Below are 114,537 nucleotides of genomic sequence, written 5' to 3'. Positions count from 1 at the left end.
ACGAGCTGGCCCCCGGCCCCTCGATCAGCGGGCCCCAGCGACGCGAATATTCAGAGCGAGACCGAATTTCGTTGAGCCGCGCGCAGGACGTTCTACGTGCCATTTCGGACCTACTCAGCGCGTTCGCCGGATTCGATAATTTTGCTATGACTTCACGCCGTGAAGAGTCTGCGGCGATCCTGCGTGAACTTAGTCGTGGGCTAGAGCCCTCGCGTGAAGAAATATCCTGGACACGAATGGAACGTTTTGGATTTCACCACTATGAGTACATTCGCGTTGCGCGGCTGACTTTCGCCAAGAACGAGAACTCAGGACTAGCGTCGCAGGAACTCACCGGACCCGCGTCACGCCTGTTCAACGACAGGTCCACACTCCAATGGCAATCCGGTTCAACCTCCTCGCACACTGAACTCACCGTGTTGATCGCAGGAGAAGACCCCCTGGAGATCGCACACGACGGATACCGATTGACCGGCGGCGTCTCAGAACCCTTCACATCTCTCACTCAAGTACGGACGATGCTCAGAACAGCGGACGTCGCACTGGAGATGGCTCGGCACCGAACAAGTTCGAGCTCTATAGTCCACGTCGATTGGATGCGGCCGCATGAATGGGCCACCGCCAGGCTCAGTGCCAACGGCGACCAGGTGATCGCCAAGCGATTCATTCGCAGGCTGGAGCTGGACAACGAAACCCTCACGACAATGCAAACGCACTTTTCCCATGAGATGGACGTGGCCGCGACTGCCCAGAAACTCAACGTTCACGAGAACACTGTGAGGTACCGCCTGAAGAAGCTCGAGGTAGCGCTCGGATCATCGATACACGATGCGAGAACCGTGGCCGACATCGTGCTGGCTCTCAAACTGAGCCTGTAGCGACAGCGCCGTTTAATCGCAGGCCGGTGGGCTTATCTGCTTCCTTCCCGCCCCACTACCTCCATCGCCACCAGGCACAACGCCCGGTCGGCACCATCATTGAGGTTGAGTCCGAGCAGCTGCTCGATCCGATCACGGTGCATGCGGATCGTGTTCCGGTGCGCGCCCATCCGCACTGCAGCTGCCGCCACCGAGGACGTCTCCACGATCGCCCGCAAGGAGGCCACGAGTGCCGCAGAGTCAGGCGAACTCAGGACCGGGCCGAGCACCTCCTGCGCCACCACCTCGCGCATGACGATCGGCAGAGCCTCGACCACGTCACCGAGCACCATGCTCTCCAACACCTGAACGCCACCGGCACTCGCCGCGGCACCCGCCGCTCCGCCTCGGGCACCGCCGCCGGCACCACCGACCACCGTCAGCCGCGCACAGGCCACTACCACCTCCGCCCAGGACGTCGCCGGCGCGCTCATCGACAGGCGGTCGCCCACGTCACCACGCACCACATCCGCCACCGTCGCCTCGATCCGCGGTTTCCCCTCCTCCGGCACCCGCTCGTCCACGAGCACCCGAGGCGCCACGAGCATTCGCAACCGCGTCGCTGATTCCATCGGAACGACCACATGCTCGGCTCCCAATGCGGAGACCAGCCTGCGTGCCACGAGGTGCATTCGTACCCGGCTGCGTGCCCGCAGGTCCATGACGACAACCCCGTCGGCGCTTCGGATCCCGAACGCAGCCGCAGCTTTCGCGACCTCGTCGACAGCACCACGATCCAGGCGCTCGAGCGCGGCGGCGAGACGGTCCGCTGCGTCCGACCGCCACATCCGGGACGTGAGACTCCGCGTGAGCACCATGCCGATCACCGCAGCCGCAGGAGACAGAAGCGTCCGGGCCTCCTCCGGATTCGTGATGACCACTCGACCCTTCTCAGCAGCCTCGTTCCAGCGGATCGATCCAGCAGACCCCGGCCGGCCCGCCGACGCTCCCCCGGCGCGGTCACCGGCGCCCTCACCAGCGATGGAGCCGGCCACATCCACCGCAACCTCGACCGCCAGGCTCCATGTCTCCTCCCGGCCCACTGCGAGCGGCAGCCCGAGCGGCACCTGCCGCCGTTCGACCTGCAGTCCACCCGAGAATCCGTCCGCAGATCCGCGCGAGACCGATCCCGTGCGCGTCTCCACCGCGGCATCGGAGCCCGTGCCGGTCGACCTCAGAAAAACTCCGCCGGCGTCGTCGCAGATCGCCACGACGAGCCCCGAACGGCGTGTGATGTAGTCGATGATCTCGAGCAGGTCGTCCCCCGCACTCGCCATTCGCGTGCATTCCTCGGCGATCGTCCACGCGAGTCGTGTGATCTCGAATCGTTCGTGCTCGAGTACGGTCGACACCGTCTGCTGCAGCCGCAGGAACGGCACATCTCGCGGCACTTCGAGCACCGGCAGATCGTGCGTCCGAGCCGATTCCAGAAGCCCTGCCGGCACGTCACTGTGCGGAGTGCCCGTACCGAACGCGATCGCGCTCACACGCGCCTTCACGAGCCGCTCGACATATCCGTCCCAGATCCGCGCGTCTGTGAAGTTGAGCGCCAGACCGGTCGTGAGCACGAGTGCGTGTGGCTCGAGGTACGGACCGGGATCGATCGACTCCGTCACGACAGCCTGTGCGACCTCGGCCCCGAGCGATAACCCCGAGCTCGGCGTCGCGAGCGTCAATCGCAGCAACCGATCCGTGATGAGATCCCTGACCTGCATATGCCCTACCTCCGACGATTCCCGGGCGCTTTTCCCGTGACGTTGCGAGGCCGCCCCGCCTCGTACGGCACACGCCCCGCACCGACCGACCCCACCAACTGATGTGCACTCTGCACAATAATCGACGTCACATTTCACCGGCTTGACCCTGCACCGCACCCATCGCCGTCCCTAGGATCGAGTGCCAAGGAGGTGCGTGATGCCCATCACCATCAATTCGGACCTGGGCGAGGGCCTGGGACTGCACAGCTTCGGGAACGACCCCGAACTCATGACTCTCATCGACCTGGCGAATGTCGCCTGCGGTTTCCACGCTTCGGACCCGCAGATCATGGACGCCACCGTGGCACTCGCCGCGGAGAACGACGTGAAGGTCGGCGCCCACCCCGGCCTGCCCGATCTCGTCGGGTTCGGCCGCCGTGCCATGACTCTGAGCCCGGACGAGGTCGAGAACCTCGTCACCTACCAGGTCGGCGCACTCGTCGGATACCTGAAGAAGTACGACCTGCCGCTCAACCACATCAAGCCCCACGGCGCGCTCTTCGGCATGATCGCTCGCGACGCCGAACTCATGGCGGCCGTCGCCCGCGTCGCTATCCGCTACGAGGTACCTGTCCTCGGCCTCGCGAACACGCTGCAGAAGACCGTGTGCGATGACATGGGCGTGCCCTTCATCGGCGAGATCTACGTCGACCTCGGCTTCAGTCCTGAGGGTGCGCTCGTCATCGAACGCGCTCCCAAACCCGCGGACCCGGCCGCAGCCGCGGACCGGGTCCGGACCGCCATGACGACCGGTGCCTTCCCGGCGAACGACGGCACCACCCCGGTGTCGCTCGAGTTCGGTTCGGTGTGCGTTCACTCGGACCCGCACAACGCAGCCGATGTCGTCCGTGCCGTCCGCGCCGCCATCGACGACGTCGAGAAGCACTGAGCGTCGAGAACAACTCACCACGGCGTCGTTCACGACGACCACCACTCCACACACCTCAGCAGAAAGAGGCACGCACATGGCCGACATCGTCTCCCCGCTCCCCGGCATCTTCTACCGCAAGCCCGCACCGGACAAGGACGCCTTCGTCTCCGAGGGCGACACCGTCGAGGAGGGCCAGACCATCGGCATCGTCGAGATCATGAAGCAGTTCACCGAGGTGAAGGCCACCGCGGCCGGCACGCTCACGGAGTTCCGCATCGACAACGAGGGCACCGTGAACCCGGGCGATGTCATCGCCGTCGTCGAGTGACCCCGATTCAGGACACGACCATGCAGAAACTTCTCATCGCCAACCGTGGCGAGATCGCCGTGCGGATCATGCGTACGGCGAAGCGCCTCGGGCTCACCACCGTTCTCACGGTGAGCGAACCCGACAAAGACTCGCTCGCTGCCCGTACCGCGGACGAGGTCGTCGTCATCGGCCCCGCTCCCGCCGGTTCCAGCTACCTCAACAAGGACGCCGTGCTGCGCGCGGCCCTCGACTCCGGGGCGGACGCCGTCCATCCCGGGTTCGGGTTCCTCTCCGAGAACGCGGACTTCGCCCGTATGGTCGCCGAGGCGGGCCTCACCTGGGTGGGGCCGTCACCGGAGACCATCGAGCTCATGGGCAACAAGGCTCGCGCCCGTGAATCTGCGCGGGCCGCCGGGGTCCCGACTTTGCCGGGCACCGACGGCCCGCTCCCGAAGGACACCGACCCCGCAGCGGTCGCCGAATCCATCGGGTTCCCTCTCGTCGTCAAGGCTTCCGCCGGTGGTGGTGGACGAGGGATCCGCCTCGTCGAACGCCCCGAGGACCTCGCCTCGACGATCGACATCGCCCGCGCCGAGGCAGGAGCTGCCTTCGGTGACGACACCGTGTACCTCGAACGGTTCGTCCGCCGTGCCCGCCACGTCGAGGTCCAGGTCCTCGGCGACGGCACCTCGTTCATCCACCTCGGCGACCGCGACTGCTCGATGCAGCGACGTCAGCAGAAGGTGCTCGAGGAAGCACCCGCGCCGAACCTCCCGGACTCGGTGAGGGAGACCATCCGTATGAGTTCGGTCGAACTCGCCCGCCGCAGCGGCTACACCGGCGCCGGCACCGTGGAGTTCCTCTACGACGCAGAGCGCGAGGAAGCGGCATTCATCGAGATGAACACCCGCATCCAGGTCGAGCACCCGGTGACGGAGATGATCACCGGGATCGACATCGTCGAACAACAGCTGAGGGTCGCCGCCGGGGAGGGCCTCGGAGTCACGCAGGACGACGTCGCCTTCGACGGTGCCGCGTTCGAGGTCCGGATCAACGCGGAGGACCCCGCCAACGGTTTCATGCCGTCCCCCGGTGCGATCACCGCGCTCACCTGGCCGACCGGAGAATCCGTCCGCGTCGATTCCGGTTTCGAGGAGGGATCCGTCGTCGCTCCGTTCTACGACTCGATGATCGCGAAGATCATCGTCCACGGGACGGATCGCCCGACCGCGCTCGAGAACCTCCGCACCGCGCTCGCGGACTTCCACCTCGACGGTGTGAAGACCACCGCACCCCTCGCGGCGGCCCTGGCCGCACGCCCGGAACTGGCCGAGGTGACCCACCACTCGACCTTCGTGGAAACCACTCCCCACCTCCTGGAGGATCTATGACCACCCCAGCAGGCGCCTCGGCGACGGTATTGCCGAAGGCCCGGTACACGTTCGGAGGCGACGAGTTCCTCTTCGTCGAGGTCTCCGAGGCGATGAGTCTTGCGGCGAACTTCCGCGCCACGCTCATCGCGAAGGGCATCGCCGACCGGGGCATCGACGGCATCGTCGAACTGTGCCCGGCCAACGCGAGCCTTCTCATCCGTTTCGATCCCGACGTCATCCACCCGTTCGAACTCCGTGACACGGTGAGCGCGATCGAGGACGAGGTGATGGCGGGCGGCTCGTCGATCCTGGAGACCCGCGTCGTCGAGATCCCGGTCTGGTACGAGGACCCGTTCACCGCCGAGGTGGTGCAGCGGTTCCGCGAGGGGTACCACCAGGATCCGAGCGGCACCGACCTCGACTACGCGGCGAAGGTCAACGGGCTCGCGGACGCTGCAGCGTTCATCAAGGCACACCAGGAATCGCCGTGGCTCGTCACGATGGTCGGATTCGTCGCGGGGCTGCCGTTCATGTTCCAACTCGTCGACCAGGAGCGCCAGCTCGAGGTGCCGAAGTACCGCGCGCCCCGGACCGATACCCCGAAGCTCACCGTCGGGCACGGTGGCGCGTTCGCGTGCATCTACTCGGTGCGCGGCGCCGGCGGCTACCAGATGTTCGGCGTCGCTGCGGCACCGATCTTCGAACCGGCGCAGCAGGGTGCCGACTTCCGCGAGTCGATGTTCTTCTTCCGTCCCGGTGACGTCGTCAAGTTCCGCCCCGTCGACAAGGCGGAGTACGAGGCGATCCAGGAGCAGGTCGAGGCCGGCACCTTCACCTTCAAACAGGCCCCGGTGCAGTTCGACATGGACCGTGCGCTCGCCGAGGGTCCCGCCTACAACGCCGAGCTGCTCTCCGTTCTCGAGGAGGACCCCGCAGGAGCATCGAAGTTCTCACCCCCGGCCTGTCGACGACCGTCCAGGACCGTGGTCGTACCGGGTACTACCACCTCGGGGTTCCGCAGGGTGGCGCGCTCGACGGTTTCTCCGCGCAGGCGGCGAACGCCCTTGTCGGCAACACTCCCGACGACGCCGTCCTCGAGATGACCTTCATGGGGTCCAACCTGCGGTTCACCGAGGACGCGGTCATCGCCGTCGCCGGCGCACCCGTCGAGGTGAAGGTGAACGGCGAGGCGGTACCGACCTGGGAACGCGTCGCGGTTCCGGCTGGTGCGACGGTCGAGTTCGGGATCATCCAGGGCGGTTCGCGGTACTACCTCGCGGTGCGCGGTGGCATCGATGTGCCCGTTGTCCTCGGCTCCCGTTCGACGTACCCGCTCGGTGGATTCGGTGGTTTCGAGGGCCGCAAGCTCGAGGCAGGGGACGTGCTGCCGATCGGATCGGCCGCCGGCTACCGGGATCTGGATTCCGCGGTCACGTCGGTCCCTTCCGAGCAGCGCCCCGAATTCTCCAAGGAGCAGTCGGTCCGCGTGCTGCCCGGACTCTACGACTTCCGTCTCACCGACCGTGGTCGTTCCAACCTCTTCACCGGAGAATGGAAACTCAGCCCGGTCGCTGACCGCGCCGGCCTCCGCTACGAAGGACCCGGAGTCGAATGGGTCGAACGCGAACAGCCGTTCGGAGCAGGCTCGGACCCCTCGAACATCGTCGATGCCGGATACGCCGTCGGCTCCATCCAGATCCCCGGCGGCACGCAGCCGATCATCCTCCACCGGGATGCCGTCTCCGGCGGCGGCTATGCCATGGTGGGCACCGTGATCAGCGCGGATATGGACGTTGTCGCCCGTGCGACCCCCGGCACCGTCACCCACTTTGTCGAAGTGACGATGGAGGAAGCACTCGCGGCACGTGCCGAGTACAACGCGGCGGTCGCGAAACTGTGGGATTGATCGTGTGACGGAGTGATCCGGGTCGGCCGCGGCGGGCCCGGGTAGCCGAGTACGCCCGAGTGGCGGTGGGATCGAACCGATCCCACCGCCACTGAGTTTTCGTGGTGACTGTCGGAATCTCTCGCTCCGACCGCGCGTTCATCCGTATGTCCGTGCCCCCGTCTACTCTGTAAAATGTCTACCGAGAGAAGGAGGCGGCATGTCCACCGCAACCGTCATCACGTTCACGCGCGAAGAGGCCGAGGCCAAACGGAACGCAATTCTCGAGCAGGTTCGCGATCCCGACGAATTCCGACGCCGCGGCGAGAACTACGAGCTCGATCCGTCGGACCGCTTGCTCTACGACGACCTCCGCGAACTGGATTATTTACTCGGTGAATGAGCAGGACGACGCGCTCGGTTTCCTGGCGCAAGACTTTGCCGACGATCTCACCGACACCGTTCGAGCTGTCGTTGACGACGCCGCTCCCTTTGTCGCGACGAAGGTGAGCGGCGTCGCTCGCGTCTCGGTCCGGCAGTCCCCTTCAGAAGGGATTCCGCTCAAAGTCAATGGTGATCCGCTTCTAACCCTCCTCGTCAGTTACGAGTGCTGTTTGGACGGCGCCGAACAGTACCTCGCGGTCGAGAAGTCAGAAGTACGTGTCTTCGCCGGTGCCAAGACTTCACGAGAACCGCTCTTCCGATACGAGTACGACCGAAAAGCAACCAGGGTTCCTGCTGCGCACATTCAGATCCATGCACACCGTGATGCTTTCACCGCGACAATGATCCGAGCCGGGATGTCAACGCCCCGAGGAACCCGGCGGGCAAGAAGCAACGAAGTGCCGAGCGTGAGTGAGCTCCATTTTCCCGTCGGCGGGCACCGATTTCGGCCCGGACTCGAGGACGTTCTCGAAATGCTCATTGACGAGTTCGGCATCGACGGAGCATCCGAAGCCCGGAAAGCCCTCCGCGCAAAACGCGTCGAGTGGCGACGAAAACAGACTCGGTCCGCTGTCCGGGACGACCCCGAATCCGCCGTCGAGGTTCTCCGGTCGCTCGGCTACTCGGTGTCCTTCACCGGTGACGGACCGTTGCCCGAGCCGAATTTGCATCGTTTGAGCCAACCCTGAGGCGCATCCCCCACACCACAACAGCCCCCACACCCACGATCACCCCGGCGATCGCCACGATGTGCAGCACCACGGACAGCACTCCGTCCGCCGCCGGGTCGAGGAACGGGTACGGATACCAGGGCTGCTCCCCCGTCGTCGGTTCGGCGGCGATCGGGGCGCGCAGCATCGTGTAGATCGCCCACACGACGGGGAACCCGGCCACCCACCACAGCACGCGGAACGACACCCGGCGCACGCCCGGGCCGAACACCCCGTCGAGCACGACGAGCACCGGCCCGACCACGTGCAGTACCTCGTTCGCCCACCAGATCGAATCCGGATTCGGCGTGCCGTCGCCGCGCAACAACGCGTTGTAGACGATCCCCGTCGTCGCCATGCACGTCACGACGACCACCCGGAACGTGCCGAACCACACCGGCAGGTCACGCCCCCGCAGGAGCGCCACCCCGCCCATCACGAGCATCACCACCGCGGCGAGGTTCGACTCGTTCGTGAAGTACGAGACGAAGTTGAACCCGTACCCGACGACACTGCCGCCGTCCTCGGCGACCCCGATCGCACTCGCCGCACCCTGCCGGAACACCGCCACGCACAACACCACCGCCGAGGCGATCCGCACCCACGCCCACACCTTGGCGCTTATTCTGCTGCTCGGCATCTCCGAGACAACACCGGCCTCTTGGGACCTCATCGGTTCCTCCTCACCCTCCGAGAGTGCCGACGACGATGCTTCCACGCCTCACGCCCGCCCCCCTCACACCCTCCACGCATTCCACGTCTCCAACACCTTCCGCTGCAGCGCCTGCCGTTGCTGCACCTCGGCCTCCGACAATTCCGGCTCGGATTCCGACGCACTCGACGACTCACCACCCCGCGCGAACGCCACGTTCTCCGCGGACGCGAGGACCGCCTCGACGTCCACCCGCTCGCCCTGTCGCGCAGTGAACGCGACGACCCCGCCGAGTTCGAAATCCAACTCCCCGGCGAGATGCCCCGCCTGGAACGCGGCCATCACGTCGTCGGTCTTCTCGTCGAGCACGTCCGTCGGCACCCCCGTCACCGTGTATGTCGGCAGCCCGACGCCATCGGCGACGCCGAGGCGCGCACCACCGTCAGATCCGTCGCCCCCACCGTCCACAACACCTCGAGCGACGCCTCGAACTCCAACCACTCGTCCATCGTGAGCTCCGAGATCGCCTCCGGATGCTCCCGGTGCGCAATCGCCACCGCATCGAGATCGCGCCGCGGCCACATCGTCTGCGTTTCGTAGATCCGGTCGATGATCGTCGGATCGTCCGTCACCACCGACAGGAATCGCGACCGCACACCCACCGTCGTGACGCCCGGTTCCGCGAGTTCACGGGCGAGTGAATACTCCTTCTCGGCCCCATACCCGTCTCCGTCCGCGAGACTGTCGATACTCCGGTCCTTCGACGGATAACTGACCTCCTCGTACCGCAGTCCCCTGAGGCCGAGAGCATCCACGGACACCGTTTCCAGGTCGTCCGCCGTCGGCACCCACACCTCGAGCTGACCCGCACGTCCGAGGTACGAGGCCCCACCGAACTCCGCCTCCGGATGGATCGACCGCAGCGCCGCGATGCCGTCGGCGAGGTCGCCGAAATCGTTGTCACCGGTGCCGGCGCCCACCGCAACCCACTGCACACCGAGTTCCCGCGCGTGCTCCTGCACGTCGTCCACCCATGCGATCGGTGTCCCGTCCGCGAACTCCTCCGCATTCACGACGAATGTATCCAACCCCGGATGGTCGAGAACTCCCGCATCGACGACCTCGAGCACGTCCGCACCCGCGCCCATCCGGATCACCTGCCGCCCGGCGATCCCGTCCGCCACGACTCCCGCCACCCCGTCGATGTACGTGGTCCGCGGCAACGTCTCGAGCCCGGCATCATCGAGGTCCAGCCGTACAACGGCGACGTGTCCAGCACCCCGTCCTCCTCGCCCGGCACCGTCGTCCCGCCGGCGCATCCGCCCCGCTCCCGCGCCACCGCGTTCTCGTACACCCACTCGAACACAGGCACGTCCGCACAATCCGCGGTCACGAGCGCCTCCGAACCCTCGTACTCCGACTTCATCGCGCTCCGCACCGCGTCCATGTCCCGGCCGCTCGTCCCTTCCGTGAACGTCGTCCGGACGACGGTGAGGCTTCTCCCGAGGAGCACAGCCTCACCTTCGACCGCGCATCGATCTCCGTCGCCGAACTCGAGGCCGGCGAAGCGATCACCGCGACCGCATCCGGGTTCCCGCCCGGTACCCCCGACAGCGGTTTCCGGGTGCGGATCTCCCAGATCGACGGCGACATGAACCCGATCGGTGAGGACGTCTTCCTCGACGTCCCCTTCGATGAGCACGGCAGCTTCACACTCCCGATCGACGCGGAACTCCTCGACGGCGCCGGGGACGGTCTCCCCGGTACGTGGCGCGTCGCGATCGTCACCGGCGGGGACACTGCAGAGGACGGCACCGTCGGCGAGGTCGCCTGGTACGGGGACTTCACGATCACCGCAGGTGAGGACACCGGCGACGGGTCCGACGACGGCACCGTCGACGCCTCCCTCGCGCTTTCCCCGGGTTCACTCTCCCTCGGAGAGATCGCGGCGAACTCGGAGGCCGACGGCACGACTGGTTTCCTCGCCGCCATCAGCGGCCTCGCACCGAGCACCACCTACGATTTCCTCGTCCTCCACTCCGAGGACCCCATGGCCGGCGGCACGCAGTGGACCTTCGACACCGACGAGAACGGGGCGGCGTCCTTCGCGATCCCCGAGCTCTCCCGCCCGGACGACGCCTCGATCCTCGGCGAGTGGACCGCGGCGGTGAACGGCAGCGCCCCCGACGACCGCGACTGGATCGTCGACACCACCTTCACCGTCACCGCGGAGGCCGCCGCAGGCGGTTCCGCGGACGACTCCGAGACCGGAGGAGACACGACAGGAGACGGGGACGGTGCCTCGGGAACCCTGCCGTACACCGGTGCCACACTCAACGCGCTCGGGATCGCCGGTTCGCTCCTCGCGGTCGGCGCCGCCGTCCTGCTCATCACCCGCCGAGGCAGGAACTGAGCCCTGCGCTTCTGCGCGGTGGTCTCCTCCCCCTGACTTCTTCTCCGTGACTCCTTCCCCGTGACCGGTCGACCGAAAGCACGCCTACCGACAGCAGACCGAATCGAGATCTCCGGCCTCGCCGCGGGCGTCGTCCTGCTGGCGGTCGGCGGCGCGACGATCCTCGTGACCCGCCGTCGGGTGACGTGAGATCTGATCCGCATCCGATCGTTCCCTCAACCGGAAGACATCTTCCGGTTGAGGGAACGATCGCGTTCGTGAAGCACCCGTTGACGTTTCCTATAACCGGAAGATATATTCCCGTTTTGTGAAGACTCGCGCGCCGCAGCTCACTCCGTTCGTACGCTCCGACGTCGTCGGAGCGCTTCTCGCCGAGCTCTACGGTCACCCCCAGCGGGAGTTCACCCTCGCCGAACTCGCGCGACGCACCGGGGCGAGCAACCCCGTCGTCCATCGTGAGATCGGACGCCTCGTCGAGAACGATGTCCTTCGCGACCGCCACGAAGGCCGCAACCGGTTGGTTCGAGCCAACACCGACCATCCGCTCTTCCACCCGATGAGCGAGGTGATCGCCTCGACGTACGGCCCGATCCCCGTCCTTCGCGAACTCTTCGAGGGCATCGAAGGCGTGGACGACCTGCAGATCTACGGTTCCTGGGCCGCGCGACGCGCCGGCGAGGCAGGCGCATATCCGAACGACGTGGACGTGCTCGTCGTAGGCGCCGTCTCCCGGCGGGCCCTGTCCGACATCGCCGCAGCCGCCGGCGAACGACTCGACATGCCGGTCAACATCACGCGCTTGGACATGGACGAATGGACGACCGAGAATCCGTCACCGTTCGTTCGCACGATCCGCGCACGGCCCAGAGTGAGCGTCCTGACAGGCGAAGTCCATGACTGACACGATCGCCGAAATGCTCGCCAATCGTCGGCTGGAACGTGTCGCACGAAACGCGGATCAGGCCGAAACGATGATCACGACTGCAGAAAAACATCTCAGGACTGCACGCATGATCGCCGAGATCGAGGACCATGCCATGGCGTTCACCGCAGCGTACGACGGTGCACGAAAATCGCTCGCCGCCGTCCTTGCACTCGAGGGCCTGCGAATTCGTCCAGTCGGCGGCGCACACAGAAACACAGGAGTCGCGGCGTCCGCGTTCGTGGAGGACGGCTCTCTTCGAGACTTCGACTGGATGCGACAAATCAGGAACGCAACGGAATACCCGGACGACACCCGACCGGAAGCAACTCGCCAGGACGTCGAAGAGGCGATTTCGGCAGCCGAGGCGATCATCGCCGCATGCGCGCGCTACGTTCTCGCTCGTCGCTGACACGTGCGACACGCCTCGCGCTGATGACTTTGATCCATTGCCCGCCCTTCACGGCCGGTGCTCGCGGGCGGTGAGCAGCCACAGGCCCAGCCCGGCCATGCAGAGTCCGATGGCGACCTCGACCGGCCACCTGAACGCCGCGAACACCACGCACGGCACCCACGCCGTGAACACGAGAACACACACGCGCCACTGCACCCACGTCACCGACCGCGTCCCGGCGCCTGATCCACCTCCGAGGTGCTTCCGGCTCCCGAGGTTCGCTCCGCTTCCGAGGCCGGGCCCACCCCCGACCCCCGCCTTCCGCACCAGCAGCCCGGTGAGCCACCCCGCGATGACCACCGGCAGGAACAGCCACAACTGCACGATCCTTGCGAACCGTCCACGTGTGAACTCGTACGGGATGTCGAACAGGGGCATCTCCGAGCGCCGCGGTTCCGGCAGCGGTCTTCCCGCCGTGCCCGCTCCCGCATCGCGAGCGCGAACGGCCGGTCGTCGTGCTTCGCATCGTCGACCGCGGCGGCCCGGACGGCCTCGACATCCGCCGAGGCGGGATCGGGGATCGACGCCGCGTCGAGTGCCGAACGCAGGACATCCACCGTGACCGCCGAATCCTCGACCGCCTCGCCTACGTACACCTCGGCGCGCGACCGCAGGCGGTGCGGCGCCGAGTAGTACAGCTCGAGTGGCACGACCGCGACCGTTGCACCGTCCCCTCGCGGTTCCTCACCCTCCGCCCGCGGTTCCTCACCACCGCCCGAAACCGGCGTCGGCATGCCAGGCCTCGACCTGTCGCGTGCGCCCGCGCGAGGTCCCGCCGGTCGCCCCACGTCCTCGAGCGCGTCCGCGACGGCCTTCAACGCGTCGTCGTCATCGTCGAACACGACGACGTCGTTCCCCTCCCGCAGCAACGTGGCCAGGGCGCGATGGTCGGCCCGACGGCCGGGCGCCTCGGCGGTGGAGGAAGCGGATTCGACGGAGGTGGCGGATCCCGTGGAGGCGCTCGGATCGAGGACGTGCGCGACCTCGGGCAGCGCGGCGCGCACGACGTGAGGGTCGACCGGTCCGTTCCGGTGCCGGACGAGGAACAGGACGGGGCGGCTCGCCCCGGCGGCGAAGGGCCTGTGGCCCCGGAGCGGCACGGACTAGAAGGTGAGGCGGACGAGGACGTGCGCCCAGCGGTGGAGGAATGCGTCGAGCGGGTTCACACCTCGGGCCTCATTCATGCCCAGCAGCCTATCGAGGACGCGCTACCGGGCCGGAACGCTCGGTGCTGCAGTTCGGCAGCAACGCCTCAACACGCCGAACGGACGTCCAGTATGCTTGAAGATGCGCTGTACGACAGACCCGCTCAACGACGAGAGGTTCCCATGTCCCTGCCCACCCAGGCACAGTCCTCTGCACAGTCCACCCAGGTCCCGACGCCACTCGAGCCGTCCCCAGCAACACCGAACCCGGAATCGCGGTCCGCCCGCTGGGCCGCCGCCGCGGCCGACCTCGCCTCCCTCCGTGACCTCTGGCCGGCCGAGGTGCCCCGCGAGTTCGTCGACCCGCACCGGATTTCGGCCTGAACGACTACCTGAGGAAATGGGCGGCCGAGCGCCCCGACACCACCGCGATCCACTTCTACGGCCGCGACATCCCGTACTCCGAGCTCGAGGACAGCGTCGCTGCGTTCGCCGGCTGGCTCCGCGCGCAGGGCGTTTCTGCTGGTGACCGGGTCGGCGTGTACCTCACGAACTGCCCGCAGTTCACGATCGCGTTCCTCGGGATCCTCCGGATCGGCGCCGTCCACGTCCCCATCAACCCGATGTTCAAAGCGGGCGAACTCGCCTACGAACTCCGCGATGCCGGGGTGTGTGCACTCCTCGCCCACCCGGATTTCGCCCCGCTCGTCGAACAGGTCCGCCCCGAGGTCGAACCGGACCTCGGCCGTCTCCTCGTCGTCGCGTTCACCGCACCCGGCGACATGCTCACCGCACCTGCCGTGCCCGAGGCGCCCTTCGCCTCGGCCGCTCCCGTCGCCGGGTCCGACGGCGCGGTCCTCTCCGACGGCACAGTGCCCTCCGACTGGGCGGCGATCATGGCGCACGCCCCCGCCGACCCCGTCCAGGTAGACCGTGACGCTCTCGCCGCTCTCAACTACACGGGCGGCACGACCGGCATGCCGAAGGGCTGCGAACACACGCAGGGGCACATGATCTACACCGCCCTCAGTGCTCTCATGGGGCAGGGCCGCACTCCCGGCGAGGGCGGGGACGTCGCGCTCGGGTTCCTCCCGATGTTCTGGATCGCGGGCGAGGACATGTGCCTGCTCAACCCGCTCGTCGACGGGTCGACCGTCGTCATGATGACCCGCTGGCACCCCGCGGCCGCCCTCGAACTCCTGCAGACGCAGCGGGTGACGGGCATGGTCGCCCCGGCGGACAACTACGTCGAGCTCATGGAGCTGCCGGAGTTCGCCTCGGCGGAACTGGGCGCCTTCCGCAACTGCACCGCGGTGTCCTTCGTCCGGAAACTCGACCCCGACCTGCGGAAACAGTGGCGCGACCTCACCGGTGCGACACTCCGGGAGGCGTCCTACGGCATGACGGAGACCCACACCGCGGACACCTTCACGCTCGGGCTCGGCGCCGACGACCAGGACCTCCGCGCCGAACCCACGTACTGCGGATACCCCGTGCCCGGCACCGACATGATCGTCGTCGACGCGGACCTCGAACCGGTCCCTGTCGGTTCCACCGGCCAGATCCTCGTGCACTCCCCCTCGGTCCTCACGGCGTACTTCCACAAGCCCGAGGCGACCGCCGCCTCCCTCGTCGACGGCTGGCTCCTCACCGGCGACACCGGACGGTTCGATGCACACGGTGCGCTCACGTACCTCGCGCGGACGAAGGAGATGATCAAGGTCAACGGGATGAGCGTGTTCCCCGCCGAGGTCGAGTCGTTCCTGCGGAACCATCCTGCGATCGAACGGGTGGCCGTCGCGCCGCGTGAGGACGCGGGGACCGGGCAGAAACCCGTCGCGTTCGTCGAACTCGTCCCCGGAACCCCCACCTCCCCCGACACCGCCGAGGAGATCCGCGCCTGGGCGAAGGAACAGATGGCGACCTACAAGGTTCCCGAGGTCGTCCTCGTCGACGCCATGCCCATGACCGCCACCGGCAAGATCCGCAAGGTCGCACTCATCGAGGAGTACACCGCGAAATGACCGCCCAGACACTGCCCACCGGCGCCACCGCTGCCCCCACCGCCCCGGTCCCGGACCACGAGGTACCGGCGACACTCCTCGTCGCCAACCGCGGGGAGATCGCCGTGCGGATCATCCGCACCGCTCGCGACCTCGGGCTGCGCACCGTCGCCGTCCATCCCGCCGACGACGCCGGCAGCCTCCATGTCGCCCTCGCGGACGAGGCGGTACAACTCGAGGGCCTCGGTGCCCGGGCGTACCTCGACATCGAGCAGATCGTCGCGGTCGGGGCACGGATCGCGGCGGGGTCCGCGGCCGACGCCCAGCAGGGCGCCGATGGTGCCGGGCCGGGTCGGGACGGGCAGGGGAACCGCCGAGGCGCCTCGGCGGTTCCCGTCCACCCCGGCTACGGATTCCTCGCCGAATCGCCCGCCTTCGCCCGTGCGTGCGCCGAGGCCGGGCTCGTGTTCCTCGGACCCTCGCCCGAGGCGCTCGAGCTCGCCGGCGCGAAGACCGCGACGAAGGAGCGGGCCGTCGCCCTCGGCATTCCCGTGCCCGAGTCCACCGGGGTGCTCGAGTCGGCCGACCCCGCGCTCGATCTCCTCGCGCGGCATCCCTCCGGCATCGCGCTCAAGGCGGTCGCCGGGGGTGGCGGGCGCGGCATCGCCGTCGTCACCGATCCTGCGCTCGTCGCGCCGACCCTCGACCGCTGCCGGGCCGAGGCGCTCAGCGGATTCGGCGACGACCGCGTCTTCGCCGAGTCGTGGATGACGCACGCCCGCCACATCGAGGTGCAGTGCCTGGGTGTGGACGGAGGTCCGCGCGACCGCGCAGGTGCTCGCGCGGAGGGAGATCGCGAGGGTGTGGCGGCTGCGACCGGAGGCGTGGTGCACGTGCTCGGTGATCGTGACTGTTCGCTCCAGCGGCGGCGGCAGAAGTTCCTCGAGATCGCACCCGCGCCGGGCCTGTCCGACACGGTGCGCGCGGGCATCCACCGGGATGCTGCGCGGCTTCTCGCGTCGATGGACTACCGCTCGCTCGCGACCGTCGAGTTCCTCGTCGAAGGCGAGAACTGGGCGCTCCTCGAGGTGAATCCGCGGATCCAGGTCGAGCACACCGTCACCGAGGCGATCACGGGGCTCGACCTCGTCGCGCTGCAGATCGGGCTCGCGCTCGGGTGGGACCTCGCGGAGCTCGGGTTGCTGCCGACGGCGAGCGCGGACGGTGCTGACGCCGACCGTGCGGGCGCGGTGCCCGGTGTCTCCGTGGCGGAGTCGGGTGTCGCGTTCCAGGCGCGGATCGGGGCGGAGTCACTCGGACCCGACGGCACTCCGCATCCCGCGGTAGGCGCCCTCGCGCGGGTGGACCTGCCGAGCGGCGCGGGTGTGCGCGTCGACACGTGGGTGCGCTCCGGGACCACCGTCGGAACGCTCTACGACACGCTCCTCGCGAAGGTGATCGTGCATGCGCCGAACGCTCGGACCGCAGCTCGCAGGTTGAAGTCGGCCCTCGAGGAGTTCGCTGCGGACGGCGTCGATACGAATACCGCGGTGCTGCTGGCCGTGCTCGATCTCGTGGAACCGGGCACCGTCGACACCGGCTGGTTCGACGCACACCTCGACGAGGTGCGGGCGCGGATGGAGGAGCTCTCGGCTGCCGGCGAGGTCCAGGTCGGTGGGCCCGGGGCAGGCGCCGGCGCCGGCGGGACTGCTCAGGCAACCGGCGCGCACAGTCCCGGCGGAGGTGCCGGGACGGCGGATAGTGCGGCCCGGCCGGGTGGTCGGGGCGCCTCGGCGGTGGAGCTGGAGCCCGGCGAGGAAGCCGTGCCGGCGCCGCTGAGCGGGACGATCGTGTCGCTCGAGGCCGGGCCCGGAGAGCTGGGGCTCATCGAGGCGATGAAGATGCACCATCCGATTCCGGCGCCGGCGCACGAGAGCGCACGGCCGCTCGTGACGGTCGGGCAGACGGTGACGGCGGGCGAGCCCGTGTTCGCGCTGCGGCCGGTCGACGCGGAGGCCGGTGGCGCCTCGGCGGGGGTGGCGGTGCCTCATCCGGGGGTCGACGAGGTGATCGAACGCCATGAGCGTGTGCGCGACGAGGCCCGGCCCGAGGCGGTCGCGAAGGTACACGCGCGAGGCCGGCGGACGGCGCGGGAGAACCTCGACGACCTCCTCGTGCCCGGCTCGTTCGTCGAGTACGGGCCGCTCGTCATCGCGGCGCAGCGGGCCCGCCGGTCGCTCGAGGACCTCATCGAGAAGACGAGTGGTGACGGGCTCATCGGCGGGATCGGGCTCGTCGACACACCCGCCGGGCCGCTCGAAGCCGTCGTCATGAGCTACGACTACATGGTGCTCGCGGGGACCCAGGGATCGCGGAACCACGCGAAGACGGACCGCCTCATCCAGCTGGCCGGGTCGAAGGGGCTGCCGCTCGTGCTGTTCGCGGAGGGCGGTGGCGGGCGGCCCGGTGACACGGACAGGGCCCCGGGTGCGCACCTCAACGTGCACACGTTCGCGGCATTGGCCGGACTCAAGGGCAAGGTGCCGCTCGTGACGATCGTGTCCGGGCGGTGCTTCGCCGGGAACGCGGCTCTCGCCGGGGTGTGCGATGTCATCATCGCGACCGAGGACGCGAACATCGGCATGGGTGGTCCGGCGATGATCGAGGGCGGCGGCCTGGGCGTGTGGCGGCCGGAGGACATCGGGCCGGTCGGCGTGCACCGGGTCAACGGCGTCATCGACGTGCTCGTCGCGGACGATGCGGCGGCCGTCGATGCGGCGCAGGAGTACCTCGGGTTCTTCGCGGGGGTGGTCGGTGGAGGGACCGGTGGTGACCTGTCTGCGGAGGGGCGCGGCGCCTCGGGCGCGGGCGGTGACGGGGTTGGTGAGGGACCGGTGCGTGCGCCGGATCCGGAGGCGGCCCGCGCCGTGGTGCCGGGCGACCGGTTGCGGGCGTTCGACATGCGCGAGGCGATCCGGTCCGTCGTCGACGTCGGCTCGTTCCTCGAGCTGCGGCCGGACTACGCGCCGGGTGCGATCACCGGTTTCGCCCGGGTCGAGGGGCACCCGGTGGCGGTGATCGCGAACGACAACCATCACCTCGGCGGGGCGATCGACGTCGATGCGGCGCGTTCCTTCGTCGAGCTGCTCGAGGTCGCCGAGGCGCACCGGATCCCCGTCGTCGCGTTCGTCGACACCCCCGGGTTCATGGTGGGGCCGGAAGCCGAGCACGAACCCGGTGTGAAGGCGTTCGGCCGGTTGTTCACGACCGGAGCCGGGCTCACGGTACCGTTCGGCGCGGTGATCGTGCGGAAGGGATACGGGCTCGGGGCGATGGCGATGACCGCGGGGTCGTTCGCTGCCACCCGGTTCACGGTCGCGTGGCCGAGCGGCGAGGTGGGGCCGATGGGGCTGGAGGGTGCGGTGCGCCTCGGGTTCAAGAAGGAACTCGCGGCGATCGAGGACCCTCGGGCCCGCGAGGCACACTACGGCGAACTCGTCGCCGAGTCGTACGAGCAGGGCCGCGCGATGACCGCCGCGATGCTGTTCGACATCGACGACGTCATCGACCCGGCGCTGACCCGGCGGTGGGTGGGGACGTTGATGTAGGGCGGGCCCTTTCGGCCCTCAGAGCTCCGGGTGTGAACGGTGGAAATCGGTCGCGGCCTGGAATGCAGCGCCCGCGCCGAACAACAGCTGCTCCTGGAACGGACCGGCGGCGAACTGGATCGCCAGGGGCGTTCCGCGCCTCGAGGTTCCCGACGGCAGCGTGATCGTCGGGAAACCGCAGTTGTCGAGCGGTGCGGTCGGGACGATGACGCCGGCGAGCACCTCGGGGTCCTCACCGAGCTTGTCGATCTGCGCGAGCGTGGGCGAGGCGATCCCGACGCCGGGGATCAGAAGGAGATCGATGTCCGCGAACAGCCGGTGCATATTGCCGGTGAACGCGCGCCGACGTTCCATGAGCGTCTGGTACTTGATGACGGTCATGGCGCGTCCCTGTTCGATGAGGCCTGCGAGCGCCGGCCCGTACTCGTCCTTGCGCGACGGGTACGTCTCCGCGTGGACCTGGGCTGTCTCCACGGCGCACAGTCCCTGCCAGTCCTCTGCCGCCTCGAGGAACCCGGGGGTCTCCACTTCGACAACCCGCCACCCGAGTTCGCGCACAGTGGTCAGGGTCCGCGCGAGCATGTCGCGGGTCTCCTCGTCGAAATGCGCGTTGAGCGACGGGTCGAATCCGACGACCGGTGCACAGGGCAGCCGCAGGTTGTCCTCGTACGCCGGCACCGGGACGACCGCGCTCGTCGGGTCGTTCTCGTCGCGGCCGGCGATGACGGACAGGACAACGGCCGCGTCCTTCGCGCTGCGGCACATCGGACCCACATGATCGAGGCTCTGCGCGAGGTCGAAGATCCCGTACCGGCTCACACGTCCCCAGGTCGGCTTGAGCCCGGTGATGCCGTTCTGGCTGGACGGCAGACGGATCGACCCGCCGGTGTCAGAGCCGAGAGTCGCATAGGCGAGGCCCGCGGCCGTGGCCACGCCGGAGCCGCTCGACGAGCTTCCTGCCCAAGTCTCCGCATCCCAGGGGTTCACCGGGGACGGCAGGTCCGGATGGTGACTGGTGAACGCGCCCTCGGTCATGCGGAGCTTGCCGAGGAGCACTGCTCCGGCGTCCAGCAGTCGCGTGACCACTGTCGCGTCGTGGTCGGCCATGAAGCCCTCGAAGATCGTCGTTCCGGCGCCCGTCGGTGCATCGACGGTGCAGGCGAGATCCTTGACCGCGACGGGGACGCCGTGGAGGGGTCCGCGGTAACGGCCGCGGGAGATCTCCTCGTCGGCACGGGCAGCCGCCGCCAGCGCCTCGGTCCGCATGACGGTGGCATAGGGCTGAAGGCGGTCCTGGAGCGCATCGATCCGTTCGAGGATCTTCGTTGTCACCTCCGTCGACGTGATCTGTCGGGTACGGATCAGCTCGGCGATCTCCGTGAGTTCGAGATAGGCGAGGTCTTCATGCATCGGCGCGGGCCTTTCGCTTTCGATAATGAGTTCCGCGTCGAAGGCTATGTGTGACGTGTTGCACCGGAGTGAATGCGACAGTCGTCGAAGCCTCACCCACCCATGAACCGCAAGGCGTCCGTCGGCGCGATCTGCCGGTAGGACTCGGTCGGGAGGCCGTTCGTGCCCACGAACGATTCGCGGCCCCGAAGGATCCTCGACCGGTCGGCGGCGGACACCTCACCCGATCGCTCTCGCACCACGCGGACCCACCGCTCCGCTTCGTGCAGCGGAGTCGGCCCGGCGAGGCGGGGGCGAACGTCCTCGGGCGTCACTTCGTCGAGCCACGCGAGACGACCCTCCACGTCGAGCGCAGCCCGCGTGTTCGCCTCGACGACGGGGTCGAGTCCGCAGATGAAGAACGAAGGATCCTGAACACGCCCGCTCGCGGAATACAGACTCGCCCACTGCGTGCGTTCGAGGAACGCGTGCCGGTCGGCCCACCAGTTCGGTTCGATCACTGCACCGGGGTCGCACTCGGGCAGGGCGAGATGCGTGATTCCGTAATCATTCAATCGCTCGAGCAACGTCGGGGAGTCGGCCTCGAGAAAAACTTCTTTCCGCGCGGGGTAGAAATCGAAAGGGGAGTGATTTCCGAACGTCCCTCCGACGTGAAAGACATAGATCTCGGGATACTGCGGATCGCGTTCGCGCCGCTCGGGACGTGCGTCGTAGAACATGTTGATGAAGTTCTGGACGAGCAGTGACGCACCGATATCGCCGAATGGCTCCGTGATGACGATCCCGAACCTGTCGCGGAGCCCCCACGCCGGAATCACGTATTCCCGAGGGACCTCACGACCGTCCGCGTGGAACTGGTAGAGGTCCCTCGAGAGCTGTTCTGCGGTATGCATCGGTTCGGTTACTCGGCCGGTCCCGCGAGTGCCGGATCCATACCCTCGGATTCGAGGATCTCCGCCATGGTGCCGTTGTCGATGAGAGTCTGGATGTTCTCGTTCATTGCGGTGAGCAGCGATTCGTTGTCCTTCGTGATGACGAAGACCACTTCGCTGAGACCCATCGAGGACGCGACCTTTTCGGTCGGTTCGAAGTTCACCGACTGGAGACCATCTGCCCCGTCCGTCGTCACTTGGTAAGCCGCCTCGGCGGAGGTCGCGACACCGGCTTTGATCCGTCCCGCGCTCAGGTCTCCGACCATCGACGTGTAGTCCTGGTACTGCGTGACGTTCCCGTTCCCCAGTGCAGTGATCAAGTCGTCGTTCCAGAGGTATCCCTGGATGGTTCCGATCTTCTTGCCCTCGAGTTCCTCGATCGTTCCGAACCCGTCCTTCGACATGATCGCCATGCCGTCCTGGTACATCGGATCGGTGAGCGTGTAGGTGTCGGCGCGTTCCTGCGTCCAGTAGACGCCTCCCATCATGAGGTCCGCGCGGTTGGTCTCGATGTTCGCGAAACCTGCACCCGGCGCCGACGTCTCGACCTGGAAGTCCAGGCATTCGAGCGCAGCGATCTCCTTCGCGATACGCCCCTCGGTACCGCCACGGTTCTCGTCATCGGCGCGCGTGTACGGCGGAGTGATCGCAGTGGACCCCTTGAGGACGCCTTCGGAGAGCGTCACGACCTCGGGATGTGCGGGTACACAGTCCTCGGCCACTTCGGACGCCCCGGCAGAGGAACACCCGGCGAGGAGCGCACCCCCGAGAACGGCGGCAGCCGACAGGGCGGTGGTGCGTATGCGAATTGCGGTCATGAGAATTACCTCGAAATCTCTGCAAGTGGTGTGGAAGGTGCGGAGGCCGTCGCCGGCTTCGGTCGCCGGAAGAGGCGCTGGCGCGGTTGGTCGGATTTGTTGAGCCACAATGAGGCAGGAATGGAAACCGCTGCATAGAACAGGGCAGCGAGCGTGAAGCAGGAAAGGTATTGATAGTTGATCGAGGCCACGGTGTACGCGGCCTTCGTCAGCTCCGGAACACCGATCGCATAGGCGAGTGAGGTCGCCTGGAACAGGCCGATCGCATTTCCGACGATCGGAGGAATGACGATCTTCACCGCTTGCGGAAGAACGATGAGGAAGAACGTCTGTACACGTGTCAGACCGACCGCTGCCGCCGCCTCATGATGGCCGCGCGGGATCGACTCGAACGTCGCCCGGAACACCTCTGCCGCATAGCAACCGGTACTGAAACCGAGCACGAGTACCGATGTCTGGAAGTTGTCGAAAAGGATTCCCAGAGGCGGCAGCCCGAAGTACACGAGATAGAGAAACACGAGCGCAGGAATCCCGCGACCCACTTCCACGATGCAGATCCCGAGCCACCGAAGGGGAGCAAGCTTGCTCATCGTGACGAGCGCGAGCCCCATGGCCAGAGGAATTCCCCACAGCAGGGCCAGAACGGTCATCTTGATACTCACCCAGAAACCGGCCAAATAGTCCGGGAAGTACTCGATCCATGCGAGGAAGAACTGTGCGTCGAGCATCAGCCCATCACCCGCTTTCTCAGAGCGTCACCGCTTCGTCTCGCCACAATGGCGATCGGAATGGAGAGCACGAGGTAGATCGCAGCCGCGGCTGCGAAAACGGTGATCGGACCGCCGTTCACCTTCGCCCATTCCTGCGCATAGAACGTCACGTCCTTCGTCCCGATGATCGATCCGATGGCAGCGTCCTTGAGAAGTCCGATGGCGAACGTGGCGGCAGCCGGAATCACCAGCGGGATCGCCTGAGGAACGATGATCCTGGCGAAGCCCACCATCTGCGGCAGCGCGAGTGCATGAGCGGCTTCCCATTGCCCTCGTGGAATCGCCATCAAGGACGACCTGTAGATCTCGCTCAGATACACCGCCGACAGGAACGAGAAGACCACGACCGATGTTGTCAGTGGGTCTGGGCGCCAGGGACCGATCACCACGCTGAGATACATCAGCAACAACCACACGATGATCGGGACGCCGCGAAACACCTCGACGATCGCCGTCGCGAGCACCTTCAGCGGGGCAATACCGGATACCCGCGCCCATGTGAGTGGGAGTGCGAGAAAAGCTCCGAGAACGAAGGAGAAGACAGTGACGAATATCGTCGTGCCGATTCCGCTCGCCAACGCCAGCAACATATCCATGGGTCACCGGTCCAGGACCACTCGAAGGAACTGTCGGGTCCGCTCGTGTCGAGGGTCCGTCATGATCTGTTCCGGTGGACCCTGTTCGACAACCCTGCCGTCGGCCATGAAGACGACCTCCTCGGCCACATCCCGCGCGAAGTGCATTTCGTGCGTGACCACGAGCATCGTCATACCCGTTGCGGCGAGCTCGCGCATGGTCCCGAGCACTTCCCAACCGAGTTCGGGATCGAGTGCCGATGTCGGTTCGTCGAACAACATGAGTTTCGGGTCGAGCGACAACGACCGTGCGATCGCAATGCGTTGCTGCTGTCCCCCGGAGAATGTGGTGGGACGTCGGCCGTGCATGGCTTTGGGCAGCCCCACACGCTCGAGTTCGATCTCCGCACGAGCACGAGCCTCCGACTTGGAGCGTTTGAGCGAATAGACCTGAGCAAGTGCAACATTGTCGAGCGCGGAAAGATGCGGGAAGAGATTGAACGACTGGAAGACCATCCCAACGTCCCTACGGAGTGCGAGAAGATCGCGCCGCTTCGGCGCTTGCCCTCCCTCGATGACGTGCCCGGCGACAGTGATGCGTCCGTTGGACGGCTTCTCGAGGTAGTTCACCGTGCGCAGGAGAGACGACTTGCCGGCGCCCGACGGACCGATGAGAGCCATGACCTCGCCCTGTGCCACCGAGAGCGAGACCTCGTGAACAACTTCCTTGTCTCCATAAGCAATCGAAACCGAGTCCATCTCGACAAGAGCCGGCGTTTCCGCGCTCGGATCGGGGTTCAGCTCGGTGCGCATCTCGTCGGGACCGACTGCTTCCGGCGACGGCCGGACCGGTGGCCGTGTCTCCTGTTTCATCATGCTCGTCTCCTCATCTCGGAATTCCCAAAATCCTGCCTTTCTTCACCTCTCCTGTGTCACGCGCTTTCCACGAAGTTCGTCGAAAGGGTTGCTACAAACTGTCGGAATTCCGGGGCCGGCGTCCGCTCGAAGTAAAAACCTCGTATCGGATCGTTTGCAGAACGACCTTTCCGCCAACGCGGGCCTAAAGTTCACCCATGCTCCCCGCCACCCATACGCCTCGGCCCCTCGGCCATCTCGTCGGTCCCGTACAGGGGCTCGTCGACGAACTTGCCGATCGCCTCCAACGCTCGGTCGCCATCGACACCGCAGAGATGGATCTCCTCGTGGCCAGCCGCCATTTCGGCGATGAGGACGAACTCCGGATCCAGGCCCTCAAGAGCCGGACCGTTCCACCGGAGTTCAAATCGATCCCTCAGACCACCGGGATCAACAAGGTCAAGGGATACAAGCGGGTGCCCGCGATGGGCGAGGTCAAGCCACGCATCGGGATGCCCATACGCGCGGACGGAGAATTGGCGGCAATTCTCTGGCTCATCGACGACGACACCGTCTCGCAAGCCGAACTCGACGACTGCCTCCACACCATTCATCAGGTGGAAACGATCTTCGAACGGAGGCTGGTGTCGAACCTCTCCGCGGAACTGCAGCTGGAGGAGAGCCTCGCCGGCCTGCTTTCCGATACCTACTCCGACAGACGTGCGGCCGAGGAAGACCTCAGCGACCTCGGCCACTTCGCGGCGTGCGTCGGTTTCACCGCACTCGTCATGCGCTTCGATCGGGAATCGCGAGGAACGATCGAGGACCACGAGTACCGGCTCCTACTCAGAGCCACGAAACGTGCACTCACCCCGATTCCTGCCCAGGACAGGATCTTCGGAAGAGTCAACGATTTCTTCGTCATCGTCCTCGGATTCCGGGGTGCCGTTCTCACCGAGATCCTGCAGGAACTCGCCGATCGCCTCGTCAAGGAGGCGGACGTGCTCACTCCCGGTGCCGAGGCCCGACTTCACGTCGGCGCGGGAGGGAGGGTCACCGCACTCACACACGTCTCCGATTCCGTGGAGCAGGGGATCCTGTCGCTTCGCGCCGCATCGGCCACCGGAGTCACGACTCGGCTCTGGGACGATCCCGGCGTCGATCTACTCCTCGCCGACCTGCTTCCTGCTTCGCTACCACCTTCACGCGTACCACCGGTTCTCCGCACGATCGATGATTCGGTGTCGCCCGAAGTTCTCCAGACAGTGCTTGCGTATCTCGATCACGGAGGAAACATCGCAAAGACCAGCGAAGACCTCTTCCTCCACCGCACGACTGCGTACTACCGCCTCGCGAAATTCGAGAAGGCGACGAACCTCGATCTCGGAGACGGCCGCGCCCGTCTGATGGTCCATCTCTGGCTGCTGTCGCTCCCGTTCCTTCGCCGTACGGAACCGTGAACACAATCAGGCTTCGAGGCCCATACGGGGAAGCGTCGGCCGGTCCGCAGCGAAAGCCGGAATCGCACGCGCATCCGGGTCGGTCACGAAATCGGCCAGAACCCGTCCGATGGCGGGCGTGAACTTGGCACCCTGACCGGAGAATCCGGCGCCGAGCACAATAGATCCTCGCCGATCGAGAATGAACGCCTCGTCGGGTGACATCGTGTAGGTACAGCTGATCGTTTCGAAGCTCTCCGGGTCGACACCCGGGAGGAACTCCCTCGCGTATCGCTGGAGCCCCCGCATCATCGCCGGCTCGGCTTCGAACGACCGGTTGTCCGGATCCACCTGAACTCCCACCGCGTGCCAGCCCGCTTTGATGCCTTCTCCCGGGGTCAGCATCCCGTACACCGGAGAGTAGAACCATGCGAATTCGGGATCGGTGAGCACCGGGCGATGGTTGAAGCTCGGCCATTCGGCAGTCCGGTCGACGATCTCGAAGTGCGCAGGCTGCTCCTGGGTCACGTAGAGACGGGGGTATGCGAACTTCGCGCCGACGAGCTTGTTCGTCCACGCCCCCACTGTCACCACCACGGTGTCGCACGTGTATGTCGTTCCCTCCGTGACGACTTCGACCGTCCCGTCACTGCGTTCGGCAACCGAAAGAACCTGTGTTCCGTGTTTGATCGTCGCACCGAGCTCTGCAGCAACGTCCTGGAAGGCCAGGATCCCGGCAAACGGATTCACTCTGCCTCCGTCCGGCGTGTACAGCACCCGCGTGTCCCAGGCGAAACCGGTCCATCGTTCGGCGGCTTCCTCGAGCGACACCCACTCGGCACGGAATCCGTTCGCCCGGAGAATGTCCACGTGGTCCTCGGGCACACCGCGTCCATGATTCGCCATTCCCACGAGATCGAGCAGTGATGCACCCGACTCGGCCTCGAGTTCGCGCCAGAGTTTCCCCGCTTCTTTTACGAGGTCGAGGTAGTGCCGTTCCGTATAACCCACGTTGAAATTGCGCGTGCTTCCGTGCGAAGCACCTTTCTTGTGCGTTTGGTCGAAACGTTCGAGGAGCATGACTTCCCGCCCGCGCTTCGCCAGTTGCCACGCCGTGGCCGATCCCATGAGTCCACCGCCGACGACAATCGTCTCGAAATGCTCAGTCATCATGTTCCTTCCGTCATGTCGCGCCGCGAGCGTTCGCGAGAATTCGAATGGTCGCTGCGGGGTACGTCGTTCTTCCTACAGCTGTCCTATCCCGGATGTTCTGCGATTCCGCCGACGACATCGCGAATTAACCACCCGAACGAAAAGTTCGACGAATTGACCCACGTGGAGCCCCGGATTTCCGACTCTTCGCCGAACTTCTCGCCTCGGCCCGCCCGTAGCGTGTGCGCAACAACGACCGCAGGTGTCGACGCCGGAGGAGCCAGGAAACGATGAGTCCGATCATCACGATCATCGGAGGCGGGCCCCGTGGCCTCAGCATCCTCGAGCGGATCTGCGCAGGACTCGAGAGCATCGAGTCGACCGACCGGCCGATCATCCACGTCGTCGAACCCCACGAACTCGGTGCCGGACGAATCTGGAACACGGATCAGCCGGACACCGTTCAACTGAACGTACGCGCCGATGAGCTGACACTGTTCGCCGACGAGTCGTACGAAGTCCGCAATCCACCCGTCCCCGGGCCGAGCCTGTACGACTGGGCCTGTGGCATGCGCGAACACGCCACCGAAGCCGAACCACTCGAGTCCTGGATCGCGTCGGTCGTCGATTCGATCACGCCCACCACTTTCGCTCCGCGCAAACTCGCGGGAATGTACCTCCGTTGGTTCGCGGATCAGCTGATCCAGCGCATCGAACGTGTCGCCGACCTGCACATCCACCGCTGCCGAGCCACGTCCGTCGAACCCGCTGCCGACACCGGAGAACTCGTGAATCTCTCCGACGGATCGACGCTGCACTCCGACCTCGTCGTCGTATGCGTCGGGCACGTCGACGACGCTGCTCGTCGGCCGGCCGAGATCGGCTCGTTCGGCGCGTATTTCCCTCCCGGCTATGCCGTCGATGTCGATTATTCGGACATCCGACCCGATGACCACGTCCTCGTCCGCGGTATGGGTCTGGCAGCCATCGATTCCCTTGTCCTTCTCACTCTCGAGCGTGGCGGCCGTTTCCTCCGCGACGTGACCGGTCGCGTTCGGTACAGAGTGTCCGGCCGTGAGCCGAAGGTCTTCCTCACCTCTCGACGCGGTTTCCCCAACCTCTGCAAGGTCGACGGCGATTTCCGGGGAGACGATTTCGAACCAGGATTCTTCACCCCGGAACGCGTTGCAGAATTGCTCGACCGAAGGCCGCTCGAACTCGCAACCGACTATTGGCCCCTTCTGACTCTCGAGGCCGAACTCTCCTACTACTGCGAACTCTTCACCGGGTTTCCGAGCAGGGTCCGATGCGATTGGGGAGCATTCAGACGTGAATTCATCGAAGCCGGGACGCGCGCAGAGCGCGACGTTCTCATCGCGTCCGCAGTCCCGGATTCCGCCCATCATCTGAACATCACCGCATATCTCGACCCTCTGTCACATGTGGGCGCAGGCGATCTTCGCGCGATCGATTCGGTGATTGCACAGACGATCGAGGCAATCCTCGGGCAACGCAGAAACGACCCCTCGCTGACATCCGCGATTTCACGCGGATTCGGGCTCGCCGGGCTCGGCGATCTCACCCACGACGCCGACACGTGGTCGGACGGATCACGTATCGCCGAGTTCGGTCGCTATTCGTCGGATATCAAGTTCGTGCTCGGAGGGCCCCCCGCGTCCCGCTTCGACGAGCTCCTCGCCCTTCGGGAGGCCGGGATCGTTCGATTCATCGGGGCACGCCCCCAGCTCCGTCCGACGTCATCGGGTCTCACGGTCACGACCGTGCATCTCACGGAACCGATTCACGTCGATGCCGTCATCGATGCATGGCTCCCGACAGCCCGAGCGGACAGAAGCGAGAGTTCGCTCCTGCGGCAGCTCGGAGAACGTTTCGGCACGGAGGTCAGGAACGGAACGACGACAGGAATGATCCGGGTTTCCCATTGGACCAACCGAGTATGCACGGGCGACGGCGGAGATTCGGGAAACAACGTCTTCGTCGTCGGACTGCCTTCGTCGTCGCTTCTCACGAACATGATCCCGGTCAAAGGAGCGAATTCCGCGATCCTTCGCGAAAGCGACGCGGTCGCGCACGCAGTTCTCTCCGCTGCGTACAGCTCAGTGGGACACCTCACCCACCGATGAACCGCAACGCCTCCGGCGGCGCGATCTGCCGATACGCCTCCGTCGGCAGCCCGCGCTCCCCGACGAACGCAGCGCGCTGTTTCCGGATCCGCTCGAGTTCGGCCTCGGGCACCTCGTCGGCCCGCTCGCACACAACGCGGACCCAGCGTTCCGCTTCGTGCGTGGGCGTCGGTCCAGCCAGTCTGCGGCGGACCTCCTCGATCGACCAGGTCTTCAGGCGCGACACCCACGACTGGACGTCGAGCGCAGTGAGCATGTTCGCCTCGGTGATGGGGTCCAGGCCGCACAGGAAGAAGGTCGGGTCCTGCACTCGTCCCGTCGACGAGTACAACGCGGCCCATTCCGTGCGCTCGGGGAACGCGTGCCGGTCGGCCCACCAGTAGGGCTCGAGCACCTCACCCGGAATGCACTCGGGGAGCGCGAGGTGAGTGATCCCGAAGTCGTTGAGGCGTTCGAGCAACGTCGGCGCATCGGGTTCGACGAAGACCTCCTTCCGAGCCGGGTAGAAGTCGAACGGCGCATGGTTCCCGAACCTCCCGCCGACATGGAAGATCTCGGGGTACTGCGGATCGGCCTCTTTTCGCTCGGGCCTGGCCTCGTAGAACATCGTGATGAAGTTCTGCACGAGGAGCGACGCGCCGATGTCGCCGAAGGGCTCTGTGATGACGATGCCGAATCTGTCCCGCAGTCCCCAGTGCGGGATTACCGCCTCGCGCTCGACGGATCGCCCGTAGATGTGGAACTGATAGAGCTCACGCCGAAGCATTTCCGCGGTATGCATCAACCGGCCTTTCGCCGTGTCAACCGAATGTATTGAGGTCATTCCTACCGCGATATCGGCCCGTTTCGTAGACCGGAAACGACGAATTCACAGGTCCGGGTCCCGCGAACCGACGGACGGCGATCCGTTCACACGAGTGCAATGGAATCCGGCCGAAACCGGACTATCGTGTGTGACACATCACGCTCGTCGAAGCAGCGGACACATCCCCGTCCCACGCGGCCCACCCGGAATCACCCCGCCGAGGCGAGCGCGACACCCCAGCACCACCCAACTCCCCCACCCATCCCCACACCCAGGAAGTCAGGTCTTCACGGACATGCGACAGCGCGTGGCAGTCATCGGCGTCGGCACCATCGGATCCCAGGTCCTCTGGCAGCTCTCGAAGCGGGACTGCGAGGTCACCGGTTACGAGCTCTTCTCCCCCGGCCACTCGAAGGGCGCAGCCGGCGGCGAGACCCGCCTCTTCCGCACCCTCGAACTCGAGGACCTGCGGTACGACCCCGTCGTCGACCGTGCGGACGAACTGTGGAAGGACCTCGAGGCCACGTCCGGCCGCGAACTCCGACAGATCACCGGGTCCCTCGTCATGGGCGATGAGGACTGCCCGGGCATGCGCACCGCGCTCGAGGGCGTCGCACAGAACGGCCGCGAATACCGCGTCTACTCCCGCGAGGACGCACTCAAGGCCTTCCCGCAGTTCGCACTCGACGACAACGACATCACCGTCTGGGACCGCGACGGCGGCATCATCAAGCCCGAGCTCACCGTCAACACGGCCGCTGCCCTCGCCGAGGCGAACGGTGCCACGATCCTCCGCGCCACCCGCGTCGAGTGCGTGGACCAGCGGGAGGACGGCACCGTCCTCGTCACCACGGACGGCGAGACCCGGGAGTTCGACCGCGTCGTCGTCGCCTCGGGCGCATGGACCGCGAAGGTCCTCCCCGACATGATCGACGTGTTCCACATGCGCCGCCTGGTGAGCGTGTGGTTCTTCGGCAAGCAACCCGGCTGCCTCGACGACTTCCTGCCGTACCTCCGCACCGAACCCGCGTACTCGTACGGGCTGCCCGTACCGGACCGGTCGGCGGTGAAGATCGGCCTCGGCTTCCCCAACCACCTGCCGATCGACTGCCCGGACGGCGCACCGCTCGACGTCGCCGAGGACGACCTCCGTCCCTTCATCGACCACGCCGCCCGCTACCTGCCGGTCCTCGACTCGTACCCGATGCGCATCAGCACCTTCTTCGAGGGCTACACCGACGATCGCCACGAATACGCGCAGCCGCACCCGCGCATGGACAACGTCTTCGTCATGGCGGGCTTCTCCGGCCACGGCTTCAAGATGTCCCCGGCGATGGGCGAGGTCGGTGCCGATTGGGCGACCGGCACCACCCCGCACGTCGACACGACGTTCCTCCACCGCGAGCACACCCCACTCGTGGAGGTCCCGGAACCGTCCATGGCCTGACGGCCGCACCACCGCCGAGGCGCCCCGGCCTCCCCACACGACCCGCACCGATCGGCCCCGCCGGACCCGACCACAGCCCGAGGCGGGCCACCGCACCTGCGATGGCCCGCCTCGGGCTGTTCGACGGCATAGCCGACCGGTCGGCGGCGTCGATCAGATCGGCGTGCCGAGCGGCACTGCGGGGAGTTCGTCGACGGTGGCGAGCGCCTGGTCGACCACCTTCTCCCACTTCTTCTTCACGAGCGGACTCGTGAGATCCTCGCCTGTGTCCGCGAGCAGTCCGAGGATCTCGAACCGCACCTGCTCGTGGAGCACCGTGCTCGTGAGGCTCGCGGTGAACCGCTGGAGGATCGCCCACGCGATCGTCGTCGCGGTCCGCGACCCGCCGGAGGCTCCTGCCTCACCCGAGGCGCCGGTCCCGCCCGGCACCGCCCCACCGTCGAGCACGCCGAGCGCCCACCCGATCGTCTTCCCGAGCAGCGCTTCGAGCACCTCGGTCGACTGTTCGGCCACCCGGTTGAGGCGCTGCGGCGCGAGGAGCATGCCCACGATGACATCGGTTCCGGCGCGGACGATCGCGGCCGTGTCCGCCGACCCGGCGGTGCGATGCGCGAACCCTCCGTCCCGCATGGCGACACCACCGGCCGGCGGCGCGAGCAGCGGCACCACGTGCGCCGGCACCTCGAGGAACGCGGGGCTGAACGCGACGGCCACCGATTCGAGGGCGGCGAGCTGATCCGCGAGCGGCACGACGCCCACGGCGCCCTCATAACCCTCGAACGCGGTTTCCGCATACGTGCGCACGGTGCCGCCGATCGCCTTCGCGGCGGACACCGCATGGAACCGATGCACGAGGTACAGCAGGCGGAAACGCCGTTCGAGCTCGTTCGAGTCCGACCCCTCCTTCACCACCTGTGTCCCGAAGCGGGCGAGCGCTGCCTTCCGCACCGCGACGAGGTTCTCGAAGGAGTCGAGTGCCTCGCCCCACCCCTTCCACGTCGAGGCGCGGGCGTCCGCGTACTCCTCGAGCCGGGAGTCGGCATCCGTGACGTACTCGAGCCCGTCACCGCTGCCACCTGCACCGATACCCACCGGACCTGCGAGATCGGGGTGGTACAGCGCCTTGACGGAGTGCAGGTCCCACGGACCCATCCCCACCGAGTACGGCGCGGTCGCGAGGTCGGGCACGCACGGCAGCCCCTCGGCATCGAGCCCGAACGACGGTCCGGGATAGTCCATGACGGACTGCTGCGTGTGGTGGTGCGACGCGAAGTTGTGGGCGAATCCGAGGGAGTGCCCGACCTCGTGCGCCGACAGGGAGGCGAGTCGTGCGCACACGACCTTCGTCACCTCGTCCTCACGGTCGGTTCCGTACACCCCGAGGACCGCTTCGGTGATCGCCCGGATCTCCTCGATCCGCTGCGACCCCATGACGACGCAGCCCTTGAGAATCTCCCCGGTGCGCGGGTCCTGGTGGCTCTTGCCGAACGACCACCCACGGTCACTGCGGTGCGCCCACGTGATGGTGCCGTACCGCGGGTCGAACAGGTCCTGGCCCTCGGGCAGGATCTCGACGCGGTAGACGTCGGGGAAGCCCGCCTCGGCGAAGGCCTCCTGCCACCAGTTGAAACCCTCGAGCATCGCGGACCGGAAGGGCTCCGGGATCCCGGGATCGAGGCGGTAGACGATCGGCGCGTTGTCCGCGCCAGGCTTGAGGCGGTACTTCGGCGCGAGGACGGTACGGGAGTCCTGCTCGGCCTGTCGGTCGAACCGGTTGACGACGACCATGCCCATCGACCCGATCCGGCCGTGGAACGCCATCGGCTCGAAATCGTCGTCCGGCAGCGGGCGGAGGGTGACCCGCTGGGTGATCGACACGGTGTCCGCCGGCGCGGGGAAACCACGGGACACCGGGCCGGGAGCCGGTCCGGTCGCGTTGAGCATCCCGCCGGGTCGCGGCTTCGGGGTCTCCTCGACGACGCCGAAGGTGAGCACGGTGTCGATCGCGAGGATGTCGTCGAACCAGGTGATCTTCTGTACCCGGCTGAGGTCCCGCTTGAGCTCGTACGTCACCTGGTGGAAGTTCGAGAGGGTCTGCGCGACGCGGAGGTAGTCGACGAAGCCGAGCCCGGTGGGATCGAACGCCCCCGCATCATCACTCGCGTCGCCGACGAGCACGGACTCCGCGAAGGAATTCTTCGCGGCGAAGGCGAGCGCGTCCTCCCCGTCGGTGTATCCGTACCCGGTGTTCTCCGCGGTGATCGCGAAGCCGCCACCGGGGACCTCGTCCACCCGCGCGAGCAGGCCCGGCGTCGAGTCGCCACGGTCGATGCCGATCGCCGCCGTCCCGACGCCCTGGACGACATTCATGTGGACGAGGAACTTCGGATTGTCGGCGAGCGACCAGGTGGGGATCGTGGACGCGGCCGCCGGGGTCGGCGCATTCGACGGGTTCACGTTCGACGGAGGTACGGAGGGGACTGAGGACACGGGTTCCTGCTTTCCGGCCCGGGGCCTGTTCGGCCCGGCGGCCATGGCAATACGGTGGGGATGGTCCGAGGTTATCGCCGGTTCGATCCACGCCACCGACCCGTGACGTCCTGGAAACGAATCGCGGGCATTCTTGACCTCACATCCCCACCGCAGTACCGCCAGATACGCAGAACCCACAGATCCAACAGAACCCACAGCACCCGCCACCGGCTCCCCACCCGGTGATCCCCGAAGGAGAAGCATGACCGACCTCCTGGTCAGCGACACCACCACCGACACCGAAACCGGCACGACCGCGACCGGCACCGCCGCCGAGGCGCTCGCGGCACCCGGCACCACCGCACCCGCGGTTCCCTTCCGCAGCATCCACAGCCACCTCACGCAGCGCGCGCTCCGCCTGCAGCCCACGTCCACCGCCGTGCGTGCCGCCTACAACGAGGCACCCTTCACCCCCATCCCCGCCGTCACCGAGGCCATCGCCTCCGCCGCCGCGGGCCTCAACCTCTACCCCGAGGGCATCGGCACACTCGAGGCGAAGCTCGCCGCCCATCACGGTGTCGAGGACCTCGGCGAGGGCTGCGTCGTCGTGAGCCCCGGATCCGGTTTCATGCTCCACAACCTCGCGATCGCCACGTGCGACCCGGGCGACGAGGTGATGTTCGGCTGGCGCTCCTTCGACGCGTACTTCAACGCCGCCGCGACCGCCGGTGCGAAGGCCGTCGCCGTGCCCGTCCTCGACAGCGGTGCCCTCCAGCTCGAGGCGATGGCCGAGGCGATCACCGACCGCACCCGGCTGATCGTCCTCTGCACCCCGAACAACCCCTCGGGCGCCCCTCTCATGCACGCCGACGTCCTCGACTTCCTCGCGAAGGTCCCGAGCAACGTCCTCGTCGTCCTCGACGACGCCTACGGCGAGTACGCGACCGCCGAGGGAGTCGTCGACGGCTTCGCCCTCGCCGCACAGTTCCCCAACGTCGCCGTGCTCAAGACCTTCTCGAAGTTCTTCGGCCTCGCGGGCCTGCGCCTCGGCTACCTCATCGCCCGCCCGGAGATCACCACCGGCATCCGCCGCATCAGCCTCCTCTCGGGCGTCTCCACTCTCGCGGTCCAGGCCGGGCTCGCATGCCTCGAACCGGCTTCCGTCGCCGAGTACGAGGAACGCCGTCGGGTCACCCTCGCCGAACGCACCCGCATCGAGTCGACCCTCGTCGATCAGGGGTTCACGATCTACCCCTCGCAGGCGAACTTCATCCTCATCGACCTCGGCGAGAAGTCCGACGACTTCGCTGCGTTCTCCGCCGCGAACGGCGTCATCATCCGCTCCTACGGCGAGGACGGCGCCCGCTACTCGATCATGCTCCCGGAGGTCAACGACCTCTTCCTCGAGATCACCGAGAAGTGGCAGGTGGAGCAGGCATGACCGACTCCACGACCGTCACCACCGCTCCCCAGTCCTCCCCCACCGAGGCGCCCCGCGGCACCCGGCCGGACGGCGCCTCGGCCGTGGCTTCCTCCCCGGTGGCCACCCCTCCGGCTGCGACCGGGGACCAGCCGCTCACCGCGCTCGTGCCCGAGCCCGAGCACCTCGAGCTCCTCGGCGACCTCCCCGCGGGCACCCGTGCGGCGCTGTGGTCGGACTACGAGGACCTCGACGGGTCGATCGCCCCGGAGTCCGTCGGCTTTGTCGTCATCAGCGGCCGAGGCGGCCAGCAGCGCCGCGACCACCTGAAGACCTTCCCGAACCTGCGCGGAGTGCGCACCGTGAGCATCGGGTACGACTGGGTCATCGACTCCGTCCCCGCGGGCGTCCCGGTCTTCAACTCCTCCCAGGTGATGACGGACACGACGGCGGAGACCGGCGCGCTCGCGATCATGGCGTCCCTGCGCTCCCTGCCCGAGCACCTCGAGGCCCAGCGGCAGCACCGGTGGATCGAATTCTCCGAGCGCGGCCCCCACGAGCACGGGCTCACCGGGATCGTGGGCACCACGGTGCTCGTCATCGGTCAGGGCGGCATCGGCCGGGGCATCGCGGACCGGCTCGAAGCCTTCAAAGCACGCGTCGTCCGATTCGCGCGCACTGCCCGCACGGGCCCCGGTGGGGAGAAGGTCCACGCGATGGACGAACTCGACGACTGGCTGCCGCAGGCGGACGCCGTATCCCTCGCCCTGCCGCTCAACCCGGGTACCGACGGACTCGTCGACGCGGACTTCCTTTCGCGGATGAAGCCGTGCGCGGTCCTCGGGAACATCGGCCGCGGCAAGGTCGTCGACACCGCTGCTCTCGTCGAGGCACTCACTGCAGGCACCATCCGTGCCGCCCTCGACGTCGTCGATCCCGAACCCCTGCCGGCCGACCACCCGCTGTGGGACTGCCCCGGACTGCTTCTCACCCCGCACGCGGGCGCGGACTCGCGGTACATGCGCGAGCACGCGGTGGCCGATCAGGCCGCGATGGTGAGGGCGTTCCTCAGTGGGGACGACCTCGGCGATCCGGTGATCGTGAAGTGATCCGTGGTCGGTCCCGGAGAGTCCGGCGGTCCCGGGGTGCGGGCGGTCCCGGGGGTGCGGGCGGTCCCGGGGGTTCGAACAGAGTACGGACGCAATGACGTAAGCGAACACCCGCATTCGCGGGTCGAAGGAGGCGAGGCGAGTGACCGCTCTCGACGTGGGTTTTGACGTTCCTGCCGCTGTGGGGATGACCGTGCCGGAGATCCAGACCCCGGCGCTCGTCGTCGATCTCGACGCGTTCGAGCGCAATGTCGAACGCATGCGGGCCTTCACGGAGGCCACCGGGATGCGCTTGCGGGCGCATGCGAAGACGCACAAGTCCGCGGACATCGGCCTCCTCCAGATGGCCCGCGGCGGGGCGTGCGGGGTGTGCTGCCAGAAGGTCTCCGAGGCCGAGGCGCTCGTCCGTTCCGGCATCACCGACGTCCTCGTGTCGAACGAGGTCGTCGGGGCGGCGCGCATCGCCCGCCTCGCGGCTCTCGCCGGGAAGGCGCGTGTGCTCGTGTGCGTCGACGACGCGCAGAACGCGCGGGATCTCTCCGCCGCGTGCGAGGCCGTCGGCACCACGCTCGAGGTCCTCGTCGAGATCGACTGCGGATCCGGCCGCTGCGGCGTGCACCCGGGACCCGCCGCGGTCTCCCTCGCTCGGGTCGTGTCGGAACTGCCGGGACTCACGTTCGCCGGCCTGCAGGCGTACCACGGTGCCGCCCAGCACATCCCGGCCCCGGCCGCCCGCCGTGCCGCGACCGAGGAGGCGGTCCGCCTCACGAAGCTCACGGTCGACCAGTTGCGGGAGGCCGGGTTCGAGTGCGACATCGTCGGAGGCGGCGGGACGGGTTCCCATGCGGTCGAGGCGGGCTCGGGCGTGTACAACGAACTCCAGTGCGGCTCGTACGTCTTCATGGACCGCGACTACGGGCGGATCCCCGCGAGCGCGAAGTCCGACGCCGCGGTCGGCGGTTTCGAGCACGCCCTCTTCGTCCTCTCGACGGTGATGAGCGCACCGACCGCGGGGCGCCGGGTGTGCGATGCCGGACTCAAGGCGAGCTCCGTCGACAGTGGGCTACCGGGGGTCTGGGCCGGGCCCGAGGCGGCCGGGAGCGCCGCGGGTCCCTCGGCCGAGCACGCCTCGGTGGAGTACGAGGCCGCCTCGGACGAACACGGGACGCTCTCGGATCCCGAGGGGTGCCTCGCGCTGGGCGACCACGTGTGGCTCATCCCGGGCCACTGCGACCCGACCGTGAACCTCTACGACTGGTACGTCGGGGTGCGCGGGCTCGGGACGACGGCCGAGTCGGAATCGGGCACGGGTGCGGGCGCAGGTACTGGTACTGGTGCTGCAGGCAAGGGCGGCGACGGTGGGAGTGGCAGCGGTGAAATGGGTGCCGAGGCACGCGTCGAGTGCCTCTGGCCCGTGACCGCCCGCGGAAAGCTGTACTGAGCGGGTACTCCCTCCCGAAAATACCCGGACCGCCGAAATGTTCCAGCGGTCCAGGTACAGAACAGCGGTCCTCGATCCCCCTCGGCAAGACGGCCCCGAAAAGTACCCGGACCCACGAAACGTCCCCGACCTCTACGAACGAAAGAGGTGCCACCGGTCGACCGACACCCTTCGCGAACACCATGACCGGCGTCATCCCGGATTCGCTAGTCTCCGGACATGGTGACGCAGGACATGGTGACGCACGACCCCCGAATCACGGTCCGCCCGGCGACCCCGGAGGACGCGCGGGCGATGGCGGAGGTGCATGTCACGTCCTGGCAGGAGACCTACCGCGGCCTCATATCGGACGAGACTCTCGGTGACCCCGCGTTCGTCGAGCGCCGCGAACGGATGTGGACGACGGTTCTCCGCGACGAGCGCTACCGCGAGCACCGGGTCGCAGTCGCCGTGGAGAACGCCGTAAGCGGTGACGGCCACGGCAACGCGGCCATGCACGCGCGAGGCGCCTCGCGGATCGTCGGCATCGCCATGAGCGGCCCTCCACCGGAGTCGGACGACTCCACGGATCTCCCGTGCACTCGTCACCTGTACGTGCTCTACACCCTCGCCGCCGTCCACGGCCGAGGCGCCGGCACGGCTCTTGCAGAGTCCGTCCTCCACCCGGCGGAGACCGTGTCCCTGTGGGTCGCCGACCCGAATCCCCGCGCACAGGCCTTCTACCGGAAACTCGGCTTCACCCCGGACGGTGTCGAGCTCATCGACGAGACGGACGGTTTCCGCGAGATCCGGATGATCCGCCGCCACGTTTCTCGCTGAGCGACGCATCACCGGACGCGCGGACACGGGAAAGTTCCGTGATGGCGGTTCGCGCGAGCCGCCATCATAGAACTTTCCCGTGTCGCCGGAGCTTGCGTCGCCGGGTCTGATGTCACCCGAACAGGTGTCACCGAGTGGCTCAGGAGTCCGTGATCGAGTCCGCCGACTGGTCCGCAGAGTCCTCGTCGGTGCTGTCGTCACCGGCGAAATCGGGAGGAGTGCCGCCATCGGGCATGTCCGTCGGCATTTCACCGTCCGGCATTCCGCTCGGCATCTCGCCGTCGGCCGGCATCCCGCCGCCCGCACCGCCGCCGGGACCACCGCCGGAGGCCTCGCCCTGGGTCACGCTTCCGGCGTAGTCCTCGTTCGGGTCGCGGTAGATCGTGTGGACGTGGCCCCACCCCGAGGTCGTGACGCCGTCGACGTCGGCACCCGCGGAGCCCTGCTGGGAGGCGAACTCGATGTAGACGTCCGGGCCGGAGATCTGGAAGTAGATGCCGTCACCGGTGCTCATGTCGTACTCGGTCGCGCCGGACCAGTTGATGTACGTGTCGTCGAGGGTCGCCTCGACCTCCGCGAGTTCCGCCGCGGTGGTCTCCTCGTCGGCCATGCCCGACCAATTCGCGATGACGGCGAGCAGCAGCTGCTTCTGTTCGTCCGTGAGATCCGACCCCTTGAGTCCCGTCCCCGTCGGGTAGTCGCATGTGCCGCCGGGTGCACAGACCATGGCTGACACGTCCTCACCCTGGTACATCGCCTCGAGCTGCTCGTCGGTCAGGCTGTCGTAGAAGGCGAAGGCGTCCGTGTAGATCGCGTCGAACGGCTGGACCTCATCGCCGTCGGAGTCCGTGTAGGCCGCCGGCTGCACGCCGAGGTGTGTCGGTGCGAAGGTGATCTCGTCGTTCGTTCCGTCGAGGTCGGCGTTGATACCGAGGTGGTGCCCGCCGAACTGGAGGGCCCACTCACCGTCGGCATCGGGCTCACCGAAGAACGCGATGTAGTACTGCCCGAGGGACTCCTCCGTGCTCGAACTGTTCTCGAGGAGGTACTCGTCGCCTCCGATGATGCCGACGACCTGCGCGTAGGCTTCATCGTTGAGCAGACTCTCGAGGACCGCGAGCGCAGCCGTCCGCTGCTCGTCGGTGAGGTCGTACAGGTTGAGGCCGGCGCGTTCGACGAAGGTCACGGGGAAATTCGACCAGGACGTCGACTTCGTCTCGTCGTCGTAGTCGTACAGGAGAGTCTCCTGCTGTTCGGCCGAGAGAGTGTCCCAGAAGGCCTGGGCAGCAGCTGCGGTGTCGGAGATCGTCTCCTCCGTCGTCGTGGCATCCTCGGTCGAAGCGACGTCGAGGGTCGAGATCGCGGTCCCCGAGGTGGAACTCTGGTTCGACACGGAGGTCGAGGCCGAGGCCGAATCGGTGTCGGCGGAGGTCGCAGCCGCGGAGCACCCCGTGAGGGCCAGGCCGACGGCGAGTGTCACGGCGGTAAGGGCGGTCGGGATGGTCCGGAATCGGCGGCGGGTACGGGTCGTGGTGTTCTTCGTATGCGTCGTCATGCCGAGAAAACTACGGACGCAGTCCATGAAGTCCGTAGGGCGTTCCTATGGAACTGCTGTGGAACCCGGATACTCCCGGAACACCGCCGGCACACCGACCGGCATCCGGCCACTCACCCCAGGTTGCGGATCGCCTCGGCGGGGGTGGCCTCGGGGGCGACCGGAGTGCGGTCGTGCATGAGTTCCGCGATGTGCGCGAGGTGATCGCGGGCACCGGCGGACACGAACGCGCTCACGCCGAGGTCCTCGAGCGTGCTCACCGCGCCTTCCATCTCCGCGGCGCGGCGGCGGGCGTGGAGCATCTCGCTCTTCACGAGGTCGTCGACGAGCGTCCTCCCCAGCATGTCGTCGAAGGTCGCCACCACGGAGTCCGCGACGACGTCGAGGATCCCGGCTTTCTCGGCGGCCCGGAAGCTCTCGACGAGGGACGCCTCGAGCGCCTTCATCACGACGCTGCGCAGCACCTTCGCGGTCGAGGCGGTGCCCGCCTCCGCCTGCAGGTCCCGGACGTTCGTGAACCCGAGGTCCGCGGCGGTGAACGCCGCGATCGCCTCCGGGTCGCCGGAGATGCACAGCGGCACGCCCATCCGGAAGACCGGCACGGTGTCCATGATGCTCGCGTCGACGAACCGGGCCCCTGCGGTGTCGAGGGCGGCCTTCACGGTGCGGATCGCCTCGGGGGTCGTCGCGTTGAGGTCGATGACGAGAGGTGCCGCTCCGGAGTTCGCCGCGCCGTCCATAGTCGAGGCTCCGTCCGTGGCCGAGGCGCCGCTGACCGATCCGGCAACGCCCGCCTCGTCGACGACACCGGTCCCGAGCGCCTCCGCGATCGCGAGGCCGGTGGACTCCGCCTGGTCGGCGACGACGGAGCTGAACACGATGTCGGCACCGGCGACCGCCTCGGCGACGGTGTCCGCGAGCGTGATGCCCGTCTGCGCATTGAGCTCCCGGAAGTCCGCGGCGTACGGCGGGCGGTTCCGGCGTCCCGCGTTGAAGCCGCGGAACCGGACAATGCGGCCGGTCGCGCCGGCGTGGGCCGCGATGCCCGCGGCGAAGATCCGCGCGACCTCACCCGCACCGACGAAAGCGACGGTGAGGGTGGGTGCGGCCGAACCCGACTCCTCGGAGCCGTTCCCCACTGCTACGGTATCGGACGACGCTGCGGTACCTGTCGACGAAGGAACGGTGACGGGAGCCGGGGCTTCGGCGGTCGCTTCAGTGGTCACGGAACGGCTTTCGTTCGGGATCGACGGTCACCGACGATCCTACGAACCGCGTGTGAATGGCGGATCACACGGCGGTCGGGCCCCGCGTACAGCGGGACCGATACTGCCACGAGGTCCGTCGGCGCTCCCCGCAACCGGATCCCCGTGCGCAACACAATGGGACGTCATCGAGCTCCCGAGCATCACAATGTGTCGCGCTGGTCGATCTCCTTGCCGCCGCAAGCACCGAGGCGACCCGCAGGCCGAACCCGCACGCCGCCTCGGCCCGGGGTCAGCTCCTCGGCCCGGCCTCAGCTCACGCCGGCCAACGCCCGACCCGACTCACCCCTGCGAGAGGTGCGCCTCGAGTGCTTCCGCCATCGGGGTGTCACCCTCGGAGATGTCGAACTCCTTGCCGATCGTGCGCGGGTCCGCGAGCACGAGCGTGATGAACCCGGCGACATCGGCGCGGCGGGTCTTCGCACCGCGGGAAGTCCCGGACTCGACGGTGAGGGTGCCCGTCGCCGGGTCGTCGAGGAGCGCACCGGGCTTCACGATCGTCCACGGGAGGTCGCTCGTCATGAGCGCGTCGTCGGCGATCCGCTTCGCATCCCAGTAGGCGCTGAAGATCGCGTCCGTGCCCTCGGCGACGGGGTTCTGCGCACCGATGAAGGAGATCTGCACGAACCGGGTGTGCGGCCCGAGCTCGAGTGCCGCCTGCTGCGCGAGGAGCGACCCGCCGAGGTCCATCGTGTACTTGCGGAACGCGTTCGAACCGCCACCGGCGCCGGCCGCGTAGACGACAGCCTCGGCGTCGCCGTAGGCCTCGACGAGGTCCTCGACACCGGCTTTCTCGACATCGAGGACGACGGGAGTGCCGCCGCGCTCCTCGATGTCCGTCGCGTGGTCGGGATTGCGCACGATGTTCCGCACGACGGCGCCGGAGTCCGCGAGCAGTTCGGTGAGGAGGAGGGCGATCTTGCCGTGACCGCCGACGATCGCGACGGTGGCGGGGGCTTCGGACAGCGAGGGTGCGGATGAAGTCGTCATGCCCCCAGCCTGGCACTCGCTGCCGCGCACGCAACCCCTGTCCGCTCAGGGCGAAGGGCGAGCGCTGCCGATTTCCCTTCGCCCTCGCGGCTTCCCTTCACTCTGCGCCACATATGTCTGGAAACCACCATCCCGACGGGAACTCGCGCCCCTCGAGCTGCGCGTCCCTGCCGGCGCCCGGCCGCCTCACGACCCGACCACGACATCCCCGCCCTTGACGACGGCCGCGACGTCCCGCAGCGCGGAGATCTCCCGGGTCGGGTCGCCCTCGACGAGCAGCAGGTCCGCGAGCTTGCCGACCTCGAGCGTCCCGAGCTCGTCCGCGACCCCGAAGTTCTCCGCCGACACCCGGGTCGCACTCACGAGCGCCTGCGCAGGATCCATCCCGAACCGCACCATGAGTTCGAGTTCGCCGGGCGTCTCCGTGTGCGGGTTGAACGGCGTGCCCGCGTCCGTCCCGCACGCGATCCGCACTCCCGCCTCCACCGCCGCCGCGAACGACGACACCGAGGCCTCCGACTCCATGAGCACCTTCCGGCACATCCACTCCGGCACCGCGTCCCCGTGCTCGACGAGCGACTGCACGGCGATGAGCGTCGGCACGATGATCGTTCCGGCCTCGAGCGCCATGTCGATCGCCTCCTCGTCCATGAAACACGCGTGCTCGATCGAGTCGATGCCTGCCGTAATCGCGTTCTTCACACCTTGTCCGCCGATCGCGTGCGCGGTGATTCGCTTCCCCGCGTTGTGCGCCTCATCGGCCCCCGCACGCAGTTCCTCGACACTCAGCGCGGTCTGCAGCGGCGTCACGCCCTTCGTGAGCACCCCACCGGTCGCCATGATCTTGATGAAGTCCGCACCGGCCGCGAGCTCCGCGCGCACCGCCTGCGCGACTCCCCACGGCCCGTCGGCCTGCCGACCCATGAAGTGCCCGTGCCCACCGGTCATCGTGATGACCCGCCCGGCCGCCTGCAGTCGCGGACCGCGCAGGGGCGTGGGCCCGCCGGTCGCCGAGGTGCCCGTTCCCTTCGTGCTCTCCGCACCGGCCGCACCGGCCTCGCCTGCCGACCTCGCCCTCACCGCGCCGATCGGCACGACCGGCGTCCCGTCCTCGAGCAGCCGCGCGAGGTCGATCGCGATCCCCTCGAGCGACCCGCAGTCCCGCGCACTCGTCACACCCGAGGCGAGCTCGATCCGCAGGTTCTCGTACGCCTGGATCGTCGCCTCGACGACGGACGGCGTGAACGTCTGCCCGGATCGCGCGGCCTCCGCCCCGTCACCGACGAGGTGGACGTGATTGTTGAACAGTCCCGGCAGGAGCGTCCGCCCCCGCCCGTCGAGCACGGTCATCTCCCCCGTCGAGGCGCCCGCTGGCGGATCCACGGCAGGCACCGGAGTGCCGACGGAGTCCGCACCCGAGGCGCCGGCAGGGTCGCCGGGGGCCTCCCGATCTCCGGTGCTCGCCGGGTCTCCGGCGCCCGGCCCGTGATCAGCGCCCGGTACCTCGGTGCCGGGTGGTAGCGGCGCCTCGGCGGCGGGGCCGATCCAGGAGATGCGCCCGTCCTCGACGAGGAGGGACATGTGGGGCCGGCCCGTGGGACGGGCGATGACGGAGTCGAAGAGGGTGACGTCGTGGACGAGGAGCACGGGGATTCCTTTCGAGGGGAGGAATGAGAGGAACAGGGAGGGGACGCAAGGGGACCGGGGACAGGGGCGGGCGCCGACGGAGGGGCACGGGGCGGAAGTCAACGGATTCGCCCAGGACGATCGAAACGCTTGCCGTTACGCCGAACGGAAACTGATTCGGTTGTCGTGGGCGAATCCGTTGGAATCCCGGTGAGGGGGCCAGCGCCCCACCCACACCTCACCAGTGGTTGAGGCGCTCCCACACCGCGTGGACGGGAGTGTTCTCGGCGGCGGCCGCGAGCGCCGAGCCGGGCTCCTCACCTGCGACGACGCAGTACCGCGGGTGGGCCCCGGCGGTCGCGCACGCGTGATTCGGCAGGATACGGAGACGGGTCCCGACGGGGATCTCGGGGGTCTCACCGGGAACGCCACCCGACGTAGCGGCACCGTCCGAAAAACCGATGCCTGCCGAGGACCCCGCACCGTCCGAGGAACCGGCACCGTCCCTCCCGCCGACCTCGGGTCGCAGCGTGAGGATGCCGTGTTCCTGGCTCGCGCCGCTCATGATGAGGTCGGGAACGACCTCGCCGGTCATCGTGAGGACGACACCGTAGCCCTGGTCGACCTCCTGGGCGGCGGTCCCACGGTCACGCGACATGGCCATCCAGCCACCGTCGGTGAGGATCCAGCCCTTCTCGCGATTGTGACCGGTGACGGTGACGACGACGCTGAGTGCGAGGTCCTCGAGCGCGCAGACCCCGATCCCGGCCATGACGAGATCGAAGAAGACGTAGCAGCCGGCGCGTACCTCGGTGACCCCGGTGAGGTCCTCGGCGGCGTGGGCGGTCGGGGTCGACCCGACGCTCACCACCGGGCAGTCGTGACCTGCGGCGCGCAGACGTTCAGCGGCGGTGACGACCGCGTCGCGTTCGGCATGGGCGGCGTCCCGCTGGGCTTCGTACGTCGTGCAGAAGTACGACTCGCCGGCATGCGTGAGGACTCCGCGCAGCAGGCTCGTTCCGGGTTCGACGACGAGCGCATCCGCGATCGCGAGGAGTGCGGGATCCTCCGGCACGATGCCGGCACGGTGTCCATCGGCGTCGATCTCGACGAGCGCCGGGACGTGGACGCCGGTCGTGCGGGCGAAGGCGGCGAGCGCCTCGGCCTGGGCCGTGTTGTCGAGAAGGACCGTGAGGTCGACACCGCGGTCCCGGAGAGCGGCGACGCGCGGGAGTTTGTGCGGATCGATGCCCACTGCGTAGACGATGTCCGTGTATCCGGCATCGGCGAAGTACTCGGCCTCCGCGAGGGTCGAGGCGGTGATGGGGCCCGGCCCGTCGGGGAACACGTGGCGGAGGACGTCGACGGACTTCGCGGTCTTCGCGTGGAGGCGCAGCGGGACGCCGAGGCGGTCGAGGCGCTCTTTCAACCGCGCGACATTCCGGTCGACGGTCGCGATGTCGAGGAGTGCGTAGGGGGTGTCGACCTCGGCGAGGGTGACGGGGGCCGACGCGGCCGGGTGGACGGGCGACGGAGCGGGGACGGTCACGGGGATCTCCTGGAGACGTTGGAGGGTCAGGGGCACGGACGGGGACTGGGTATTGACCACGGTATGTGACGCGCGTAATGTACAACTACATGGTTGTACGTGAGAGTTCCCTCGTCATTTCCACCGACCTCAGCACCTCCCTCACCGACGAGGAGGTCGACCGGATCTTCCGTGCTCTCGCGGACGCCACCCGCCGCGACATCGTCAAGCGCACCCTCATCGGGGAGGAGAGCGTCTCGGCGCTGGCCGCCGAGTACGACATGTCGTTCGCCGCGGTGCAGAAGCACGTGGCCGTCCTGGAAGGAGCCGGGCTCGTGACGAAACACCGCCGTGGTCGCGAACGCCTCGTCCGGGGGAACCCCGCCTCGATCGACCGGGTCCGGGGTCTCCTCGACGAGTACGAACGCATCTGGACCGCCCGCATCGACCGGCTCGACGCCCTGTTCGACGCGGAAGAGCCGCACACCTGAAGCTCGCCGGGCGAAGCGCCGCGTCGACCGACATCACCCCACCGACCGCACCCACTCCACACCCGACACCCACCCCACCCGACACAGCAGCACCCTCATCCACCGCTCCACCGCGCCGGAAGGACCCGCCATGCCTGTGACATCCGTCGAGAAAGACACCGAAGCCCTCACGATGACGATCGTCGCGGACTTCCCCGTACCCGTCTCCCGCTTGTGGGACGCGTACGTGGACCCGCGCCAGATCGAGAAGTTCTGGGGCCCGGAGACCTACCCCGCCACGTTCCTGCGGCACGACGTGTTCCCGGGAGGACGTTCGATCTACTTCATGACGGGCCCCGAGGGGGATCGCTCCGGCGGCTACTGGGAGTTCCTCTCGGTGGATCCCGGGAAGTCCTTCGAGGTCCGCGACGGGTTCGCGAGCCCCGAGGGCGAACCGAACCCGGAGATGCCGAGCATGCGCATGATCTTCGTGTTCTCGGAGACCCCGGAGGGTTCACGCCTCACCACGACGACGTACTTCAACTCCGCGGAGGAACTCGAACAGCTCCTCGAGATGGGCATGGAGGAGGGCACGCGGTCCGCGATGTCGCAGATCGACGCGGTCCTCGCCGATCTCGCCTCGTTCGCCGCCGGCCGGGACACCGAATCGCAGATCCTCGGCGACACGCAGGTGCGCGTGAGCCGCATCGTCCGCGGTTCGGTCGAGGACGTGTGGCGGGCCCATCACGAACCCGAGCTCATGCGCCGCTGGATGCTCGGACCCGACGGCTGGACCATGCCGGTGTGCGAACCGGCGACGGAGGTCGGCGAGGTCTACCGCACCGAATGGGAGGACGCGAACGGCGAGAACCGCTTCGGGTTCACCGGTGAGGTCCTCGAATCCGCACCGCCGCTGCGCGAGGTGACGACCGAGGCGATGATCGGCATGGAGGGCGAGCCGAGCACCAACGATCTCACCCTCACCCCGGTCACCGGAGGCACACTCGCCTCCGTGGTCATCACCTATCCGAGCGCCGAGGTCCGCGACACCGTGCTCGGCACCGGCATGGTCGACGGCATGGAGAGCAGTTACTCCCGCCTCGAACGCGAGGTGCTGCAGAGCGTCTGACCAGGCCGAATGCGCACCCGAGGCGCGCCCGGCTTCCGAGCCGGCCGCGCCTCGGGCGTTCCCCGGGCCCCTGCCCGAGGCACCGACCCCCTCGAGCCGACGCCGCGCCTAGCCCCGGTCCGGTCCGGTCCGGTCCGGTCCACAGATGGGTCCAGGAGGATCAGACGAGCTCGTAGCCGAGCTGCGCTGCGATGCGGTCCAGTACGGGGAACAGCTGTGGCGCCGTAAGCGGGATCGAGGTGCGGGGCGCCGTGGGAAACGTATCCGAAGCGCGCGCGAAGAGCACGATGTTGGTCCCGGTCATCGTCGACGGCACGAGCAGCCCGTCGATGACTCCCCCGAGGTCGGTCGCGATTCCATGGGCCCACCTCCGGGTCATCGAGGTCACTCCGTGGACGAGCGCGGACGCCCCACCGTGACGGATCAACCAGGTGGCCGACGAACGGAGATCGAGCAGTTCGAGCGGGCGCGCGGGGCTCCACTCCATCACCACCGGCGCTCCCGTGACGCGATCGATCGTGCGCGTCGCCTGGCCGACCTCGGCGCAGGCGGTCGCGAGGCTGTCACCGCAGTACAGCACGCCCCAGGGAGCGTGGTCCTGCGGCGGGCCGGGCGGATGCGGATCCCAGCGCTGCCCCGCGACGGGACCGTAGTGCCGGAGCGCGCCCCACGGCAGCGGATGTCGGCCGATGGTGGAAGCGACCCTCACGAGAGGCGCCGACCACGGCACAACGTCCCTCGAGTTCACTGTGAGCGGACGCGGAGGATCCTGCGCGAACTTCTGCGAGCCGCCGCTCACCGTCGGGACATTCCCTCGAGGAGCGCGACGACCGCCTGCGGCTCCCCTCCGGAGATCAACCAGTCACGCGGAGACAGCGTGTGGCTCCCGATCGTGGATTCACCGCCGACCACGTCGACGCTCGGCCCGCCGATTTCGCCCCACACCGCCTCGGACGAGAGATCCGGGTGAGCCGATCTCATGAAACCCTCGATTGACAGCGGATGGAGGTCCGCGGGGATCGCCGGCACGACGTCCGCAAGATGCGGGAGGGGCTCGTACACCTCGTCCGGCGCAAACGGCTCTCCGGGAACATAGTCCTCGTAGGTCGTTCTTTCGTAGAACTGCCACTCGGGGAGCCGAAGGGCGCCCGCGACGCGGACGGCGTAGTACCGATGCTGTTTGATCCCGCGGGTGATGTTCGGGGTGTCGCGCTCGAGGAGTTGCGCGGCCTGCTTCGTCGTGAGCGCGGACTCGAGAAGCCGGCGCGACACAGTGAGGTCGTGCAGTGCGATCCGGGCGCCGAGGGCCGCGGATTCCGATTCGCGCCGCATACGCTCGTGCTCACCCTCGGGCAGCCCCGCCACACGCAGGAGCCGCTCGAAGGCACCGTCCGGCAACGGGGAGGCGGCCGGCAGCGGCGCCCGCCCCGGCATCCATTCGGGATGCGCGAGTACGTCGTCGGTGAACTTCTCGAGGGAGAGGTCGGTTGCGAGAATCGACAACAAACGCTCCACCGTACTCTCGGACATACCCTAATTCTACCGCACGACACCGCACTCCGGATGCACTCGAATGCATTACTCCCCCGGACCGGCCCGTGCGTGTCGGCACGGACGGCTCCGGGCGCGCACTCCAGCCCGTCGGTCGTCAGTCGCCGGTCGTCGAGGCCGGCCCTGACCGTCGGCGTTCAGCCCTGCGCGTCCGCTGCGGCGAGGAGCGCTTTCGCCATCGAGAGGTCCTGGAGGGCGAAGCCCGAGGAGTCGAACACCGTGATCTCCTCCGCTGAGGTGCGGCCGGTGGCCTCACCTGCGAGGACGTCACCGAGGGCGACGAGCCCCTCCACCGCCGAGGCGCCCTCCGGGGCGTTGGAGAACTCACCGATGGCCCGCGACTGGTCGACGAGGTCGACGAACATCCGCACCTCGGCGCGATCGTACGTCGCCGGGTCGTAGAGCTCGGTGGGGAGCTCCTGCTTGCCACTGCCGTCGGCACCCATCGCGGAGATGTGGGTACCGGGCTGCACCCAGGCGGCGTCGAAGAGCGCACCCTTCGCATTCGTCGCGGTGACGAGGACGTCCGCAGCGGCAACCGCCTCGCGCGAAGCCTCCGTGTCCGTGAGGGCGGCCGAGGACACCTCGACCCCGAAATCCTGTGCGATGCCGGCGGCGAAATCGGCCGCCTTCTGCGCGTCCCGTGCGAGGACGTTCACGCGCTCGATGACAGGGCCGTCGACCTCGGAATCACCGATCCCAGCACCCTCGACCCCGGAGCGTCCGAGGGCGAGGACCGCCTGCACCTCGTAGCGCGCCTGGTGGCCGGCGCCGATGACGGTGAGCACCCGGGAGTCACGGCGAGCGAAGGTCTGCACGGCGAGGGCGTCGGCGGCCGCGGTGCGGTACCCGTTCGCGGTCGCCCCCTCGATGACGGCGTCCACGCGGCCGGTGACCGGGTGGAGGAGGATCGTCGTCGTGCTGTGACGGGCGAGCCCGAGGGAGTCCGCGGTCGGCCAGTACGCACCGACCTTGACGCCGACCCCGGCGTCGGAGCTGCCGGACTTGAGGGTGAACCGCGAGCCCTCGACGGTACCGGGGCCCTGCACGACGGGGTTCACGATGCCGGAACGGGCGGCGAGGAAGGCTTCACGGGCAGCGGCGAGCGCCATCCCCTCATTCACGAGGGAGGCGGTGAGGGATTCTTCGAGGATGCGCATGCGCCCAGTTTTCCACGGGTCGCCGTTCCTACCCGAGGTGCGCGGCGACCATCGTCTGCAGCCCGGTCCCGAGCACTCCGTGCACGTCCGCGAGTTCGTTGTTCACGATCCCGCCGTGGCCCGGGGTCGCGATCGACTGAGCGTTCATCCGGATCCACTCGCCCTCGGGGTCGCGGTCGAGCGCGACGTGCAGGTCGCAGTTGATGAACCGGTACCGGCTCGTGTCGACCGGAAGGCTGAGTCCGCCGGCGGAATCCGCGAGCACGAGCAACCGTTCCCAGGGAGCGATCTCCTCCCCAGAGACGAGCGGGATCCACACCCGTCCCCAGACGAAGGCCGGGCCGAGTTCCGTCGGCGCCCCCTCCATGTAGCGCCACTCGACCGCCTCGGTGTACCCGCCGAGGTGCGCCTCGGCGATCGCGGAGAGTCCCCGCCCACCGGCCGGGAGGTCGTCCGGGAGAACCGCAGGAGCGCCCGCATCCCGCCGCCCGATCGACCGCGGGTAGTCCTCGGGGGCGCGGAGGATCCGCCACGCCCGCGCCTGGAGCACGGGGCGATCGGGGTGGTCCGCGGAGAACGCCGTCGCCTGGAGCAGGTCCATCGACCGCCCTCCCCGGATGAGTTCGGTGCGCACCTCGAGCCCGGCCACGGGCACCGGGCCGAGGATGTCGACGTGGATGTCCGCGAGCCGGAATCCTTCACGGGGATGGTGCTGCATCATCTGCCGGGCGAGGAGCGCCGAGGGAGGTCCGGCGTGCTGGAACCGGGGGTCCCACACCCCGGCCGTGGCCGGCCCGGAGACGAACGAGGCGCGGCTGGGCTCCGTGATCGCCGTCGACGGGTACGAGTCCTCGCGGGTGTAGAACGATTCCACTGTGGTGAGCTCCTTCGCTGCACGGATCCTTCGGTCACACGGGTGACCGACTCCCTCCAGTTCTACCCGAGAACCGTCCCCCGACAACGGAATCGACAGGAACGACCCTTTCCGTTGCCGTTCGCCCGAACGGCAACCGATTCGGTCGCACTGGTCGATTCCGTGGGAGAACCCGCCGCGCGCACCCCGCCTGCCGGCACAGCCTCACTCAGTGGTGGTGGAGATGTTCGCCCGCGGCGTCCGCGGCACGTTCGAACTGGAAGGTCGAGTGCTCGATCGCGAGGTCGAAGTGCTCGGCGAGGCATCCGCGCAGGTCCCGGAGAATGAGCGGCGCGTGCCCGTCGTGGAAGCACTCGTCGTCGAGGACGACGTGCGCGGTGAGAACCGGCAGGTTCGAGTCGATCCGGGACACGTGGAGGTCGTGGACATCGGTGACGTGCGGCCGGTCGAGGATGTGCGCCCGCACCTTCGCGAGGTCGAGCCCGCGCGGCGTCGATTCGAGAAGGATCGAGAGGGACTCCCGGAGGATCGCCCACGCACGCGGCAGGATGATGAGGGCGATGAGCAGACCGGCGACGGCGTCCGCGCGCTCCCACCCGGTGAAGCGGATGACGAGGGCGGCGACGATGACGGCGACGGATCCGAGCGCATCGGCCATGACCTCGAGGAACGCGGCCCGCATGTTGAGCCCCGCACCGCGCCCACCGCGCAGCACGAGGAGCCCGACGACGTTCGCCGCGAGGCCGAGCACACCGAAGAACAGCAGGCTGCCGCCGGGCACCTCGGGCGGGTCGGCGAGCCGGCGCAACCCCTCGACGATCGAGTACACGCCCACCACTGCGAGGAGCGTGGCCTGCGCACCGGCGGCGAGCACCTCGGCCCGGCGGAAGCCCCAGGTGCGGCGGTCGCTCGCCGGCCGGAGGACGAGGGTCGCGGCGGCGAGCGCCATCCCGAGCCCGACGAGGTCGACGAGCATGTGCCCGGCGTCCGTGAGCAGGGCGAGGGACCCGGTGACGACCGCACCGATGACCTCCGCGACGAAGACGACGGCGGCCACCGCGAAGGCGATCGCCAACCGCCCCCGAGGCGCCCCGGCGCCATGGGAATGATCGTGCGCCACAGGCAGTCCCTCCCTCCGGACCCCACGTTCCGGATCACCCACCGAAGCACGCGCGCGGGTTCTTCGGACGGTGTGCACTCCCCGCTCCTACGTCCGCGGGTCGTACAAGGCCATTCACATCAAGCCACTCACATAAGCATTCCCTAATACGTTACGCCCTGATCCGCCCTCCGATCCAACCGGGAGCGCACGAAAGAGCGGGGCGTGCACCACAGTGGTGCACGCCCCGCCCGATCCGCCCTGCCGCAGGGGAGGGGGAATCACTCCTGTGCCGGGTCCTCCGGATCCTCGTCGGCACCGGTGTCCTCGCTCGGCTTCTCCGTCGCCTCCCCGGGCACCGTGTCACCGTCGGTGTGCCTACCGCGGGTGCCGCGGGCCCGGAGCGCCTCGTCGATGAGTGCGTTCACGTCGATGCCGGTCGAGCGCTTGACCTCGTCACCGAACGCGCCGAGGCCCGCCGCGAAGTCGTGGGCCGAACCGGTCGACCCCGAGTCCTCGGACAGCGGGGCGTCGGAGCCCTCGGTGAACCGTCGGGCGATGTCCGAGAGCGTGTCGGCGATGTCGGACGCGGAACCGTCGGACGTCCGGTCGTCGGACGACTTCCAGGCGCCCTCGGCGGAGTCCGGTCCCTGCCCCGTCGCCTTCTTCACCATGCCGGCGAGGTCGACACCGGTGGTGCCGCGCAGCACCTCGAGCACGGACGAGAGGTTCGAGGACATGCTCTGCGCGAGCTTGCTCTCGCCGTCGGTGGAGACGATCGAGAGGTCCTTGATGTTGCTGTAGGGCTCGACGAGCTTGCCGGCGAGTGCCGGCAGGGTGGAGAGCACCTGGTCGAGGACCGCGGCGTCGGTGAAGTGGCGGTACGCCTCGGCCTTCTGCTCGAGGGCGAACGCCTCCGCCTCACCACGGGCCTTGGCCGCAGCGGCCTCGGCCTCACCGCGGGCGCGGATCGCATCGGCTTCCGCCTCACCCTCGAGGCGCGTGGCCTCGGCGAGCTTCGAGCGGAGTTCGTACTCGGCGGCGGCATCCGCGAGGCCCTTGGCCTTGCGAGCGGCGGCCTCGGCCTCACCGGCGAGGCGCACGGCCTCGGCGTCCTTGGCCCGGCGGGCGAGTTCGGCGGCGGCCTGGGCCTCGCCCTCGATCCGGAGGGCCTCGGCGGCCCGATTGCGGCGGTGGAGTTCCGCGTCGGCCTCGGCCTGACCGCGGCGGTCGATCTCGTACGCCTCGGCGTCGGCGGCGGCCTGGCGGCGGTACTTCTCCGCGTCCGCGGGGCGTTCGACCTCGGCGACGAGCTGCTCGGCGCGCAGTTCCGCCTGTTCTTTCGCGGCGACGCGTTCGACCTCGAGGAGGCGACGACGTTCGGCCGCGGCGGACAGCGGACCGGCGTTGTCGGCGACGGCCTGTCGGACGTCCGACTCCTCCTTGAGTTCCGCGCGACGGATCGCGAGGGTCTGCTGCTGCTCGGCGATCGCCTGATCGGTGAGCGCCTGCTGCTTCTGCGTCTCCTCGTTCTGCAGTGCCGAGGCGACGGCGGCCTCGCGCTGGGCGTTCGCCTCGGCGATCGCGGCGTTCTTCGCGACCTGGGCGGCCTGCGGACGACCCCAGTCGCGGAGGTAGGACCCGTCGTCCTCGACCGCGGAGATCTGGAAGGTGTCGATGACGAGGCCCTGGTTGTTCATCGAGTGCGCGGACTCCTCCTGCACCTGGGCGGCGAAGGAGGCACGGTCCTGGATGATCTGCTCGACGGTGAGGGTACCGACGACCGCGCGGAGGGTACCGGAGAGGATCTCCTGGCTGTAGTGGTCGATCTGCTCCTGCTGGTCGAGGAATCGCTGCGCGGCCTTGCGCACGTCCTCGACGGTGCCGCCGACCTTCACCTGCGCGACGCCGCGCAGTCGGAGGGCGATGCCGTTCTTCGAGTAACCGTCGATCTCGACGGAGATCTGGCGGGACGAGAGGGAGAGGACGAACGCCTTCTGGACGATCGGGTAGACGACGGCCCGACCGCCGATGACGACCCGACCGCCTTCGGCCGCGTCACCGCTCGACGCGCCCTTGCCGGTGATGATGAGTGCTTCCGAGGGTGCGGCGATGCGGTAGGAGCGGAGGACGACGAAGATGCCGATGAGCACCACCACCGCCACCACGACCACGCCGGCCACCATGAGCGGGAATCCGAGATCCATGGATGCCTTCCGAGTCAGGAATGGGAGGAATGCCTCGATCCTAGGTTCGGATCACGGCCCCACCTCCGGAACCCGGGTCATCGTGACGGGACTGGTACATCGCCCGAGGCGCCGCGCGGCACTCCCGGAGCCGCACCTCGGCGGGGTGGTCGGGTGGCCGGGCCGGCGCCTCGGAGGGGTGGCCTTCCGGGCGCCTCGGTGGGGCGGTCGCGCCGGCGCCTCGGTGGGGCGGTCGCGCCGGCGCCTCGGTGGGTGGCCTTGCCGGTGCCTCGGCGGATCCAGCGGTTTGCTCCGCGGGGCACGATTCGAACTGCTGCCGGCGGCTTGGTCCGCTTGCCGGTGAGGGCAGGGCCGGCGGCGACGGCTGGGCCGGCGGCGACACAGTGGGCGCCTTGGGCGGTGCGCGGGTCAGCCGATGCGGTAGAACTCGCCGTCGAGTTCGATCTCGACGTGCACCCGTCCGCCGAGGGCCTGCGCGTACTGGCGCAGGACGTCGAGCGGGAGCTCCTCCGACGGTCGGCGCTCGATCTTCGAGATGTTCGACTGGGAGACACCCATGATCGCCGAGATACACGCCTGGGTCGCCCCGAGAGTGCGCCGCAGCGATCGGAGTTCGGTGAACCGTGGGAGTACGGACTCCCGAGGAACGGATTCGTGGTGAACGAGCGTGTACTCGCGCGGCGGAGGCAGGACGGCAACGGTGCCGTGGCCGCGGGCAGCGAGAGCGGAGGCCTCGGTGACGACGGGGCCTCCGTCGAACACAGGGTGGCGGGAAGCGGCTTGGGACACCGTTCTGCGGAGCACGGAGATCCTCCTTCGGTCTCGGACGGGGTCCGTGGGTGGGGACGGGGTGAGCGGACGGAATGCCTCTTCGATGGTGCAGTCGATTCCGCGTCCGGAACTCCATCTCACGATTCGACCGCGGGGCTCTCGGATTTCGATCTCACGAACAGTGCGAACGAAGGATCACCCGCCGAGGCAACTCATCAACACACCGGCGGCTTCGCGACCTGGGTGGGGTTGAGAGCCGCCTTGCAACACGGGCACCCGAAGTGTGCACCTGCAGTGGAACCGGGATCGTTCGCGTAACCGCGCAGGCTCACGAGGTTCGCCCCGCACAGGGGGCACAGCAGTGGACTCGTCTCACCCGTCGGCCGATTCGCGCGCGCGGATCGATGCGGGCGCCCGGACGGATTCGTTGCCCTGGACGGGTTCGTGGTCCCGGACGGAGCCGTGGTCCCGGACGGATTCGTGGTCCCGGACGGAGCCGGCGACCCGGCCGGTTCCCGTTGCCGGGCTCCCGTCCTCCTGCTCGTCCGCGGTTCCCCGACCATGACGAACGTCTCCGTACCTGCCGTCGCACCTTCCTTGTCGAGCCGGATCTGCCTCATCGCGTCTCCCGATTCCCCCTCGTCCACCGTCCGCCGTGGTACGCGACCCGGGCAGCAACGCCCGCGCGACGGCCATCGTGCCGCCGCGGTGCCCGCACGACCGTCGGGTACTCGTGCCGTGGGACGAGGGCGGATCAGGAACCGGAATAACGGGGGTGGGAACATTCCAGCTGCGACTTTTCCGGCGGTCGCGGTCATGATGACAACGGATTCGCCCAGGGAAATCGAATCGATTGCCTTCTCGTGAGAAGGCGAAGGAAACGATTGGCCTGGGCGAAACCGTTGGAGTGACGGTTCAGTGCGTGTGGCGCTCGAGGATCTCGCCGGCACTGCAGAGCAGATCATCGAGTTCGCCGATGAGCACCGCGCACTCGGCCTGCTCCTCGGCCATGAAGTCGGGCTTCACCCGGCAGGAGGCCTCCCGGAGTTCGAGCACGAGCTCACGCGCGGACGCGAGGAACTCGGAAACGGCGAGCAGATCGGCAGCAGACCTCGCCGACGAACCGGGCGCGACCCGCGAACCGGCCCCCGTCCGCTGCCCGGCCCCCGCCCGTTGCCCGGCCGCCGGCCGTGGACCCCGCGATTCCGGCACCCCGGCATCCGCCGCACGAGAACCGGAATGCCGTTCGCTCGGGACGCGGGACTTCGATGTGGTATCCGGGGCTCGGGTCGGTTCCACGGACACGGCACTCCTCCTTCGGACGGTCCTCCTGCGGAACCACTGTCCCCGCACCCCGCCGCGCCGATCGTGCGGTCTTACCGTCCGGTACTCCACGTCCTCGCATCCCGGACGGCACCGGGGCGGGCCCCACGCGCTCCTCGGCTCGCTCCGGCCCGGGCGACGGATTCACCCACGGCAACCGAATGAGTTTCCGTTCGCGTGCACGGAAACTCATTCGGTTGCTCCTGTCGATTCCGTTGCTCACGACGAACTGCCGAACCCACTGCCGCAACCCACTGCACGCGACCGACCGACTGCCGCACGCACTCGTCACCCCACCGCGCGCACCGGCTGGCGGAGGATCGTGCGCAGTTTCGCGGGCGCGGTCCGGCGGGTGTCGCTCAGGTAGATCTCGTGGTGTGTGCCGGCGAGCTCGAGTCCCTGCTCGGCGATGAACGCGTGCATCCGTGCGATGACCGGCCCCTCGCCGTCGAAGGAACCCACGTGCAGCGTCTGCACGCATCGCCCCTCCTCGAGGGAGGCGAACCGGACCTCGCCGAGGCGCCCCACCGCCTCGGCCGTCCGTCCCCCGGCACCGGTCCCGCCCCCGGCACCGGTCCCGGCCGCGGCGCTGATCCCGTCCCCGGTCGCTGTCCCGTCCCCAGCACCGGTCCCGGCCGCGGCTTCCGAGGCGGACCGCCGGCCCGTTCCGGCCGCTTTCTCCGCTTTCTCCGCTTTCTCCGCTTTCGCGAGCGCACCCGCCCGCGCGACCTCGACGTCGGCAGCGCCCAGCCAATCCGGCACGAGCAGCATGAGCGTCCAGTCCCACTGCGCCTTGTCCCGCCCCGAGGTGAACGCCGCCATGTCCTCCGCCCACCACAGTCCTTCGAGCGGGGGTACGACGTAGTCCCGGCCGAGCTCCCGTTTCGAGCGGAACTTGAGTCCGTACGCGATCGGATAGAGGGCACGGAGAGCCGCCTCGAACTCCGGGGACGTGTTGGGGTCGCCGTGCCCGTCGAACATGAGGTAGTTCCGTGCCGGCAGTTCGACCTCGCGCAGCTCTCCCCGGCGCGCGGCGTAGGAATCGAGTGTCTTCCTCAGGTCGACCTTCTCGTTCATGCCCTCAGTGTGCGCGCACTCCGCCCGGCCGGCCACTGCTGCGCCGCCTGTCGCCGGGCCGCGCCCTCACGCCACAGCGGCCGGAGGAAACCAGCCACAGCGGCCGAAGGAATCACCCACGGCAACCGAATGTGTTTCCGTTCGCGCGCAGGGGAACTCTTTCGGTTGCATCTGTCGATTCCGTTGACGCACGCCCGGGGGACCACGCCGCACGCCCGGGGCACCACGCCCCCGCGCAGTCCCACCTCACGCGTCGCGCACCTTGAGCGTCACCGCCGCGAGTGCCCAAACCGCAGCCGCGTACCCGGCGAACACCGCGATCCCCTCACGGGCCCGCAGCCCGGCGGGTTCGCCCTCGGCAGGCGGTTTCACGCCCTGGAGGATCACCTGTTCACCGGCGACGGACGGCAGGTACGTGTAGATGTCGTGCACCCACGCCGCATCGGAGGACAGCGTGACGATCTGGAACACGGTCGGCAGCACCATGAGCACTCCGACGACGACGCAGATCGCGCCCGCCGTGTGCGTGATCAGCCCGCCGATCCCCACACTCAAAACGCACACGCACGCGAGGTACAGCCCGACACCCACGAGCGCCCGCTGCTGCACCGTCTGACTCAGGTCCACCGCCGAGGCGCCGGTGAGCATGTCCTCGGTCGCGAAGTACGCACCGATGAGTCCCGCATAGGACACCGTCACGGTCACGACGAGGACGACGAGGGTCTTCGCCACCATCACCGAGAACCGCCGGGGCGCGGCCGCGAACGTCGTCCGCATCATCCGCGTCGACAGTTCGCCCGTCATCACGAGCACCGACATCACCGCGACCGTGAGCTGCGCGAACATGTATCCGAGGCTCACGACGGTGACGCCCGGCAAACGCGAGTCCGCGGTGAGCGTCATGCCGGTCTTCGGGTCGATCGCGCGCCCGCTCGGCCCCTCCATCGAGCCGATCGCCTGCGCCATGAGCACGGCCATCCCGATCATGAGGGCGAGCGTGAGGAGGGTCGTCACCCACGTCGACCGCACGGTCCACAGTTTGATCCACTCGGCCCGCAGCACACGCACGAACCGGATCGGTCGGACCTTCCACGGTCTCGTGAGGCCCACGCTCGTGGTCCGGCTCCGCGGCAACGGCTCCGGCCTCGCACGCCTCCGCCTGGCTCCTCCCGGCTTCGCCCGTCCGGACCCCGAGGCGCCGCGCCCCGCATCCGACCGTGCCGCCTCCCGGCGCAGGTCCCTCCGCCTGACGGGCGCAGGTGCCGGTGCAGTGGCCGGCCCGGACTCCACCGTCTGCGCGTCCGAGTTCGCCGGGCCGGCGGTGTCCCGGACCGCGGGCTCCGTGAGCGTCTGCGTGCTCGTCATGCCGCGCCTCCTGCCGTGCGGTACTCGACGGCGCTCGCGGTGAGCTCCATGTACGCCTCCTCGAGCGTGCGTTCGATGGTGCGCAGTTCCGTGAGAACCGTTCCGGTGCGTGCGGCCGCCCGCCCCACCTCCTCCGCCGAGGCGCCACGCACCTCGACCTCACCCGGCACCTGCCGGACCTCGGCGCCCGCGGCACGGAGCGCCTCGGCGAGGGCGGCGGACGGGGTGGCCCCACTCCGCTGCGGCGGCCGACCGGTCTCCGGGCCGCCCTCCCGGGCGGCCTCGGGACCTACGTCCGGGCCGGCGTCCCGCCCGGGTTCGCCGTCCCTGCGCTCACCCGCGCCCTCGCCCGCGACATCCCCGCACACCGCGCGGACACGGGTGTCCCCGCCGGCGACGAGTTCGTCGAGCGAACAATCCGCGAGGATCCGCCCCCTGCCGATGACGATGACGTGGTCGGCGGTGAGGGCGACCTCGCTCATGAGGTGACTCGAGAGGAACACGGTGCGTCCCTCCTCGGCGAGGCCACGGGCGAGGTCCCGGACCCAGAGGACGCCCTCGGGGTCGAGCCCGTTGACGGGCTCGTCGAGGATGAGGGTCTGCGGATCGCCGAGGAGCGCGGCCGCGACCCCGAGGCGCTGATTCATGCCGAGGGAGAAACCGCCCACGCGCCTGCCCGCGACCGCAGACAGCCCGGTGACCTCGAGGACCTCGTTCACCCGGCGGCGCGGAATGCCCTGCGTCGCGGCGAGGGCTGTGAGGTGGGCCCGGGCGGTCCGGCCGGGGTGCGCCGCGCCGGAGTCGAGGAGCGCCCCGGCCTCCTGGAGGGGCCGTGTGTGGGACGTGAAGCGCTTCCCGTTCACGGTGACCCGGCCCGAGGAAGGGCGGTCGAGGCCCATGATCATGCGCATCGTGCTCGACTTGCCGGCACCGTTGGGACCGAGGAACCCGGTGACCCGCCCGGGCCGCACCGTGAAGTCCACGTGATCGACCACGGTTTTGAGCCCGTGGCGTTTCGTCAGTCCTCGTGCCTCGATCACGTCGCTTCCCCCGGTCCGACTCACACGTTCCGCATTGCTCGTACTCGCTCGCGCGACCGGCGACGAGGGCCCCGGGGGCACACGTCACCTTGGTCACGAAACGGTAACAAGAGTGACATCGACCCGTGTGACCGGGAGGTAATTCCTGGAGGAAATTCCGGCTGGCGACGACGCGTCCGCACGCACCTCGGCGTCTCCTGTGAGCTCGCACGCCGCACGGATACGCGGAACAGTGCGAAAAACGGAACGCCCGATCCGCACCACCTCAGGGTTCACTGAGACAACGCGGACCGGGCATGTCGAAAAGGTGCGAACGGCCGCAGGGACGACCTCCGCGGCGCCTCCGCCGTGCGGGATCAGGCGATCGTCGTCCCGAACAGCAGGCCGAGGACGTAGGTGATCCCCGCAGCACCGAATCCGATCGCGAGCTGGCGCATCGCCCGGGGGACGGGCGAGCGGCCCGAGAGGATGCCGGTGATGCCGCCGGTGAGGAGCAGTGCCGCACCGACGAGCACGACCGCCACGAGCACCGCCGCCCAGCCCTCGAGGCCGACGAGGTACGGCAGGATCGGGATCACCGCGCCCGAGGCGAAGAAGCAGAAGGAACTCGACGCTGCCCCGAGTGCCGTTCCGAGTTCCGCGTGGTCACCCTCGTGCCCCGGTTCGCCCGAGGACTCGCCGGCACCGCGGGACGCGGTGGGGCCGAAGAGCGACCGCGCGCGTTCGCGCTTCTTCCGATCGGAGGAGTGGATCTCCCGCAGGGCGGCCACGGCCGTGGACTCCGCCTCGTCCTTCGGCATGCCACGGGCCCGGAAGACGAGCGCGAGTTCGTTCGCGTCGATGTCGAGATCGGCGAGCACCCTGCGTGCTTCGGGATCCGGGCGGGAGGAGTCGACGAGCTCACGCTGGGACCGCACCGAGATGAACTCACCGGCCGCCATCGACATCGCACCCGCGAGCAGTCCGGAGATCCCGGTGAGGAGGATCGCGCCGCTCGCCATCCCGGCGGCGCCCACACCGAGGACGAGAGCGAGGTTGGACACGAGTCCGTCGTTCGCCCCGAAGACCGCGGCCCGGAAGTTCCCGGACAGGCGCGCCCGGGAACGCTGGGAGAGCGCCCGGACGACCTCGGCATGGATCTTCTCGTCCGCCGCCATGGCCGCCGAGGCATGGACGTCGGCGTCGTAGGGCGAGCGCGTCTCGCTCTGCTGGGCGAGCGCGAGCACGAAGACGGTGCCGAACATCCGCCCGAGGAACGCGAGAACGAGAGTGCTCGCCTCGGGCAGACGCTTCTTCCCGGCCGCCGGCCCGAGGAGAGCGCGCCAGTACTCCTGGTGGCGCGCCTCGGCGTCCGCGAGGGCGAGGAGGATCTCCTTCTCGTCCCCCTTCTTCCGCTGCGCGAGCGCACGGTAGACCTTCTCCTCGAGCACCTCGTTCGCGAGGTACCGCTGCCACCGCAGGACGAGCTTTGCGGACGGGGCATGCGGGGCCGGCTCCCGCACGAGCGGGGCGGAGGGCGCGGAATCGGGTCGTGACGTCACCCCTCAAGCCTAGGAAAGCGACCCGGGGACTTCAATACTTGCGCAATTGATTGAACGTGAGGTCGCACACGGTCGCTCGCGCCCGCCCGGACCATCCGGGGCGGATCCGCGGGTAGGCGCGTCGACGCCGGAGAAGCCGCCCCTCACCCGACCTCGAGGCGCAACCCCAGCACGTCGCCGGGCGCCATCGGTTCGGTGATGCGTGCCGGCTCCACACACACGAAGCGCTCGAACGCCGTCGCGGTGGTGTCCGCGAGTCCGGCGGCCGGGTTCCACATGACGACGTCCGAGGCGTCCGTCACCATGTGCCACGACCGCTCCGTCCCGGCACCGGGAGTACCGGGGGCGGGAGCGCCGGCACTGCCGCCGCCCGCGGACCCATCCGCGCCCCCGGCCGCGCCGTCGACGACCTGGAGGTCCCGCTCGAAGGGGATCCCGAGGTACCCGACCGTGTCGATCCCGTCCGCCGGGAACACCCGCGGGCCGATCGCCTGGTCGAAGAGCGGGTCGAGATCCCCGTTGGGGATGCCGTACACGGTCGTGTGCCGGTAGTCGCCCACGAGGAAGTAGGTGTGGAGGGCGGCCGTGACCTCGTCGGCCGCGCCGGTGCCCGGCGCGGGATCCGCATCGTGGCGGAGTTCGAGGAACAGTCCGTCGTCGACACTCACGCTCAGGGTCGCGGCCGCGCCGTTCACCTCGAGTCGGCACCGCACCGCGGCATTCGCCTCGTTCGCCTCCGTCGCGTCGAGTTCCCAGATGTTCCGACGCGCCCATCCGTGCTTGGGGTCCGCGCGCAGGTTGAACCACGGCCAGCACACGGGGATCCCGCCGCGGATCGGGTCACTGCCGTCGAGCGCCGCTTCCGCGGACAGGAAGAGGGCGTCCTCGCGATCCGTGGGCCGCCAGGTGAGGACGTGGGCGCCGTAGCGGGAGAGGAACACGGTGCCGCCGGGCGCCTCGAGGAGGAGGACGTCGAGCGCACCGATCGACCCGGCGCTCACCCGGGTGCCGGTCGCCGCATTCTCCGCGAGCACCTCGGGCTCCGGGGTGTGCTCCGCGAACAGCGCGTGGAGGTCGTCCGTCGAGAGGAAGGGGGCATGAGCGGCGCCCGTGGCGCCGTCGTCCGTGATCGCCGTCATGCTGCCAGTATGCCCCGGAGTACACGACTCAGGACCCACTCCGGAATCGTCTCCGGGCTCCCGGCACCTCCACGTGCTCTTCCCGCTCCCGTGTCCGCGCACTCGGTTAGGGTGGTGCGCAATGTGATTGCCATCACAGCATGTTCCTCCTCCACGAGTCCTGGTTCCCCCGCGAACCGGGCCACCCCTCGATCGGACGAAAGGTTCCCATGTCTGCGCACCGCATCCCCGCGGCCCGGGCACGCACCGCCGCGCTCACCGCCACCACCGCACTCGCCCTCGCCGGTGCCTCCGCCCTCGTCGCCTCCCCGGCGAGTGCGGCCCCGGCGGATTCCACTCTCGGTGTCACCGGCGACGCCGCGATGGCCCACCTCTCCGAACTCGCCGCCATCTCCGAGGCGCACGCCGACTCCGGCTACCGCGCACTCGGGACACCCGGTTACGAAGCCGCTTCCACCTATGTCGAGGACACCCTCGAGGCCACCGGTGCCTTCGACGTCACTCGCCAGGAGTTCTCCGTCGACACGCAGGAGTTCGGGACTCTTTCGCTCACTGTCGACGGCACCGCATTCACGACGCTCGAGGGGATCTCGAACGGCGAGGGCACGTCGGAGCCGCTCACGGGCGTCCCCGTCACCGTCCCCGCGGACGAGGCGTACGGGGACGGCGCCGGGCCCGAGCTCGGCTGCACCCCGGAGGACTTCACCGCCGCCCAGGCGGGCACCATCGTCCTGCTCGAGCGCGGGGTCTGTGCGTTCGGCGACAAGATCACGAACGCGACCGCCGCCGGTGCCGCCGCCGTCCTCATCGCGAACAACGAGGAGGGCCCGCTCAATGCGACCGCGGGCGACCGGATCGAGGGGAACGCTCCCTCCGCCGGGCTGCAGATGGCCGAGGGCGACGCCCTCCTCGAGCAGATCCTCGCCGCCGGCGACGCCGGGCTCACCGCCGATCTCACGGTGGAGTCGACGTACCGCACGGTGGAGACGTGGAACGTCCTCGCGGAGACGAAGGAGGGTGATCCGGAGGACGTGCAGATGCTCGGCGCGCACCTCGACGGTGTCCCCGAGGGCCCCGGGGTCAACGACAACGCCTCGGGCGTCGCCGGTCTCCTCGCGGTCGCCGAGGGCATCGCCGGAGCCGGTGAGCCCGTCGACAACCGTGTGCGCCTGGGCTTCTGGGGCGCGGAGGAGGTCGGCCTCGTCGGGTCGACCGAGTACGTCGCGGGCCTGAGCGAGGACGAACTCGGCCGGATCTCCGCGTACCTCAACTTCGACATGATCGGTTCGGAGAACTACGTGGTCGGCACCCTCGACTCCGACGGATCCGACGTCCCGATCCCCGAGGGCGTGAACGTGCCGGAGGGTTCTGCGGCGCTCGAAGCGGTCTTCACCGACTACTTCGACGGCATCGGACAGCCGCACGTCGGCACCGAGTTCTCGGGTCGTTCGGACTACCAGGCGTTCATCGACAACGGGATCCCGGTGTCCGGCCTGTTCTCCGGTGCGGACGACATCAAGACGGAGGAACAGGTCGCGCTCTTCGGCGGCGTCGCCGGCGTCCAGCAGGACCGGTACTACCACACGATCGACGACACCCTCGCGCACGTGAACGAGGAGGCGATCGACATCTTCGTCCCGGCCATGGCCCACGCCGCGTCGACTCTCGCCTTCGATCCGGATCCGGTTCTCGCCGTCTCCTCGGACCGCCTCTCGGTCGCCGAGCTCAAGCTCTCCGGGATCGATGCGACCCTCACCGGCGCACAGCCGGGCTCCGAGGTCACGTGGGAGCTCATTGCCGCCAAGACCGGCGAGGCGGCCGCGTCCGGCAGCGGTTCGGTGGCGGACGACGGAGCCGCGACGATCAGGGTCGGGTCGCTCGACGCCCGCGCCGCGAAGGGGCTCCCGGGTGACTACACGCTCGAGGTCACGGTCGGCCACGACGTCCTCACCGCGGACGTGAGGATCTCCGGCTCCGGGAAGTGAGTTCCTGAACGCTGCCTGCATGTCTGCAGGGCTTCCTGAGAAAGGCGCTGGGGGTCGTCCGGGATACTTCTCCGGGTGACCCCCAAGCGACTTTTCTCGATCTTCGCCATCGGTGAGGCCATCACGTGGGCCCTCCTCATTCTCGGAATGATCCTCAAGTACGGCACCCGGACGACCGACGTCCTCGTGTCGATCGGCGGCGGCCTCCACGGATTCATGTTCCTCGCGTTCTTCGTCGTCACCCTGCTCGTCGGCATCTCGCAGGCGTGGCGACCCTGGGTGACGCTGCTCGGGCTCGCGAGTGCCGTCCTGCCCTTCACGACCATTCCCTTCGACGTGTGGGCGTCCCGCACCGGGAAGCTCGACGGGCCGTGGCAGCTGGCCCCGGGCGGGCGTGCCCCGCGCGGCGGCGTCGAGAAGGCGGTGCAGTGGGCATTCGGCCACGTCTGGCTCACCGCCGGCGTGCTCGCGGCATTCGTCGTCGTGGTGTTCACCACGCTCGTCGTCGTCGGCCCTCCCGGTTCCTGAACGAGTAAAGGTCTGCAGGGCACACCTTTGGGGATTTCCGGCGTATTCTGTCCGCATGCAGAACTCGCTGGTCCTCATCGATCCCACCGCCGGCACCTTCGCGGTCGCCGACCCCACCGCAGCGCACCTGCGCGTGGACGACCTCGCTCCGCACCGCGGCGACGGGATCTTCGAGACCGTGCTCATCACGCTCCACCCGGACGGCACGCACGCGGTCCACGCGCAGGGCCCGCACTTCGCCCGGTTCCGGAACTCCGCGGAGATCCTCGAGCTGCCCGTGCCCGACGAGACCCTCTTCCACGCCGCCCTCGACGCCGTCGTCGAGGACTTCCGCGCGAAGAACCCCGAGGCCACCGCCCTGTCGGTGCGGTACTCGCTCTCGCGGGGCCTCGACACCCCGAGCGCCTGGGCACTCACCATCCCGCTCGATCCGAAGTACGCCGAGCAGCAGGTGAACGGCATCCGCGTCGTCACCCTCGACAAGGGGTACGACGCGTACCTCGGCGAATCCGCGCCGTGGCTCCTCATCGGGGCGAAGACCCTGTCCTACGCGACGAACCAGGCCGCCGGTCGCTACGCCGCCGCGCAGGGTGCGGACGACGCCCTCTTCGTCTCCCACGACGGCATCCTCCTCGAGGGACCGACCTCGAACCTCGTGATCCGCCGCGGTGAGGAACTCGTGACCCCGGACCCGAAGGCGGGAATCCTCCACGGCACCACTCAGCGCACCGTGTTCGCCCACGCCGCCGAGGCGGGCCTCCTCACCTCGTACGGCGACCTCCGCCTCGAGGACCTCAAGAACGCCGACGGCGCATGGCTCGTGTCCTCCGTCCGCGCGGCCGTGCCGATCACCGCGGTGGACGGCACGGACATCGCCGTCGACTCCGAGCTCACCGCCCGGATGAACGACTGGATCCTCACGAATCCCTGAGGGAACGCCGATTCCGCCGGTCCGACACCCGTGACGTCGGATCCGCGTACGCGGCGTCCTCACCCACAGACCGTTCGCCCGGTCCACTCGATGCAGGGGTGGACCGGGCGAACCCTTTCCGACCCGCCGGGACACGCCTAGGCTCGCACCATGAGAGCGCTGCTCATGACCTTCGGCACCCGCGGTGACATCCAGCCCTATGCCGCCCTCGCGGTGGAACTCGCCCGCGCCGGTCACGAGGTCGTCCTCGCGATCCCCGAGCAGCTCACCGACCTCGTCCCCGCGGATCTGCGCACCCCGGAGAACCCGTCCGCTCCCGCGGGTCCCCGCGCTCCCGGGCCCGGAGCCATCACGGTCGCTCCTGCGGGCACGCACATGCTCGGCCTCCTCCGGGACGTCATGCCCGATCTGTCCGGCGCGCGCGACGGCCTTCGCACGATGTCGCTCATGCGTGCGGCGATGAAGGACCACCTCGAGGAGACGTGGCGGGCCGCGCAGTGCGAACCGGACGTCATCGTGTACCACTCGAAGTGCCAGGGCGCCCCGCACATCGCCGAACGTCTCGGCATCCCCGCGGTCCTCTCGATCCCGCTGCCCTTCTACACCCCGACGACCGCGTACCCTGCTCCGTTCTTCGGCGGTGCCTCCTTCGGCCGGGTGGGGAACCGCGCCTCGTACCGTGCGAACCGCCTGGGCAATGCGCTGTACGCGGACATGCTGAGCGACTTCCGGCAGCGGATCGGACTCGACGGACGGGTCGGTCGTCTGCAGGATCCCCTCGTGAACCCCGACGGCTCCCCCGTCGACGTCCTCTACCCGTACAGCCGCCACGTCCTCCCGGTCCCGCCCGACTACCCCTCGACCGCGCATGTCACCGGGTACTGGTTCCTCGACTCCCCCGCGGACGCCGTCCTCTCCCGCGACATCACCGACTTCCTCGAGGCCGACGAACCTCCCGTGTACATCGGCTTCGGTTCGATGGGATTCGGGAAGGGCGCCGAGGACCGCCGCGCCGCCGTCCTCGAGGCCCTCGAGCGTACGGGCCTGCGGGGCATCGTCGCCACCGGCTGGGGTGGGATCACCCCCGGCGCTGCAGCGGACCCCCGCGTGCTCGTGATCGAGGGCGCACCCCACGACGCCCTGTTCCCGCACTGCGTCGCGGTCGTCCATCACGGCGGTGCCGGCTCGGTCGCCGCCGGCCTGCGCGCCGGCCGGCCCACCCAGGTGGTGCCGTTCCTCGGCGACCAGCCCTTCTGGGGTGCCCGCCTCCACGAGCTGGGAGTCGGCCCGGAGCCGGTACCTCCGAGGCGCCTCGGCCGGTCGCTCGCCGCGCACCTCGGGCAACTGGTCGGCACCCCGGCGTACGCCCGCCGGGCGGGCGAGGTCGCCGCGGGGATCCGGGACGAGGACGGCACGGCCGCGGCACGCGGGATCCTCGAGCGGATCGTCGACCGGTGGGGGTGACCGGGACCCCGCCACGGGTACGCACGCGGACGTCGACGCACTAGAGTCGGAACCAGGAGTACGCACCGCCTACCTCGAAGGAGAAGCACATGGGTCCGCTCGCATGGAAGGTCCTCGGCGTCGGCGGCGGCGCGATCGCCGCATTCGCTGCACGCAAGGCCATCGGCATCGTGTGGGAGAAGAGCACCCACAAGCCCGTCCCCCTCAACACCCACGACGACGAGGTCGGCCTCGGCGAGGCGCTCGCCTGGACCGTGGTCTCCGGTGTCGGCATCGCCGTCGCCCAGCTCGTCGTCCAGCGGTTCGCGGTCCGGACGGTCCGCAACAAGTTCGGTGAGAAGGCGCTGCCGAAGAGTCTCCGCGCCACCCCGTCGATCTCGAATCTGAAGAAGTAACGCGCCGGAGCGCATCGCGTCGGCCGGGGCCTCGTGCCCCGGCCGTTCTTTTGCCCACCGGAAACTGCCCTAAATACCGTCCGAGGACCGGAAAACCCACGTCGGACGGCGTGTTCGGACCGGACTTTTAACAAACGTTCAGGCCCGGTCTACCATGAACCGAAAGCGTGCGGGGCGCCCGTGCGCCGTTCGTTGTCGGACGCCCCGCTGCCCCGGGGCCCTATGGGAGGCCTTCGTTATGAATGCCCTGCAGATCGTCGCGATCGTCATCGGTGTCGCCGCGACCATCGTCGGCTGGAGCATGTTCATCATGCAGATCACGAGGTTCGTCGGGTTCTTCAGACTCGGCGCACCGACGGTCAAGGGTGAACGCACCTCCGAAGCCGGCGCGCGCACCATGACCCTCATCCGTGAGTTCCTCGGACACACCCGCATGGCCCGCCTGCCGATCGTCGCGATCGCGCACTGGTTCACCATGATCTCCTTCGGTGTCCTCGTGCTCACGCTCGCCCAAGCGACCATGCAGCTGTTCGATCCGCACGCAGTGTTGCCGATCATCGGCACGTTCTTCCCGTACGAGTGGATCACCGAGTTCTTCGCGGTCACCGGCCTCATCGGCATCATCGTGCTCATGGTGATCCGCCAGCGGAACAAGCCCGCCCAGAAGGGCCGCTACTCCCGCTTCTACGGTTCGACCTTCTGGCAGGCGTACTACGTCGAGTTCACGATCCTCGGCGTCGCCGCCTGCATCACCCTGCTCCGCGGCTTCGAGTACGCGCTCCTCAAGCAGCACGGCGAGCCGATGCTCGGCCTCCACTTCCCGCTCACCTTCTGGTTGGGCGAACTGTTCTCGGGTATCCCCGAGGGCGGTCTCGAGGGCCTCATCATCGCCGTCGCGCTCCTCAAGATCCTCATCTCCTACGCATGGATGGTGACGGTCGCCCTCAACGCGACGATGGGTGTCGCGTGGCACCGCTTCCTCGCGTTCTTCAACATCTGGTTCAAGCGTCACCCCGAGGGTCGCACCTCGCTCGGTGCCCTGCAGCCGATGACGAACAAGGGCGAGGTCATCGACTTCACGGCGATGGAGGACATGGACGAGGACCTGTCCATGGGCGTCGGCAAGATCGAGGACTTCACCTGGAAGGGCCTCCTCGACTTCTCGACCTGCACCGAGTGCGGCCGCTGCCAGTCGCAGTGCCCGGCCTGGAACACCGAGAAGCCGCTGAGCCCCAAGCTCATGATGATGAACCTCCGCAACCACGCGCATGCGAAGGCACCGTGGCTGCAGGCCGCCCAGGCCGCGAAGGCCGAGGCGACCCCGCCGGCGCCGCTGCCGGAGGACGCCGACAAGAAGGCGAAGAAGGCGTGGCAGAAGGAGATGGACGAGTACGAGTCCATCACCGACCCGCACTCGAACATCGACCTCCTCGGCACCCTCTCCGAGGCCGCCCAGGCCGAGGCCGTCCGCCCGCTCGTCGGCGCGCAGGACGTCGAGGAACTCGCCGAGCTCGGTGTCATCGACCCCGATGCCCTGTGGTCCTGCACCACCTGCGGTGCCTGCGTCGAGCAGTGCCCGGTCGACATCGAGCACGTCGACCACTTCGTCGACATGCGCCGTTACCAGGTCCTCATCGAGTCGGCGTTCCCGACCGAGCTCGGTGGCCTGTTCAAGAACCTCGAGAACAAGCAGAACCCCTGGGGCATGTCGCAGAAGAAGCGCATGCAGTGGGCGAAGGACCTCGATTTCGAGATCAAGCAGGTCGGTGCCGACATCGAGGACCTCGGCGAGACCGAGTACCTCTTCTGGGTCGGTTGCGCCGGCGCCTTCGAGGACCGTGCGATGAAGACCTCGGCCGCCGTGGCCGAACTCCTCCACACCGCGGGTGTCGACTTCGCCGTCCTCGGCGACGGCGAGTCCTGCACCGGTGACCCGGCCCGCCGCGCCGGCAACGAGTTCCTCTTCCAGATGCTGGCCCAGGCCAACATCGAGGTCCTCAACGAGATGAAGGCGCGCAAGATCGTCGTCACCTGTGCGCACTGCTTCAACACGATCGCGAACGAGTACCCGCAGATGGGCGGCAACTTCGAGGTCGTCCACCACACGCAGTTGCTCAACAAGCTCGTCCGCGAGAAGCGCCTCACCCCGGTCGCCCCGGCCGCCGGTGAGAAGGTGCAGACCCCGGTCACGTACCACGACCCCTGCTACCTCGGTCGTCACAACGGCATCTACACGCCGCCGCGCGAGCTCATCAACTCGCTGCCGAACGTCGAGTACCGGGAGATGGAGCGCTCCCAGGAACGCTCCTTCTGCTGTGGTGCCGGTGGTGCCCGCATGTGGATGGAGGAGACCATCGGGTCCCGCATCAACGTCAACCGCACGAAGGAGGCCGTGGCGACCGGCGCCGAGCAGATCGCGGTCGGCTGCCCCTTCTGCCGCGTGATGCTCTCGGACGGCCTCACCGCCGAACAGTCCGAGGGCAACGCCTCCGAGGGCATCGAGGTCCTCGACGTCGCACAGATGCTCCTCGCGGGTGTCCGTCGCGGTCAGGGCGGTTCGGGTCCGGCGGCGAGCGAGCCGGAGCCCGCCGGCGTCTGAGGCAGACGCTCACCCAGCACAACGGCCGAGGCGCCCCTCACCTTCGAAGGTGAGGGGCGCCTCGGCCGTTGTCGTGGGGGGGCGGAGTCGAGATCGCAATAGGCTGCGCCGCAGCCGTTGAAGTCGCGATTGAATGCCGGAATTCGCGAAAACTCAGCAGTCGATCGCGATTTCGACGAGCGCGACCTCCGAGGATCGCGATCTCGACGCCTCGGCGAAAGAATCAGGCGTCGCCGAGTGCCTCGAGGGTCGCGAGGACCTGGGGCACCGTGAGCTGCCCGGGCGCGGAGAGCGCACCGACGGCGGCCCAGGTGGCGGCGGAGCCGAACTCGGAGCCGACGAGGCGCGTGGCCTTGCCGAGTGCACCCATGGAGATCGTGATGACGGGGACGGTGAGCTTGCTCTGCGCGCGGTCGGCGACCGAGAGCACCTCGAGGACGTCCGTGCGGTTCTGCGGCATGACGGCGATCTTCGCGACGTCGGCACCGTCGCGTTCCATCTTCTGCATCATGGAGTAGAGGTACTCCGCCGGCGGCGTCTTCTCGAAGTCGTGGAACGAGGCGAGAGCGCACACCCCGGCGTCCTTGGCGCGCTTGATGAGGGCCTGCGAGCCGGACCGCTGCCATTCGATGTCGACGGCGACGGGGGCGAAGGACACGAGGTGGTCGATGAGCTGGGCGTACGCGGCGTCCGTGAGGTCTGCACTGCCGCCCTCGGCCTTCGTCCGGACGGTGACGAGCACGGGGAAGCGTTCGCTCACGCGCTCGCGGAAGGTCTCGACGGCCTCGGTGACCGCAGCCCGGACGGGTTCGAGTTCGTGGGTGTCGAGCGTGTGGTCGGCGTCGAGGAACGCCTGGAGGGTGTCGACCCGCCATTCGAGGACGTCGACGCCGGGGGTCTCCGCTGCGCGCAGTGCGTGCTCGACGAGCGTGGGCACATCGGGGTCCGTGAGCGGCGCGATGACGGCCGGGAACCGGTCCGTGGGCGCAAAAGGCAAGGACTTCATTGCACCAGAGTAGAGGCGTGGGTCGAGGAGGCGGAAGGACGTCCGTCACTCGCACGACGTTCGTGAGGCGCACCACAGGGAAACCGTTCGGAATGCGGCCTGAATGAGGCGCTCGTCGCAATCCTTCAAAGGCCCTGAACAGTCGTACATCACATTTCGACAACTATTCAACTAATTGACGTTTCCCCAGGTGAGGGTGCGAGAAAACCGGGGAGGGGGACCGCGGACCCTCCCCGTTCACGCGCCGGAACCGCTCCTCGCACCCGAGGCGGAGGGCACACGACGCGTACGGTGGAGGAGTTCGGCCGTGCCGGCCCATTCGAGTCACCGACTGCAGAAGAAGCCCGGCCGAGCTTCTCTTCGCGTCTTGTCGTTACTGGGTTGGTGTGGTCGTTGCTCCGTGCGGAGCCTCCCCTCGGGGGACTCCGTGAGCGAGTGGGTGCCGTTCGTCGCGCGTGCCCGGATCCTGCCTGCAGGTCCGACGGATCCGAGTCATGCGCACGACGGCTGCACTCCCCGTGGAGCCCATGTCACCGGACGAAAGGGCCCTTCGTGGCTGTAGTACGAGCCTCACATGTCTACAAGGTCTTCGGCAGGCGGGAGAAGGAGGTCATCACCCGCCTCGAGCAGGGCGCCGACCGCAAGGATCTCGCCCACCTCGGCACCGCCGCCGTCATCGACGCGAGCTTCGAGGTCGACACGGGAGAGATCTTCGTCGTCATGGGGCTCTCCGGCTCCGGCAAGTCCACCCTCATCCGGATGATCAACGGCCTGTGGACCCCCTCGGCGGGCACCGTCGAGATCGCCGGCAACGACATCTCCCACATGAGCCCGGCCCGCCTCCGCAAGGTCCGCCGCGAGCACATCTCCATGGTGTTCCAGCACTTCGCCCTCCTGCCGCACCGGACCGTCCGCGAGAACGCCGCGTACGGCCTCGAGATCCAGGGCGTCGCGAAGGCCGAACGCCTCGAACGCGCGGACACCTGGCTCGACACCGTGGGCCTCGGTGGGTGGGGCGACAAGTACCCGAGCCAGCTCTCCGGCGGCATGCAGCAGCGCGTGGGCCTCGCCCGCGCCCTCGCCGCGGAGACCGACGTCCTCCTCATGGACGAGGCCTTCTCCGCGCTCGACCCGCTCATCCGCTCGGAGATGCAGGACCAGCTCCTCGAACTCCAGAAGACCCTCGGCAAGACGATCGTCTTCATCACCCACGACCTCAACGAGGCGATGTACCTCGGCGACCGCATCGCGGTGATGCGGGACGGGCGCATGGTGCAGATCGGTACTTCGGAGGAGATCCTCACGACCCCGGCCGACGACTACGTGGCCGACTTCGTCAAGGACGTCGACCGCTCCCGTGTGCTCACCGCCGGGTCGATCATGGAGCCGGTCGGCGCCTCGGCGGACACCGGCAGCATGCCGCTCGTCGCGGAGGACACCCCGGTCGCCGAACTCTTCGCACCGAGCGTCGAGGCCGGCGGTTCGCTCGCGGTCGTCGGCGCGGACGACACGATCGTCGGCGTCGTCACCCAGGACGACCTCCTCGGGTCGATGGCCTCCACCGCCGCCACCGGCGACACCTCCGGGGAATCCCCCTCCCCCGCCGAGGCGCCCGCGGCACCCGGCACCCTCGCACCCTCCGCCGACGGCACGTCCGACGGCGACTCCGCATCCGCCGGCTCGAAGGAGGCCTGATCCATGAACAGCATCCTCAATCCCAGGATCCCCGTCGGCGACTGGATCTCCGACCTCCTCGACTGGTTCAAGGCCGTCTTCGCTCCCGTGCTCGACCTCATCGGGTTCGTGCTCGGCGGGATGTACTCCTTCTTCGAGATGGTGCTCTCGTCCCCGATCTACCTCGTGATGATCGTCGTGTTCGCGGCGCTCGCGTGGCTCGCCTCGGGGTGGAGGCTCGCGGTGTTCACCGTCATCGGCTTTTACCTCATCCGCGCCTTCGACCAGTGGTCGAACGCGATGTCGACGCTGTCCCTCGTGCTCGTCGCGGTCATCATCGCGCTCATCATCGCGATCCCGCTCGGTATCCTCGCCGCGAAGTCGAACGCGTTCTCCGCGATCGTCCGCCCCGTCCTCGACTTCATGCAGTCGATGCCGGCGCTCGCGTACCTCGTGCCGATCATCGTGCTCTTCAGCATCGGTGTCGTGCCGGGCATCATCGCGACGCTCATCTTCTCGCTCCCCCCGGGCGTCCGTTTCACGGAACTGGCGATCCGCCAGGTCGACGCGGAGGTCGTCGAGGCCGGACAGGCCTTCGGTGCGACCCCCGGGCACATCCTCACGCGGATCCAGCTGCCGCTCGCGATGCCGACGATCATGGCCGGCATCAACCAGGTCATCATGCTCGCCCTCTCCATGGTCGTCCTCGCGGGCATGGTCGGCGCGCAGGGCCTCGGCGGTGCCGTGACGTCCTCGATCAGCTCGCTCAACGTGCCGCTCGGCGTCGAGTCCGGTCTCTCGGTCGTCATCATCGCGATCTTCCTCGACCGGATCACCGCGGCGCTCGGCAACCGCACCCCGATCGCCCGGGCGAAAAAGGCGTGATCCACCCCCGCCGAGGCGCCTCGGCGGGGTGGCTCCGAACCCGGGGCCGGAGCCCCGGGACTTCCGAACCCTTTCCATCGAAACGACACCCAACCCATCGCAACAGGAGACATGCTCATGAAGAAGACGAAGCTCACCGCACTCGGCGGCGTTCTCGCCGCTTCCGTCCTCACCCTCACCGCCTGCGGCGTCTCGAACTCCGGCGGCGGCACCGAGGCCGGCGGCGGCACCGAGGCCGGCGGCGCGGAGACCGAGGCCGCCTCGGGTACCGACTGGTCGAACTGCACCCCCGGTGCGGAGTCGACCGATGTCGCCTCCCTCGAGGCGTCCGCCGATCAGGACCAGGACATCACCATCGGCGCGTTCAACGGCTGGGACGAGTCCTTCGCCGCCGCGCACCTCATGAAGTACGTCCTCGAGGAGGACGGCTACACCGTCGACATCCAGGCCTTCGACGCCGCTCCCGGCTACACGGGCGTCGCGAACGGCGACATCGACTTCCTCATGGACACCTGGCTGCCGCTCACGCACGCCGACTACATCGAGCAGTACGCGGCCGACATGGAAGCACAGGGCTGCTGGTACGACAACGCCAAGCTCACCATCGCGGTGAACGAGGACTCGCCGGCGCAGTCGATCGCGGACCTCGCGACGATGGGCGACGAGTACGGCAACCGCATCGTCGGCATCGAGGCCGGCGCGGGCCTCACGAAGACCACGCAGGAGGCGGCGATCCCGACCTACGGCCTCGAGGACTACGAGTTCGTCGTCTCCTCGACCCCGGCGATGCTCGCGGAGCTCGGCACCGCGACCGACGCCGGTGAGAACATCGCCGTCACCCTGTGGCGTCCGCACTGGGCCTACGACGCATTCCCGGTCCGCGACCTCGAGGACCCGGAGGGTGCGATGGGTGACGCCGAGATCATCTACAACTTCTCCCGCACCGGCTTCACCGAGGAGAACCCGCGCGTCTCGCAGCTGCTCAAGAACCTCGTGATCGACGACGAGAACCTCTCGAGCCTCGAGAACATCATGTTCTCGGAGGAGAACTTCGGTGGCGGCGACAACGACGCCGCGGTCGAGCAGTGGGTCTCCGAGAACCAGCAGTTCGTCGAGGACTGGAAGGCCGGCGCCCTCGCCTGACCTCTTCCGACCTCGCGTCCGGTGATGTCGTCCCGGTTCCGGAGGGCTCCGATCTCCGGGACCCGTACGGCACCGAGCCCCTACCGGCAGCAAGTCCCCACCGGCAGTGAGTCCCCACCGGCACGAACGGCCCTGCGCAGGACGTCTGCGCGGGGCCGTTCGTACAGCGCCGTTGGTTCAGGTGGCATCGGGTCGGTGCAGGCGATTCCCGGTTTCCATGGCCGGCACGTCCTGCGGGTGGAACTGTGCTTCCCCTCACATCCCGCAGACCCGGTGGACACGATTTCTACGTTGTGTAGAATCACCGGTGTGGCAGGTGAGAGCGCCACGGATGTCATGTTCCGATCCGGATCCCCCACCTCTTTCGCAGAAACACCCCCGGGGGATCCGGATCCGGGACGAAGCTCTCCCCCACCCCTGATTCCGCCGAAGGCCCGTCACGAGCTGCATCCTCGTGACGGGCCTTCCGCGCATTCACGGGTTAAAGGCCAAAATGTGTGTACAGCCCGGGTGTGTCACCGAGTCCGGCCGCCCCATCCTTTCCGGACGCCGCTGCCGTCCTCCCGACCGAATTCCGCATCGTTTCCCCATGTGCTCGCCGGCGGAGGGAATCAGCTGCGCACTTTGGCACGATTCCGGAATCAGCTGCGCATTTCGGCACGAATCCGGGCCGCTGGATCGTGCCAGATCGCTCAGCTGATAGGGGGATGCCGTCAGAGGCGGCCCGGTAGGTCTTCGCATTCCTCGTGCGCGCGTGAGACGGGCCGTGCATCGAGATCGCGATTCCCTGTGGTGGGCCCGTTGAGATCGCGATCGTCTGCATGTTTTCGCGGAAATTCCACCACCGATCGCGACCTCGACAGCGGCAACCGCACCCGATTGCGACCTGAGGTGGTCGAAGCGGCTTCGCGCGATCGACACCGCTGCCGTGGGTGACGGTCGGGCCGGCGCGTACCTCGTCGGAACCACGGGGTTGAGGCGGTTCGAGGGGCAACTTCCGGCGTGCCAGTACGTACATCACGACGGGGTTGATTTCGAGGATCTCGCACTGAACATGCTCACAGGGCATGTTCGGAGGGGTTTTGCCCTACGGGTTACTGGGCAAGCGGGCCATCCTGTACACACATTCTGGCCTTTGACCCGCATTCACCTTGAGCAGGCTGAGATGCCCGAGGCCTCCGAGACGACCGACCGCGCCGAGATCGCGATTCCGAGCGGCCCGTGCGCCGAGATCGCGATTCCCTGCTGCCGCGGCGTTCACGTCGCAATCGAATGCGCGATCTCGCCGAAACCCAGCAACCCATCGCGACATGAAGGTTGTCGACCGCACCCATCGCGACATGAAGGTTGTCGACCGCACCCAATCGCACACTGAAAGTCGATAATCGCAGGCGATCACACACTCGACGGCCCGTTCCCGCCGCAGTCGCCGTCAGCGAGGGACCGGTATTCGGCCGGGAGACCGTTCTTTGGCACAGACACCGGGAATCGGCACGCCCGAAGCCGGTCCCTCGGATCGATCCCGGTCTCTCGGATCAACTCCGGCCCCTCGAGCCCACCGAGACCCTCGAGATGACACAGACCTCCGAGACGACCGGGACCTCCGAGCCCGCATCGAGATCGCGATTCCTAGCGGGCTGCGGCGTTCAGGTCCCAATCGAATGTGCCGTTTCACCGAAACCCAGCAACCCATCGCGACATGAAGGTCGACGACCACAACCCATCGCGACATGAAGGTCGACGACCACAACCCATCGCGACATGAAGGTCGTCGACCTCAGCGCAGTACTGCCACCGGTCAGCCGAGGAGCGCGCGGATGTCGGCGAGTCCGGTCCGCAGCGCCTGCTGGAAGATCGCGACGTCACCGGTGTGGGAGACGACGCGGTACCCGAGTTCCACCGCGAGCGCGGAGAGCGCCGGCGAGCCTGAGAAGATGCCCGCCGCCTTGCCGTGGGCCCGTGCCGCCTCCGCGACGGTGGTGAGTGCGGCACGGAACTCCGGCGTCGTGAAGTCCCCGGGTGCACCGAGATTCGTGCTGAGGTCGAAGGGACCGACGAAGAGGACGTCGACCCCGTCCACGGCGGCGATGTCGTGGGCGGCCGCGACCGCCTCGGGGGTCTCGATCTGCGGGAGGAACACGGTCGAGGCGTTCGCCGCTGCCTGCTTCCCCGCGGGGTCGCCGCTGCGGTACAGATCGTGCGCGATCCCGAACGCGGAACCGCGGATGCCCATCGGCGGGTACTTCATCCACGAGACGATCTGTGCCGCCTGCTCCGCGGAGTTCACGTACGGCATCATGATGCCCTCGGCCCCGGCGTCGAGCGCCCCGGACACGAGGTGCTGCGCGGGACCGGCGACACGGACGAACGTCGCGATCTCCTCGCGCCGGGACACCGCGATCGAGGCGGCCACCCGGTCCGTCGACCACCCGGTGTGCTCGAGGTCGTAGAGGATCCAGTCCGCTCCCGCACCCGCGGCGATACTCCCGATCCCGGGGCTCGCGAACTCGAGAACGAAGGTGCCGAGAGTGAGGTCACCGGCAGAGAGTGCGGAGCGGAACGCGGCGGTCGTCATGGGGATCCTTTCGAGGGGGTGCGGTGCATGCACGCACAGGAGGGAATGCCTGCTCATGAGATGCTAGACGCATGGACGCACTGCTCGTGATGAACACCGAAACGTCGAGACCGGCGACCGCAGAGGTCACGGAACAGCTCGGTGACATCGTCATGCGCGCCCGCACCACCGGGGGCGTGCTCGTCTTCGTCTCCGCACCCGTGAAGGACGCCGGGCCGGAGGACCAGCCGGAGAGCGTGTTCGTCGTCGACGAGGAGGAACTCGGCCTCGTCTCCCCCACCTCGGACGCGTTCGACGGCATCGACGATCTCGCCCCGGGTCTGCACGACCTCGGGGTCGATCGCATCGTCATCGGCGGCGTGGACGCCCAGTGGGCGGTGAAGGACACCGCGATGGCGGCCCTCGCCCTCAACTTCGACGTCATCGTCCTCCGCGACGCCACCGTCACCGAACAGGGACCGCCCGTCGGCTGGTTCACGGATGCCGAATCCCACGGCTGCATGGTGAAGGACACGAAGGACACCTGGCTGCGCATGTGAGGACCGTGCGCATGTGAGGACCGTGCGCATGTGAGCAGCGCGCCGGTCAGCCCAGGTCCCACTCCGGAGCGTCAGTCCAGGTCCCACTCCGGGGCGACGATCGGGTGCCCGTCGACACTCACGTGCGCGGCCGCGGTGGCGAGTTCGTGCTGCGATTCCGTGTCCGCGGTGTAGTGGAACGCGCAGTACTCGAGGTCCCACAGCTTGCCCTCGGCGCCGAGCGCGTAATTGATGCAGAAGGCCGACGTGGGTTCGAGGCCGGCGTAGATCTCCGTGTCCGCGAGGTCGATCTGGTACGCCCAGTAGTACCCCGGCCCGAGGTTCGCCTTCCGCTGCGCCCGCACCGTCGACGAGGACTCCCAGCCGTACTTCTCCTTCGCCTGCACCGATTCCGAGGCGGTGTCCGCATAGGCCTCCGAGCAGTACAGCTCGATCGCCTTCGAGGAACCGTCCGTCTCGTCCGGGTGTCCGAAGGACCGGTTGGAGTCCGAGTAGGGCTTGAGCGCCTCGTAGGACTCCGGGACGAGGAGGTCGACCGTGAGCGGGCATCCGCCGCCGAAGGAGACAGTCTCCGCCCGGTAACCCTCCGGCGCCGGGTCCTCCGTCGGGGTGGCCGGGGGTGGGCCTGCGGTCGGCTGCCATCCGACGGTCATCGGACCGCCACCGCCGTCGGCGGTCCGCGCGTTCACGAGCCCGCAGCCGGTGAGTCCGAGGACCACGGCCGCGGCCGAGGCGCACGCGAGTCCCCGCAGCACCGTCCGTCCCTGCCACGGAGTCCGACCCCGTACCGGAGTCCGTCCACGCACGGGAGTCCGACCCCGCGTCACCGCCCGCCTCCGGGGGATCGGGGGTCCTGCTGCGGAGGCATCGGAGGACGTGCCGGGACCGGACCCTGGGGCGCCGGTCCGGAACCCCTGGTGCCGGGGTTCCGCGGCGGCTGTCCGGCCGGCGAATCCTGACCCCGGCCAGGACCGGAACCCCGGGCCGGACCGGCGCCCTGCCCGTGCTCCGGCTGCCCCTGCTGAGGCCGGCCCGGCTGGTTCTGCGGCGGCTTGAACGCCTGATAGGGGCCGGAATCGAACGGCACGGGTCCGGAACCCTGCCGTCCGGGTTCGCCGAAGGCCTCACCGGTCGTCGTGTCGAGGAGTTCCCCGTCGACGCTCTGGAGGCGCCGGCGCGAGGTGCGCCGCGGCGTCCCGAGGATCTGACCCGGTTCCGGGGCGTGTGCGAGCGGCGGGACGAAACCGCCACCGGGGACGTACGGTCCCGGCTGGTCGGTGCCGGCCTGCGGTGGGGGCGTGGCGCCTCGGCGATGGGCCCCGGTGGGGTCCTGGAAGGGCTGGACGGGACTCGACTGGGCGATGTCCCCGGCGGCGACGCCGCCGCGATAGGGGTCCACCTGCGGGTTCTGCGTCTCCGCGAGGACGGGGAGCAGGATCCGCACCGCGGTGCCCTGGCCCTCCTGGGAGAACAGCTCCACGGTGCCGCCGTGGCGGGCGATGATCGACCGCACGAGCGACAGACCCATACCGGAACCGGCGACCTGACGGACGTTCTTGCCGCGGGAGAGCTCGTCCCAGACGGCCTCCTGTTCGTCGGCGGGGATGCCCTGGCCGGTGTCCGCGACCTCGACGACGACCCAGCGGTGCTGGTTGATGATCTGCTCGTTCGCGCGCAGTTCGACGACGTCGGTGTCGTTCGAGTACTTGATCGCGTTGCCGAGGAGGTTGAGGATCGCCGAGAGCAGCAGGTCCTCCTCACCGGCGACGGCCGGGAGCTTCCACGGGGCGCGGGCGACGGTCGCGACGATCATCCGGTCCTCGGCCCCCGGCGCGGTCCGGGCGTCCTCCACGGCCTGGTGGATGAGACGGTCGAGGTCGACGCGGGAGAACTCGATGTCCCGACTCTCGACGTCCGCGAGCTTGCGCAGATCCGCGAGAAGACGGGCCACCCGGCGCGAGGAGATGTCGATCTGCCGCACGACGGGTGCGATCTCGTCCGGGTCCGGGGCGTCCTCGCGGATGAGTTCGCGAACGGTGGCCGCCGAGGTCCGCAGGGCGGTGAGCGGGTTCTTGAGTTCGTGGTCGAGGCGGATGAGCATCCGGTTCCGGCGCGTCATCGCCTCGCGCTCGGCATCGGCCCGCGCGTGTTCACGGATCCGCGCCTCGCGTTCGGCGATCCACTTCCGGGTGTACCACCACGCGCCGAAGCCGAGGCCGGCGAGGACCACGAGGAGGACGAGGAGGAACCAGATGCGGAACTCGAGGACGAGGAAAGTATTCATGAGGGTCCGATCACCGACTGATCTCGTGGGCGCCCTTGACCTCCGCGACGAATCGGTAGCCCCGCCCCTGCACGGTGCCGATCCACCGGGGGTTCGCGGCGTCCTCACCGAGCACGCGCCGCAGTTCCGCGATCCGCGAGTCGACGGCGCGGGTGCCGACCGTCTCGTCGAAGCCCCACAGCACCTCGAGCAGACGGGGACGTTCGATGAGTTCGTCCGCGTGCACCATGAGGTACTCGAGGAGGGTGAAGCCCTTCGGGGTGATGACGAGTTCGCGCTGCCCGAGCCACGCGCGGCGCCCCACCCGGTCGACCTGCAGCCCGAAGGTCGACACGAGGACCGGGGCGTTCGACAACGGCGGACCGTCGACCCGGGTGCGTCGCAGCACCGCGCGGATGCGGGCGACGAGCTCGTGCGGATCGAAGGGCTTGTTGAGGTAGTCGTCCGCGCCCTCCTCGAGCGCCATCGCACGCTCGACGGCCTCGCCGACCTGGGTGAGGAGGATGACGGGGACCCAGTTCTCCTCCCGGCGCAGGGCCCGCAGGACCGCACGGCCGTCGAGTCCCGGCATGAGGACGTCGAGCACACAGGCGTCGGGGCGGTGTCGGAGGATCTCGTCGAGGGCCAGCTGTCCGTCCGGAGCGCTGAGCACCCGGAACCCCGAGCGCGTGAGGAACGGGACGACGCTGCCGAGCACGTCCGGCTCGTCGTCCGCCACGAGCACGAGCGGGCGGTCGTCGGAGGAGAACTGGGGGGCTGTCATGTGGAGTCCTTCTGCTGGAAAAAGGGTCCGTCCGATCCGGACGGGCCGTCCTCACAGGCTCAGTGATCGGTCGTGCGCGAACGTTCCGCGGCCACACGCGCTTCGGCACGGGCCACGGCTTCGGCGAGTTCGTCCCGGTACAGCATAGAACGCCGCAGGTGCTTGGTCCGGTAACCCGCCCTGCCGACCATGTGGGTGCCCACCGGAGTCGTCATGAGCTGGAACACCACGATGAGCCCCATCGTCGTGATCGGTCCCCAATGAGGAATCTGCACCGCGACGCCCGCGAGGACGAGGAGAAGACCGAGCAGCTGCGGTTTCGACGCCGCGTGGAGGCGGCTGAGCAGGTCCGGGAACCGGAACAGTCCGATCGCGCCGGCGATCGACAGGAGGGAACCGAGGAGCAGGAGCACCACGGTGACGAGGTCGGCGATCATCGGGTTTCCTCCCCGGGCTCGGTGGGATCGGTGGGGTCGTCGGCGGTGCCTTCTTCCTCCTGCCCTCCGGCCCGCCGCACGATCGCGAGGACGTCGTCCGCGGTCATGGTGCCGGCGACCTCCGGTACCTGCTCGGTGGACGGGGTGCCCGCCACCGCCATCGTGTCCCGCACCCAGTCGATGTCGCTCCGACCCGAGGCGCCCTCGGCGGAGCCGGCACCGGCGGCACTGCCGCCCGCGGAGTCCCCACCGGCCGAGGCGCCCCGCTCTCCGGAGCCCGTGGCGCCTCGGGCGTGGCGGGACGGGGCCCCGAGGACCGCGCCCCCGCGGGCCTCCCCGCGGGAGACGTACCGGGAGACGCTCACGGACCCGATGAAGCCCATCGAGGAGAGAACGAGCACGATGACGAGGAGATCGCTGCGTCCGGTGAATGCCATGAACGCGCCCATCCCGCACATGAGTGTCGCGAGGAGGACGTCGGACCCGATCATCCGGTCGAGGATCGACGGACCGCGGACGATCTTCACCACGGCGAGGACCGCGGAGGCGGCGAACAGCACCGCGAGCACGGGCACCGCGATCCGGGCGATCGCAGGGTCGATGAGAGTCGTGAGGTCGCTCATGGGCGTCGCTCCTCGGGTGCGGATGCCGTGTCCTGGTCCGTTGTGGCCGGCGTGGAGTCGCTCGGGTTCCCCGCGGAGGTGTTGCGTTCGCCCGCTCCGGCGGCCCGCGCGCGAGCGGCGGCGTCCTTGCGTTCGAGGACCGGCGGCAGACCCTTGCCGCGGCGGTACTCGTTGAGGATCGCGATGTCGTGCGGTGACCCCATCGCGCGGATGAGGAGGTACTCGATCGTCGCCATCTCCTGTCGGGCGGCGTCGATCTCCCGGTCCTCGGCGGCGTCGAGCACGTGGATGTACACGTTCGAGCGGGCACGGTCGACCTCGAGGACGACGGAGCCGGGGATGAGTCCGGTCACCTGCGAGATGAGGGTGATGAGGAGGTCCGAACGGGTGTGGAGCTCGACCTCGATGACGGATCCCGCGCCCACGCCGTGCGGCCGGACCGCGGACCACGCCACCTGGAACGACGCGACGACGACGCGGTAGAGGAACCATCCGACGAAGACGAGCGCGTATCGGGGGTCGAACCGGCCGGAGAGCTCGACCGGGGGCAGGTAGAACACCCGGGTGAGCGCGAAGGCGAGGACGAGGCCCGAGAGGACGGAGAACACGCTCACGGTGTCCCAGAGGAACACCCAGAGCGCCGCGAGCGCGAGCATGAGGAGCGCCTGCTGCCACAGCGACTTGCGGCGGGCACGGCGGCTCGAGGCGCGGCGGAGTTTCGCGGTCTGCGGACTCATCCCTTCGTGTCCCCCTCGTGTTCGAGCACGTGCGTGATGTACGTGTTCGGTCCGCGCATGTTCTCGGCGGCGCGGGCGGCGTACCCCCACAGGGGGTTGGCGAACACCGTGATCGCGACGCTCACGAGCACCATGCCGACGGTCGGGACCATCATGAGCCACGGCACCTTGAGGCCGGTCCGCCAGGTGCGGCCCGCCTGGAGGGCCTCCTTGCGTTCGGCGGACTCGGCGACGAGCGCCTCGGTGGGTTCCTCGGCCTCCGCGGCCTCCCGCCAGAAGGCGAAGTTCCACGCCTTGCCGATGACGTACAGGGTGAGGAGCGAGGTGAGTGCGCCGCCGCCGATGAGCACGTAGATGAGCCAGTCGCTTGTGTGGACACCGGCCTGGAAGAGCGCGATCTTGCCGATGAATCCGGAGAACGGCGGGATCCCGGCGAGGTTGAGCGCCGGAACGAAGAAGAGCAGCGAGATCACCGGGGCGAGGAACACGAGGGAACCGAGGCGCCGGATCGACGTCGTCCCGGTCCGCTGCTCGACGAGTCCGACCGCGAGGAACAATGCCGTCTGCACGACGATGTGGTGCACGGTGTAGACCATCGCCGCCGTGAGTCCGTCGACGGTGCCCATGGCGACGCCGAAGAGCATGTACCCGATGTGCGAGATGAGGGTGAACGAGAGCATGCGTTTGATCTCGGACTGGGCGATGGCCCCGAGGATGCCGAAGATCATCGTCGCGAGTGCCACGACGAGCAGCGGAACCCGCAACGACGAGGCGAAGAACAGCACGGTCTCCGTCCGGATGATCGCGTAGATGCCGACCTTCGTGAGGAGACCGGCGAACACCGCGGTCACCGGCGCCGGGGCGGTCGGGTACGAGTCCGGCAGCCAGAACGCGAGCGGGAACACCGCCGCCTTGATGCCGAATCCGATGAGCAGCGCGATGTGGAGAATGAGCTGGATGTCCGGCGGCAGGGCGTCGAGCCGGGCCGAGAGCTGCGCGATGTTCACGGTGCCCGTCGCGGCGAAGATGAGGCCGATCGCCGCGAGGAAGACGAGAGAGGACACGAGCGAGACGACGATGTACGTCGCCCCCGCCCGGATGCGTTCGGCCGTTGCGCCGAGCGTGAGCAGCACGTAGGACGCTGCGAGAAGCATCTCGAAACCGACGTAGAGGTTGAAGAGGTCACCGGCGAGGAACGCGTTGAAGACGCCCGCACACAGGATGAGGTACGCCGGGTTGAACACGCTCACCGGGGTCTCCCGCGCGTGGTCGCCCATCTCCTGGCCGATCGCGTAGACGAGGACGGCGAGGGTGACGATCGAGGAGACGACGAGCATGAGCGCGCTCAGCCGGTCGACGACGAGCGCGATGCCGAACGGCAACTCCCAGTTGCCGACCGCCATCACCTGCGTGCCCTCGGTGTCGACACCGACGAGCAGGGCGACGTTGATCGCGAGCACCGCGGCGAGGGTGACGACGGAGATCGCGTTCTGCACGCGCACCCGCCCGGCCATGAACAGGGCGAGGCCGGCACCGAGCAACGGCAGGACGACGGGGAGCGGAATGAGGGTGGTGAGCGTCATGCGTCGTCCCTCCTCTCCTCGTGCGGCCGGTCCTCGTGGGGCGGGTCGTCGTCATGGGAACCGCCCGCGGGGCTCTCGGGGCTGTCGGGTCCCGGAGCCTCCGAGGCGTCGACGCTGTCCTCCGGTCCGTCACCGACCGCCTCGAGCGGCTCACCGCCGGTCGCTCCGGTGGTGGCGCCGATCGTGACCCCGGACGGGGCACCGGCCGAGGCGCCGCCCCCAGTCGGCGCGTCCGGTGCGGGGCGCTGCCCCTGCGCCTCGACGGACACATCGACCGCGGTGTCGTCGTCGGGAGGGTCCATGGTCCCGCGTTCGTGCGGAGCCCCGTCGTCGTCGAGGTCGAGCGCACCGGGGACGGGCACCTCGGCCTCGTCACCGAACTCGGTGTCCTCGTAGTCGTCGGAGGTCTCCGCCTCGGTGTCGATCGCCTGCCTCCGGGCGAGCGCGATGCGTGCGTCCTCGAGGTCGTCGGCGATCGTCTCGTTGCGCACGAGGCGCCACGAGCGGTAGATGAGCGCGAGGAGGAACGCGGTCATCGCGAAGGTGATGACGATCGCGGTGAGCACGAGGGCGTGCGGCAGGGGATCGCTCATCCCCTCGGTCGAGAAGTCGGAGCCGTCGGTGAACGGTGCCTTCCCGGGCGGGCCCGCGGTGAGCATGATGAGGATGTTGATGCCGTTGCCCATGAGGAGGAACCCGAGGAGCACCCGGGTGAGCGAACGGTCGAGCATGAGGTAGATGCCGCACGCGAGCAGCACGCCCATCGTGAGGAGCATGACGAAGGAGGTCGTCACAGCCGGCCTCCTTCCGTCCGGCGGCCCAGCCGCACATCGTCGACCCGGTCGAGCACGAGGTGCACTTCCTCACGGCCGGGGGTGTGGTCGCCGTCGCTCAGGGACTTCTCCACGACGCGTTCGTCGACCTCCTGCTGACGGTCGACCTCCGCGCCGAGCGAGCGCAGGATGTCGAGCATGAGTCCGACGACGATGAGGTAGACGCCGATGTCGAAGAGCGTCGAGGTCCCGAAGGACAGGTAGCCGAGGACCGGGACCTCCGCGGACACGTACTCGGACTCGAGCACGGCGGATCCCCAGACGAAGCCGCACAGTGCGGTCCCCGCGGTGAACACCGTGCCGGCGCCGAGGAGCTTGCCGGCGTCGATGTTCGCGGCCTCCGCGAGCTCGAACCGTCCGCCCGCGAGGTACCGGGCGATGAGTGCGATACCCGCGACGAGCCCGGCCGCGAACCCACCGCCGGGCAGGTTGTGACCGGCGAACAGGAGGTAGACCGAGAACACGAGGACCGCGTGGTAGAGCAGCCGGACGGTGACCTCGAGGATGATCGAGCGGTTGTGGGGGGCGAGGGAGCGACCCGCGAGCAACCAGGCCTGACGGCGGGCGGCGGCGGACTCCTTCTCGGTGAGGGCGACGAGCGGGGCGTCCGGGTCCTCGTCGACCCGGTTGATCCAGCGCCGGATGCCCTGCGGGCGGTCCCCCGCGAGGCGCTGGAGGACTCCCTCGCGGCTCTTCACGAAGATGAGGCTCGCGATGCCCGTCGCGGCGACGACGACCACGGAGGTCTCGCCGAGGGTGTCCCAGGCGCGGATGTCGACGAGGGTGACGTTCACGATGTTCGACCCGTGGCCGAAGGTGTACGCGAGGTACGGGAACTCGGTGGAGACCGGGGTGTCTGTCCGGGCGCCCATCGCCACCCACGCGATCGCCATCATGAGCGCCCCGAAGGCGACGCCGAGGACGATACGGACGGACGGCGACAGGCGGCCCTCGTTCCGGCCGATCTGCACCGGCAGCCGGCGCAGCACGAGGACGAAGACGACGATCGTGATGGTCTCGACGAGGACCTGGGTGAGGGCGAGGTCGGGGGCGCCCTGGAACGCGAAGTAGGCGACCATCCCGTAGCCGGTGATCCCGGTGACGACGACCGCGGCGAAGCGCTTCTGGGCGCGGGTGGCGGCGATCGCGGCGATGATCATGCAGATCGCGACGACGACCTGGAGCGGCGACTGCGCGAAATCGATCCCCGCCGGCCAGGTGTTGTTGAGCAGGAGCGCGACGCCGAGGGACAGGATCGCGACGAGGTAGATCATGCCCTGGTAGAACGGCAGCGAACCGCGCTGGGTCCGCGCGGTCACCGACACCGCGACGCGTTCGAGCCCGTCGATCGACCGGCGGTACCCCTGGTGGAAGTTGAAGCCGTCGGGCATCGCCGACTGGAACACGGAGACCTGGTGGCGGAAGACGAACGCGAGCACGCCGAGGCCCACCGTGAGCACCGAGAGTCCGAGCGCCGGTTCGAGTCCGTGCCAGAGCGCGAGATGGTACGGGTGCGCGGGATCCGCGTGTGCCTCGAGGTCGAGGCCGGCGGTCCACGCACGGGTGAGCGGCTCGACGAGGGACCCGGCGAACACACCCGCGGCGAGGGTCACGGTCGAGAGCACGACGAGCGGAGCGAGGAAGAGGGCGTCCTCCCGGTCCGGGGCGATGTCCTCGATGCCCGGCTTGTGCGCGAATGCGCCCCAGAGGAACCGCGCGGTGTACGCGACGGTGAGGACGGACCCGAGGAACAGGCCGATGAGCGCGATCCACGCGTCCTTCGTCCCGGACTCCATGAGGGTCGTGTAGACGGCCTCCTTCGCGACGAAGCCGAACGTCGGGGGAAGACCGGCCATCGAGAACGCGGCCACCACGGACACCACCGTGAGGGTGATCGAGCACCGCCAGTACCCGGAGAGTTTTCGCAGGTCACGAGTGCCGGCCCGGTGGTCGATGACGCCGACGGCGAGGAACAGCACGGACTTGAAGAATCCGTGCGCGAGCAGCAGGGCGAGCGCGGCGGTCGTGATGTCGCGGGTGCCGAAGGACGCCATGACGGTGAGGAACCCGAGCTGCGACACCGTGCCGTAGGCGAGCACGAGCTTGAGGTCGAACTGCTGGAGCGCCATCCACCCGCCCATGAGCATCGTCGCGATGCCGAGGGTGAGGAGCACGGTCGACCAGCCGGGCATGTCGTGGAATCCGGGGGCGAGGCGGAGGACGAGGTAGATACCCGCCTTCACCATCGCCGCCGCGTGGAGGTACGCGCTCACCGGGGTCGGGGCGGCCATCGCGCCGGGCAGCCAGAAGTGGAAGGGGACGAGCGCGGACTTCGAGACCGCGCCGACGAGGATGAGGAGGACCGCGGCGATGACGAGAGGTTGCCCGTCGACGAGGCCGCTCCACCCGTGGGCCACGATGAGGGAGATCCGACCGGTGTCCATGACGGCCGAGAGCAGGAGCATGCCGACGAGCATCGCGAGTCCGCCGCCGGTCGTGACGATGAGCGCCTGGAGTGCTGCGCGCCGGGCGGGCCGGCGGGAGTGGAAGTGGCCGATGAGGAGGTAGGAGAACACCGTGGTGCCCTCCCAGAAGACGTAGAGGAGCAGGAGTTCGTCCGCGACGACGAGCCCGTACATGCAGCCGGCGAACGCGAGAAGGACCCCGGCGAACCGGCCGAGCCGCAGTTCGTCCGCCTCGAAGTAGCGCGCGCAGTAGACGAAGACGAGTGCGCCGACGCCGGTGACGAGGAGCGAGAGGACCCAGGAGAGCGAGTCCATCCGGAAGACGATCGCGAGGTCGAGCGCCGGGAGCCAGCGGAAGCGTTCCTCCCAGGCAACCGGATCCCCGCCCCCGAGCCCGAGAACGGCCGGTGCGCGGGCAAGGGAGACGACGAGGCCGGCAAGCGGGACGAGCGCGACGAGGAGGAAGGCGTTGCGCCCCAGGAGGCGGAAGAGGGGTTGTGAGAGCAGCGCGGCAACGAAGAAGAGGGTCACCAGTGCTGCCATGCGTCAGCCTCCAACGGTCGTCTCCGGCCAGGTTCCGCCCATTCTTCCACGCGGAACCCCCGGAGACGAAATCGAGGAATTATAGACCTGTCGCCGGACTTTTCAAGTGGACGGCGTGTCGTGCCGGTTTCCGGCGCCGGGGACACCCCGACCCGGAGGGGCGCAGAAGGCCCCCACCGTCCCCTGCAGGCATCAACCGAGCTGCGCAGGAGCGACGAGGAACCCGTCCTCGTCGAGCACCGTGCCGCCCGTCGCCCGGAGAACCTCCCCGGCGAGCCGATCGAGGCGCACTGAGGCCGCGAGCCGCAACCGCCGGAGTTCCTCGTCGGGTTCCGGCAAGTACCGTTGTTGATCGGCGTCCATCCAGTGCAGGTGATAGAGAACACGGGTGGGGGACTCCGGATCGGCCATCCGGACGATGCGCGGCAGCGCCTCCTCCTCCATCACACGGATCTCGATCGACCCCGCGCGTTCACCGAGCGCGGTGAGCGGCACGAGGATCGAGTACCCGTCGAGTTCGAGTCCGCCGTGCCCCGCAGCACCGTCGTCACGTGCGCCGTCCTCTCCGGCGCCCTCCGGCAGGACCGGGAACTCGACAGTGGAGTCGAGCGCGCGAAGTCGTTCGAAGAGCACCTCGGGGGCGAGCCAATAGCTGCCGTAGACGAAGAGGTCGATGTGGGCATCCGGATCGGGGAACAGCAGGCCCGCCGGCTGGTTCGCCTCGGCCTCCGCCGCGGCCGCGACACCGGAGGGCGAGAGCAGGGCCTGCGGATCGACCTGCTCGTCGGAGAACCGCACCCCGCCGTGGAGCCTGCGGGCGACCGCGATGAGGAGGTCGATCTGGCGACCCTCCTCCTGCGAGGGCAGCCCACCGGGGAACAGCAGGTGCAACCCGTCCGGGTCCCGGTACCAGGACGGCGGCGGGGAGGGCTCGCGATCACGCGGGGCGACGAGCGCGAACGCACGGGAGTACCGGGCGGGGATCCCGAGTTCGGCGCACGTCGCGGCGTCGAAGAGGAACGGCCCCTCGAGGCGGGAGTGTCTGGTGAGCCTCCAGGACTTCACGTCCTCGGTGAGGACTCCCTCGGGCAGCATCTCCCCCGCGGAGACGACCTCGGGCGCGGGCAGATCGGGGATCCGGTTGTGGACGAGCGCCACGACGTCGCTCGGCACGGTCTCCTCGTCGAGCAGGAGGAGGTGGCGGGTGCGCAGCACCTCGACACTGCGCGGGTCCCGGGCGTCGTGCGCACCGGGCATGTCAGCGGTGCTCCGGGGCGATACCGCGCCGGAAGTTCAGGTGCGAGCGCGAGGGCGTGGGACCCCGCTGCCCCTGGTACCGGTTGAGGGTGCGGGGGTCGCAACCGTAGGGCGCCTCGGCCGGGGAGGAGAGCTCGAAGAAGCAGAGCTGACCGATCTTCATGCCCGGCCACAGGCGGATGGGGAGCGTCGCGACGTTCGAGAGCTCGAGCGTGATGTGTCCGGTGAACCCGGGGTCGATGAAGCCGGCGGTCGAATGCGTGAGGAGGCCGAGGCGCCCGAGGGAGCTCTTGCCCTCGAGGCGGGCCGCGATGTCGTCCGGGAGGGTGACGGCCTCGAGGGTCGCGCCGAGCACGAACTCGCCGGGGTGGAGGACGAAGGGCTCGTCCGGGTCGACCTCGACGAGGCGGGTGAGCTCGGGCTGCTCGGTCGCCGGGTCGATGAAGGAGTACTTGTGGTTGTCGAACAACCGGAACGACCGGTCGAGGCAGACGTCCACGCTCGAGGGCTGGACGAGGCTCGGGTCGTGCGGGTCGAGGACGATCCGCCCGGAGGACAGCTGGGCGCGGATGTCGCGATCGGATAACAGGCTCACGGTGCAAATGTACCGCGCGGTTTTCCGGAAATTCCTGCACGCCCGGCGGCCCGCGGCCCGGAACCGAGCGTTCGCATCCCCACCTGCGGAATCACATGCGTGTAATACCCGGAGCGCTCTCGGCGGGCACTCCGACACGCCGAGCGGAGGTGTGAGTTCCGTGGTCAGAGGCCGAATCCATGCTCTACAGTGGTCACGAAATACGCCCGCGCCGATGGTGCCTTCCCCTTTTACCGAGGAGTGGCGGGACTATTGGCTTTCGTGCGTGCTTGTCACAACCGAAAGGCCCTACTGTGAAGACTTCTGCGAAGAGTCTTGTGCTTGCCCCCGCAGTGGCCGCCGTGGTGACCGGCTTCGTAGCCGTTCCCGCTGTTGCTTCGACCGCTGCCCCCGGCACCACCGCACCCACGTCGACCGCGTCGACGTCCGCTCCTGCGACCGAGTGCGCGCCGGACGAGACCGCGATCCCGGACACCTCCGCACCCGAGTCGCAGGTGTTCGTCTCCGAGATCTCCCAGGACGACATCGCCGACCCCGAGACCGGCATCCGGTTCTCCGGCTCCGGCTTCACGCCGAACGGTTCCGCCACGGTCACCGTCGTCGGCACCGAGGGCACGGAGTACACCGCGGACACCCCGCTCACCGTGAACGACCAGGGCGTCGTCAACGGCACCTACTTCTTCACGGTCTCCGGCGGCGCCGTCGTGCCCGTCGGGACCTACACCCTGGACCTCACCGACGGCGAGACCGGCACGGTGTCCTCGGAGGTCACCTTCGAGGTGGTCAAGGAGACCGACGAGACCCAGCCGGCCTACACCCCGGCGCCGGCACCGTCCGTCACCTGCGAGCCGACCGCCACCGAGTCCGCGGCCCCCGAGACGTCCGCTCCCGCCACGTCCGCTCCGGCCACGTCCGCTCCCGCGACCTCGGCACCCGCGTCGACCCCGGCAGCTCCCGCGACGTCCGCCCCGGCCACCACAGAGGCACCCACCCCGGAGGAGACCACCGCACCCGCGGCCCCCGCCACCTCGGAGGCTCCCGCGGCTCCGGCCACGTCCGCTCCCGCGACCTCGGCACCCGCGTCCTCCGCGCCGGCGACGTCGGCTTCCGCCTCCACTCCCGCCGCGCCGTCGACCTCGGCACCGGCTCCCCGCGAGACCGAGGAGGCCGCCCCGGCGACCACCGAGGCCCCGGCGCCGACCACCTCGAGCGCAGCTCCCGCGCCGACCTCCGAGGCACCGGCCGCGCAGGCGCCCACCACCGAGGAAGCCGCTCCGGAGACGAGCGCTCCGGAGACCACGGCACCGCAGACGCCGGCCCCCGCCTCGAGCACCCCGACCACCACCGAGGCGCCCACCCCGGAGGAGACCACCTCGGCCCCCGAGGAGACCACCTCCGCGACCGCCTCGGAGACCGCGACCGAGGAAGCCGCTCCGGTCGCCGATCTGCGGATCGGGATCGACCCGGTCGAGATCAGCTCCGAGGACTTCGCCTCGTCCGACGCCGGTGTCACGATCTCCGCGACCGGTGCGCTGCCGGGCGAGACCGTCACCCTCGTCGTCGAGCACGGACAGGGCCAGGTCGAGCGCTTCACGATGGAGCGCGAGGCCGACGACAACGGTGAAGCCGCATTCGGCGTCTACGCCGCGACCGCACCGGTGCTCGGTACCTACAACGTCACGGTGTACGGCGAGGACTCGAACCAGGCCCAGTCCGGTTCGTTCACCGTCATCACCAACGGCACCATGACCGAGGACGACGTCGCCGCCGGCGGTTCCGGTGGCGCGGGCTCGGACGACTCCGGTACCTCGGGCGGTTCCGGTGACTCCGGTTCGACCGGTTCCGGTTCGTCCGCGTCGACCGGCACCTCGAACAGCCGCGACCTGCCGCGCACCGGTGCGGAGATGACGGGCCTCGCCCTCGGCGCAGGACTCCTCGTCGTCGGCGCTGCCGCGGTCGTCATCACCCGCCGTCGCACCCGCGTGAGCGAGGACCCGAGCTCGTACTGAGTTCCGGCACGCACGGCGCCGGCCCCTCGGCCGGATCGCGGTGCTGAGCACCACCTCCCGATGGGGGACCCGAAGGCAAGCGGGTCCCCCATCGGTGTGTCCGGAGGGTGGCGGGGCGGCAGGACAACGGTTTCGCCCAGGACGACCGAATGGGTTGCCGTTCCCCCGAACGGCAACCCATTCGGTCGTCCTGGGTGATTCCCTTGCATCTGCGCCGCCGCACTAGAATCGTTCGGCGTGACCACTGCCGCGACCTCGATCGATCCCACCGGTGTCCGATTCACCGGGAAGCCCGTCCACGACGCCCCGATCGGCCCGGGGGACACCCTTGTCCTCATGGGGCACACGGACGCGGTCCGCTCGGCCCTCACCCGGCTCTCCGCGAACGCCGAGGCGCTCACGGCACCGGACCCCGCGGCCACTCCGCGCGCCCGGGTGGCGAAGTACGTGCGTGCCACCACGGGAGCGGACGCACGGGACACGCGGTTCACTGCCCTCGCCCACGCGTGTGGTCTTCGCATCGAAGCCCATGCCCGTACCCGGATCCGTGACCTCGACCCCGAACAGTGCTTCGCGCTCCGCCTCGCCGCGGCCCTCGCCGGTACCGGTTCCGTCCTCGTGCTCGACGACCCGTTCGCGGCGCTTCCGGAGCACGCCCGCCTCGGGGCCCGCAGGACGGTCATGCAGGTGGCCGGGAAGCACGACCTCGGCATCGTCCTCGCGACGACCGACGTCATGGACGCCGCGCTCCTCGGCGGCACTCTCACGGTGCTCGAGAAGGACCAGGTCGCGCAGACCGGACCGCTCGCGGAGCACCTCTCCGAACCGCGGAGCAACCTCGCCGCCCGATGGTCGGGCGTCAACGTCTTCTCCGGCCTCGCCCGGCGCGGCCGGCTGTCGATCGGACACTCGCAGGTGAGGGCCCGGACGGAGCTCGACGGCAAGGTGTTCGTCACGATCCCCACCGACGCCGCCACCGTCTCCTTCGACGAGTTCGATCCCGCCTTCACCGAGGGCGCGACCGTCTTCGAGGCCGTCGTCACCGCGATCCGCGAGAACTCCGGTCTGCTCCAGCTCACCCTCTCCCCCGCGGACACCGAGGTCGGACTCGCGATGTCCGCCGACTGGCTCGACTTCCGGCCGGCAGCGTTGGCGGCTGCACCGGAACCCCGCACCCCGGAAGCCGGCGTGCTGCACCCGGGGCTGGGCGCCTCGGTCGCGGAACAGACGGCCCGGGTGGTCGTCGGCGCCCGGGTGTGGGTCGAGGTCGACACGGCGCGGATGCACCCCTACTCGGTGGAATGACGCCCGGCCTGGTTGAATGGCCCGCATGACGGACCGCGCACGCACTCGGGGATCCCGCACCGGTGCGCGCGCCCGCGGGAACCGGACTGTCGGCCGGCCGGCCGCATCTCCCGAGTGGCTGCCGGGTTCACCCCGGACCCTGCTCGTCGCGGCGCTCGTCCTCGTCGTGCTCGCCGCGGCCTCGGTCCCCGTCCTCAATATCGCCGTGTACTCGCCTGCCCGGACGGTGGAGCAGTACCTGCACGCCGTCGCGGACGCGGACGCGGGCCGGGCACTCGGCCTCCTCGATGCCCCGAACGCGCAGTGGCGCACCCTCACCGACGAGGCCCTGCAGAACGCGCCTTCCCTCCCGCAGGACATCCGGATCGCGCACACGGAGGTCGACGGCGACACCGCGACGGTCACCGCACGGGCGAACCTCGCGAACAGCACGCAGGAACTCACCTTCGACCTCGTGCGCCTGCCCGCCACCTGGGGCCTGTGGAACCGGTGGGTGATCCGGGCGGACGACTGGCCGCACCTCGACATCGCGGTCGACGGTTCCGGTACCGCCGAGGTCAACGGGGTCACAGTCCCCGTCACCGACGGTCCCGTCCCGGTGCTGTTCCCGGCGTCGTACAACGTCGGGTTCTCCGGCGACTACTTCCGCGCCGACGCCGTCCACGTCGACGTCACCGGCCCCGCCCAGACGCACGAGGTGACCCTCGAACCCGAACCGACCGACGCCCTCCGCGACGCCGTCGACGAGGCGGTGCGGGCCCACCTCGACGGGTGCGCGGAGCAGAAGGTCCTCATGCCGACCGGGTGCACCTTCGGATACGAGACGGAGAACGAGATCCTCGAGGACCCCACGTGGACGGTCGAGGAGTACCCCGCGGTCACCCTCGAGGAGTCCGGCAGCGACCTGCGGATGAAACCCGCCGAGGCGGCCCTCACCGTCCGCACCCGTGAGCGGGACATCGTCACGGCACATGCGTTCGACATCGAGGAGGAGATCCGGTTCTCGATGACGGCGACCGTCCTCGTCGACGGCACCGCGGTACGCATCGTCCCCAGTCAGGCGGGGAAGACCCTGGCGGGCTGAGGTCAGGAGCCGAAGATACGGATCCGGTCGAATTCGGTCGCCTTCAGCGTCCGGAACCACAGCGTGTGCGACCACCACACCGTGCCGTCACCGCGGTCCCACGTCCCCCAGGCGGCTGCGGCCTTCCCGTGGGTCACGGCCGCCTCGAGATGCCCGGAGGCGAGACCTGCGGGACGGAGCGCGAGGAGGGAGGCGAGGACCGCCTCGGCGCCGGTGGTGGTGTCGGGATCCCCACCGGGCCGCACGACCTCGAGCTCGACGTCGGGTGCGAGAACACGGCGCAGGTGGCCGGCGTCCCCGGTGCACAGCGCCTCCTCGAACGCGGCGACGAACGCGTTCTTCGGCGAGTTGCCGCAGGAATCGGTCCCGGTGAAGGTCACGGCGGTCATGGAGCCAGGGTAGGTCGCCGCCGCGGTGCGGGATACCCGTCACCGTCGATTACGTCTCTTTTTCCGCCGATCGGTCCTTGGGCGACGGTGTTCGTGAGCGCCGGTCTCCTCGTCTCCGTCCTCGGGGCATTCCTCGCGTGGACCCTCATGGCCGCCGAGATCCTCCAGGTCGCCGCGCAGGACGGCGATATGCCACGATTCCTCGCCCCGATCGACGACCGTGGTGTGCCCGCGCCCGCGCTGCTCATCTCGACGCTGCTCGTCCAGGCGATGCTCGTCCTCACGATGTTCTCCGCGGACGCCTTCGACTTCGCCCTCGAGTTCTGCGCTGCGCTCTCCCTCATCCCGTACTTCTTCAGCGCCGCGTACGCGGTGAGGATCGCCTCGGGTCGGGACGGTGGACGCGACGGCGCCTCACGCGGGCATCTCGTCATCGCGGTCCTCGCGACGGTCTACACGGTGTTCCTCCTCTTCGCCGCCGGCTGGGAACTGCTGCTGCTCTCCCTCGTCGTCTACGCGCTCTCGACGGTGCTGTTCGTCATGACGCGGCGCGAGAAGCAGCAGCGGACGTTCACGCCCCGCGAGCTCCTCGTCGTCGTCCTCGTGTGCCTCGGAGCGGTCGCCGGGATCGTGGGTCTGGCGATCGGGTTCATCACGCTCTGAGTGGACGGGGCGTCCCACGTTCCGTCACCTGGGAGGCAGACCCAGGAACCGTTCCTAGGCTGAGAGGGTCCCGGTTCGCATCCGTCCGCCCCGGGAATGCCCGGACGAAGGAGCCGCCATGTCCCGCACCTCCCGCTTCCGCCGCCCTCTCATGGGCCTTGCGAGCGCGAGTGTGCTCGCCACGACGGGGCTGCTCGCCGGGTGCGGCGTCCTCGACTTCTCGGTGTCCGTGCCGATCTCCGCGGTGGAGACGCTCGCGGAGAACGCCCTCCAGGAGCACTTCGGGGCGACACCGGACATCGACTGCGGTGACGGCGATGTACAGCTCTCGGAGAACATGACCTTCGACTGCACCGTCACGGACCCGAACACCGGCGTCGAGGCCGGAGCCGTCGTGAAGATCGGCAAGGTCGACGGCACCGACTTCTCCGTCGATGTCGAACTCGGTGGCACGGAACAGAAATAAGCGGGGCCGCTGCACGGTCGCGGGCCCGGATTCGACGCCGGGAGTAGCTCTTCGAGAGGATCGTGCCATGAGCCCCACCGGTGAACCGACGCCCCCTGCATCCCTTCCGGCTGGAATCTCCGGGAAGTCGCTCCTCGCGGCTCTCGGCATCGCGCTCGGGAGTGCCGTCGTCTTCTTCGGGGCGGCAGTCGTCGTCCTCCTCGTGCTGCCGGACGGGCGTGCGCTCGTGGCACCCGTCCTCGCCTCGGCGATCTTCCTCCAGGCGCTCAGCGCCTTCATCGGACTGGTGCTCGTGGCCCGCCGGTACCGGGTGGCGCGCTCCGCACTCGGGCTCGTGCGTCCCTCGTGGCGCCTGCTCCACGCGCTGTGGCAGGTGCCGGCCGCGATCGTCGTCCTGCTCCTCGTCCAGGCGGTGTTCCTCGTCGGGATCCTCGGTGATCCGAACGCGGCCGCCTCGGAGACGAACGGCAGCGTGGACCGGCTCCTCGCGAACGCAGGGGCCCTCACCGCGCTTTTCGCGTTCCTCGGTATGGCGGTACTCACTCCGTTGTGGGAGGAACTGTTCTTCCGCGGCTACCTCATGGGGTGGCTGCGTGGCCGGTTCGCCGGTGCCCGGAGCGCCGGACTGCGGTCTCTCGCAGTGCTCCTCGCGATCGTCCTGAGCGCAGTCGCGTTCGCCGCGGTGCACCTCGTGCCCGTGCTGCTGCCGTATCTCTTCGCCTTGGGCCTCTGCGCCGGGTATCTGCGCTGGTTCCACCGGAACCTGTGGGGCGGTGTCGCCCTCCACATGTGCATCAACACGATCGCGAGCGCCGCGATCCTCGCCGTGCTCGTGGGGTGACCCGTAGGGAGGCGGCAGCGGCGTCCGCACTCCTGCCGCAACACCGAGGCGCGGGGTACTCGTAGACGCCGGCGACGTCCTCCCACGAACGGCAAGGGTTTCGCCGAGGACAACCGATTGTGTTTCCGTTCCGCGGATGGGAAACGGAATGTGTTGCCCTGGTCGAAACCCTTGCCAGTGGGATCGTGCCGGTGGGGTGGTGCCGGGTCAGACCCCGCGCAGGTCGAGGTCGAGGACGTTCTCCCCTCCGTCGACGAGCTTCACCGGGATGCCCCAGTCCTGCTGGTAGAGGTGGCAGGCGGCGTGGAGCGGGATCTCACCGCCGGGTTCGCCGTCGCAGGACGCGGCGCGGGCGGTGATGTGGAGGACGCCCTCGGTGATCGCCGGGTCGAACTCGATTCGCCGGGTCATGCCCTCCTCACCGCCGGCACCGGAGACGATGAGTTCCTTCGGCGTCGAGGACACCTGGAGGTAGGTCGGGTCGCCCCAGCGGTCGTCGAGCTTCTGGCCCTTCGGCACCGTGAACGACACCGCGATGTCGAGCGGGCCGCGGCCGAGTTCCGTGGCCGGACGGGTCGTCTGCTTCGCGCCCTCGTCGACCTGCTGCGCCTCCTTGGGGATGGAGACGGCGGTGAGCTGGTGCGCCGCGGACTCCGCGACGAGGAGGTGGGGAGCCGCGGCATTCCCGTCGGCGTCGGCCTCCGGCGTCACGACGAGGATGTCGGAGGGCTCGGCGAGACCGCGCGCGAGCGTGCTCACCTCGTTCGTCTGCGGGTCCCAGCGGCGGATCGCACCGTTGTAGGTGTCCGCGATCGCGACGGACCCGTCGGGCAGTTCGGCGACGCCGAGGGGGTGCTGGAAGCGCGCCTCGGCGGCGGCTCCGTCGCGGAACCCGAAGTCGAAGAGGCCGGTGCCCACGAGGGTCTCCACCGCACCGGTGGCCGGGTCGAGGCGGCGCAGCGAGGAGGTCTCCGAGTCCGCGGTCCAGATCCGCCCGTCCGAGGCGGTGCTCAGTCCCGAGGTCTGGGCGAACCACGCGGTCTCGGCGTCGCCGTCGACGAGGCCCTCGTTCATCGTGCCGCTCAGGTGGCGGATGGTGCCGTCCTTCGGGTCGAAGGACCAGAGGGTGTGGTTGCCGGCCATCGCGACGAGCACCTCGCCGATGGCTTCCACGTACTCGACGTCCCACGGGCTCGAGAGCTTGATCTGCGTGCCCGGCCCGTCGTACCGACCGAGTTCCGCGTGGGTGCCGACGACGTTGTCGATCGCGCCGACCATGAACTGTTCACCGGTGCCGGCGAGGGTGCGCACCTCACCGGTCGCGAGGGTGATCCCGCGCAGCGCGTGATTGACGGTGTCCGCGACGACGACGTCGTAGCCGACCTCGGCGGCGAGGTCCGCGGGGAGTTCGACGAGCCCGCCGGGCTCGGAGAACCGCGCCGAGGCGCCCTCACCGTCGACGAATCCACGCTCCTTCGCACCGATGCGGCGGACGATCTCCGCACCGCTCGGGTCGAACTCGACGATCGAGTGGTGACCGGAGTCGGCGACGAGGAGGTTGCCGCTGCGCAGGCGGGTGAGCTTGCCGGGGTAGAAGAGTTCGGTCTCCGGGGCGGCCGGCGGGACGTACGGACCATCGCCCTTGTGGAGGGTGCCCTTCGCCTCGTGCTCGGTGATGAGGTCCTCGATGAGGGAGGCGAGGCCGGCGGAGTGGCCCTCCCCGGACATCGAGGCGACGAGGTAACCCTCGGGGTCGATGACCGCGAGCGTCGGCCACGCGCGGGCGGTGTACGCCTGCCAGGTGACGAGGTCCGGGTCGTCGAGGACGATGTGCTCGACCTGGTAGCGCTCGACGGCCTTGTCGACGGCCTCGACGGTGCGCTCGAACTCGAACTTCGGCGAGTGCACGCCGATGATGACGAGCTCGTCCTTGTACTTCTCCTCGATGGGGCGGAGTTCGTCGAGGACGTGGAGGCAGTTGATGCAGCAGAACGTCCAGAAGTCCAGGAGCACCACCTTGCCGCGGAGGTCGGCGAGGCTCAGATCGGTACCGCCGGTGTTGAGCCAACGGCGGCCCGTGAGTTCGGGCGCGCGCAGGCGGGGTGCGGTGGGGGTGGAGGGGGTCTCGGTGCTCATGCGGACGATTCTCGCACCCGTGACGGAACGGTGCAGCGAGCGGCGTCACAGGGAGTGTCATGAAGCGTCATATGCCGGACGATCCCTGTTGTGACGCAGGATCCGTAGCGGCCCCGGAGAACCGCCGGTAGTATTACGTTCTACACGTAATACGGAGGATGAAGATGAAACTCAACTCCAAGGGGCAGGTGACGATCCCCGCAGAACTGCGCCGTGCTCACGGCTTCCACGAAGGTGATGAAGTCGAGGTGATCGCAGACGGCTCGTCCTTGCGCATCGTTCATGCGGAAGAGAAGTCGACTCGGGGTGAGCGGATCGTGCGACGGATGACGGGACGCGCAACGGCCCAGCACACCACGGACGAACTCATGGAGCTGCTGCGTGGGTGAGACCACGCTCGTCGACACGAATGTGCTGCTCGATGTACTGACGCACGACCCGACATGGTTCGAGTGGTCGGCCGGCGCGCTCGCGGACGCGTTCGACCACGGGCGTGTGGTGATCAACCCGTTGATCTTTGCCGAGGTGTCCGTGGGATTCGACCGCCTCGAGGATCTCGAGTGGGCGCTCCCCAGCCCATACGTCGAACGCGTTGCTCTACCGTGGGATGCGGGCTTTCTCGCCGGCAAGGCGTTCGTGGCGTACCGACGACGCGGCGGTGAGAAGTCGGCCCTGCTGCCGGATTTCTACATCGGCGCGCATGCGGCGGTCGCCGACTATACATTGCTCACGCGCGACAGGCGGCGTTTCACAACATATTTCCCCACGCTCCGCATCGTCGCACCCTGAACCGGAGGGCAAGCGGCCGGCGCCCCACCTTCAGCGGTATCCCTCTCTCTCCGCACCCTCGAAGAGGACGAGCGGCTTTCCCGAGGCGAGCGCCTCTGCACGCCGGCGCTCCCGCCTCTTCCTCCGCGCCCGCACGGTGAGCACGACGAACCCGATGACGACCGCGAGCAGCGCGACGAGCACGAGCACGGGGACGAAGATCGCGAGGAAGGCGAGCCCGGTGCTCGCGACGTCCTCGACGCTCGAGAGGACGGGCGCCGCGGTTCCGGCGGAGGCGGTGTTCGCGACCGGCCGGGTGAGGCTCTTGCTCACGTGGACGACGAGCGCGATGACGATGCCGGTGACCACCGGCGCCCATGTGCCCGAGGAGACGAACGCCTCGGGGTCGGTCACCGTCGCGGTCTCCGCGCCCAGGCCCGCGATCTGTGCGGACGATGCCGAACCGAACACGATCCCGCCCGAGGTGGGACGCACCACCGTCTGGATCGCGTCGTTGATCGAGTCCACCGCGGGCACCTTGTCCGCAACGATCTCGACGACGAGGAGCACCGCGAGGATCCCGAGGATCCACGGATTCGTGAGCCACTCGAAACCGGGCCCGAGGTCCACGACGGGCGTGAACCGGTCGAGCAGCCCGAGCACGAGCAACGGGATGTAGGCGTTGAGCCCCGAGGACGTCGCGAGTCCCAGGCCGGAGAGGATGTCCATGGGACCAGAGTAGGACCGGGGACCGGCGTCAGGCCTCGGGCGAGGTGAGGAGATACGGCACGGCGGTCCTCGCGTCGCCGTAGACACCGATCGTGGCACGCGGCAGGTCGTCGGCGTGCATCGCGTAGCCCTCCCGGAACTCGACGGTCTCCCCCGCGGGCACGTACCCGTACCCGAGAGTGCCCTGCAGGTCGAGCGCGGGATCCATCACGGCTTCGCGCCAGCTGCTCCCGACATAGCACTCCGACCACAGTTGAGAGGCGTCGAATTCGTCGTCGGACGCATTGCGGACGGTGGCGCCGATGATGACGAACTCCCCGTCCGTGCATTCGGCACCCGACGACGTCGGGCTCGTGGCATCCGACTCGAGCGCGAACGTCACGAAGATCCCGGGCTGCACCTCGACCTCCTCACCGAGCTCGACGGGCACACCGTCCTCGAGGAGCATGTCCTCGCAGTCCTCGCAGATCTCGGTCGGACGGCCGTCCATCAGAACCTCCACTTCGCCTGCCCCGGGTTGTCCGCGGAACCGGCACGCACGTTCCGTCCCGCGATTGCGCCGAGTACGACGGCGGCGATCGAGAAGAGGAGGCCGGCACCGAACACCCCGATGAGGCCGAAGACGAACGCGAGCAGGCACCACGTGCTGTCGACGTCGGTACGTTCGGCACCCATGGACTGCGGCTTCCCGGGGTCCGGGAGTGCGGCCGGAACTTCGCTCGGCAACGTGGCCTGCGTCTCATCAGCGGTCATGCGGTCATCCCCGACGCGGGCAGGCGCTCCTCCGGCATGCGAACCGAGGAACGGGCGCCGGCCGTCCACCCGTCGGCAACCGATTCCGCCGCGCGATACCCGGCGCCCCGTATGCGGATGCACGAAACCGCGGCTCCTGGGATGATCGGACCATGTCCGAGAACACCGTCCCCACTTCCCCCGCGACCGCACCCGCAGCCTCCCCCGTCGGTTCCCCCACCGCGGAGTCCCTCATCCCGCTCACCCCGGAGGAGAGCCGGGCCGTTCGGGACCGGCTCGACGAGGCGAAGGCGCGTGCCGCCTCGGCCGCGGAGCGCTCCGGCCGGAAGGCCGAGGACGTGACGATCCTCCTCGCGACGAAGACGCAACCGGCGGAGAAGATCCTCGTCGCACTCGAGCACGGCTTCACCGTCATCGGCGAGAACCGGGTCCAGGAACTCACCGGGAAGGCCGAGGCGCTCGCGGGCATCGCCCACGAATCGCACCTCATCGGGCCCCTCCAGAAGAACAAGGTCAACCACACGCTGCGGGTCGCGACGTGCATCCAGTCGATCGACTCGGTGGCGCTCGCGCAGAGGATCCAGAACCGCCTCGAAGCCGTGGGCGACGACCCGACCGAGGTCGCCGCCGGCGGCACGATCGATGTGTTCGTCCAGGTGAACACCTCACGCGAGGAGTCGAAGAGCGGCGTCGCCCCCGAAGAGGCGGACGCACTCGTCGAAGCAGTGCAGGGGATGGACCGACTGCGACTGCGGGGGCTCATGACGATCGGGCTGCCGGGATCGACCCCGGAGGAGATCCGCCCGTCCTACCGCGACCTCGTCGCCGTGCGCACGCGGCTGCTCGACTCCGGCCTGCTGACCCCGGATCAGACGGAGCTGTCGATGGGGATGTCGAACGACTTCGAACTCGCGATCGAGGAAGGCGCGACCATGGTGCGCCTCGGCTCGAGCATCTTCGGGGCGCGGCCGCCGATCGCACGCTAGGCCCGTAGCCGCCCACCGGGCCACGCACGATCGTTGAAGCCTGAACCATCTCCCACGCGTCATGACTCGGAGGAATGCTCTCCGGCCGGGATTCCACCAGTGGGCCCGCGCCGTCTCGTGGAATCGGACCCGGTCGACGCTCCGCAGGGGCGGGCGTACATGTGGTGACCATGACACACCTTGCCGATCCCCCGTCCGCTCCGAGCAGCGGACCACTCACCGGGCCCTCCACCGACCCGGTCCCGCAGTAGCCGATCGGTCGCATCATCGTCACCCGGTTGACGTCGACCGACCACAAGACGATCGGGTACATGTACCTCATCGCGAGGTGGACCGCCGATGCTCCCCGCGGCGCTGTCACCACGTTCTGCGCCGAACACGACATCTCGCGTAAGACGTTCTACGAACTGCGCAAGAGAGCCACCACCGACGGGGAAGCCGCCGCGCTTCAACCCCGCTCCCGCAGACCCCACACCTCCCCGTCCCGGATCACCGACACGACGAAGGACCACGCACTTGAGGTCCGTGCTGCCCTCGAGGCTTCCGGGCTCGATGCCGGCCCGTTGAACGTGTTCGACAAGATGACCGCGATGGGGTTCGAACAGGTGCCCTCGACCGCTTCTCTGGCTCGCATCTTCCGTCAGGAGGGTGTGGCCAGGGAAGAACCGAGGAAGAGGCCCCGGGCAGCGTGGCGGCGCTTCGTGTACCCCGCGCCGAACGCCTGCTGGCAACTCGATACGACCGAGTACGTCCTCACCGGCGGACGGACCTGCGTGATCTTCCAACTCGAGGACGATCACTCCCGGTTGGCGATTGCCTCCCACGTCGCGTGGTCCGAGAACGCCGAGGACGCGATCATCGTGTTCGACAAGGGCGTTGCCGCCCATGGGGTCCCGCAGCGACTGTTGACGGATAACGGGAAGGCGCTGAACCCCTCGCGCCTAGGAGTCATCGGCAGACTCGTTGAACACGTGAGCAGGCTCGGAGTCGAACCGATCACCGGTAAGCCGGACAAGCCCACCACGCAGGGGAAGAACGAACGCTTCCACCGGACCCTTTTTACGTGCGCGAGCGCGCAAGCGGTCCCGTGTGCTGCCGGGTGGGCCGGTACCGGTCGACGCCGGTGCTGTGAAGCGGCGGGTCGGGAAGAACGGGACGGTGAATCACCGCGCGGTGCGGTACTGGGTCGATTTCTACCGCGCTTTTGAACAGGTACTCGTGACCGTGACCGAGGATCGGACGATCATCGCGGACCTGGAAGGGACCGTGATCAGGGAGTACCCGAGGCCCGCGCCGGGCGTGGAGTACATGGGAAGACGGAGAAGCTCTACTGATCATCACGGGCCGGGACCGCGACTGGTCCCGGCCCGTGGTGTTACCGATGTCTTGATACAAGAAGTGTCACCGATGTCCTGATGCGGAACTGTCACCGAACTCCTGAGACATCACACCATTCCGCGGGACTGCAACGGTTTCGGACGGCTCCCGCCGAAACCGTTGCCGGGACGGACGCACAGCGAGGCGGTGCGAAAATGGGACGAGGACGAGAGGAAGGCACGGCATGGATGTGGACCCGAGCGACCTGCGGTCGGCGATCAACCGCCTCAAGCGCGCCAACGGGCAGATCTCCGCGGTCATCCGGATGATCGAGGAGGGCGAGGACTGCGCGTCGATCATCACCCAGCTGTCGGCGGCGAACACCGCGGTCGAGCGTGCCGGCGTCAGCGTCCTCACGCAGACGATGAAGAAGTGCATGGCGGACGGCAGCGACGAGGTGGACCTCGCGCAGCTGGAGAAGGTGTTCCTGTCGCTCACGTGAGAACCGGCTCGCCGAGCAACGACGCGAAGGAACCCGCCCTTTCGCACGCGTGAATGACGGCGGCGGTCGGACTTCCGGAAGTCCGACCGCCGCCGTCATTCACGCTTCACCGCCGCGGGCAGGGCGGGCATTCCGGGCGTAGCACCCGCGGGACCGATCTCGCCTCAGCGCCCTCCGAAGAGACGCGCGAAGAACCCGGGCTTCTCGTCGCTCGGCTCATTCGCGTGCCCGTTGCACCACTGCGATGCCGGAACGGACCGCTTCACCGCATCGACATGCTGGCCGCAGCCGGCCCAGGTCGTCTTTCCGCACTTCTTGCACGCCACCGCTCGGCACATGGTCGACTCCTTCGAGGTCCGTCGCATGATCGTTCATGCATAGGACCAGAATACCCCGTAGGGTATCTCGTTCCGACCGCGCCGCATTCCGGGCGGACCCGTCTCATGCACCCTCACTGCGGCACGCCGGGGGCCTCCGGGTCGACGTTGCGGATCATGAGGGTGCAGTCCATATCGCCGTAGCCCTCGTCGAGGAGCTTCTGCAGCTGCGCGTACGCGAGCTTCGCGCCCGGCAGGTCGACCCCCACGGAGTCCGCCGCCGCGAGCGCGAGGCCCACGTCCTTGTGGGCGAGCGCCGCCGCGAAGGTCGAGGCGAACCCGTTGTTCGCCGCGGCCGTCTCCACGACACCCGGGGTCGGGTACCACGTCCGCAGCGGCCACGAGTCGCCCGAGGACACCTTCGCGATCGAGTGGAACGTCTTCGGATCGAGCCCGAGCTTCCGCGAGAGCACCGCCCCCTCGACGACGCCCTGGAGGCTCACCGCGAGCATCATGTTGTTGACGGCCTTCGACGCCTGACCGGCACCGTTGCCACCGGCATGGAAGATGTTGCCGGCCATCGGATCGATGACGGGACGGGCCTTCTCGAGGGTCTCCGCCTCACCGCCCACCATGAACGTGAGCGTGCCTGCCGCCGCACCGGAGATCCCGCCGGACACCGGGGCGTCGAGGAACTCGAAGCCCGCCTGCGCCGCTTCCTCGTGCAGTTCATTGGCGGTGTCGACATCGATCGTCGAGGAATCGACGAGCACGGCACCGGAGCGGGCGTTCGCGAACACGCCTCCCTCGCCGCGGTAGACGGCCAGGGCATGTTCGCCCTTCGGCAACATCGTGAACACGAAGTCGGCGTCGCCGACCGCCTCGGCGGTGGAACGTGCTGCGGTGACCCCGTTCTCGACAGCGGCGGCGAGCGCCGCCTCGTTGAGGTCGAACCCGACAACGGTGAAGCCCGCGTCGACGAGGTTCTTCGTCATCGGCTTGCCCATGTTGCCCAGGCCGATCCATGCGATCGTGGTCATCTGTGCCTCCTTGCACTGCGGCGGCGCACCCTCGCGCCGCGTTCCGAATGTCCTCCACACACTGTATTGCCGGTCACACCCGGCGCGCTTCGGGCGGAGCACGGGAAGTCCCGGGATCCCGGTTGGAAGTCCGCACCCGACATGTGCGCCCGTGCAGATAAGCTGCCGATATGCCGCACTCGTACGCACAGCGCCGTGTGTCCGCGGACGACCTCCTCACCCTGCTCGCCGTCGCCCGACTGGGGAAGTTCACCGCCGCCGCACACAGCCTCGGAATCAACCACACGACCGTGTCCCGCCGCATCGCCGGGATCGAGAAGGCCCTCGGCGACCGCGTCCTCGTGAACGCCCCCGAGGGCTGGGAACTCACCCAGCGGGGCCGGGAACTCCTCGATGTCGCCGAGGAGATCGAGGCGGCGCTCGGCCGGGTGCCGACGGGCGCCTCGGCGCGGGAGGCGCTCCGGGGCACGGTCCGGTTGGCCGCGCCCATCGGCTTCTGCGTGCAGTGGGCGGCCGAGGCGGCCGTCGCCCTCCAGCGCCGGCACCCCGCCGTGCAGGTCGAGATCATCTCCGCGACCCACCAGCCGCGCCAGTACCGTTCGGGCGTCGACCTCGAGATCGTCGTCGGCAAGCCGGACGTCCCGCGCTCGCTCGCCTACCGGCTGCGCGAATACCGGCTCGCACTGTTCGCAACCGACGACTACTTCGAGCACGCGGGGATCCCGGAGACCCTCGAGGACCTCGGGGACCACCGCCTCATCTACTACATCGAGCACGCGCTCGGGGTCCCGGTGCTCGACGCCGCCGGCGACCGCCTGCCGGAGCCCGCGGGGTACCTCCGCTCGAACTCCATGATCGTCCACGTCGAGGCGACCCGCGCCGGCGGCGGGATCGGACTGCTCCCCACGTACATGGCCGAACGCTACCCCGAGCTCCTGCCGGTCCTCCCGCACTTCGGGCACACCGTGAGCTACTGGGCCTCCGTCCGTCCCGAGGCGCTCCGCTCCCCCGGCACCCGGGCGCTCCTCGAGATCCTCCGGGAGGGGTGAGGGGCGGCCCGCCGAGAGCCCGGCCGGGGCTGCACACCAACGGATTCGCGGAGGGAAACCGATTCCGTTTCCGTTTCGCGAGACGGCAAGCGAATCGATCGGCCTGGGCGAATCCGTTGGCGACGACGCTTCGCGGCGCCCTCAGCTCCGCACGGACTCCATGGCCCGGCGGTCGACGTCCTCGCGGTCGACATCGGCGAGGTCGATGCCGCGGGTCTCCCGCGTGAACGCCCACGCCACGAGGCTCACGACCGCAGCCGCCGCGAGGTAGATCGCGATCGGGACGGAATTGCCGTACGCGCGCAGCAACGAGGTCGCGATGATGGGCGCGAAGGAACCGGCGACGATCGCGGTGACCTGGTAGCCGAGGGAGACACCCGAGTACCGCATGCGCGTCGGGAACATCTCCGCCATGACCGCCGGCTGGGCCGCGTACATGAGCCCGTGGAACAGCAGGCCGATCGTCACCGCGATGAAGATCTGCAGTCCGTCACCGGTGTCGTACATGGGGAACGCGAAGAAGCCCCAGGTCGCCGTGAGAAGGATGCCGATGAGGTACGGGACCTTCCGCCCGAGGACGTCCGCGAGCCGGCCGATCATCGGGACGACCACCGCGTGGATCGCATGCGCACCGAGGAGCAGGCCGAGGATCTCGTGCTGTTCGATACCCACCTGGAGCGACAGGTAGGTGATCGTGAACGTAACGACGAGGTAGTAGTGGATGTTCTCGACGAACCGCAGACCCATCGCGCAGAACACCCCGCGCGGGTACCGCTTGAACACCTCGAACACGCCGTATCCGGCACCCTCGACGGTCTCCTGCTGCGCCTCCTCGAAGATCGGGGCATCGGTGACCTTCGTCCGGATGTAGTACCCGATGAGGACGATGACCGCCGACAGCCAGAAGCCGATCCGCCAGCCCCACGAGAGGAACGCCTCGTCGCTGAGGATCGCGGTGAGGCCGTACAGCACGGCGGTCGCGAGCAGATTGCCGAGCGGCACCGCCGACTGCGGCCACGACGCCCAGAAACCACGGGACTCCTTCGGCGAGTGCTCGGCGACGAGGAGCACCGCCCCGCCCCATTCGCCGCCGACCGCGAAGCCCTGCACGAACCGCAGGAAGACGAGGATGATCGGGGCGAGGTATCCGATCTGGTCGAACGTCGGCAGGCAGCCCATGAGGAACGTCGACGTACCCACGAGGACGATCGACAACTGCAGGAGCTTCTTCCGTCCGTGCTTGTCACCGAAGTGCCCGAACACGATGCCACCGAGCGGCCGGGCGATGAACCCGATCGCATAGGTGCCGAACGCGGCGATGACCGCGTCGAGCGGGTTCTCCGAGGCGGGGAAGAGGATGACGTTGAAGACGAGCGTCGCGGCCGAGGCGTAGAGGAAGAACTCGTACCACTCGACGATCGTGCCGGCCATCGAGGCGGCCACGACGCGCTGCAACTGCGCGAGCGCGCCCTTGCTGTTCGGATCGGGGGCGGGGGTCCTGCCGCCGGATGCCGCGCTGGTGGCGCCACCGTTCGCGACGGGGTCGGAGGGTCGGGGATCGCCCGGGTTCCCCGGGATGGATGCAGTCATGAGGTTGTGCTCCTGGCTTCGTCGACAGGGTCTGTCTCATCCTGTGCCAGGTCGCCGTGCACCTCAAGCACTTCGGTCCGGTTTCGGCCCGGGCGCGCAGTGCATCTCCGCACAGCCTCTGTGCTCCGACAGGAACGCCCGGGCCCGCACCTCACATCGAGTCGTCGTGCTCCTTGAGGCGCGAGAGCATCGCGTTGTACTTCCGGAGTTCGGCATCCTCGTCACGGTCGGCGGCACGGTCGGACCGCTTGGCCTCCCGCTCGGAGGACTTCGTCCACTGGATCGCGACCCCGATCGCGAGGAGCACGGCGGGGAACTCCCCGATGCCCCAGGCGATCTCCCCACCGGTCTGCTGGTCCTCGAGCGCGCTGAAGCCCCAGTCGTGCCCGATGTTCCCGTACCAGTCTCCCTCGATGAGCGAGGTGTTCGACATGATCGAGATCCCGAAGAACGCGTGGAACGCCATCGTGATGAGGAGCATGAGCAGCCGCACGGGGAACGGGAAGCGGTTGACGCCCGGGTCGATGCCGATGAGCGACTGCGCGAACAGGTACCCGGCCGCGAGGAAGTGCAACATCATGAGTTCGTGGCCGAGGTGCGTCGCGAGCGCGTACTGCATGATGCCGGAGTAGTAGAACACGACGAGCGAACCGGCGAAGTTCACGCAGGCGACGATCGGATGCGCGAAGAACCGCAGGTACCGGCTGTGCACGAGGATGAGGATCCACTCGCGGAAACCGCGCGAGCCGTCCCGCCGCGGTGCGATCGCCCGCATGAGGAGCGTGATCGGCGCGCCCATGACCATGGGGATCGGCACGACCATGACGATGAGCATGTGCTGGATCATGTGCCCGGAGAACACGACCTTGCCGTACACGGCCGGCCCGCCCGAGGTCACCCAGAACAGCAGCACCATGCCGAGCACCCACGCGACGACGCGCAGCACCGGCCACGCGTCACCGCGACGGCGCAGTTTGAGGAATGCGTACACGTAGGCGACCGAGAGGCCCACCGCGACGACGACCCACACCGGGTCCCACTCCCACTGGGTGAAGTAGGTACCCCAGCTCGGGCGCGGCGGCAGCGGCGAGGACGTGAGGATCTCGGCGGGCGTCGGCGCCGGCGGCGGCTCGTCCGGCACCGGCGGCTGACTGCGGGACAGGACGACACCGAGGGCCATGACGGCACCGAAGATCAGCGCCTCCACGCCCACAAGGCGCCAGAACAGGCGGCGCGGTGCGGCGCCTCGGGCGCTCGGGCCCGTCTCCGGCGCCGAGGCGCCCCGCCCTGCGGAGCCCGTGGCGCCTCGGCCCGCCCCACCGGCAGTGGGCGCACCCAGCCCGGCGATGACCGAGCGGCGGTGCCGGAAGCCGATGCCGCCGAGGACGAGCGTGAGCGCGAGCTTCACGAGCATGACGACGCCGTAGGGGGTCGTCCAGTCGGCGAGCGAGCCCATGCGCAGGCTCGCGTTCACGAAGCCCGAGTACACGACGAGGACGAAGGAGAAGAGTGCGAGCGCCGAATAGCGTTCGACGATCGTGCGGAGGTCGGTGCGGTCCGTGAGCGACCGGGCGATGAGCGCGAGGACGAGGAGACCGCCGAGCCACAGCACGATCCCGACGAGGTGGAGACCGATCGAGTTCACCGCGGTGGTGTGGCCCTCGGCACCGGTCGAGTGGCCCATGAGCGCGAGGGGCACGAGGGCGGCGAACGAGAAGACCATCGCGGTGGCGATGCCGGCGAAGGACCGGAGCGCGAAGACGAGGGTGGAGACGAACGCGACGACGACGACGATGAAGGTCCAGTACCGGCCGACGTTGAGCGAGGACACGAAGTACGCGAGCTGCGCCGAGAGGTCACCGCTGTACGCCTGGGAGCCGGCGACGTCGACGTAGGTGAGGACGAGGACCGCGGCGGCCGACAGGGTCCACACGACCGAGGACGCCTGGGCGACACCGATGGCCGCGAGCCAACCCCTGTCGAGCTCGACGTCGGACTCGCCGTCGCCCTCGAAACCTCCGGCGGCCGAGGACTGCTTCCGGTCCTTGTGCCGCACCCGTCGCGGCGCCGCGCGCGGGATCACGAAGGTCGCGAGCACGAGGGCGGCCGCGGTGATCGCGGCGGCGGTCTCGAAGACGAACCGTGCCGCCGGCAGGCCGAACCGACCGAGGACACCCGAGTCACCGACGAGCTGCGGGAACGCCGCGCCCGTGAAGAAGAGGCCGAGCGTGCCGACGAGGATACCGAGCAGCGGGAACCCGAGTGCGGCGCACCACGTGGCCCAGGAGGGACCCGCGGAGGACGAACCCGTGGCGGACGGACGGGAGGAGGCCGGGCCCGCGGACGGGTCGGAGGAAAGCGCAGACATGGAACCCGCAGTCGTGGAACGAGGCGTGGATGGGGTGGAGGGTGTCGTCACAGGCAGTGCGTCACAGACAGAGCGTCACAGGCGGCGATCGCGGAGGACAGGGAACGCCGCACGGCGGGCGTGGATCGCGTCGATGTCGATATCGGCGGTGAGGACGGTCTCGTCGACACCGGCCTGTGCGAGTTCGGTACCCGAGGCATCGAGGATGACGGAGTGCCCGCCCATCTGGGTGCGCGCGTGGTAGCCGGCGGTGTTGACCGCGACGACGGCGATCTCGTCCTCGACCGCACGGGCCCGCGCCATGAGGCTCCATTCGCGGACGCGGGGCGCCGGCCAGGCAGCGGGGACGACGGCGACCTCGGTACCGGCGTCGAGAAGCGCGCGGAAGAGCTCGGGGAACCGGAAGTCGTAGCACGTCGCGAGGCCCAGGGTCACGGTGCGGCCGCCGACCTCGATCGGGACGGTGACGATGTCCTCCCCGGCCTCGAGGAGCTTGGGCTCACCGTTGCCGAACCCGAAGCGGTGGATCTTCCGGTAGGTCGCGACGACCTCGCCCGTCGGGTCGATGAGGACGGAGGTGTTCCAGATGCCGCGTTCACCGTCGGGCAGCACCGGCATGGCGGTCATGTCGTGGCCGTGGGCCCTGATCCGGTCCAGCGCCTCGGGCGTGGCCTCGATGATCGAACCGGCGTGCACATAGGCACCGAGGTCCTTCGCGGCCTGCTTGAGGGCGGTGACGGTGGGGCCGTCCTCGACGGTCTCCGCGCGGGTGCCCCATTCGCGGTAGCTGAACCCGCCGGCGGACCAGAGTTCGGGAAGCACCACGAGGTCGACGTCGTGCTGGGCTCTCACGAGTGCGCACACACGGGTGATGCGGTCCTCGACCGATTCGTCGTCCGTGTAGGCGAGCTGGATTCCGGATACGCGCATGAGGTCCAGAGTACCCGCCGTTGCTCCCCGGCCTTCACAGCACAATCGGCTGCGGTGCCCGACCTTTCATATCGCGATCGAATGCTGACTCTCGGTGAGTTCGCGCATTCAATCGCGATCTCACGCCCTGCGCACCGGCGATGGATGCGACGAACCCCCGTCCTCACGCGGAGAACGGGGGTTCGAGGAAAGTCAGTCCTGGAGACTCACTTGTTCGGCGTGCCTGCGGCGGCCTTGAGCTTCGAGCCGGCGGAGAGCTTGACCGAGTAACCGGCCGGGATCTCGATCTCGGCACCGGTCTGCGGGTTGCGGCCCTTGCGAGCGGCGCGCTCGGTGCGCTCGATGGAGATCCAGCCCGGGATCGTGAGCTTGTCACCGGCGGCAACCACGTTGGTGAAGGAGGTGAAGACGCCGTCGAGGACGTCGGAAACCTGCTTCTGGGTGAGGCCGGTGCTCTCGGCGACCTCGGAAACGAGCTCGCTGCGGTTCTTAGCCATGCGTGTCCTCCTTAGGACGTCAGGTCAAGTGGTCTTGATGTTTGACCGGTACGTAACGTACCAGAAGGTTACCAGGAAGACTTGGTGATGCCCGGGAGCTCGCCCTTGTGTGCCATGTCGCGGAAACGGACACGGGAAACACCGAACTTACGCAGGTAACCGCGGGGACGACCGTCGACCTGGTCACGGTTGCGCAGGCGCACCGGCGAGGCGTTGCGGGGCAGCTTCTGCAGGGCCACGCGAGCTTCCTCACGCTGCTCGTCGGTCGACTCCGGGTTGACGAGAGCCTTCTTGAGCTCGAGGCGACGCTCGGCGTAGCGCTCGACGATCACCTGGCGCTGCTTCTCGCGTGCGATCTTGGACTTCTTTGCCATGTGCGCTCAGCGCTCCTCTCGGAATTCGACGTGCTTGCGGATCTTCGGGTCGTACTTCTTGAGCACGATGCGATCGGGGTTGTTGCGACGGTTCTTGCGGGTGACGTAGGTGTAACCCGTGCCGGCCGTCGACTTGAGCTTGATGATCGGGCGAACGTCCTGTGCCTTTGCCATCAGAGCTTCACTCCCTTCGCGATGAGATCCGAGACCACAGCGTCGATTCCGCGCGCGTCGATGACCTTGATGCCCTTGGTGGACAGCGTGAGGGTCACAGTACGGCGCAGCGAGGGCACGTAGTACTTCTTCTTCTGAATGTTCGGGTTGAAGCGTCGCTTGGTGCGACGGTTCGAGTGGGACACATTGTGTCCGAAACCGGGAACTGCACCGGTTACCTGGCAGACTGCTGCCATTTCTTCTCCTCCAGTCTTGCTTCTGCCGACGAATCCTGACGAACGGCCCGTTTTCCACAGCGGTTGTCATCCACAGGGCGTGGGGACGACCGTCCTGATCCACCGAAGACATCAATCACATGTTCGTCACCGGTTGGAACTCCGAGGACCCCGGAACGGGATCTGCGTGCGCCGCCGACCGACCCACACGACGTGCGGGCCCGCGAACTGCGCACCGAATTCGTAGCGGTGCTGGTGTTTGTCACCCCGGTGAAGGGTTTGTGTTTACTGATGCCACACCAGCGCTGAAGCATGAGCCTGTGAGAGAGGGCCTAGCGTGATAGCGCTCAATGAGCACAGCGACGGCGCGGACTCTCCCGAACCCCGGTCACGAGTCCTTCACGAAAAGCCTTCGAGAGGGAAGCGATCACGTTGCTCCGGAGGGCGCCACAGCACCGACACAACAGGATTCAATGCTAATTCAGAGCCCGCGTCCCCCGCAAACCCGCGGGAGGAACGGGCTCCGCGACCTCCGTCACAGTACCCGCTCCTCCCGGCAGGGATGTCGGCGGCCTCACACGAGCAGCGTGAGCGGCTCCTCGAGGGCGCGGCCGATGTCCGCGAGGAACCGCGAGATGACCTCCCCATCGACGACGCGGTGGTCGGCGCTCACGGAGATCGTTGCGACCTCACGGACCGCGAGCTCCCCGTCGACGACCCACGGACGCTGTTTGACCTGGCCGAACGCGATGATCGCGGATTCGCCCGGGTTGATGATCGGGGTGCCCGTGTCGACGCCGAACACACCGACGTTCGTGATCGTGAACGTCCCGCCGGCCTGCGCAGCCGGGGTCGTGCGACCCTCCCGGGCGGTCCGGGCGAGGTCGTTGATCGCCTGCGCGAGCTCCCCGAGCCCGAGCGCGTGCGCATCCTTGATGTTCGGCACGACGAGTCCGCGCGGAGTTGCCGCGGCGATCCCGAGGTTCACGTAGTTCCGGACCGTCACCGTGTCGCCGTCGAGGCTCGCGGTCATCATCGGGTTCCGCCCGGCCGCCCACAGGGCCGCCTTCGCCATGACGACGAGCGGCGACACCTTGACGCCCTCACCGAGCAGCCCGGACGTCTTGAGGTGCCGGACGAACTCCATCGTCCGGGTCACGTCGACGTCGAGGAACTCGGTCACGTGCGGCACGGTGAACGCGGACTGCGTCATCGCCCGCGCCATCGCCTTGCCGACACCGCCGAGCCGGTGCGTCTCCTCGCGCGGGCCGGGGCCGTGCAGCCCCGGAACCCCCGCCGAGGCGCCGGCACCCGCAGACACCGTGTCGCCATCGCCCGCCGCCGGGCCCGCAGTTCCGTTCGCCCGCCCGGCGGTGCTCGCGGCGCCGGTCGCCGCGCCGTTCCCGGCC

General features: G+C 68.6%; 103 protein-coding genes and 3 pseudogenes. 46 read left to right on the top strand and 60 right to left on the bottom strand.

Annotation, left to right across the window (positions count from 1 at the left end):
- The first annotated feature begins 146 nt into the window (after positions 1 to 146).
- A complete protein-coding gene (locus ABD172_RS06080; protein WP_344307885.1) occupies positions 147 to 878 on the top strand; it encodes a PucR family transcriptional regulator in 732 nt (243 codons plus the stop codon).
- A gap of 32 nt (positions 879 to 910) precedes the next feature.
- On the opposite strand, the gene ABD172_RS06075 is transcribed toward ABD172_RS06080, so the two are convergent.
- Positions 911 to 2,632 carry a PucR family transcriptional regulator gene (locus tag ABD172_RS06075; protein WP_344307883.1) on the bottom strand — a complete coding sequence of 574 codons (1,722 nt, stop codon included), beginning with the start codon at positions 2,630 to 2,632 and terminating at the stop codon, positions 911 to 913.
- Positions 2,633 to 2,831: 199 nt separating this feature from the next.
- Between ABD172_RS06075 and pxpA the strand changes: the two genes are divergently transcribed.
- The 7 genes and pseudogenes from pxpA to ABD172_RS06040 all read left to right on the top strand — a co-directional run bounded on the left by pxpA (position 2,832) and on the right by ABD172_RS06040 (position 8,246).
- Complete coding sequence (pxpA, locus tag ABD172_RS06070; protein WP_344307881.1) at positions 2,832 to 3,563, top strand: 5-oxoprolinase subunit PxpA; 732 nt, start codon at positions 2,832 to 2,834, stop codon at positions 3,561 to 3,563.
- Between the two features lie 76 nt (positions 3,564 to 3,639).
- Positions 3,640 to 3,873 carry an acetyl-CoA carboxylase gene (locus ABD172_RS06065; RefSeq protein ID WP_344307879.1) on the top strand — a complete coding sequence of 78 codons (234 nt, stop codon included), beginning with the start codon at positions 3,640 to 3,642 and terminating at the stop codon, positions 3,871 to 3,873.
- Positions 3,874 to 3,893: 20 nt separating this feature from the next.
- Positions 3,894 to 5,246, top strand: coding sequence for an acetyl-CoA carboxylase biotin carboxylase subunit (locus ABD172_RS06060; RefSeq protein ID WP_344307877.1), 1,353 nt, complete (start codon positions 3,894 to 3,896; stop codon positions 5,244 to 5,246).
- A pseudogene (locus ABD172_RS06055) lies at positions 5,243 to 5,932 on the top strand (5-oxoprolinase subunit B family protein); the annotation flags it as partial. The gene ABD172_RS06060 and the pseudogene ABD172_RS06055, both read left to right, overlap by 4 nt.
- Before the next feature lie 236 nt (positions 5,933 to 6,168).
- Entirely contained in the window at positions 6,169 to 7,134 is a 966-nt protein-coding gene (locus ABD172_RS06050; RefSeq protein WP_344307896.1) for a 5-oxoprolinase subunit C family protein, read from the top strand.
- Positions 7,135 to 7,333: 199 nt separating this feature from the next.
- Positions 7,334 to 7,516: a hypothetical protein gene (locus ABD172_RS06045; RefSeq protein WP_344307875.1), complete on the top strand. Its 183-nt coding sequence runs from the start codon at positions 7,334 to 7,336 to the stop codon at positions 7,514 to 7,516.
- A complete protein-coding gene (locus ABD172_RS06040; RefSeq protein WP_344307874.1) occupies positions 7,509 to 8,246 on the top strand; it encodes a hypothetical protein in 738 nt (245 codons plus the stop codon). Before ABD172_RS06045 ends, ABD172_RS06040 begins: the two co-directional genes overlap by 8 nt.
- On the opposite strand, the gene ABD172_RS06035 is transcribed toward ABD172_RS06040, so the two are convergent.
- The 3 genes from ABD172_RS06035 to ABD172_RS06025 all read right to left on the bottom strand — a co-directional run bounded on the left by ABD172_RS06035 (position 8,191) and on the right by ABD172_RS06025 (position 10,238).
- A complete protein-coding gene (locus ABD172_RS06035; RefSeq protein ID WP_344307872.1) occupies positions 8,191 to 8,940 on the bottom strand; it encodes a Pr6Pr family membrane protein in 750 nt (249 codons plus the stop codon). The two genes, ABD172_RS06040 and ABD172_RS06035, sit on opposite strands and share 56 nt — an antisense overlap.
- 63 nt (positions 8,941 to 9,003) lie before the next feature.
- Positions 9,004 to 9,288, bottom strand: a complete 285-nt coding sequence (locus ABD172_RS06030; RefSeq protein ID WP_344307870.1) for a hypothetical protein — start codon at positions 9,286 to 9,288, stop codon at positions 9,004 to 9,006.
- A 17-nt stretch (positions 9,289 to 9,305) separates the two neighbouring features.
- Positions 9,306 to 10,238, bottom strand: coding sequence for a hypothetical protein (locus tag ABD172_RS06025; RefSeq protein ID WP_344307868.1), 933 nt, complete (start codon positions 10,236 to 10,238; stop codon positions 9,306 to 9,308).
- Positions 10,239 to 10,543: 305 nt separating this feature from the next.
- Here ABD172_RS06025 and ABD172_RS06020 point away from each other — a divergent pair, with 305 nt between their 5' ends.
- From ABD172_RS06020 to ABD172_RS06010, 3 genes are all read left to right on the top strand, one after another.
- Positions 10,544 to 11,332, top strand: coding sequence for an LPXTG cell wall anchor domain-containing protein (locus ABD172_RS06020; protein ID WP_344307866.1), 789 nt, complete (start codon positions 10,544 to 10,546; stop codon positions 11,330 to 11,332).
- Positions 11,333 to 11,639: 307 nt separating this feature from the next.
- A complete protein-coding gene (locus ABD172_RS06015; RefSeq protein ID WP_344307864.1) occupies positions 11,640 to 12,233 on the top strand; it encodes a winged helix-turn-helix domain-containing protein in 594 nt (197 codons plus the stop codon).
- Complete coding sequence (locus ABD172_RS06010; protein WP_344307862.1) at positions 12,226 to 12,666, top strand: HEPN domain-containing protein; 441 nt, start codon at positions 12,226 to 12,228, stop codon at positions 12,664 to 12,666. Before ABD172_RS06015 ends, ABD172_RS06010 begins: the two co-directional genes overlap by 8 nt.
- Positions 12,667 to 12,714: 48 nt before the next feature.
- Here ABD172_RS06010 and ABD172_RS06005 read toward each other — a convergent pair whose 3' ends face one another.
- Positions 12,715 to 13,032 carry a hypothetical protein gene (locus ABD172_RS06005; RefSeq protein ID WP_344307860.1) on the bottom strand — a complete coding sequence of 106 codons (318 nt, stop codon included), beginning with the start codon at positions 13,030 to 13,032 and terminating at the stop codon, positions 12,715 to 12,717.
- A 1,004-nt stretch (positions 13,033 to 14,036) separates the two neighbouring features.
- Between ABD172_RS06005 and ABD172_RS06000 the strand changes: the two genes are divergently transcribed.
- The 3 genes from ABD172_RS06000 to ABD172_RS05990 are packed head-to-tail and all read left to right on the top strand — an operon-like array spanning position 14,037 to position 19,464.
- Complete coding sequence (locus ABD172_RS06000) at positions 14,037 to 14,237, top strand: hypothetical protein (protein WP_344307859.1); 201 nt, start codon at positions 14,037 to 14,039, stop codon at positions 14,235 to 14,237.
- A complete protein-coding gene (locus ABD172_RS05995; protein ID WP_344307894.1) occupies positions 14,183 to 15,877 on the top strand; it encodes an AMP-binding protein in 1,695 nt (564 codons plus the stop codon). Before ABD172_RS06000 ends, ABD172_RS05995 begins: the two co-directional genes overlap by 55 nt.
- Positions 15,874 to 19,464 (top strand): acetyl-CoA carboxylase family protein, encoded by a 3,591-nt coding sequence (locus ABD172_RS05990; protein ID WP_344307858.1) that lies wholly within the window; start codon positions 15,874 to 15,876, stop codon positions 19,462 to 19,464. The genes ABD172_RS05995 and ABD172_RS05990 overlap by 4 nt, the downstream gene beginning before the upstream one ends.
- Positions 19,465 to 19,482: 18 nt before the next feature.
- On the opposite strand, the gene ABD172_RS05985 is transcribed toward ABD172_RS05990, so the two are convergent.
- From ABD172_RS05985 to ABD172_RS05955, 7 genes are all read right to left on the bottom strand, one after another.
- Positions 19,483 to 20,874 (bottom strand): amidase, encoded by a 1,392-nt coding sequence (locus ABD172_RS05985; protein ID WP_344307856.1) that lies wholly within the window; start codon positions 20,872 to 20,874, stop codon positions 19,483 to 19,485.
- Between the two features lie 92 nt (positions 20,875 to 20,966).
- Entirely contained in the window at positions 20,967 to 21,767 is an 801-nt protein-coding gene (locus ABD172_RS05980; RefSeq protein ID WP_344307854.1) for a hypothetical protein, read from the bottom strand.
- Positions 21,768 to 21,775: 8 nt separating this feature from the next.
- Entirely contained in the window at positions 21,776 to 22,624 is an 849-nt protein-coding gene (locus tag ABD172_RS05975) for a substrate-binding periplasmic protein (protein WP_344307852.1), read from the bottom strand.
- 5 nt (positions 22,625 to 22,629) lie between these two features.
- Positions 22,630 to 23,352: an amino acid ABC transporter permease gene (locus ABD172_RS05970; protein WP_344307850.1), complete on the bottom strand. Its 723-nt coding sequence runs from the start codon at positions 23,350 to 23,352 to the stop codon at positions 22,630 to 22,632.
- Positions 23,352 to 23,990: an amino acid ABC transporter permease gene (locus ABD172_RS05965; protein WP_344307848.1), complete on the bottom strand. Its 639-nt coding sequence runs from the start codon at positions 23,988 to 23,990 to the stop codon at positions 23,352 to 23,354. The genes ABD172_RS05970 and ABD172_RS05965 overlap by 1 nt, the downstream gene beginning before the upstream one ends.
- A gap of 3 nt (positions 23,991 to 23,993) precedes the next feature.
- Positions 23,994 to 24,845, bottom strand: a complete 852-nt coding sequence (locus ABD172_RS05960) for an amino acid ABC transporter ATP-binding protein (protein ID WP_344307846.1) — start codon at positions 24,843 to 24,845, stop codon at positions 23,994 to 23,996.
- Between the two features lie 191 nt (positions 24,846 to 25,036).
- Positions 25,037 to 25,186: a hypothetical protein gene (locus tag ABD172_RS05955; protein ID WP_344307845.1), complete on the bottom strand. Its 150-nt coding sequence runs from the start codon at positions 25,184 to 25,186 to the stop codon at positions 25,037 to 25,039.
- Positions 25,187 to 25,309: 123 nt separating this feature from the next.
- Between ABD172_RS05955 and ABD172_RS05950 the strand changes: the two genes are divergently transcribed.
- On the top strand, positions 25,310 to 26,284 hold the full coding sequence (locus ABD172_RS05950; RefSeq protein WP_344307844.1) for a PucR family transcriptional regulator: 975 nt from the start codon (positions 25,310 to 25,312) through the stop codon (positions 26,282 to 26,284).
- A gap of 6 nt (positions 26,285 to 26,290) precedes the next feature.
- On the opposite strand, the gene ABD172_RS05945 is transcribed toward ABD172_RS05950, so the two are convergent.
- Positions 26,291 to 27,433 carry an FAD-dependent oxidoreductase gene (locus ABD172_RS05945; RefSeq protein WP_344307893.1) on the bottom strand — a complete coding sequence of 381 codons (1,143 nt, stop codon included), beginning with the start codon at positions 27,431 to 27,433 and terminating at the stop codon, positions 26,291 to 26,293.
- A gap of 272 nt (positions 27,434 to 27,705) precedes the next feature.
- Between ABD172_RS05945 and ABD172_RS15310 the strand changes: the two are divergent.
- A pseudogene (locus ABD172_RS15310) lies at positions 27,706 to 28,203 on the top strand (FAD/NAD(P)-binding protein); the annotation flags it as partial.
- Positions 28,204 to 29,559 carry an FAD/NAD(P)-binding protein gene (locus tag ABD172_RS05935; protein WP_344307841.1) on the top strand — a complete coding sequence of 452 codons (1,356 nt, stop codon included), beginning with the start codon at positions 28,204 to 28,206 and terminating at the stop codon, positions 29,557 to 29,559. It begins immediately after the preceding pseudogene.
- Here the strand turns inward: ABD172_RS05935 and ABD172_RS05930 are convergent.
- A complete protein-coding gene (locus ABD172_RS05930; RefSeq protein ID WP_344307839.1) occupies positions 29,546 to 30,340 on the bottom strand; it encodes a hypothetical protein in 795 nt (264 codons plus the stop codon). The two genes, ABD172_RS05935 and ABD172_RS05930, sit on opposite strands and share 14 nt — an antisense overlap.
- A gap of 319 nt (positions 30,341 to 30,659) precedes the next feature.
- Between ABD172_RS05930 and ABD172_RS05925 the strand changes: the two genes are divergently transcribed.
- A complete protein-coding gene (locus ABD172_RS05925) occupies positions 30,660 to 31,811 on the top strand; it encodes an FAD-dependent oxidoreductase (protein WP_344307837.1) in 1,152 nt (383 codons plus the stop codon).
- 153 nt (positions 31,812 to 31,964) lie between these two features.
- Here ABD172_RS05925 and ABD172_RS05920 read toward each other — a convergent pair whose 3' ends face one another.
- Positions 31,965 to 34,301: a zinc-dependent metalloprotease gene (locus ABD172_RS05920; protein ID WP_344307835.1), complete on the bottom strand. Its 2,337-nt coding sequence runs from the start codon at positions 34,299 to 34,301 to the stop codon at positions 31,965 to 31,967.
- A gap of 244 nt (positions 34,302 to 34,545) precedes the next feature.
- Here ABD172_RS05920 and ABD172_RS05915 point away from each other — a divergent pair, with 244 nt between their 5' ends.
- The 4 genes from ABD172_RS05915 (at position 34,546) to ABD172_RS05900 (ending at position 39,072) form a co-directional block, all read left to right on the top strand.
- On the top strand, positions 34,546 to 35,724 hold the full coding sequence (locus ABD172_RS05915) for an aminotransferase class I/II-fold pyridoxal phosphate-dependent enzyme (RefSeq protein ID WP_344307833.1): 1,179 nt from the start codon (positions 34,546 to 34,548) through the stop codon (positions 35,722 to 35,724).
- Positions 35,721 to 36,812, top strand: coding sequence for an NAD(P)-dependent oxidoreductase (locus ABD172_RS05910; protein ID WP_344307831.1), 1,092 nt, complete (start codon positions 35,721 to 35,723; stop codon positions 36,810 to 36,812). Before ABD172_RS05915 ends, ABD172_RS05910 begins: the two co-directional genes overlap by 4 nt.
- A 142-nt stretch (positions 36,813 to 36,954) precedes the next feature.
- Positions 36,955 to 38,253 (top strand): DSD1 family PLP-dependent enzyme, encoded by a 1,299-nt coding sequence (locus tag ABD172_RS05905; protein ID WP_344307829.1) that lies wholly within the window; start codon positions 36,955 to 36,957, stop codon positions 38,251 to 38,253.
- A 219-nt stretch (positions 38,254 to 38,472) separates the two neighbouring features.
- On the top strand, positions 38,473 to 39,072 hold the full coding sequence (locus tag ABD172_RS05900) for a GNAT family N-acetyltransferase (RefSeq protein WP_344307827.1): 600 nt from the start codon (positions 38,473 to 38,475) through the stop codon (positions 39,070 to 39,072).
- 139 nt (positions 39,073 to 39,211) lie between these two features.
- Here ABD172_RS05900 and ABD172_RS05895 read toward each other — a convergent pair whose 3' ends face one another.
- The 5 genes from ABD172_RS05895 to ABD172_RS05875 all read right to left on the bottom strand — a co-directional run bounded on the left by ABD172_RS05895 (position 39,212) and on the right by ABD172_RS05875 (position 46,057).
- Positions 39,212 to 40,627, bottom strand: a complete 1,416-nt coding sequence (locus ABD172_RS05895; protein WP_344307825.1) for a DUF3500 domain-containing protein — start codon at positions 40,625 to 40,627, stop codon at positions 39,212 to 39,214.
- 113 nt (positions 40,628 to 40,740) lie between these two features.
- Positions 40,741 to 41,853, bottom strand: coding sequence for an NAD(P)-dependent oxidoreductase (locus tag ABD172_RS05890; protein ID WP_344307823.1), 1,113 nt, complete (start codon positions 41,851 to 41,853; stop codon positions 40,741 to 40,743).
- Positions 41,854 to 42,174: 321 nt separating this feature from the next.
- Positions 42,175 to 42,882 (bottom strand): NAD(P)H-binding protein, encoded by a 708-nt coding sequence (locus ABD172_RS05885; protein ID WP_344307822.1) that lies wholly within the window; start codon positions 42,880 to 42,882, stop codon positions 42,175 to 42,177.
- A 186-nt stretch (positions 42,883 to 43,068) separates the two neighbouring features.
- A complete protein-coding gene (locus tag ABD172_RS05880) occupies positions 43,069 to 44,529 on the bottom strand; it encodes a metal-dependent hydrolase family protein (RefSeq protein WP_344307821.1) in 1,461 nt (486 codons plus the stop codon).
- Between the two features lie 217 nt (positions 44,530 to 44,746).
- Positions 44,747 to 46,057 (bottom strand): alanine racemase, encoded by a 1,311-nt coding sequence (locus tag ABD172_RS05875; protein ID WP_344307820.1) that lies wholly within the window; start codon positions 46,055 to 46,057, stop codon positions 44,747 to 44,749.
- 89 nt (positions 46,058 to 46,146) lie between these two features.
- Here ABD172_RS05875 and ABD172_RS05870 point away from each other — a divergent pair, with 89 nt between their 5' ends.
- Positions 46,147 to 46,527 carry an ArsR/SmtB family transcription factor gene (locus ABD172_RS05870; RefSeq protein WP_344307818.1) on the top strand — a complete coding sequence of 127 codons (381 nt, stop codon included), beginning with the start codon at positions 46,147 to 46,149 and terminating at the stop codon, positions 46,525 to 46,527.
- Between the two features lie 130 nt (positions 46,528 to 46,657).
- Positions 46,658 to 47,635, top strand: a complete 978-nt coding sequence (locus ABD172_RS05865; RefSeq protein ID WP_344307816.1) for an SRPBCC family protein — start codon at positions 46,658 to 46,660, stop codon at positions 47,633 to 47,635.
- Positions 47,636 to 47,795: 160 nt separating this feature from the next.
- Here ABD172_RS05865 and ABD172_RS05860 read toward each other — a convergent pair whose 3' ends face one another.
- From ABD172_RS05860 to ABD172_RS05800, 13 genes are all read right to left on the bottom strand, one after another.
- On the bottom strand, positions 47,796 to 48,344 hold the full coding sequence (locus ABD172_RS05860; RefSeq protein ID WP_344307815.1) for an RES family NAD+ phosphorylase: 549 nt from the start codon (positions 48,342 to 48,344) through the stop codon (positions 47,796 to 47,798).
- 86 nt (positions 48,345 to 48,430) lie between these two features.
- On the bottom strand, positions 48,431 to 49,165 hold the full coding sequence (locus tag ABD172_RS05855) for a hypothetical protein (RefSeq protein WP_344307813.1): 735 nt from the start codon (positions 49,163 to 49,165) through the stop codon (positions 48,431 to 48,433).
- 158 nt (positions 49,166 to 49,323) lie between these two features.
- Positions 49,324 to 50,346 (bottom strand): ornithine cyclodeaminase family protein, encoded by a 1,023-nt coding sequence (locus ABD172_RS05850; RefSeq protein WP_344307811.1) that lies wholly within the window; start codon positions 50,344 to 50,346, stop codon positions 49,324 to 49,326.
- A 28-nt stretch (positions 50,347 to 50,374) separates the two neighbouring features.
- Positions 50,375 to 51,220 (bottom strand): thioesterase family protein, encoded by an 846-nt coding sequence (locus ABD172_RS05845; RefSeq protein ID WP_344307809.1) that lies wholly within the window; start codon positions 51,218 to 51,220, stop codon positions 50,375 to 50,377.
- A gap of 208 nt (positions 51,221 to 51,428) precedes the next feature.
- Positions 51,429 to 52,340 carry a cation diffusion facilitator family transporter gene (locus ABD172_RS05840; protein WP_344307807.1) on the bottom strand — a complete coding sequence of 304 codons (912 nt, stop codon included), beginning with the start codon at positions 52,338 to 52,340 and terminating at the stop codon, positions 51,429 to 51,431.
- A gap of 260 nt (positions 52,341 to 52,600) precedes the next feature.
- The gene (locus ABD172_RS05835; RefSeq protein ID WP_344307805.1) at positions 52,601 to 54,526 is read right to left on the bottom strand and encodes a flotillin family protein; all 1,926 of its coding nucleotides are present in this window, start codon (positions 54,524 to 54,526) and stop codon (positions 52,601 to 52,603) included.
- A 408-nt stretch (positions 54,527 to 54,934) separates the two neighbouring features.
- A complete protein-coding gene (locus ABD172_RS05830) occupies positions 54,935 to 55,330 on the bottom strand; it encodes a helix-turn-helix domain-containing protein (RefSeq protein WP_344307803.1) in 396 nt (131 codons plus the stop codon).
- Positions 55,331 to 56,212: 882 nt separating this feature from the next.
- On the bottom strand, positions 56,213 to 56,602 hold the full coding sequence (locus ABD172_RS05825; RefSeq protein ID WP_344307801.1) for a hypothetical protein: 390 nt from the start codon (positions 56,600 to 56,602) through the stop codon (positions 56,213 to 56,215).
- A gap of 306 nt (positions 56,603 to 56,908) precedes the next feature.
- On the bottom strand, positions 56,909 to 57,697 hold the full coding sequence (locus ABD172_RS05820) for a GyrI-like domain-containing protein (protein ID WP_344307799.1): 789 nt from the start codon (positions 57,695 to 57,697) through the stop codon (positions 56,909 to 56,911).
- Between the two features lie 246 nt (positions 57,698 to 57,943).
- Positions 57,944 to 59,062, bottom strand: a complete 1,119-nt coding sequence (locus tag ABD172_RS05815) for an ABC transporter permease subunit (RefSeq protein WP_344307798.1) — start codon at positions 59,060 to 59,062, stop codon at positions 57,944 to 57,946.
- Positions 59,059 to 60,102, bottom strand: a complete 1,044-nt coding sequence (locus tag ABD172_RS05810) for an ABC transporter ATP-binding protein (protein WP_344307797.1) — start codon at positions 60,100 to 60,102, stop codon at positions 59,059 to 59,061. The genes ABD172_RS05815 and ABD172_RS05810 overlap by 4 nt, the downstream gene beginning before the upstream one ends.
- Before the next feature lie 356 nt (positions 60,103 to 60,458).
- Positions 60,459 to 61,643, bottom strand: a complete 1,185-nt coding sequence (locus tag ABD172_RS05805) for a VIT1/CCC1 transporter family protein (protein ID WP_344307796.1) — start codon at positions 61,641 to 61,643, stop codon at positions 60,459 to 60,461.
- Between the two features lie 143 nt (positions 61,644 to 61,786).
- On the bottom strand, positions 61,787 to 62,782 hold the full coding sequence (locus tag ABD172_RS05800; RefSeq protein WP_344307795.1) for an aldose epimerase family protein: 996 nt from the start codon (positions 62,780 to 62,782) through the stop codon (positions 61,787 to 61,789).
- A 209-nt stretch (positions 62,783 to 62,991) separates the two neighbouring features.
- Between ABD172_RS05800 and ABD172_RS05795 the strand changes: the two genes are divergently transcribed.
- From ABD172_RS05795 to ABD172_RS05770, 6 genes are all read left to right on the top strand, one after another.
- Positions 62,992 to 64,767 carry a M20/M25/M40 family metallo-hydrolase gene (locus ABD172_RS05795; protein WP_344307793.1) on the top strand — a complete coding sequence of 592 codons (1,776 nt, stop codon included), beginning with the start codon at positions 62,992 to 62,994 and terminating at the stop codon, positions 64,765 to 64,767.
- Between the two features lie 75 nt (positions 64,768 to 64,842).
- Positions 64,843 to 65,295 (top strand): DUF3817 domain-containing protein, encoded by a 453-nt coding sequence (locus ABD172_RS05790; RefSeq protein ID WP_344307791.1) that lies wholly within the window; start codon positions 64,843 to 64,845, stop codon positions 65,293 to 65,295.
- 55 nt (positions 65,296 to 65,350) lie between these two features.
- A complete protein-coding gene (locus tag ABD172_RS05785) occupies positions 65,351 to 66,226 on the top strand; it encodes an aminotransferase class IV (RefSeq protein ID WP_344307789.1) in 876 nt (291 codons plus the stop codon).
- 150 nt (positions 66,227 to 66,376) lie between these two features.
- On the top strand, positions 66,377 to 67,690 hold the full coding sequence (locus ABD172_RS05780) for a glycosyltransferase (protein ID WP_344307787.1): 1,314 nt from the start codon (positions 66,377 to 66,379) through the stop codon (positions 67,688 to 67,690).
- Between the two features lie 89 nt (positions 67,691 to 67,779).
- Positions 67,780 to 68,085, top strand: coding sequence for a DUF4235 domain-containing protein (locus ABD172_RS05775; RefSeq protein WP_344307785.1), 306 nt, complete (start codon positions 67,780 to 67,782; stop codon positions 68,083 to 68,085).
- A 238-nt stretch (positions 68,086 to 68,323) separates the two neighbouring features.
- Positions 68,324 to 70,684: a (Fe-S)-binding protein gene (locus ABD172_RS05770; protein WP_344307783.1), complete on the top strand. Its 2,361-nt coding sequence runs from the start codon at positions 68,324 to 68,326 to the stop codon at positions 70,682 to 70,684.
- 223 nt (positions 70,685 to 70,907) lie between these two features.
- Here the strand turns inward: ABD172_RS05770 and aroD are convergent, their stop codons facing one another.
- A complete protein-coding gene (aroD, locus tag ABD172_RS05765; RefSeq protein ID WP_344307782.1) occupies positions 70,908 to 71,690 on the bottom strand; it encodes a type I 3-dehydroquinate dehydratase in 783 nt (260 codons plus the stop codon).
- Between the two features lie 552 nt (positions 71,691 to 72,242).
- Here aroD and ABD172_RS05760 point away from each other — a divergent pair.
- The 3 genes from ABD172_RS05760 to ABD172_RS05750 all read left to right on the top strand — a co-directional run bounded on the left by ABD172_RS05760 (position 72,243) and on the right by ABD172_RS05750 (position 75,392).
- Positions 72,243 to 73,385, top strand: coding sequence for a quaternary amine ABC transporter ATP-binding protein (locus ABD172_RS05760; protein ID WP_344307781.1), 1,143 nt, complete (start codon positions 72,243 to 72,245; stop codon positions 73,383 to 73,385).
- 3 nt (positions 73,386 to 73,388) lie between these two features.
- Positions 73,389 to 74,249 carry an ABC transporter permease gene (locus ABD172_RS05755; protein ID WP_344307779.1) on the top strand — a complete coding sequence of 287 codons (861 nt, stop codon included), beginning with the start codon at positions 73,389 to 73,391 and terminating at the stop codon, positions 74,247 to 74,249.
- A gap of 117 nt (positions 74,250 to 74,366) precedes the next feature.
- Positions 74,367 to 75,392 (top strand): glycine betaine ABC transporter substrate-binding protein, encoded by a 1,026-nt coding sequence (locus ABD172_RS05750; protein ID WP_344307777.1) that lies wholly within the window; start codon positions 74,367 to 74,369, stop codon positions 75,390 to 75,392.
- A 1,798-nt stretch (positions 75,393 to 77,190) separates the two neighbouring features.
- Here the strand turns inward: ABD172_RS05750 and ABD172_RS05745 are convergent.
- Entirely contained in the window at positions 77,191 to 77,967 is a 777-nt protein-coding gene (locus ABD172_RS05745; RefSeq protein WP_344307775.1) for an HpcH/HpaI aldolase family protein, read from the bottom strand.
- 71 nt (positions 77,968 to 78,038) lie between these two features.
- Between ABD172_RS05745 and ABD172_RS05740 the strand changes: the two genes are divergently transcribed.
- Positions 78,039 to 78,506 (top strand): isochorismatase family protein, encoded by a 468-nt coding sequence (locus tag ABD172_RS05740; protein WP_344307773.1) that lies wholly within the window; start codon positions 78,039 to 78,041, stop codon positions 78,504 to 78,506.
- A gap of 71 nt (positions 78,507 to 78,577) precedes the next feature.
- On the opposite strand, the gene ABD172_RS05735 is transcribed toward ABD172_RS05740, so the two are convergent.
- The 11 genes from ABD172_RS05735 to dcd form a co-directional block, all read right to left on the bottom strand.
- Positions 78,578 to 79,261, bottom strand: a complete 684-nt coding sequence (locus tag ABD172_RS05735; RefSeq protein WP_344307771.1) for a hypothetical protein — start codon at positions 79,259 to 79,261, stop codon at positions 78,578 to 78,580.
- Between the two features lie 68 nt (positions 79,262 to 79,329).
- Positions 79,330 to 80,790 carry an ATP-binding protein gene (locus ABD172_RS05730; RefSeq protein WP_344307769.1) on the bottom strand — a complete coding sequence of 487 codons (1,461 nt, stop codon included), beginning with the start codon at positions 80,788 to 80,790 and terminating at the stop codon, positions 79,330 to 79,332.
- A gap of 10 nt (positions 80,791 to 80,800) precedes the next feature.
- Positions 80,801 to 81,553: a response regulator transcription factor gene (locus tag ABD172_RS05725; protein WP_344307767.1), complete on the bottom strand. Its 753-nt coding sequence runs from the start codon at positions 81,551 to 81,553 to the stop codon at positions 80,801 to 80,803.
- Between the two features lie 59 nt (positions 81,554 to 81,612).
- Complete coding sequence (gene mnhG / locus ABD172_RS05720) at positions 81,613 to 81,990, bottom strand: monovalent cation/H(+) antiporter subunit G (protein ID WP_344307765.1); 378 nt, start codon at positions 81,988 to 81,990, stop codon at positions 81,613 to 81,615.
- A complete protein-coding gene (locus ABD172_RS05715; RefSeq protein WP_344307763.1) occupies positions 81,987 to 82,613 on the bottom strand; it encodes an MrpF/PhaF family protein in 627 nt (208 codons plus the stop codon). Before ABD172_RS05715 ends, mnhG begins: the two co-directional genes overlap by 4 nt.
- Positions 82,610 to 83,350 (bottom strand): Na+/H+ antiporter subunit E, encoded by a 741-nt coding sequence (locus tag ABD172_RS05710; protein WP_344307761.1) that lies wholly within the window; start codon positions 83,348 to 83,350, stop codon positions 82,610 to 82,612. The genes ABD172_RS05715 and ABD172_RS05710 overlap by 4 nt, the downstream gene beginning before the upstream one ends.
- The gene (locus ABD172_RS05705; RefSeq protein ID WP_344307759.1) at positions 83,347 to 84,933 is read right to left on the bottom strand and encodes a Na+/H+ antiporter subunit D; all 1,587 of its coding nucleotides are present in this window, start codon (positions 84,931 to 84,933) and stop codon (positions 83,347 to 83,349) included. Before ABD172_RS05705 ends, ABD172_RS05710 begins: the two co-directional genes overlap by 4 nt.
- Positions 84,930 to 85,727 (bottom strand): Na(+)/H(+) antiporter subunit C, encoded by a 798-nt coding sequence (locus ABD172_RS05700; protein WP_344307757.1) that lies wholly within the window; start codon positions 85,725 to 85,727, stop codon positions 84,930 to 84,932. Before ABD172_RS05700 ends, ABD172_RS05705 begins: the two co-directional genes overlap by 4 nt.
- The gene (locus ABD172_RS05695; RefSeq protein WP_344307755.1) at positions 85,724 to 88,774 is read right to left on the bottom strand and encodes a Na+/H+ antiporter subunit A; all 3,051 of its coding nucleotides are present in this window, start codon (positions 88,772 to 88,774) and stop codon (positions 85,724 to 85,726) included. The genes ABD172_RS05700 and ABD172_RS05695 overlap by 4 nt, the downstream gene beginning before the upstream one ends.
- A 192-nt stretch (positions 88,775 to 88,966) precedes the next feature.
- Positions 88,967 to 90,031 carry a hypothetical protein gene (locus ABD172_RS05690; RefSeq protein WP_344307753.1) on the bottom strand — a complete coding sequence of 355 codons (1,065 nt, stop codon included), beginning with the start codon at positions 90,029 to 90,031 and terminating at the stop codon, positions 88,967 to 88,969.
- 1 nt (position 90,032) lies between these two features.
- The gene (gene dcd, locus ABD172_RS05685) at positions 90,033 to 90,626 is read right to left on the bottom strand and encodes a dCTP deaminase (protein WP_344307751.1); all 594 of its coding nucleotides are present in this window, start codon (positions 90,624 to 90,626) and stop codon (positions 90,033 to 90,035) included.
- A gap of 293 nt (positions 90,627 to 90,919) precedes the next feature.
- On the opposite strand from dcd, the gene ABD172_RS05680 reads away from it, so the two are divergent.
- From ABD172_RS05680 to ABD172_RS05670, 3 genes are all read left to right on the top strand, one after another.
- Positions 90,920 to 92,635, top strand: coding sequence for an LPXTG cell wall anchor domain-containing protein (locus ABD172_RS05680; protein ID WP_344307749.1), 1,716 nt, complete (start codon positions 90,920 to 90,922; stop codon positions 92,633 to 92,635).
- A gap of 237 nt (positions 92,636 to 92,872) precedes the next feature.
- Positions 92,873 to 93,940, top strand: a complete 1,068-nt coding sequence (locus ABD172_RS05675) for an ABC transporter (RefSeq protein WP_344307747.1) — start codon at positions 92,873 to 92,875, stop codon at positions 93,938 to 93,940.
- A 25-nt stretch (positions 93,941 to 93,965) separates the two neighbouring features.
- Positions 93,966 to 95,024 (top strand): hypothetical protein, encoded by a 1,059-nt coding sequence (locus ABD172_RS05670; protein WP_344307745.1) that lies wholly within the window; start codon positions 93,966 to 93,968, stop codon positions 95,022 to 95,024.
- Between the two features lie 2 nt (positions 95,025 to 95,026).
- On the opposite strand, the gene ABD172_RS05665 is transcribed toward ABD172_RS05670, so the two are convergent.
- Positions 95,027 to 95,413: a hypothetical protein gene (locus tag ABD172_RS05665; protein WP_344307898.1), complete on the bottom strand. Its 387-nt coding sequence runs from the start codon at positions 95,411 to 95,413 to the stop codon at positions 95,027 to 95,029.
- Here ABD172_RS05665 and ABD172_RS05660 point away from each other — a divergent pair.
- The 3 genes from ABD172_RS05660 to ABD172_RS05650 all read left to right on the top strand — a co-directional run bounded on the left by ABD172_RS05660 (position 95,309) and on the right by ABD172_RS05650 (position 97,383).
- Complete coding sequence (locus tag ABD172_RS05660; protein ID WP_344307891.1) at positions 95,309 to 96,076, top strand: amino acid permease; 768 nt, start codon at positions 95,309 to 95,311, stop codon at positions 96,074 to 96,076. The two genes, ABD172_RS05665 and ABD172_RS05660, sit on opposite strands and share 105 nt — an antisense overlap.
- A gap of 118 nt (positions 96,077 to 96,194) precedes the next feature.
- Positions 96,195 to 96,542 (top strand): hypothetical protein, encoded by a 348-nt coding sequence (locus ABD172_RS05655; RefSeq protein ID WP_344307743.1) that lies wholly within the window; start codon positions 96,195 to 96,197, stop codon positions 96,540 to 96,542.
- 67 nt (positions 96,543 to 96,609) lie between these two features.
- Complete coding sequence (locus tag ABD172_RS05650) at positions 96,610 to 97,383, top strand: CPBP family intramembrane glutamic endopeptidase (protein WP_344307742.1); 774 nt, start codon at positions 96,610 to 96,612, stop codon at positions 97,381 to 97,383.
- A 207-nt stretch (positions 97,384 to 97,590) separates the two neighbouring features.
- Here ABD172_RS05650 and ABD172_RS05645 read toward each other — a convergent pair whose 3' ends face one another.
- Positions 97,591 to 99,519, bottom strand: coding sequence for an NHL domain-containing thioredoxin family protein (locus ABD172_RS05645; protein ID WP_344307741.1), 1,929 nt, complete (start codon positions 99,517 to 99,519; stop codon positions 97,591 to 97,593).
- A gap of 164 nt (positions 99,520 to 99,683) precedes the next feature.
- Here ABD172_RS05645 and ABD172_RS05640 point away from each other — a divergent pair, with 164 nt between their 5' ends.
- Together ABD172_RS05640 and ABD172_RS05635 are read left to right on the top strand one after the other, a co-directional pair.
- Positions 99,684 to 99,908, top strand: a complete 225-nt coding sequence (locus ABD172_RS05640) for an AbrB/MazE/SpoVT family DNA-binding domain-containing protein (protein ID WP_344307740.1) — start codon at positions 99,684 to 99,686, stop codon at positions 99,906 to 99,908.
- Positions 99,901 to 100,308 (top strand): type II toxin-antitoxin system VapC family toxin, encoded by a 408-nt coding sequence (locus ABD172_RS05635; protein ID WP_344307738.1) that lies wholly within the window; start codon positions 99,901 to 99,903, stop codon positions 100,306 to 100,308. Before ABD172_RS05640 ends, ABD172_RS05635 begins: the two co-directional genes overlap by 8 nt.
- 30 nt (positions 100,309 to 100,338) lie before the next feature.
- On the opposite strand, the gene ABD172_RS05630 is transcribed toward ABD172_RS05635, so the two are convergent.
- The 3 genes from ABD172_RS05630 to ABD172_RS05620 are packed head-to-tail and all read right to left on the bottom strand — an operon-like array spanning position 100,339 to position 101,769.
- On the bottom strand, positions 100,339 to 101,016 hold the full coding sequence (locus ABD172_RS05630) for a DUF4126 domain-containing protein (RefSeq protein WP_344307736.1): 678 nt from the start codon (positions 101,014 to 101,016) through the stop codon (positions 100,339 to 100,341).
- Positions 101,017 to 101,044: 28 nt separating this feature from the next.
- Positions 101,045 to 101,506, bottom strand: coding sequence for a hypothetical protein (locus ABD172_RS05625; RefSeq protein ID WP_344307735.1), 462 nt, complete (start codon positions 101,504 to 101,506; stop codon positions 101,045 to 101,047).
- Positions 101,506 to 101,769, bottom strand: a complete 264-nt coding sequence (locus ABD172_RS05620; RefSeq protein ID WP_344307733.1) for a hypothetical protein — start codon at positions 101,767 to 101,769, stop codon at positions 101,506 to 101,508. Before ABD172_RS05620 ends, ABD172_RS05625 begins: the two co-directional genes overlap by 1 nt.
- Before the next feature lie 152 nt (positions 101,770 to 101,921).
- On the opposite strand from ABD172_RS05620, the gene ABD172_RS05615 reads away from it, so the two are divergent.
- From ABD172_RS05615 to ABD172_RS05605, 3 genes and pseudogenes are all read left to right on the top strand, one after another.
- Entirely contained in the window at positions 101,922 to 102,755 is an 834-nt protein-coding gene (locus tag ABD172_RS05615; RefSeq protein WP_344307731.1) for a YggS family pyridoxal phosphate-dependent enzyme, read from the top strand.
- A gap of 311 nt (positions 102,756 to 103,066) precedes the next feature.
- Positions 103,067 to 103,816, top strand: a pseudogene (locus tag ABD172_RS05610) (DDE-type integrase/transposase/recombinase); the annotation flags it as partial.
- Between the two features lie 500 nt (positions 103,817 to 104,316).
- Positions 104,317 to 104,574, top strand: coding sequence for a metal-sensitive transcriptional regulator (locus ABD172_RS05605; RefSeq protein WP_344307729.1), 258 nt, complete (start codon positions 104,317 to 104,319; stop codon positions 104,572 to 104,574).
- A gap of 451 nt (positions 104,575 to 105,025) precedes the next feature.
- On the opposite strand, the gene mmsB is transcribed toward ABD172_RS05605, so the two are convergent.
- Positions 105,026 to 105,991: a 3-hydroxyisobutyrate dehydrogenase gene (mmsB, locus tag ABD172_RS05600; RefSeq protein ID WP_425546657.1), complete on the bottom strand. Its 966-nt coding sequence runs from the start codon at positions 105,989 to 105,991 to the stop codon at positions 105,026 to 105,028.
- A 110-nt stretch (positions 105,992 to 106,101) separates the two neighbouring features.
- Between mmsB and ABD172_RS05595 the strand changes: the two genes are divergently transcribed.
- Positions 106,102 to 106,980 carry a LysR family transcriptional regulator gene (locus tag ABD172_RS05595; protein WP_344307725.1) on the top strand — a complete coding sequence of 293 codons (879 nt, stop codon included), beginning with the start codon at positions 106,102 to 106,104 and terminating at the stop codon, positions 106,978 to 106,980.
- 141 nt (positions 106,981 to 107,121) lie between these two features.
- On the opposite strand, the gene ABD172_RS05590 is transcribed toward ABD172_RS05595, so the two are convergent.
- The 8 genes from ABD172_RS05590 to ABD172_RS05555 all read right to left on the bottom strand — a co-directional run.
- Positions 107,122 to 108,411 carry an MFS transporter gene (locus ABD172_RS05590; protein ID WP_344307889.1) on the bottom strand — a complete coding sequence of 430 codons (1,290 nt, stop codon included), beginning with the start codon at positions 108,409 to 108,411 and terminating at the stop codon, positions 107,122 to 107,124.
- Between the two features lie 310 nt (positions 108,412 to 108,721).
- Positions 108,722 to 110,938: a bifunctional copper resistance protein CopD/cytochrome c oxidase assembly protein gene (locus ABD172_RS05585; protein ID WP_344307724.1), complete on the bottom strand. Its 2,217-nt coding sequence runs from the start codon at positions 110,936 to 110,938 to the stop codon at positions 108,722 to 108,724.
- A gap of 75 nt (positions 110,939 to 111,013) precedes the next feature.
- Complete coding sequence (locus ABD172_RS05580; RefSeq protein WP_344307722.1) at positions 111,014 to 111,868, bottom strand: nitrilase-related carbon-nitrogen hydrolase; 855 nt, start codon at positions 111,866 to 111,868, stop codon at positions 111,014 to 111,016.
- 206 nt (positions 111,869 to 112,074) lie between these two features.
- On the bottom strand, positions 112,075 to 112,365 hold the full coding sequence (locus ABD172_RS05575; RefSeq protein ID WP_344307720.1) for an HU family DNA-binding protein: 291 nt from the start codon (positions 112,363 to 112,365) through the stop codon (positions 112,075 to 112,077).
- Positions 112,366 to 112,433: 68 nt separating this feature from the next.
- Positions 112,434 to 112,739, bottom strand: a complete 306-nt coding sequence (rpsN, locus tag ABD172_RS05570; RefSeq protein WP_344307718.1) for a 30S ribosomal protein S14 — start codon at positions 112,737 to 112,739, stop codon at positions 112,434 to 112,436.
- Between the two features lie 6 nt (positions 112,740 to 112,745).
- Positions 112,746 to 112,913, bottom strand: coding sequence for a 50S ribosomal protein L33 (rpmG, locus tag ABD172_RS05565; RefSeq protein WP_425546656.1), 168 nt, complete (start codon positions 112,911 to 112,913; stop codon positions 112,746 to 112,748).
- On the bottom strand, positions 112,913 to 113,149 hold the full coding sequence (rpmB, locus tag ABD172_RS05560) for a 50S ribosomal protein L28 (RefSeq protein WP_344307716.1): 237 nt from the start codon (positions 113,147 to 113,149) through the stop codon (positions 112,913 to 112,915). The genes rpmG and rpmB overlap by 1 nt, the downstream gene beginning before the upstream one ends.
- A gap of 553 nt (positions 113,150 to 113,702) precedes the next feature.
- Positions 113,703 to 114,537: dihydrolipoamide acetyltransferase family protein (locus ABD172_RS05555; protein WP_344307714.1), on the bottom strand; the 835-nt coding region annotated here is incomplete at its 5' end.

The sequence above is a fragment of the Brevibacterium samyangense genome (assembly GCF_039529845.1).
Lineage (GTDB): Bacteria > Actinomycetota > Actinomycetes > Actinomycetales > Brevibacteriaceae > Brevibacterium > Brevibacterium samyangense.
This window is presented reverse-complemented; position numbering and strand designations above follow the sequence as displayed.

Coding starts and splice junctions, on each gene's coding strand:
- ABD172_RS05850 (WP_344307811.1), bottom strand. CDS start 50,346: ATGCGCATCCTCGAAGAATCCCTCACCGCCTCCCTCGTGAATGAGGGG.
- ABD172_RS05950 (WP_344307844.1), top strand. CDS start 25,310: ATGGGCGAGGTCAAGCCACGCATCGGGATGCCCATACGCGCGGACGGA.
- ABD172_RS05605 (WP_344307729.1), top strand. CDS start 104,317: ATGGATGTGGACCCGAGCGACCTGCGGTCGGCGATCAACCGCCTCAAG.
- ABD172_RS05795 (WP_344307793.1), top strand. CDS start 62,992: ATGTCTGCGCACCGCATCCCCGCGGCCCGGGCACGCACCGCCGCGCTC.
- ABD172_RS05815 (WP_344307798.1), bottom strand. CDS start 59,062: ATGACGAGCACGCAGACGCTCACGGAGCCCGCGGTCCGGGACACCGCC.
- ABD172_RS05590 (WP_344307889.1), bottom strand. CDS start 108,411: ATGGCCGGCACGATCGTCGAGTGGTACGAGTTCTTCCTCTACGCCTCG.
- ABD172_RS05575 (WP_344307720.1), bottom strand. CDS start 112,365: ATGGCTAAGAACCGCAGCGAGCTCGTTTCCGAGGTCGCCGAGAGCACC.
- ABD172_RS05800 (WP_344307795.1), bottom strand. CDS start 62,782: ATGACGGCGATCACGGACGACGGCGCCACGGGCGCCGCTCATGCCCCC.
- ABD172_RS05625 (WP_344307735.1), bottom strand. CDS start 101,506: ATGGACGGCCGTCCGACCGAGATCTGCGAGGACTGCGAGGACATGCTC.
- ABD172_RS05945 (WP_344307893.1), bottom strand. CDS start 27,433: ATGACTGAGCATTTCGAGACGATTGTCGTCGGCGGTGGACTCATGGGA.
- ABD172_RS05970 (WP_344307850.1), bottom strand. CDS start 23,352: ATGCTCGACGCACAGTTCTTCCTCGCATGGATCGAGTACTTCCCGGAC.
- ABD172_RS06060 (WP_344307877.1), top strand. CDS start 3,894: ATGCAGAAACTTCTCATCGCCAACCGTGGCGAGATCGCCGTGCGGATC.
- ABD172_RS05710 (WP_344307761.1), bottom strand. CDS start 83,350: ATGAGTCCGCAGACCGCGAAACTCCGCCGCGCCTCGAGCCGCCGTGCC.
- ABD172_RS05895 (WP_344307825.1), bottom strand. CDS start 40,627: ATGACGACGCATACGAAGAACACCACGACCCGTACCCGCCGCCGATTC.
- ABD172_RS05640 (WP_344307740.1), top strand. CDS start 99,684: ATGAAACTCAACTCCAAGGGGCAGGTGACGATCCCCGCAGAACTGCGC.
- ABD172_RS05785 (WP_344307789.1), top strand. CDS start 65,351: ATGCAGAACTCGCTGGTCCTCATCGATCCCACCGCCGGCACCTTCGCG.
- ABD172_RS05910 (WP_344307831.1), top strand. CDS start 35,721: ATGACCGACTCCACGACCGTCACCACCGCTCCCCAGTCCTCCCCCACC.
- aroD (WP_344307782.1), bottom strand. CDS start 71,690: ATGAAGTCCTTGCCTTTTGCGCCCACGGACCGGTTCCCGGCCGTCATC.
- ABD172_RS05725 (WP_344307767.1), bottom strand. CDS start 81,553: ATGACAGCCCCCCAGTTCTCCTCCGACGACCGCCCGCTCGTGCTCGTG.
- ABD172_RS05855 (WP_344307813.1), bottom strand. CDS start 49,165: ATGTCCGAGAGTACGGTGGAGCGTTTGTTGTCGATTCTCGCAACCGAC.
- ABD172_RS05750 (WP_344307777.1), top strand. CDS start 74,367: ATGAAGAAGACGAAGCTCACCGCACTCGGCGGCGTTCTCGCCGCTTCC.
- ABD172_RS06025 (WP_344307868.1), bottom strand. CDS start 10,238: ATGCGCCGGCGGGACGACGGTGCCGGGCGAGGAGGACGGGGTGCTGGA.
- ABD172_RS05690 (WP_344307753.1), bottom strand. CDS start 90,031: ATGCCCGGTGCGCACGACGCCCGGGACCCGCGCAGTGTCGAGGTGCTG.
- ABD172_RS05650 (WP_344307742.1), top strand. CDS start 96,610: ATGAGCCCCACCGGTGAACCGACGCCCCCTGCATCCCTTCCGGCTGGA.
- pxpA (WP_344307881.1), top strand. CDS start 2,832: ATGCCCATCACCATCAATTCGGACCTGGGCGAGGGCCTGGGACTGCAC.
- ABD172_RS06000 (WP_344307859.1), top strand. CDS start 14,037: ATGTCCCTGCCCACCCAGGCACAGTCCTCTGCACAGTCCACCCAGGTC.
- ABD172_RS05965 (WP_344307848.1), bottom strand. CDS start 23,990: ATGGATATGTTGCTGGCGTTGGCGAGCGGAATCGGCACGACGATATTC.
- ABD172_RS05645 (WP_344307741.1), bottom strand. CDS start 99,519: ATGAGCACCGAGACCCCCTCCACCCCCACCGCACCCCGCCTGCGCGCG.
- ABD172_RS05955 (WP_344307845.1), bottom strand. CDS start 25,186: ATGGCGGCTGGCCACGAGGAGATCCATCTCTGCGGTGTCGATGGCGAC.
- ABD172_RS06080 (WP_344307885.1), top strand. CDS start 147: ATGACTTCACGCCGTGAAGAGTCTGCGGCGATCCTGCGTGAACTTAGT.
- ABD172_RS05985 (WP_344307856.1), bottom strand. CDS start 20,874: ATGCATGAAGACCTCGCCTATCTCGAACTCACGGAGATCGCCGAGCTG.
- ABD172_RS05915 (WP_344307833.1), top strand. CDS start 34,546: ATGACCGACCTCCTGGTCAGCGACACCACCACCGACACCGAAACCGGC.
- ABD172_RS05865 (WP_344307816.1), top strand. CDS start 46,658: ATGCCTGTGACATCCGTCGAGAAAGACACCGAAGCCCTCACGATGACG.
- ABD172_RS05975 (WP_344307852.1), bottom strand. CDS start 22,624: ATGACCGCAATTCGCATACGCACCACCGCCCTGTCGGCTGCCGCCGTT.
- ABD172_RS05655 (WP_344307743.1), top strand. CDS start 96,195: ATGTCCCGCACCTCCCGCTTCCGCCGCCCTCTCATGGGCCTTGCGAGC.
- mnhG (WP_344307765.1), bottom strand. CDS start 81,990: ATGATCGCCGACCTCGTCACCGTGGTGCTCCTGCTCCTCGGTTCCCTC.
- rpmG (WP_425546656.1), bottom strand. CDS start 112,913: ATGGCAAAGGCACAGGACGTTCGCCCGATCATCAAGCTCAAGTCGACG.
- ABD172_RS05990 (WP_344307858.1), top strand. CDS start 15,874: ATGACCGCCCAGACACTGCCCACCGGCGCCACCGCTGCCCCCACCGCC.
- ABD172_RS05960 (WP_344307846.1), bottom strand. CDS start 24,845: ATGATGAAACAGGAGACACGGCCACCGGTCCGGCCGTCGCCGGAAGCA.
- ABD172_RS05670 (WP_344307745.1), top strand. CDS start 93,966: ATGACGGACCGCGCACGCACTCGGGGATCCCGCACCGGTGCGCGCGCC.
- ABD172_RS06045 (WP_344307875.1), top strand. CDS start 7,334: ATGTCCACCGCAACCGTCATCACGTTCACGCGCGAAGAGGCCGAGGCC.
- ABD172_RS06035 (WP_344307872.1), bottom strand. CDS start 8,940: ATGAGGTCCCAAGAGGCCGGTGTTGTCTCGGAGATGCCGAGCAGCAGA.
- ABD172_RS05620 (WP_344307733.1), bottom strand. CDS start 101,769: ATGACCGCTGATGAGACGCAGGCCACGTTGCCGAGCGAAGTTCCGGCC.
- ABD172_RS05715 (WP_344307763.1), bottom strand. CDS start 82,613: ATGAGCGACCTCACGACTCTCATCGACCCTGCGATCGCCCGGATCGCG.
- ABD172_RS05695 (WP_344307755.1), bottom strand. CDS start 88,774: ATGGCAGCACTGGTGACCCTCTTCTTCGTTGCCGCGCTGCTCTCACAA.
- ABD172_RS05740 (WP_344307773.1), top strand. CDS start 78,039: ATGGACGCACTGCTCGTGATGAACACCGAAACGTCGAGACCGGCGACC.
- ABD172_RS05630 (WP_344307736.1), bottom strand. CDS start 101,016: ATGGACATCCTCTCCGGCCTGGGACTCGCGACGTCCTCGGGGCTCAAC.
- rpmB (WP_344307716.1), bottom strand. CDS start 113,149: ATGGCAGCAGTCTGCCAGGTAACCGGTGCAGTTCCCGGTTTCGGACAC.
- rpsN (WP_344307718.1), bottom strand. CDS start 112,739: ATGGCAAAGAAGTCCAAGATCGCACGCGAGAAGCAGCGCCAGGTGATC.
- ABD172_RS05755 (WP_344307779.1), top strand. CDS start 73,389: ATGAACAGCATCCTCAATCCCAGGATCCCCGTCGGCGACTGGATCTCC.
- ABD172_RS05835 (WP_344307805.1), bottom strand. CDS start 54,526: ATGGATCTCGGATTCCCGCTCATGGTGGCCGGCGTGGTCGTGGTGGCG.
- ABD172_RS05615 (WP_344307731.1), top strand. CDS start 101,922: ATGTCCGAGAACACCGTCCCCACTTCCCCCGCGACCGCACCCGCAGCC.
- ABD172_RS05870 (WP_344307818.1), top strand. CDS start 46,147: ATGGTTGTACGTGAGAGTTCCCTCGTCATTTCCACCGACCTCAGCACC.
- ABD172_RS05780 (WP_344307787.1), top strand. CDS start 66,377: ATGAGAGCGCTGCTCATGACCTTCGGCACCCGCGGTGACATCCAGCCC.
- ABD172_RS05595 (WP_344307725.1), top strand. CDS start 106,102: ATGCCGCACTCGTACGCACAGCGCCGTGTGTCCGCGGACGACCTCCTC.
- ABD172_RS05900 (WP_344307827.1), top strand. CDS start 38,473: ATGGTGACGCAGGACATGGTGACGCACGACCCCCGAATCACGGTCCGC.
- ABD172_RS05580 (WP_344307722.1), bottom strand. CDS start 111,868: ATGCGCGTATCCGGAATCCAGCTCGCCTACACGGACGACGAATCGGTC.
- ABD172_RS05820 (WP_344307799.1), bottom strand. CDS start 57,697: ATGAACGAGAAGGTCGACCTGAGGAAGACACTCGATTCCTACGCCGCG.
- ABD172_RS05980 (WP_344307854.1), bottom strand. CDS start 21,767: ATGCATACCGCAGAACAGCTCTCGAGGGACCTCTACCAGTTCCACGCG.
- ABD172_RS05730 (WP_344307769.1), bottom strand. CDS start 80,790: ATGAATACTTTCCTCGTCCTCGAGTTCCGCATCTGGTTCCTCCTCGTC.
- ABD172_RS05585 (WP_344307724.1), bottom strand. CDS start 110,938: ATGTCTGCGCTTTCCTCCGACCCGTCCGCGGGCCCGGCCTCCTCCCGT.
- ABD172_RS05925 (WP_344307837.1), top strand. CDS start 30,660: ATGCGACAGCGCGTGGCAGTCATCGGCGTCGGCACCATCGGATCCCAG.
- ABD172_RS05885 (WP_344307822.1), bottom strand. CDS start 42,882: ATGACGACTTCATCCGCACCCTCGCTGTCCGAAGCCCCCGCCACCGTC.
- ABD172_RS06010 (WP_344307862.1), top strand. CDS start 12,226: ATGACTGACACGATCGCCGAAATGCTCGCCAATCGTCGGCTGGAACGT.
- ABD172_RS05665 (WP_344307898.1), bottom strand. CDS start 95,413: ATGACCGCCGTGACCTTCACCGGGACCGATTCCTGCGGCAACTCGCCG.
- ABD172_RS05745 (WP_344307775.1), bottom strand. CDS start 77,967: ATGACGACCGCCGCGTTCCGCTCCGCACTCTCTGCCGGTGACCTCACT.
- ABD172_RS06075 (WP_344307883.1), bottom strand. CDS start 2,632: ATGCAGGTCAGGGATCTCATCACGGATCGGTTGCTGCGATTGACGCTC.
- ABD172_RS05770 (WP_344307783.1), top strand. CDS start 68,324: ATGAATGCCCTGCAGATCGTCGCGATCGTCATCGGTGTCGCCGCGACC.
- ABD172_RS06065 (WP_344307879.1), top strand. CDS start 3,640: ATGGCCGACATCGTCTCCCCGCTCCCCGGCATCTTCTACCGCAAGCCC.
- ABD172_RS05930 (WP_344307839.1), bottom strand. CDS start 30,340: ATGCATACCGCGGAAATGCTTCGGCGTGAGCTCTATCAGTTCCACATC.
- ABD172_RS05775 (WP_344307785.1), top strand. CDS start 67,780: ATGGGTCCGCTCGCATGGAAGGTCCTCGGCGTCGGCGGCGGCGCGATC.
- ABD172_RS05705 (WP_344307759.1), bottom strand. CDS start 84,933: ATGACGCTCACCACCCTCATTCCGCTCCCCGTCGTCCTGCCGTTGCTC.